Raw genomic sequence first — 115,343 nt, 5'->3', positions numbered from 1 at the left:
GCAGTGTACTCGTCCCGGGATGGCTTTCAAAGGCATCCCGGCCGTCCTGCGCGTCGCCTTCCGATGGGGCCCTGCCCTCACCGGCCGGCAGCTGGCATCGGATAGACTCGTCGCCGCATGACTTCCACGGGATCGGGCGACCAGGCACGGAACGGGGAGCGAGGGCCGCGTCTCGATGGCTTCCTCTCGCGCGCGGGTCTCGCGTCGAGAAAGCAGGCCCGCGCCCTGATCAAGCAGGGGCGCGTCACCGTCGACGGCGAGGTCTGCCGGGACGCGAGCCGGCGGATCGGCGACGAGGTCGTCGCGCTCGACGAAGCCCCGGTCGAGTCTCCGGTCTCGCGGGCGGACTTCCTGATGCACAAGCCGGTCGGGGTCGCGTGCAGCCACGACGAGCGGGAGGCGCCGCTCGTCTTCGACCTGCTCGACGCGCGCCTTCGCGCGCGATCGCTCAAGATCGCCGGCCGGCTCGATCGCGAGACCTCGGGCCTTCTCGTGCTCACGACCGACGGCGACTTCATCCATCGCATGACCCACCCCACCCGCAAGGTCGCCAAGCGCTATCGGGTCGAGTATCGGGGGGCGCTACCCGAGGACGCCGCGGCGCGTTGCCGCGAGGGGATCCTGTTGAACGGCGAGGACAAGCCGACGCGTCCCGCCGAGCTCGTGGTCGAGGACGATGGGCGGGCGACGCTCGTCCTTCGCGAGGGACGCACGCATCAGGTACGCCGGATGTTCCGGGCCCTCGGCGCGACGGTGACCACGCTTCACCGCGACCGGGTGGCCGCGCTCGATCTGCCGCCGGATCTGGCGCCTGGGGATCTCCGTCCTCTCGCTCCGGAGGAGCGGGCGCTCCTCTTGAGCGAGAGCAGCTTGTAGCCGCGCGTCGAGGCCACCGTCTCGACCTGCCCCTCTTCGGCGAGGGCCTGCTCGTAGGGCAGCGTCCGGTTCGCGACGACCAGGGCGCGTCCGTTCCGGCCGAGCCAGGTCCCGAGGCTCCGGAAGAGCGCGAGGGCCGGTCCGAGGTCGACCTCGGTCCCGTGCTGATGGAAGGGCGGGTTCACGAGCGCGAGATCGAAGCGGTCACCGAGCGGCGTCTCCCGCGCGTCCCACCACTCGACCCGGCATCGCGCGGAAAGCCCCAGGGCGGCGACGTTCGCGCGGGTGCAAGCGACGGCGCGCGCGTCGGCGTCGGCCAACAGGCATTCGGCCTCCCGATAGAGCGTCGCGGCGGCCAGGCCCAGGACGCCGGTGCCGCAACCGAGGTCGACGATCCGCTTCGGCGGCTTGTGGCCGACGAAGCCGGCGAGGGCGCCCAGCAGGAGCTCGCTCCCGGTGTCGAGCTTCTTCGCGCTGAAGACCCCGGGGCGCGTCTCGAGGGCCAGGGGGTGGCGAGTCCCGTCGAGGGCGTCGACGTACGCCTCGATGTCGGGCGTGGCCTCGCGTTCCGGGCCGGGGCCTTCGTCCTTCTTGAAGCGCACGACTCGGGCACGGGCCCGGTTCGTGACGACGATCGGGGACTGGTCGAGCGCCTTGGCGAGGCGCTTGACCGCGGAGGTGACGCCCACGCTGTTGGTCCCGGCGAAGAGGAGCTGGCCGCCGGGCGCGAGGATCCGCCAGGCCTCGGCGAGATCCGAAGCGGTCGCGGCGCGGCCCTTCTGGAGGTGGACCACGACCTGCGAGAACGAGGCGTCGCCCACGCCTTCGGTCGAAGAAGCCACCTCGAGGTCGGCGATCTCGGCGGCGCGGTAGCGGTTGCGCCAGGGCGTGACGACGAGCCCGCCGCAGGCCTCGACGGCGAGGGCGCCGCCGATCTCGCAGACGGGGCCTTCGCGCAGGACCCCTTCGTCGAGGACGAGCGCCTCGGGCTTCCGGTCCCGCCGACTCATCGCGTCATGCCTCGGGGCAACCGGCGTAGGGAGGCCGCTTCTCGACGTAGGCCATCCACATCGCGTCGAGCATCGTCCAGAGGATGTCGAGCTTGAACTGCAGCACCTCGACCGCGCGGTCCTGGAGCGCGCGGGTATCGAAGCCGTCGAGGGTCAGCTGGAGGCCGTGCTCGACGTCGCGGCGCGCTTCGCCCAGGCGTCGTCGGAAGTAGTCGTAGCCGCCTTCGTCGATCCACGGATAGAGGGTCGGCCAGTTGTCGAGACGCTTCTGGTGGATCGTCGGCGCGAAGAGCTCGGTCAGCGACGAGGCGGCCGCTTCCTGCCAGGGCGCCGTCTGCGCGAAGCGCACATAGGCATCGACAGCGAAGCGGACGCCGGGCAGGACGTGTCGCTGGTCGAGAATCTCCTCGCGGGTCAGGCCGACGGATTCGCCGAGTCGCAGCCACGCCTCGATCCCGCCGGAGTCGTCGCCGTCTCCCGCCTCGCCGTCGTGATCGAGGATCCGCCGGATCCAGAGGCGCCGGACGTTCCGGTCGGGGCAGTTCGAGAGGATCGCCGCGTCCTTGCGGGGGATCTGGATCTGGTAGTAGAAGCGGTTCGCCACCCAGCCGCGCACCGCCTCTTTATCGAGGCCCCCCTCGTTCATCGCGAGTTGGAAGGGGTGGTGGATGTGATAGAAGCGCTCCATCCCGCGCAGGCGCGCCTCGAACTCCGCGCGGGTCTGGACCGGGGCTCCTGCGGTCATGCGACTTCGATCTCCATGCCGTCGTAGGCGACTTCGATTCCGGCGGCCGCGAGCTTCGCGCGTTCCGGGCTCGCCTCGTCGAGGATCGGGTTGGTGTTGTTGATGTGGATCAGGATCTTGCGCCCAGCGAGGGGCGTGAGCCGCTCGAGCATCCCGTCGTCTCCGGTCTGCGCGAGGTGGCCCATCTCCCGGCCGGTCTTGTCGGCGGCGCCGCGATCCGCGAGCTCGTCGTCCTTCCAGAGCGTGCCGTCGATCAGTACGACGTCGGCCCGCTCCGCCTGCTCGATCACGAGGTCGGTCCAGCCGCCGAGGCCGGGGGCATAGAAGACGCGCTTGCCGCTCGCGCGATCGACGAAGGTCACGCCGATCGTGTCGTCCTCCGCGGGCTGGTGGCGACGGGGTGAATAGGGCGGGGCTTCGCCCGGAAGCGGGATCGGATGGAGCTCGATCCCGGGTAGCTCGGGTACCCGGAAGGGGACGCGCCCGACGGCATCCACGGGACGCCAGTCGACGCCCCGGAAATGTTCGAGCACGTTCAGGAGCGGGTAGCCCGTCGTGAGATCGCTGTGGACGCTCGGCGTGCAGTAGACCGGGAGGCGCTGGGTGTGCTCGCGAAGGGTCATCAAGCCCGTCGTGTGGTCGATCTGTGCGTCCACGATCAGGACTGCCGCGATCGCGGTGTCGCGGACGGCGCGCGCGGGCTGGAGGGCGGGACAGGTCTCGAGCTGGGCGCGAAGGTCCGGGGACGCGTTCACGAGGAGCCAGTCCTCGCCGCCATCGTTGATCGCGAGCGAAGACTGGGTGCGCGCGCTCGACCGGATCGTGCCCGCGCGCAGACCGCTGCAATTCGGGCAGTTGCAGTTCCACTGGGGAAAGCCGCCACCGGCGCCGGAGCCGAGCACGAAGATCTTCATCGGGGGGTGTCCATGGAAGGGGGAGCGGGAGGCGCGCCCGCTCAGAAGGGCTTCACGATCACGCAGATCACGATGCCGATCATCAGCAGCGTCGGCACCTCGTTCATGATGCGGTAGAAGCGGTGCTCGCGCTGGTTGCGGTCTTCGGCGAAGTCGTCCCGCCAGCGCATCTGCAGGAAGTGCATGTGGAGCAGGGCGCCCACGAAGAGCAGCTTCAGCCAGATCCAGTAGCCGGCCTGCGGGAGGTAGCCGGGCGTTCCCGGGATCGAGACCATCGCGAGGCCCGCCCCGACGCTCACGATCATCGCCGGCCGCATGATCAGCCGCGCCAGGCGGTCCTCCATCCCCTTGAAGACCTCGCTCGTCTCGGTCCCGACCTCGACCTGCGCGTGGTTCACGAAGAGGCGCGGGAGATAGAGCAGACCGGCCATCCAGGAGATGACGGCCAGGACGTGGAGGACCTTGATCCACGGGTAGATCGCGATCAGGAAGGCGCTCATCAGAGGCTGAACTGCTCCGCGAGGTTGCGCTCGGAGAGGCTCTGCCCCGCCTCGAAGAGGACCTGGACCTCGACGTCCCGGTCTTCTTCGACCTCGATCGCGACGACCTCCCGGATCTCCGTCGAATCCGCCACGGCGGAGACCGGGCGCTTGTCCGCTTCCAGCACTTCGACCCGGATCTTCGACGAGCGGGGGATCAGCGCGCCGCGCCAGCGCCGCGGGCGGAAGACGCTGATCGGAGTCAGCGCCAGGACGCCGGCATCGAGCGGCAGGATCGGGCCGTGGGCGGAGAGATTGTAGGCCGTGCTGCCCGCCGGCGTCGCGACGAGCGCCCCGTCGCAGGTCATCTCCTCGAGCCGGATCACGCCGTCGACGAAGACCCGGAGCTTCGCCGCCTGGCGCGTCTGCCGGAAGATCGAGACCTCGTTCATCGCCTGGAGCTCGACCTTCGCGCCCGTTTCGAGGTGGGCCACCATCCGCAGGGGGTTGAGCCGCGCGCATTCGGCCCGACGGATCCGGCCGAGCAGGTCGTCCGTCGAGAACGGGTTCATCAGGAAGCCGACGGAACCGCGGTTCATCCCGTAGATCGGCGTCCCCTGGGCCATGAAGCGGTGGATCGTCTGGAGCATGAAGCCGTCCCCGCCGAGGGCGACGATCACGTCCGCGTCGGTCGCCGGCTTCGTCGGATAGAGCGCTTCGAGCTGGGCGAGGGCGGCCTGGGCGGGCTCGGTCCGGGCCGCGACGAACGCCATGTGTTCGGCGTCGGCGAAGGTTTTCGCGTCGCCGGTCGATTCTGCGCTGTCGTTGCTCATGAAATGCGACCCGGGTTGGGGAAGGCTCGTGCGGGTGACCGCTCGTTCGGACGCGCGGAGAATAGCAAGTGTGATCGCCTCTCCCGATCGTGGAAGGCCTCGGGTATCCTCGCGCTCCCGCGTGACGGTCCTCGTCCGCGCGCCCCCGATCCCCCTTTCTGGCGTCGCCCCCAGCCGTCGCCGCCGATTCGTTGGAACCCCTCCGATGTCCGAGCAGGAAGCGCCCGCGCGCGACGCCTCGTCGCCCCTCTCCACCCGTCGGAAGGTGGGCCTCGCCGCGGCCGCACTCTTCGTCCTCTATCTGGCCCTCGGCTACCTGGTCGTCCCTTCGGTGGTCGAGTCCCAGCTCGTCGCGGTCGTCGAAGAGCAGACCGGAACGCGCCCGAGCCTCGAGACGGTCTCCTTCGATCCCTTCGGCTGGCGCCTCTCGCTCCACGACTTCGCGCTCCCCGACCCGTCCGGACGCGGAGACGCGGTCGCCTTCACCACGTTCGCCGCGGACGTGTCGATCCTGAACCTGTTGATCGCGAACCTGGCGCTCGAAGAAGTCGTCCTCGTCGAGCCGAGGATCTCCGCGGTGATCGACGAGGCGGGGGCGTTGAACCTGCTGGCGTTCCTTCCCGAGGCGAGCGAGGAAGCCCCCGTCGAAGCGGACGACGAGGAAGAATCCGAGCTCCCCGTCGTGGACGTCGGCTCGATCCGGATCGAGCGGGGCGACTTTCGCTTCGAGGACCTCTCCCGGACGCGCCCCTTCGCCGTCGCCGTGAAGCCCCTCGATCTCGAGGTCGAGGGATTCACGACGCGCGCCGGGGCCGAGTCCCCGTACTCGATTTCGATCCGGATCGGCGACGAGACGGCCCTGATCTGGACGGGAACCGTCGGGCTCGAGCCGATCCGGTCGAAGGGCGAGCTCGCGCTCGAGAGGTTCGAGCTACGCCTGCCCTGGGACTTCCTCTCCGATCAGCTTGCGTTCGAGGTCGAAGGCGGACACCTCGCCGTGTCTGCGCGCTACGACCTCGACCTCTCGGAAGGCCTGGATCTCACCGTGGAAGACGCGAGCGTCGGTCTCCGGGACCTCCGCATCCTCGATCCGGAGATCGAGGGACCCGTCGTCGTGGTCCCGGCCCTCGACCTGTCCGGAATCGCGGCCCGGATCGATCCCGAAGGTCTCGTCTCGGTCGACGTCGCCGACGTGGCGCTCGAAGGGGGACGCGTCCGATCCCACGTCGCCCCGGACGGAGAAGTCCATCTCGCCACCCTGTTCACGCCGGTCGGGTCGAAAACGGCCGCGGAGGCCGCGCCGTCCGACGAGGTCGCCGAGCCGGCTCCCGAGGACGCGTCGTCGCGCGCGCCGGAGATCTCGATCGATCGCATCGCCCTTCGCGCGCTCGACGTCGCGATCGAGGATCGAAGCGCCGCGCGACCGGTCTCGCTCGCCGTGGGACCACTCGATCTCGAGCTCACCGGGTATGCGAGCGCGCCGGGCACCGAGCTCGGGCTGCGCTTCTCGACCGGCGTGGGTGAGGCCGGGAAGCTCGCGATCGCAGGTCCGTTCACCCTCGACCCGCTGGCGACGAAGCTCGAGATCGAGCTCGACTCGATCGCGCTCGGTCCCTACCAGCCCTACCTCGAAGACGTGGCGCGACTCGAAGTGCCGAGCGCTTCGCTCTCGGCGACGCTCGACGTCGACGTTCGCTCGAGCGGCGAGGCGGGACCGATGGCGATCACCGCGGCGGGGCGCGTCCAGCTCGACGACCTGCTCACGATCGATCGGCGTCTCGAGCGCCCCTTCCTCGAGTGGGACAGCCTGCGGATCGAGGACCTCGACTTCGCGACGGCCGCTGCATCCGGCGAGTCGAGCGATCGGGTCCGGATCGGCGAGATCGCGTTGTCCGAAGCGCTCGCCCACGTCGTGATCGGCGCCGACGGCGCCACGAATCTCGGTGCGATCTTCGCGGGCGGGGAGCCCGAGGGCGATGGGGTGGCCGATTCGCCGGCGGAGGCGGCGAGTGACGAGGCCCGCTCCGGATCGCCCGCACCACGGATCGAGATCGGCAAGATCACCCTCGATGCGATCGGGGCCGAGTTCGACGATCTCTCCCAGGATCCGCATTTCGAGATCTCCCTCGATGCGCTGACCGGGACGATCGAGGGGCTCTCTTCCGAGGATGTCGCCCGGGCGCGCATCGCCCTCGCGGGCAAGATCGACGAAGTGGCGCCGATCCGGATCGCAGGGCAGATCAATCCGCTCTCGGGCGACGCGTATACCGACGTCGAGATCGAGGTCCAGGGCGTCTCGCTCCCGGCCTTCACGCCGTACTCCGGCCGCTTCGTCGGCCTCGCGATCGATCGCGGCAAGCTCGGCCTCGACCTCGCCTACAAGGTCAATGCGCGCCACCTCGAAGCGTCGAACCTCGTGCACCTCGGCCAGTTCGAGTTCGGCCGCCGGGTCGAGAGCCAAGACGCCACGTCGCTCCCCGTCGGCCTCGCCGTCGCCGTCATGCGGGACACGTCGGGGAACATCGAGATCCCGTTGCCGATCGAAGGCGATCTCGACGACCCGAGCTTCTCCGTCTTCCGGCTACTGAGGAAGGCGCTCGTCAACGTCGTGACCAAGGTCGCGAAGTCGCCCTTCGCCGCCGTGGCCGGCCTGGTGGGCACGTCCGGAGACGACCTCGCGCAGGTGGCCTTCGCCTCGGGCTCCCCGCGTCTCTCCGAGCTCGAAGGCAGCCAGCTGGCCAGCCTCGTGCCGATCCTGGTCAAACGCCCGGCACTCCGCCTCGAGATCCGGGGGCGTGCGGATCCGGTCGCCGACGAGCCCGGGCTGCGCCGGGAGAAGGTCGAGGCCGCGGTGCGGCTCGACGCCTACGAGCAGATGTCGAGTCGGGCCCGGAAGCGCCTCAGGGATCCGTCGAACGTCGAGCTCGATGCCGAGGATCGCCTGGAGGGGCTCGATCGCCTCGCTCGCGCACGACTCGGCCAGCGCGCCCGGGACCTGGTTCCGGCGGATGCGCTCCCGCCGCGGGGCGAAGAGCGCGACCGGGTCGTCGCGGAGGCCGCCCTCGACGCCCTCGCGGCCCAGGTCGATCTCGAGGAGGCCGACTGGCGCCGGCTCGCGCTGGCCCGGGCGGCGGCCATCCAGGGGGCGCTGCTGGCGACCGCCGAGCTCTCGCCGGATCGGCTCTTCCTGGTCGACGTCGAGATCGGTCCCGCCGCCGAGGGCGACGCGGTCACGGCTCTGCTCGAGCTCACGGCCGACTGACGCGGCTCCCGGGCGGCGGCGTTCGTGCCCTGAGCCCGTTCCTGACGCTGGGCCACCTTGCAGACCCTGCCTGAGAGATGAGGGGCTAGGGCTCCAGAATTACGACGTTTTCGTTTCGCATGCTTGGCGACGGGTCCACGATTGGAAGCAAACGTGCCCTCGCGGTCGATTTTTCTTTTGTGAATCCTTGTGACGGGTAACGTACTGATTCGCATTCAGTCGGTGGGCGGACGAGAGCACCCTCACCGCATCCCTCCAGGAGAGAATCGAGAAAATGGATCCGAACGAAGCGAGCGAAATGATGACCGGTCTGGTCGAGACCACCGGCAACCTCATCATCGAGTACGGCCTGAGCGTGATCGGCGCGATCGTCGTCTTCATCATCGGTCGAGCGATCGCGAGTTGGGCTCGCTCGAAGCTGAGCAACTCACTGACGAAGGCGGGGACGGACCAGTCTCTCATCCCCTTCTTCTCGAGCATGCTCTACTACGTGATTCTCGGCGTCGTCCTGATCGCCGTCCTGAATCTCTTCGGGATCGAGACGACCTCGCTGATCGCCGTCCTCGGTACCGCCGGCCTGGCCGTCGGTCTGGCGCTCCAGGGCACGCTGTCGAACTTCTCGGCCGGCGTCATGCTGCTGATCTTCCGGCCGATCCGCGTCGGTGACTTCGTCGAGGTCGCGGGCCAGGCGGGGACCGTCAAGGAGATCGCGATCTTCAACACGATCATGCACACCGGCGACAACGTGCGAATCGTGATCCCGAACGGCGCGGTCTACGGCGACATCGTCAAGAACTACTCCTACAACGAAACCCGCCGGATCGACCTCGTCATGGGCATCGGCTACGGCGACGACATCGGCAAGGCGATCGAGATCATCGAGCGCGTCGTCACCGCCGACGACCGGGTCCTCAAGGATCCCGCCCCGACGATCGCCGTCTCCGAGCTGGCCGACTCCTCGGTCAACCTCGTCGTGCGCCCCTGGTGCAACGCCGGCGACTACTGGCCCACGCGCTGGGATCTGACCCGCGCGCTGAAGGAAGAACTCGAAGCGGGCGGCTGCAACATCCCGTTCCCGCAGACGGACGTGCACGTCATCGACATGCCGGCGCGCTAGGCGCGGGTCGACAGCAACGAAACGCGACTTTCCGCAGCGTGGAAATTCGCTAGAACACGGGCGCCGCGGCGACAGCCGCGGCGCTTCGTACATCCGGACGCGCGTAGGCGAGTCGCTCGCGCGTCCCAGGGGAGATTCCGATGATTCGAACGATTTCGGCGGCGGTGGCCGCGATGATGCTCCTCGTGGCGACTGCCGCGACGGCGGAAGACGAAGGCTGGTCGGGCGACATAGGCCTCTCTTTCAGCGCGCAGACCGGCACGATCGACACGACGTCCGGCACGCTCGACATCAAGGGCGCGCGCGCCTGGGAGAACGACGAACTCGATCTCCGATTTCTGGGCACGCTCGGTACCACGCGGGAGAAGGGCAGCGACGTGGACGACACGACCCAGGATTCGCAGGCCCTGTTCGGGACACACAAGCACACGTTCACGGAGCGCTTCTTCGTCGGAACCGGGTCCGAGCTCTCGAGGGACGGTACGCAGGACCGCGACGTCCGCTTCCTGATCAACACCGGCCCGGGCTACCGGGCGTGGCTGGGAGAGGACGCGCCGAAGGAGCACTTCGACCTGTTGGTGGGTGTCGGCTACCGCTACGAACAGTACGACGGGAACGCGAACGACCCCGATTCGGACAAGAGCGCCGACAACTTCGCGGATATCGTGGCGTCGTTCGAGTACAAGAACCTGCTCTTCGACGGCAAGATCGAGTACACGCACACGGGGAGTGCCCGGATGCCGGCCAACCGCCCCGAAGCCTACATCCTCCGCACCGAGCTGAGCGGTGCCGTTCCGCTGACCGAGGCCTGGGACCTTCGACTGGGGTTCCTCGCCGAGTTCGTGAACGACGCACCCCAGGAAAACAACGCGTTGACGACGCAGACGACGATCGGCGTCGGATACAAGTTCTAGCCGCGGCTCGCGCCGACCGCGCGAGCGGTCGCTGGACGCCGCTCTCCGCCTCGCGCGGAGGGCGGCGTCGTCGTTTCGGGGGCGCGTCCGGGGGCGCTGACCCCCTCGGGCTCGATCCGCTAGGATCCGCGCGCTCCGCGCCGCTCGAGGGCGCCCTTCGGAGCCTCTGCCAGGAATCCCGGACCCATGTACACGATCCTCATCGCACTCCTGATCGGCGCGGCCAGCGGCGGCATCTGGACGGCGCTCGCGCTGTGGAAGACGTGGCAGATGGGTCTCGTGCTCTTCGTCCTCGTCTCGGTCGTGAGCTTCATCGTGATCTCGCGGGTGATGGCACGCCGGGTCGAGCCGCGCTTCATGGACGTCCAGCGCATGATCCAGTCCGGGCAGACGGCGCTCGCGATCCAGTCCCTCGAAGAGCTCATGCCGATGTCCCGCTGGCAGATCCTGTTGGAGGGGCAGATCCACGCGCAGATCGGGCTGCTGGCCTATGCGAGCGGCGACGAGGCGCGGGCCGAAGCGCATCTCCCGCAGTCCGGGTACCGAGCGACCGAGGCGCAGATGGCGCTCGCGGCGCTCAACTACCGGAAGGGGCGCAAGGAGCAGGCCTACGACGCGCTCGATACGTGCATCCGCGCGGCCAAGAAGCAGATCATGCCCTACCACGTGTGGGCGTGGATGGCGCTCAAGGACGGCGAGAAGGAGAAGGCGCTCGACAAGCTCCTCGCCGCCGAGAAGGTCGAGAAGAGCAACGAGTCGACCCAGGAGAACCTGGATCGCCTCCGCAACGGCAAGAAGCTCAACATGAAGCGCTTCGGCATGGCCTGGTTCGGCCTCCAGCTCGAGAAGCCGCCGGCGCAGTACCGAGCGGCCCAGGGCCAGCCCGCCCGCAAGGGCTTCCGCCAGCGCAAGCAGAAGCGCCGCTAGGCGAACGCCGCCGCGGGCCGAGCGAACGCGTCAGACCTCGTTGGCGAGCGCCTGCTCGAGGGTCTGACGCTCGCGGATGAGCCGGGGCTCCCCGTCGAGGCCGATCAGGACCTCCGCCGCTTCCGGGAACGCGTTGTAGTTCTTCGCGCTCATGCCGGCCGCGTACGCGCCGGCGCCTTCGATCACGAGGGTGTCGCCGATCCGGGCGCGCGGGAGGCGCCGCGGAGCGAGGCCTTCGGGGTCGCCGGGGGCGGGCGTCAGGATGTCGCCGGACTCGCAGCAGTGGCCCGCGATCACGTAGTCGACCTCGTCCTCCGACGCCTCCCGCCCGTGCGGGACGACGTGGATCGGGTGCTGGGCGCCGTACAGCGAGGGCCGGAGCAGCTCGGTCATGCCGGTGTCGACCTTGAGGAAGTCCATGCCGGTCGCGGCTTCGCCATGCTCACTCGCCGGCGTGTGGGTGTCCACGACGTCCATGATCTCCGCCAGAATCGCCCCCGCGTTGGCGACCAGGTAGGAGCCGGGCTCGATCTCGAGCTGGAAGGCGTCGCCGCGACCGGCCACGTAGCTTGCGAGCTCCTCGGCAAGGTGGCGGCCGATGTCCTGGAGGTCGGCACTGTTCTCGTCGGGCAGCCGCGCGACCTTGAAGCCTCCGCCGAGGGAGAGCCGGTTCAATTCCGGCAGCCGGCGTGCGATGGCGAGGGTCAACGCGGCGCAGCGCTTCCACACTTCCGGGTCTCCGCCGGAGCCGATGTGCGTATGAAGCCCGGAGATCGTCAGGTCGAACTCCGCCGCGATCGCGAGGACCTCGTCGACCTTGGCGTGCCAGATCCCGAACGACGAAGAGGGGCCGCCCACGTTCGTTCGGTTGTTGTGGCCGGAACCGAGTCCCGGGTTGATGCGGACCGAGAGTTCGCCGCCCGGAAAGAGCTCGCCGAAGGTGCGGAGCTGGTGGATCGAGCACGCGTTGTAGAGGACGCCGCGCTGGACGAGCCCCTTCAGGTCCTTGGGGATCTCCTGGGCGGTGATCTGGATGCGCTCCGGGGCGATGCCCGCCGCGAGGGCGCGCTCGGCTTCGAAACCCGAGCTCGCGTCGACGTGGAGGCCCGCGGCGTCGAAGATCTGGAGCACCGAGCGGTTGGGCAGGGCCTTCATCGCGTAGCGACCGACGAGGGAGCAGGGCGCGGGGAAGGCCTTCACCTCGCGCGCGGCCTGCTCGAGGGTCGCCTGGTCGTAGACGTAGACCGGGGTTCCGAATCGTTCACGGATCCGCTCGATGAGGGCTTCGTTCAAGAATCGCAGGGCGGGCATGGCTCGGGGGCTCCTGGCTCGCGAGCGGGCAGGCGAGTGGCCGCGCGAGCGCGCCGAACCATAGCAGCCGCCGGCGCCGGGACTTCGACGAGACGAGCACGCGCGTTGGGCGGCGGGGACCCGGGGCCCGAGCCGTGTCGAGTGACGCGCCGGACTTTGCCGATCTCGCGACAGGTGCGAGACTCCCGGCCGAGCGGGCCCCTCGCCCCCCGAGGAGGGCCCAGGCAGGGGTGGGCACGGTGTCTTCTGACGACACGCGCAAGAGCGACGAGACGACCGCCGAGACGAGCGGGCTCGACTTCATCCGCACGATCATCGCCGAGGATCTCGCGAGCGGAAAGCACGAGCGGGTCGTGACCCGCTTTCCGCCGGAACCCAACGGCTATCTGCATGTCGGGCACGCGATGGCGATCTGTCTCGACTTCGGGGTCGCCGCGGAGAACCCGGACAGCCGATGCCATCTCCGGTTCGACGACACGAACCCTTCGACCGAGGACACCGAGTACGTCGACGGAATCATGGAGGACGTCCGCTGGCTCGGCTTCGACTGGGGCGAGCACCTGCACTTCACCTCCGACTACTTCGAGACCCTCTACGGCTACGCCGTCTCGTTGATCGAGCAGGGGAAGGCCTTCGTCGACGACCAGGACGCGGACGAGATCCGCGCCAACCAGGGCTCGTTGACCGAGCCCGGGACCGACAGCCCCTTCCGGAACCGGAGCGCCCCGGAAAACCTCGACCTGCTCGCGCGCATGCGTGCCGGCGAGTTCGCGGACGGAGAGAAGGTCCTGCGCGCGAAGATCGACATGGCGGCGCCGGTCGTCGCGATGCGCGATCCGATCCTCTACCGGATCCAGAACAAGGCGCACCACCGGACCGGCGACGCGTGGTGCATCTATCCGATGTACGACTTCGCGCACGGCTATTCGGACGCGCTCGAAGGGGTGACCCACTCGCTGTGCTCCCTCGAGTTCCAGGACCACCGCCCTCTCTACGACTGGCTCCTCGACCAGGTCGAGACGCCCTCGCGCCCGCGCCAGATCGAGTTCGCACGGCTCAACGTCTCCCACACGATCACGAGCAAGCGCGCGCTGCGCCGGCTGGTCGAAGGTGGACACGTGCGTGGCTGGGACGACCCGCGGATGCCGACCCTCGCGGCGATGCGCCGGCGCGGCTATCCGCCGGAGGGGATCCGCGCGTTCTGCAAGGCGGTCGGCGTCGGGAAGAGTCCGAAGCTGATCGAGCTGTCGAATCTCGAGTTCCACGTCCGGCAGGTCCTGAACAAGGAGGTGCCGCGCCGCATGGGCGTGGTCGATCCGCTGAAGCTCGTGATCGAGAACTACCCGGAGGACCAGGAGGAGTTCCTCGAGGCGATCAACAACCCCGAGGACGAATCCGCCGGAAAACGCTCCGTTCCCTTCAGTCGCGAGCTCTACATCGAACGCGAAGACTTCCTGGAAGATCCACCGAAGAAGTTCTTCCGCCTGGCCCCGGGTCGAGAGGTCCGGCTGCGAGCGGCGTATTTCGTGACATGCACCGACGTCGTGAAGGACGAGGCGGGGGAGATCGTCGAGCTCCGCTGCACCTACGATCCCGAGACGCGCGGCGGCGACGCGCCGGACGGCCGCAAGGTGAAGGGCACGCTCCACTGGGTGAGCGCCCGGCACGCGATCGAGGCCGAGATCCGCGACTACGAGACGCTCTTCCTGGACGAGGAGCCGGACCTGGACGGGGAGGGGGGCCTCGAGGCCGCGCTCAACCCCGACTCGCTCTGCGTGCGCAACGGCGCGAAGCTCGAGCCCGTCCTCGGCGAGGCGAACGTCGGCGATCGTTTCCAGCTCGAGCGCCTCGGCTACTACAGCGTAGACCCCGACAGCGTGCCGGGGGTCCTCGTGCTCAACCGGACCGCGACGCTCCGCGATACCTGGGCGAAGGTGGCGAAGGGTGGGGGTGCGAAGGGCGGCGGTCCGACCCAGGGCAAGAAGAAGAACAAGCAGAAGAAGCGGAAGGAAGGGGACGCGTGATGAAGCGTTTCGGCATGTCTCTCCCGATCGGCGGTGTTCCCCTCCACGAGCATCGCGACTGGATCCTCGAGCTGGCCGACCTCGGCTACACCGACCTGTGGTCCTCGGAGGCGGGCGGGCACGACGGCTTCACGCCGCTTGCCCTCGCCGCGGCCTGGGCGCCGGAGATGCGTCTCGGAATCGCGATCATCCCCGCCTTCACCCGCGGCCCGGCGCTCCTCGCCCAGAGCGCGGCCAGCCTCGCCGAGGCGGCGCCCGGTCGCTTCGTGATGGGAATCGGAACCTCCTCGAACGTGATCGTCGAGAACTGGAACGGCATCCCCTTCGAAGAGCCCTACAAGCGGACGCGCGACACCGTGAACTTCATGCGCCAGGCGCTCGCGGGCGAGAAGGTGACCGAGACCTTCGACTCCTTCGACGTGAAGGGCTTCCGGCTCCAGATGCCGCCGCCGGATCCGCAGCCGCCGATCCTGATCGCGGCGCTGCGCCAGGGGATGCTCCGGCTCGCCGGCAAGGTCGGTGACGGCGCGATCCTGAACTGGCTGTCGGCCGAGGACGTGAAGACGGTCGCGCCCTACGTTCACGAAGGCGGACCGGACAAGGAGATCGTGGCGCGGCTCTTCGTGATCCCGACGGCGGACCGCGAGAAGGCCCGCGCGATCGCGCGCCGGGGCGCCGCGGCCTACCTGAACGTGCCGGTCTACGCGGCGTTCCACGAGTGGCTCGGGCGGGGCGACCAGCTGAAGGGCATGTGGGACGCGTGGAAGGCGGGGGACCGGAAGGCGGCCCTCGAAGCGATCCCGGACGAGATCGTCGACGACCTCGTGATCCACGGTTCGCCCGAGGAGTGCCGCGAGCACATCGAGCGCTACCGCGAAGCCGGCGTGACGACCCCCGCCCTGGCGATCCTCTACGCCGATGACCAGCGTCAGGCGATGCGCGACCTCGCGCCGCGTTAGGCGTTCTCGCTTCGAGGCGGTGCCGGACGGCTTCGGACGATCGACGTTGCACATGGCTCGCGTCTCGATTGCGCCGGCTCTGCCGGACGAGCCTTTCCCGAAGATCTGACGCGCCGAGGGCTCAGCCCCGCGCGGGGGGTGGCCGATGAACAGTCGGACCCTCCGCCACCGGACTCGAGGCCCCGCGTATGGGCGCAGATCGACAGGAAGCAGGTACCGGCCAAGCGCCGCCGCCGATCGCACTCCGAGCGTTCGAAGAGCGGACTCGTGCCCTGTCCCTCGAATCGCAGATGGTCGAGTGCGTCGATCTGCTCCAGAACCCGGCGCTCCTCGTCGACGAGGTCCTCCAGAGCGTCGCCGAGGTCCGTGAGGCCAAGGAGAACCGGGCGGATCTCCGCGTCGTCTCCGGCAACGGGGCGGACCGGAGCGCCTTCTTCTATCCGTCTCGGGAGCTCTTCGTCCAGGGGGATGGCTGTTCGTTCACGTGTCTGGCCACCGAGCTCGACTTCGAGGACGTCGCCGAGGGCGGGACCGGACCCGATCCGAGCGATCGGGGAGACGCGCGGCAGGACGGAACGATCGACTACGCTGCGGTCACCTGCGAGTCGCGTCCCTTCCCGGTCCTCGGCTTTGCCCAGCGCAGCGAGGGGGAGAGCGGCTACCCGCTCCTGATGCGCGCCCTCTCGAGCCTGATCGAGCTGGTCGGGCCGCGCCGCTTCGACCTGCTCGACCGGGATGTCTATCGCGGATTGCTCGGACCGGCGCCGGTCTTCGACCTCGCCCTCGTGCTCTGGGACGACGACGAGGTCCCCGACGAACGCCGCCCGCTCTGTGAGCTGACGCGCGATCTGGCGGAGCTCTTGAAGCAGGTCCTCGGCGCGGAGCCCGGCTTTCCGCCGATCCTGAACGACGTCGTCTGCCTGCGCATGAACAACAAGCGCTTCGACGGACGGCTGCGCTTCGTCTGGCGCGTCTGACACGGCGTCGCGCCGCCCGCATCCGAAACGCATCCGCCGGTGACGACCGAGCCTCGCCGCGCGCCCGGGGATCGGGGATGCTTGGGCCCATGGCCAGCCGGGATCCCCATCGCGGTGCGACCGAGATCGTGGTCTTCGGTCGCCACCCCGTCCTCGACGCGCTCGCGAGCGAGCACGTCGAGGTCTCGCTCGTCCGATTCGCGAAGGGCACCTCGCCCCAGGATCGCAAGGCCCTCCAGTCGGCCTGTCGCGCGGAGGACGTGCCGCTCGAGGAGACGTCTCGCGACGAGCTCTCCCGCTGGACCCACGCGGCGCGCCACGATCAGGGGATCGCCGCGCGCGTCCGCCTGCTCGAAGTGACCGAGGTCGACGCCTTCCTCGCCGCAGCGACCGGGCGCAGCGCCCGCCGTCCCCTGCGACTGCTCGCCCTCGACGGCGTGACCAACTCCCAGAACGTGGGGATGGTCGTGCGCTCCGTGGTCGGAGCGGGGCTCGACGGCCTGCTCTGGCCGACGGTGGGGCAGCCCTGGGTGAACGGTCTCGTCGTGCGGGCCGCGGCGGGTTCGGTCTTCGCGTGTCCGGTCCTGCGCTGCGCGTCGCTGGTCGACGGGCTCGCCGCGCTTCAGGCCGGGGGCTTCTCGCTGTACGGACTCGATGCGGGCGGCACCCGCAGCCTCTTCGAAGTCGAGCCTGCCCATCGCGCCGTCTTCGTGCTCGGCAGCGAGTCGCAGGGGCTGTCGGAGGCGACCGCCGGGATGCTCGACGAGCGGCTCTCGATCCCGATGGCCGGGCCGCTCGAATCCCTGAACGTCGCCGTCGCCGCCGGGCTCGTGTCCTATCACGCCGCTGGGCTCACGGGGGGCGACGCGCGCTAGGCGGTCGCCCGCTCAGATCGCGTCGATCCGGAGGCCGCAGACCCCGCCTTCCGGGTCGCCGAACGTGAAGTGGACGTCGGGACCGTCGTAGTCGATCCCGGGCGTTCCGGGGCGAATGAGGACATCGCCCGGGAACCGCGGCTCGAAGACCGCGTCGCCGGGGGCCAGCGCCTCGAAGATCGTATCGACGCGGAGCGTCGTATCGGGATCGAGGGGTGTCGTGCGCGCGAGCGGCAGCGACAGATCGATGCGCGTGATCGTCCCGTCGCAGTATTCCGTGGCGGCGACGAAGCCGTTGTCGTCCCGGATCGCGGCGGACGTCTGCGCGACGCAGACGCTGTCGAGCGGACCGTCGGCTCGCTTCGGGAGCTCGAATGGACGCGCGGCGTCGTAGACGCGCGCGTCCGGAAAGCCCGGGGTCATGCCGTCGAGCACGATCGGCAGGGTCTCCGGCCCGAGTCCGAGGCTCGGGTCGTCGAGTGCCGCGAGGTCGATTGCGTAGAGCGCACGGTTCGCCACCGCACCGATCACCGCGATCCGGTTCGTCGCGTCGATCGCGAACCCGTCGAACCCCAGGCCGGCGAAGCCGAGCGGAATCGTCGCGATCAGGTCGAGGCTCGTCGCGTCGAGCACGTCGATCGCCGATGGCGTCACGAGGTCGCCGTCGCGGGTCAAGGCGCCGGTCACCCCGACCAGGACGAGCTCGCGTCCGGACGGCGTGGTGTACGCGGCGAGCGAGGTCGGATTGTACCCGGTGGTCGGTCGGACGGCGTCGGCCGCGACGGGCGCGGCCCGTGGCGGAGAGACGCTCTCGTCGAAGTCGAAGGCGAGGACGGTGCCGGGTGCGAATCGGCTCCCGCGAATCGGGAGCAGGTTCGAGGTCGCGACGAAGAGTCGGCCGTTCGAACGGAGGACGTCCGACGTGAACGAAGTGAGGAATCCGTCCCGCCCGGGGTCGCAGAGGGGATCGGCGCCGACGGGATCGCCGTCGGAGTCGAGGATTCCCGCTCCGTAGACGCAGACCCAGGTCGAGAGGCCGGTCTGGAAGGGGCGTACGCCCGCTGCGGGCCAGAGGCGCCAGTCGGCCGGATCGAAGCCCGGGCCGGCCGGGGGAGGATCGAGTTGCACGGCCCGGAGCTCTCCATCGCGCGGGTCGAAGAAGAGGATCTGCTCGTAGCCCGACGTGGTGACGGCGACGAGGTCCGAAGCCAGCGCTTCGATGTTGCCCGGCTGTGGATCGAGGCCGCACGGGAATCCGTTTCGGAGTCCGAGCAAGTCGTTGTCGTCCCGGTCGGCGATGCCGTTGCTGTCACTGTCGACGAACAGGCCCGTGCGGCAGCGCCCGGCGACCTCCGGCAACGCCGGCGCCGTCGCGACCAGCGGCGTCGGCGGCTCGCCGTCGAGGTCGAGGCCGATCACGGCCAGCTCTCCAATTCCGAATTTCACGACGGCGGCCTGATCGAGGGTGCCCGGCAGGGCCGCGAAGCCCGAGGGAAAGCCACCCCCGATCACCCGGCAGTCGGGCGTGGAAGAGATGCGAACGATGGGCGTGGGTCCGTCGGTGCCATCTCCGGCGGGACAGCCGCAGAGGCCGATCCAGACGAGCAGGGCGGCGAGGCGGTGTCCTCGGCTCATCGGAGCACTCCTTCGATGGAGATCGTCACGTTTCGGCCCGGACGAGGGAAGAACGCGGCATCGCGGGTGGCGACGTTGCCGAGGTTCCGACCGCGGACGACGAGCCAGAGCGAGCGCAGCCGCTCGGGCAGCGGAATCGCCTCGATCCGGGCGAGATCGACGCTGGCGCTCGCATCGTAGAGCACGCGGGAGTCGAGCTTCGCGAGGCCGCCCGGCGAGGTGTTGATGTCGCCCGTGTACTGGAGCTCGCCCAGCAGCTTGAACCGGTCGCGGGGGCCGAGCTCCAGGCGGGCGTCGATCTGGGAGCGTGCGATCCCGGGCAGCTGGGTACCCGAACCCTTGTCCTTCGAGTCCGTCACGGTCCGGGCGGCAGTCACGCGGATCCATTCGTGCGGTCGCCAGCGAACCGAGAGCTCGTGACCCCGCGTCTCCGCGCGGCCCGTATTCACGAAGGAGCTCGTGAAGGGGCTGATTCGCGTGAACACGATCGAGTCGTCGATCTCGCCGGCGAAGTACGTCCCCTCGATCTCGAAGTCGAGGAGCGGCGAGGCGAAGGGACTGGTGAGCACGCCGCCGATCTCGAAATTCCAGGCGGACTCGGCGTCGAGGTTCTCGTTGCCGCGCTCGAAGCCCTTGTCGGGCAGGAAGAGCTCTCCGAACGAGGGCGCCCGGTAGCTGCGACTCGCCGAGCCTTTCAGCAGCAGCCAATCCGTCGCCTCGGCCTCGACGAAGAGTCCCGGGATCCACTCCGTGTCGAGATCCTCGAAGCGTTCGACGCGGACGGAGGGGGAGACGCGGAGGCGATCCGCGAACCAGTGGGCCGTGGCTTCCACGCGGACGGCGCCGCCGGCGCGAGAGCGACGATTCGCCTCATTGCTCGCCCGCGTGTCGAAGCGGCCCTCGAAGAGCACGCTCGCGTCGAGATCCGCGCCGAGGGCGTCGAAGGCGCCGGAGACCGTCAGCCGGGGGGTCAGCGAATCACTGGTCGTCTCGACGTCGAGACCGTCGAAGCCGAACTGGGGGACGGGGTCCTCGAAGTCGTCGCGTTGGTGCTGGTGGGCGACGAGGAGCTCCGCCTGACCTTCGGGCATGCCTTCGAGCGACGTCTCGAGCCGCGCGATCGAGAGGAGCGTCAGGATCTCGTCGCGGGCTTCGAGCCGCTGGTTGAGCTCCTGGCCGGGCGTGCCCCGTTCCAGGTGCGTCGTCAGCTGCGTCAGGCCCAGCTCGAAGCGGCCGAACTGGCGCTCGGCGCGCACGAGTCCCGTGTGTCGCTCGGCATCGTTGTTCACGCGCCGCTCGACCGGATTGGAGCCGCCGCCGGTCGACGTCGACGCACGCTGGTACTCGAAGTCGCCTTCGGTTCCGAACCCGCAGTAGGCGAGAGAGAGGCCCCAGTCGCCGATCCGGCGGGCGTGGCGGAGGCTGCCCTCGTAGGTCTCGAAGTGACCGCCGGAGAAGCGGAGCTTCGTCTCGGGCTCTTTCTGCGCCGGTCGCGAGACGAGATTCACCACCCCGCCGATCGCGCCGCTCCCGGCGCGCGCCGCGCCCGCGCCTCGCGTGACCTGGATCTCGTCGAGGACGTCGAGACAGAGGGCGGAGAGATCGGTGCGGCTCGTGAGCGTCGACTCGACGCGGACGCCGTCCAGGAAGACGGGGACCTGCTGCGGCCGGGATCCGCGGATCGAGATCTCGACGGGCTCTCCGGCGCCGCCGAAGTTGCGGATCTGGACGCCGGGCACGTCGGCCAGGAGCTCGTCGATGCGCGCGCCTTCGAGCAGGCCCGCGTCGGCGGAGAGGACGCTGGTGGTGGCGCCGGCCAGCACGTCCGGTGCCGGCCGCTGTTCCCCGACGACGATCATCTCCTCGACGGGATCCTTCTCCGGTCCGATCGCGCGCTCCGCTGCGAGGGCGGCGGGCGTCGCGGTCCAGAGAAGTGCGAGGAGAGCGATCGCGATCCGGTCCGGGCGTCGCACGCACATGGCCCGACCTAACGGCGGCTCCGGCGGCCGGAAGCGACGCCGAGGGCGAAGGCGCCCGCGCCGAGGAGACCGGCGAATCCGGGCTCCGGCGCGTGGATCACGCCGACCGCATCGAGGTCGAAGCCGCTCGAGGGAAAGGGCGTCGCGTAGGGGTCGTAGAGGGGGCCGCCGCTCGTCACCGTCGTCGAGCCGTCGCCGATCACGTCCGTGAGTCGCACGTAGCGGATGTCGTTCAGATCGACGGTGCCGGCGAGTACGAGGGGATCGCCGGCGAGGTCGGCGAGATCGAAGCCCGTCCCGGTCCGCGCCGGATGCCGCCCGGCGACGCCGACCCAGTCCGTGGGGTCGATCGTGTCGAAGCTTCCGACCGGGAGTGTGTTCACCGTATCGGTCTCGAACTCGGCGAAATCGATGCCGTTGCTCGCGACCTCGACGTAGGCGAATTCCGCAAAGAGACCGAAGAGATCGAAGAAGCCGTTCTCGAAGACGGCGAAGTCGTCTCCGGGACCGTTGTGGATGGCTTCATCGAAGGACAGGGTGATGGTCCCGGCATCGCCGAGGGAGACCGTGTCGCCCGGATCACCCGTTGCGGGGCCGACGGAGTTGGCGCCGGCGCCGGCGGTGGCAAGGGGGCTACCGGGCGTGTTGATGTCCTGCGGTCCGCGGTCGAGGGCCTCGACCGCGGTCGCCCAGGCAACCATCGAGTCGTCGGGGTGGCCCGGGTCGGACCAGGGGCCAGCGCCGGCCGGCGCGGCGAGCAGGGCGAGCAGCGGCAGAGTCGCGCCGACGGCGCGTCCTCGCCGGAAGGAGCCTTCGAGCATCGTTTCGTTTCCTCTGGACGTCGCTTCCGGACGTCCCAGCCGGGATCGGTTACGGGGATCGTCTCGACGAGACCCGCGTCCGCTCGCGGGGCTTTCGCCCGGTCGCCGTGACGGGCGACCGGGCTCGAGCCGTAGGAGCCCCGCCCGAGCTAGGCGCGGGCTCGCCGCGAGCGGCCCGCGAGTCCCGCCAGGCCGAGACCGAGGAGCAGCGCGGTCCCCGGTTCGGGCACCGTGACCAGATCGTCGATCGCGAAGTAGGCGGGCGTGTTCAGCCCGAAGCCCCCGACGTCGCTGCCGGTCAGGCTGAAGCGCAGGCCATTGACCTGGCCGAGCACGTCGAGGCTGACGGTCGTCCACTCGTCCACGATGTAGTCGAGGGCGTTGTCGGCGAAGCGATAGTCCGCGAGATAGAAGTCCACCGCGCCGGTGACGCCGCCGATTCCGTCGAGTCCTTCGATCGTGAGCAAGAAGAAGTCCTCGTCGTCCCCGGTCGGTCCCCCGAACTGCTTGGCGAACTGGTCGCCGTTCAGCATCGAGAGCGCCGCGTAGGTGGTGTTGGTGAACTCCGCAGTCAGCACCGTCTGGGGCGTCGAGAACGCGAGCTCGACGGGCGAGAACGCAGAGGCGATTCCGAAGGCCGAGGAACCCCCCGCGCCTTCCCCCGTGATGTTGCTGTACTGGTTGGTGAAGCCGGGGGTCGTCGTGTCCGACGTCGTCGAGGCGGAGAAGCCGCCGAAGCCACCATCGTTGAGGAAGGTCACGCCGCCCGAGACGAAGCTTCCGCCGGAGGTCGGCGGATCGATGAACTCGCCGGGCGGCGACGGGTCGAGGCCGAGATCCTCGAAGGTGGCCGTCAGCGCTGCGGCGTGTGTCGAAGTCAGGGTGGCCAGCGTGGCGACGAGGGCCGCCGCGCCGAAGGGACGACGCGTGCGCTCCGCCGAGTTACGGAGAGCAGGTGAGAACGAGAGCCGAATCAACATCAGAGTGCTCCTCGCAGTCCCGCTTCGGGGACCGCTGGCCGGGGTTTCCGGCCGATCGAGGACGGCGTTCGGTGATGCCGACCCGGGACGTTTCCGTCCGGAGTCACTCCTCGGAGCACGAATTCGCAGGGGGAGGTTCGAGATTCGGCGTCGGATCGAGAGGGGAGCGCGCGCTCCCCACGGGCCGCCCGCAGAGCGATCCGTGGAGCAGTCGGGCTGCCCCGTTCCAGATACGAAAGAGATCACGGTCCCCGCGTCCCGGCGGTGTCCGCGATCGTGCGTCGATTCCGTCTTGCCCTGCGCTCTCTGCTTCGGAGAGACGCAGCACCGATGAAGGGTCGGTCTTCTGGCTTCCGGATCAGCCGAAGCTGCACGCCTTCCCAGCTTCTTCTCGGGTCGCTGCGCCGCACGTCATGCGTGGTGCAGAGAGCCGGATTCGGCCAGTGGCTGGGGGCTTCGCCCCTGTGCAGTTCGTCCCCGGTTACAGCGACGGGCTCGCGCCGGATTTGCACCGGCTTCCCGTGAACAGGATCAGGTCCTGCCCGCCCCCCGTCGGTCGCCAACTTGACGCTCCAACGTGGGACACCCTTCACCGTCGTATCGGTGCTTCGTAGCCCACACTGGTGGGGGCTGCAATTTCGGCGAGCTCCGCCGACATACAGGCCGCTCTCGTTCCGCTGGGCCCCTTTCGCTCGTCTCTTGCGTGGGGCGACTCGGTGCGAACGAACCGGGTCTCGCACACTCGACCGGTCATCGGTCGAGTGCGCCGAGCCGAGCGCCGGTGTCGTCGGTCTCGTTGACGGTCGCACGGGGCCCGTGTCATAGTGGCGGCACATAACGAGTCAGGTGTCCTCCAGCAGATCTCGCTGGGGGCGGTCGGCTGCTTCGAAAGACGAGGCGGTCGACTGCGGGAAGCCGGTGCAATTCCGGCGCGAGCCCGTCGCTGTAACCGGGGACCGACGCGAATTCATGCCACTGACCCGATGGGGTTGGGAAGGCTTCGCGAAGGGTTGATCCGGGAGCCAGAAGACCGGCCTGTCTCGAGCTTCGTTCTTCTTCGGTGTCAGGAGGAGCGGCGGCAGGCCGGCGGATTCGCTCGGTCCCGTGGATCGCGAGAAGCGGGTGTCTCGTCTTCGAGACGACACACGACCTTCGATCGACGGGCTGGCCCGCGAACCCCCGTCCTTCTCCCGGTCCCCACGATGTCGAGCTGAAACGAAGCGAACCCCAGCGGCGGATGCATCCGCCGCACTGTGGGCGGTGCGATCGCATGCCGCCCGGGAGAGCTCCATGTTTCGATCCAGCTCGAAAATCGTGACGACGGTCGTCGCGACGCTTCTCGCTTCCTTGTCCTTCGTGCTGTCGGCCGCCCCTGCACTCGCCGGTCCCTTCACGGAGTCGGGCGTCGATTCCGGCTCGGTGGTCGCCTGGGCCTCCGGCGTATCGGACTTCGCGCGCGGTCCGCAGGACATCGCCAACCCCGCTGGTCCGCTCGCGACGTTTGGCGTCGATACCCACGCCACAGGCTCCGCGGACGGTTCTCTGGTCTCGCTGGGCGACGGCGGCTCGATCACACTCGAGTTCGACATTCTGCTCAGGAACGATGCCGGGGCGGATTTCGCGGTGTGGGAGAACGGATTCGAGTCCGGGGGAGGTCTCTTCGCGGAGCTCGGTTTCGTCGACGTATCCTCCGACGGGCTGAACTTCGCGCGCTTCGCCTCGGAATCCCTCACGCCGGCCCCGGTCGGTCCCTTCAGCGCGATCGACCCGACGGACGTGCGAGACCTCGCCGGCAGGCATGCCGCGGGCACCGGCACGGGGTTCGATCTCGAAGAACTCCTCGCCGACCCGCTCGTGATCGGCGGCGTCGTCGATCTCTCTGCGATTCGTTTCGTGCGGATCACCGATGTCGTCGGAGACGGCTCGACCTTCGATTCGATGGGTCGGCCGATCTATGACCCCTATGCGACGCCTTTCTCGAGCAGCGTTCTCGATCTCGACGCCGTCGGTGCGCTCAACATCGTGCCGGAGCCGGGGACCGCGTTGCTGATGGGGCTCGGTCTGGTCGGGCTCGGCTGGGGAGGGCGCCGCCGCTAGCGACGCGACGGTCGTGGGCATCGATTCGGCGCGTCGTGCATCCAGGCAAGGCGCGTCGGATCGATGCCCGATCGCCCGCGTCCCATCAACCTGCGCGGAGGGCGTCGTCGATCGCGCGGGCGAGTCCACCGACGTAGCGCCCGCCGAAGAGGCAGACGTGCACCAGCAGCGGCAGCACCTGGTAGAGCGGCAGGCGGGCCTCGGCGCCCGGCGCGAGTGGCCAGACCTCCTGGTAGGCGGCGAACACGCGCGGTCCGAAGCCGCCGAAGAGGTCCATCATCGCGAGGTCGATCTCCCGATGTCCGCCGTAGACCGCCGGGTCGATCAGGCAGGGACCGCCGTTCGAATCGCAGATCGCGTTCCCGGACCAGAGGTCGCCATGGAGGCGCGCCGGAGGCTCGTCCGGACCGGCGAGCTCCGGCAGCGCGTCGATCAGTCGGTCCAGGTCGACGGCGATGTTCGTCGGAAGGGCGCCGTCGTCCCGCGCGCGCCGCGCGAGGGGGCGCAGTCGGCGTTCCGCGTAGAAGTCGGCCCAGTCGGCGCAGGGCGCGTTCGACCAGGGGATCCGGGCGATCCAGTTCGAGGTCGGGAAGCCGAACTCGCCCGGCGATGCCGCGTGCAGCCGGGCCAGTCCACGTCCGAGTCGCTCGTCGTGGTCGGGCGCCGGGGCGCGCGATTCGATCCACTCGAGCGCGAGCCAGTCCTCGCCGTAGGCGACGGGGCGGGCGATCCGGAGCTCCTCCACCTGCGCGTCGGCCAGCCACTCGAGCCCTCGGGCCTCCGCCTCGGCGATGCCCGGGATCTCCGAGGCCGCCTTCGGAACGCACGGGTAGTGCTTGACGAAGAGGACCTGTCCATCGGCGAGCTCGACCCGTCCGCTGTCGCCGATGTCGCCTCCGGAGACGGGTGCGGTCCGCGAGACCTGCTCCCCGGTCGCCTCCTCGAGCGCCGCTCGCCAGGGCGGGTCGGCGCTCAATCCAGGTGACCCGCGTCGCGCAGGTGATCGATCAGTCCGCGACATGCGGCCTCGCAGAGGTCGAGCACGTCGTCGAAGCCGCGGTCGCCGCCGTAGTAGGGATCGGGCACGTCCGCGTCGCGCGTCGAGGCCGGATCGAAGTCGCGGGCGAGGCGCAGCTCGCCCGTGAAACCCGCGGCGCTGGGCAGGGCCTGGAGGTCGGCGAGGTTCTCCCGGTCCATCGCCAGGACGAAGTCGAAGCGCGCGAAGTCCTCGTCTTCGAACTGGCGGCCGCGGCTGTCGAGGGCGATGCCCCGGGCGCGCGCGAACCGGCGGGCCCGGGGGTCGGCACGCTCACCGACGTGATACGCCGCGGTTCCCGCGCTGTCGACGTGGATGCGGTCCTCCAGCCCCTGACCGGAGACGAGGTGGCGCAGCACGCCTTCGGCGGTCGGAGATCGGCAGATGTTGCCGAGACAGACGAAGCAGACGTGGATGGGAGGGCGACTCATGGTTCTCCGGGGCGTTGTCCCTAGCGACGTTGCTCAAGGGTTGACCCGATCGGGGCAGGGCACCGACGGGACGATAGAACTTGGGCATTCCTCCGATTCTACGAGGGCAGGGCGTTCCCTGCTTCGCATTCGAGAACATGGTCGATCTCAGTTTCGCCATCGCCGCGACCACGTTGTGTCTGATCGGTCTTTCCTCCTGGCGGGTGGGGAAGACGCCGATTGGTCGCGCCTATCTGGCTTTCGTCGTCGCGATTGGACTCTGGGCGGCGATCCGCCTCGCCGCGTCGCGCGGGATCGTGACGAGTCCCATGGCGGACGGCCTCACGCTGGCGCTCGCGCTCACCGGTACGGTCAACGCGGCGCGACTCGCGATGCTCGCGTCGAGCGACGACCGTGAGATCCCCGCGGCGCTCGAGTGCGCCTTCTGGGGCACCGCCGCGCTGGTCTGGTTCGTCGACGACCGGGGCCTGAGCTCGGTCTTCGCTGGCCTCCTCCTCGCGTCCTCGAGTCTCCGTCTGGCCGGCATGCCGCGGCGGAGCTGGGACGGCTTCCAGACCGCGCTCCGCGCCGTCTGCTGCTCGCTGATGACCCTCGCCCTGCTGCCGCTCCTGTGGCTGTTGGGCGTGCCGGAAATCTTGTGTCTGGTCTCGATGCCGCTCACGGCGACCGCGGCTGGGCTCGCGCTCCTCTACGGCCTGCCGCGGCTCGGGCTCCTGTCGACGGACCGGGTCCAGCACGGTCGCGTGATCCAGGCGATGAACGACGGGGTGCTCGTCGTGGACCTGAACGGTCGGCTCGTCGACTTCAACGAGGCGGCGGCGGAGATCCTCGAGCTCGACGACCGGGCGCGCGCCGTGAAGCCCCTCGAGAGCGCACTGTCGCATCATCCGGATCTCGTCGAGCTCTTCAGCGGTGCGATCGACGGGCGCAGCGTCTACGCGCCGGAAGCCCTCGCGGCCAAGGGCGAGCCCCGGACCTTCGACCTCCAGCTCTCTGCGCTCTACGACGTGAGCGGGGCGATCGAGAGCCGCGTGCTCGTTCTTCGTGACATCTCCGATCGGATCGAGGTCGAGGAAGAGAACGAGCGACAGGCCAAACACATTCGGCTCGTTCACGAGGTCTCGGCCGCGGTCCACGAGGCCGACACGATCGACGCCGGCCTCGAGGCGGCGCTCGCTCGCGTCGCGAACACCATGGAGGTCCCCCTCGGTCAGTTCCTGCGATCCGTCGAGGGCGAAGAGGGCACGCGGCTCGTCGCGTCCGGCATTGTCTTCTGTGGGCTCCCGCTCGACGAATCCTACGCCGAAGGCGCCGCGTCGGATTCGCTCGTCGACCTCGTGGGCGAGGGACCCGGCGCGTTCCGCGCGCTCGGGATGGAGACCCTCGATCCGCGGGGCACGACCTGGTGGAAGGATCTGGGCTTCGAGGCCGCCTTCTCGGTTCCGGTGCTGATCGGTCCGCGCCTCTACGGCATGTTCGAGTTCTTCACGGAAGAGACCGTCCACACCGAGGACTCGACCGCCGAGGTGCTCGACCGCGTCGGCGAGCTCGTCGGTCGGGCGATCGAGCGGAAGCTCGCGGAAGAGCAGATCCGCCGGCTCGCCTTCCGGGACGACCTCACCGGCCTGCCGAATCGCCAGCGCTTCAATCACCTGCTCCGCGGCGCTGTCTCGCTCGCTGCCCGCGCCGAGCGGCGTATGGCGCTGCTCTTCCTCGATCTCGACGGCTTCAAGAAGGTGAACGACACCCTCGGCCACGACGTCGGCGACCGCTTGCTGGCGGAGGTCGCGAGCCGCTTCCTCCGCGTCGTGCGCGTGAGCGACCACATCGGTTGTCAGAGCGGCGACGCTCCCGCATCCGAAGTCTCGCGGCTCGGCGGCGACGAGTTCACCGTCCTGCTCACCGAGATCAGGGAACCGAGCGACGCCGCGCTCGTGGCCGAGCGGCTCCTGCAGACCCTCGAATCGCCCTTCGTGCTGGGCGGTCGTGAGGTCTTCATGGGGACGTCGATCGGCATCGCGGTCTTCCCGGACGACGGTCGGGACACCGAAGAACTCCTGCGCAACGCCGACGCCGCGATGTACTTCGCGAAGGGCCGCGGTCGCAACGGCTACCAGTTCTACTCCGAAGAGATGAACACGTCGCAGGCGAGGCAGATCGAGATCGAGGGCCGGCTGCGCGGGGCGCTCGAGCGCGACGAGTTCCAGCTCCACTATCAGCCGATTCTCGATGCGGAGAGCGGAGAGATCGTCGCGGCGGAGGCGCTCCTGCGTTGGGTCGATCGCGAGGGGGGCATGGTCCCGCCGGACGAGTTCGTGTCCGTCGCCGAAGAGACCGGCCTGATCGTGCCGATCGGTCAGTGGGTCTTCCAGACCGCCTGCGAGCAGGCCCAGCGCTGGAAGCGCGAACTCGGGAGGTCGATCCGGATCGGGGTGAACGTCTCCGGTCACCAGATTCGCGAGCCCGGGATGCTCGAGATGGTCCGCAGCGCGATCGCCGAGACCGGCGTCGATCCGCGCCAGGTCGAGCTCGAGCTGACCGAGTCGACGATCATGCAGGACGATGCGCTCACGGTGCACACGCTGGGCGAGTTCCGGGAGATGGGCATCGGCCTCGCCCTCGACGACTTCGGAACCGGCTACTCGTCCCTCTCCTATCTCCGTCGCTTCACGATCGATCGGGTGAAGATCGATCGATCGTTCGTGAGCGAGCTTCCCGACAATCCGGACGATGCCGCGCTCACGTCCGCGATCCTCGCGATGGCGCACGGGCTTCGGTTGCAGGTGGTCGCCGAGGGCGTGGAGACCGCGCGCCAGGCGCTCTTCCTGCGTGCGCGAGGCTGTGACGAAGTGCAGGGCTACCTCTTCGGGCGCCCCGTACCTGCGGACGATTTCCTCGACCGACTCAGGGCGCGCCCGATCCCCATCGACGCGGACGCCAAGGACGACTCCTGGGAGCTCTAGCTCGGCGCGCGTCGGGTGCCGCGATCGGGTCGTCCCGGTAGACTGCGCCCCACCGCGCAGGCTCCTTCCGGGTCGCGCGCCCGAGAGCGATCTGCGCCCGTGTCACCGCTTCCCGACCGACTCGAAATCACCCGGCCCGACGACTGGCATCTGCATCTGCGCGACGGGCCGATGCTCGAGCGGGTGGTCTGCGCGACCGCGCGGGTCTTTGCGCGGGCGATCGTGATGCCGAATCTCTCGCCGCCGGTCGCGACCATCGCCCAGGCGGAAGGGTACGCCGCGCGGATCGCGGCGGCGGCACCGCCGGAGACCGGCTTCACGCCGCTCATGACCCTCTACCTGACCGACGAGACGAGCGCCGGGGAGATCGCCCGGGCGGCGGCCTCTCCATCGGTCTTCGCCGTCAAGCTCTATCCGAAAGGCGCGACGACGAACTCGGCTTCGGGGGTCGAGGGGCTCGATGCGCTCGCGCCGGTCCTCGAGGCGATGGAGGCACACGACGTCCCGCTCCTCGTCCACGGCGAGTCGACGGCGCCGCAGGACGACGTCTTCGATCGCGAGCGCGTCTTCCTCGAGGACACCCTCGCGCCGCTGGTCGAGCGCCATGCCGGCCTGCGCGTGGTCTTCGAGCACATCACCACGTCCGAGGCCGCGGCCTTCGTCGCCGAAGCCCCGCCGCGGGTCGGCGCGACGATCACGCCCCAGCACCTGCTCCTCAATCGCAACGCGCTCTTCGAGGGCGGGCTGCGTCCCCACCACTACTGCCTTCCCGTGTTGAAGCGGGAGGGGGATCGCGAGGCGCTCGTCGCCGCCGCGACCTCCGGAGACCCGAGCTTCTTCCTCGGGACGGACAGCGCACCCCACGCCCGTCACACCAAGGAAGCGGGCTGCGGCTGCGCGGGGATCTACAGCGCGCCCGTCGCGATCGAGTCGTACGCGGAGGTCTTCGCCGAGGCGGAGGCCCTCGATCGCTTCGAGGGCTTCGCGAGCCACCACGGTCCCGACTTCTACCGACTCCCGCGGAACCGGGAGCGGATCGCCCTCGTGCGCGAGGATTGGGCGGGGCCGGAGAGCGATGGGGACGGGCCCGAAGGGCTCGAGGTGTTCTGGGCGGGTCGGACCTTCCGCTATCGCTTCGACGGCCTCACCCGCTAGGCGAGGCGTCCGCGGTCGGTGTCGCGGGGCGCTCGTCGTCGCCGAGGACGCGGCGCATGGCGCGGTGATCGATGCCCGCCTCTTCGAAGATCGGACCCTCCGCGACGTAGCCAAGGGCCTCGTAGAACGGGAGTGCGGTCAGCTGCGCATCGAGCACGATCTCTGCACAACCCCGCGCTCGGGCCCGCACCTCGAGAGCCTCCATCAGGGCGCGACCGACTCCGGTCTCGCGGGCGTCTGCGCGGACCGCGACGCGCTCGGCCTTGGCCCGACCCGCGACGACGCGAAGTCGCGCCGTGCCCAGTGGCAGCGCGTCCCCGGTGCGGCGAGCCAGGAAGTGCTCCGCGAGCGCGTCCAGGTCGTCCCACTCGAGGTTCGCATCGACGCGCTGCTCATCCACGAAGACGACGCGACGAAGGGCGTGGCAGGCTTCGAGGCAGGCGCGGTGTTCGGCCGCGTCGGCCCCGCCGACCGGGATGTGCTCCAGCGTGCAGCGCGTCATTCCGGTCGCTTCGAGAGACCTCGGAGCATCTGATCACGGAACGGCGCATTGAGGGGGTCGTCCCCGAGCCAGATGCCGAAGTAGTCCGCGGCGAAATCCGCCCCCGGAATCGTGCCGAGGGCTTCGCCGTTCAGGGTGAGGGTCGTTCCGACGCCAGGGCTGTAGGTCAGTCGGTAGCGGTCGCCTTCCTCGACGTCCCGGTACAAGGCGTGTAAACGGTCGAGGCGGCTCCGGAGCGCAGCCAGGCGCTCCGGGGGCAGGGAGCGCGCGAGGAGCTCGTCGGCCGCCTCGCCGAAGAAGCGCCCCTCGATGTCCCAGAAGTAGTAGAGCTCGAGGGCCTTCGGCACGTCTTCGAAGAGCCGGTTCGGGCGGACGTCGGTCGGCAGGTAGAGACCCCCGACATAGCCGCGGAAGAGGACGCGGTAGCGGAGCAGGCCGAGCCCGAAGAGGGGCATCGGGCCGGCATCGGAGGTGACCTGGTCGGGGAACGGCACGTCCTCGATCTCGGCGGCGAACGAGGGCGGAGCGGCGAGGAGCACCGTCAGGGCGGCGAGCAGCGCACGCGGGCGCGAAAGCGAACGGTGGCGCGGCAAGGCGTCCTCCGGGTCGGTTGGGCGCGGGGAGAATAGCCTCCGACGGCCGGACGCCGCCGGTCGTTCCCTCAGCCAGGGAGACGGCGTGCCTGGTTAGACGGCGTGCCTGGGAGACCGAGCGAATAGCGGCTCCGGAAACGCGAACGCCCCGACGTCGGATGACGGCGGGGCGTTTGGCGTGGACGCTCTCTGGATCGGTGGCTCAAACCGCCGGCTCGGTGCTCAATCGAGCCGGACTCCTTCGTTCGTCCCTGGCTTTCTGGCTGGTCTGCCGTCTCCGGCCGACCTGGATGCGCGATGGCAAGTGGAGAACCCGACCTTCGCTACGGGAGCTGGCTGGCGCCCGCGTTATCCGCAGCACTTCTAAAGCACATCGCGTGCCAAGCGGGGCGCAGATGCGAATTCCGCTTTATTGTCGGATTCTTATGGCGATTCCTGCGGCCCTCGCGGGCCGCCGAGAACTTCTCCTGAATGGTGCATTCTGCTCCGTTTGGGTAGGGGAGTTCGTGATCATTGAGTTCAAGTATCCGTTTTCAATGAGGTTTCAGGGATTTTTCGAGAGTCGGTGCGTTTTGCTCCGGTGGAGCGAAATGCACCAGTTCGACCGGCGATCGCCCCGGGCCCGTCCTCGTGATAGCCTGCGCGCGGCTCGAAGAGCGGTCGGGCAGGGGGCGCAGGCAAAATGACGACGACGGACGAGGGCGAAGACGGAGCGCCCCGCACGGCTCGTCGCACCGGCCTCCTGATCGGCCTCGCGCTCCTCGCGACGATCGTCCTCGGGCTCGTCGGCCTGCTCCGCTCCCTGGCACCGTCCGAGCGGCCGACCCCGATCGCGGACGTCTCCTCCGAGCGGCTGCTCGCACAGGGCCCGGTGGTGGGATTCGCCGCGGAGGCGGAGGCCCATGCCTGGATCGGGCTGCCGTATGCACAGGCCCCGATCGGCCCCTTGCGCTGGCGAGCCCCGCGTCCACCCGAGACCTGGGCGGAGACCCGGGATGCCCTGACCTTCGGGCGGCCCTGCGTCCAGCCGGGCTCGCCGGTGGCCGGCGTGCCCGCCGAGACCGAGGACGGCCTCGCCGGCGACGAGGACTGTCTCTACCTCAACGTCTGGGCCCCGCGCTTCGAGCCCGACGACGTGCCCGGCGGCGCCGATCGGCTCCCGGTCATGGTCTGGATCCACGGGGGCGGCAATACGCGGGGTTGGCCCGGGTCCGCGATGTACGACGGCGCGCGTCTGGCGGGCACGCAGGGGATCGTCGTCGTTTCGGTCGCCTATCGCCTGGGCCCCTTCGGCTGGTTCAGCCACCCCGCGCTGCGCGCCGAGACCGGAGACGCGCTCGAGGCGAGCGGCAACTTCGGGATCCTCGATCAGATCGCGGCGCTTCGCTGGGTTCGTGATCACATCGAGGAGTTCGGCGGCGATCCCGACAACGTCACGATCTTCGGCGAGAGCGCAGGGGGGACCGACGTGTTCGCGCTCATGCTGGCGCCGGAAGCGCGCGGTCTCTTCCACCGGGCCCTTGCCCAGAGTGGGAGCACCCGCGCGTACAGCCGGGCCGAAGCCGAGCACCCGGCGGACGATCCCGAAGCTCCGGGACACGCGTTCAGCAGCGCCGAGGTCGTGGTTCGACTGCTCGTCGACGCCGGTGTCGTTCCGGACGCGGCGGCGGCGCGGAGCTACGCGGCGGAGCTGTCCCCGCCGGATCTCCTCGCGTTCCTTCGGGCGCGCGAGCCACGGGAGGTGATGCTCGCCTACCGCAACGGAGACGGGGCGCTCCGACTCGAGATGCCCAGGCCCTTCCGCGACGGCGCGCTGCTCCCGGAAGAGGACTGGCTCGAGGCCCTGGAGGCCGGGCGTTTTCACGACGTGCCGGTTCTCGCCGGCGCGACGCGGGACGAGTGGAAGCTCTTCCTCGCGGTCGACCCGGACCACGTCCGACGTCGTTTCGGGCTCCTGTTCCGGATTCGCGATTCCGACGACTTCGAGCGTCGAGCGCGGCTGCTGTCGGACCGACGGATCGTCCAGGGCGTCCACGATCCCCTGGGCGCCCTGGCGCGCGCGGGCCGGGAAGGGCTGTTCGCGTACCGCTTCGACTACGACGACCTGGCACGGATTCCCGGCCTCGATCCGCAACGGCTCCTCGGTGCGGCTCACGGCTTCGAGCTGCCCGTGCTCTTCGGGACCTGGGACCTGGGCGAGCCGATCCTCTCCCGCGTGCTCTATCGCGAGACGAATCGGCCCGGCCGAGAGCGCCTGTCGGACGAGATGATGAGCTACTGGGCGGCGTTCGCGCGTGATGGCCGGCCCGGGCGTGGGATGCGCGGGGACCTCCCGGAGTGGCAATCGTGGTCGGCGTCGCCGGATGAGGGCGACCGTCGATGGTTGCTCCTCGACGACGCCGCGAGCGGCGGCCCGAGGATGGCCCCCACGACCCTCCGCCGGGAGGCGGTGCGCGATCGGCTGGTCCGGGACACGGCGCTCGATCGCGCGACCCGCTGCGAGCTCTACCGAACCGTCTTCGGCGAGCTTCCGTCGTGGAGCTCGGCGGCCGCGTACCGCGCCCTTCCGCCGGAAGGCTGCGCCGGCGAGCCGCCGCTCCGGTAGCCCCCCGGTCGCCCAGGCGAGCCGCCACTCGGCCGCCCCCCGGTCGCCCAGGCGAGCCGCCACTCGGTCGCCCCGGTCGCCGGGGCGGGATTCTGGCCTAGACTCCCGCGCCCCGAGCCGCGCGTCGTGCGGCCTCCCCCTCGATCCACGGTCCACGACGACCTCCCAAGCCCCCGTACGACCCCCTACGAACCGGAGCGCACATGGCGACGGACGCCTCGGCCGAGATCCTCGAGCGGCTCTACGAAGTCGTGGTCGCGCGTCGCGACGCGCGGCCGGAAGGGTCGTACGTGGTTCAGCTGCTCGACGGCGGCTGGGAAGCGATCGGCGCCAAGATCCTCGAAGAAGCCCACGAGGTCGTCGAAGCGGGGACGGGCGAGCCCGACGAGGCGGTGACCCACGAAGCGGCGGACCTGCTCTTCCATCTCTGGGTCGGTCTGGCCCAGCGCGACGTCGATCCGAAGGCGGTCTTCGCGGAGCTGGGGCGACGTTTCGGAATCGGCGGGCTGGAAGAGAAGGCCGCCCGAGGCACGAGCGAAGAGGATTGAGGCGATGATCCCGGACGAACGACTGCGCATCGCGATCCCCTCCAAGGGTCGCCTCCGCGACGCGGCCCTCGAGACCCTCGAACGGGCGGGGTTGCGCTTCCGCGTCTCCGGTCGGCGCCTCTTCTCCGTCTGCTCGGATACGGGGATCCGGATCATCTTCACGAACACCGCGGACATCCCCGTCCTCGTCGCCGAGGGCGTCGTCGACCTCGGGATCACCGGCAGCGACCAGGTGCTCGAGAAGCGCGTGGACGTGGTCGAACACCGCAAGCTCGGTTTCGGGCGGTGTCGTCTCTCCGTCGCCGTCCACAAGGACGCGCCCTATTCGCGCTCGAGCGATCTCGCGGGCAAGGTCGTCGGCGCCAAGTTCGTGAATCTCGCGCGGGACCACTTCGCCGCGATCGGCGCCGACGGCGTGCGGATCGTCGAGATCCAGGGCGCCGTCGAAGTGATGGTCCTGCTCGGTCTGGTCGACGGCATCGTCGAGATCGTCGAGACCGGGAACAGCCTGGTCGAGAACGATCTGATCGAGCTCGAGAAGGTGCTCGATGCAGAGGCCGTCCTGATCGGCGGCGTGGCACCGCGGGACGTCGAGCTTCGCGACCAGCTGCTGCGTCGGATCGACGGCGTCCTGGCGGCGTCGCGCTACACGCTGCTCGAGTACAACTGTCCGGCGGCGCGGATCGAGGAGGCGTCGGCGATCACGCCCGGCTTCTCGTCGCCGACGATCACGCCGCTCCAGGACGAGGCGTGGCTCTCGGTGAAGGTCCTCGTCGAGAAGGCGACGACCCAGCGCGTGATCGACGGCCTCGAAGCGATCGGGTGCGTCGCGATCCTCGAGACCGAGCTGCGGCACGCCCGGCTCTAGTCGCGGTCGGCGCGCCCCGACCGGCTCGCTCGCGTGTCGTGGCGGGTCATCACGGTCGCAGGGGCGCCTTGTCCTGTCCTTCCCCCTTTTCGAGTTGGAACGTCGCGGCGGAACGTGCGCCTTCGGCCGTTCGCTCTGAAAGGAATCGGGCGAACGCCGGCCACGCAGGTCCGCACCGACGGCGACGCCTCCGGAGGTCTTCCGAGTGGGGAAATCACTTCGACCCTCCGTGGATCATCCGGGCTGATCTCAGGAAAATACCTGACACCGAATCGGAATCTTCGCCTATTCCTGGAATTCTCCATCATGCATTTCGCGGAATCGCCGATGAGAACGCCAGGTCCGAGGGGACCCTCCCACTCGGATGGAGACCGGACATGGCGAGCGTGCTCCTGATCGACGACTGCCCCGATTTTCGCGCCTGGGCACGTTGCACCCTGGAACGCGAGGGCCTCGAAGTGATCGAGGCGCGCGACGCGCTCGCCGGTCTCCAGCGCGCCGTCGAAGATCGTCCCGATTGCGTGATCGTGGCCGCCGCGCTGCCCGGTCTCGATGGTCTCGACGTCGCGAGGCGGATCGCCGACGAGCCTGCGACGACGGGGCTGCCGGTCCTCGTGTCCTGTGAGCTCGCGGACGCGGCCCTGCGCCGCGCGGTGATGGCGGTCGGTGCCCGGGTCCTGCACTCCCGGACCTCTCGCGCGGCCGATCTGATCGAGCCTGTTCGCGACGCGCTCTGGACCGTCGGTGGGGCCCGGCTCTCCGAAGAGGCTCGCCCGGCCGCCGAGCCGGCCGCGCTCTAGACGCGGGCGCGACGGGTCGGTGCGCGTGCGATCCAGAACGCGCTTCCGACCACGAGGGCGCCTCCCGCGAAAGCCCAGGCATCCGGCGTCTCGCCGAACACCAGCACGCCCCAGCCGATGGCGAAGACCACCTGCAGATAGGAGAGGGCGGTGCCGTGGGCCGCGGGCAGGAGGGCGAGCCCACGCGTGAGCGTGACCTGGCCGACCTGAGTCGCGAGGCCGATCCCGAGGAGCAGGACCCACTCGAAGCCGACCGGCCAGACGAAGTCCGGCCACATCGTCGGCAGCGCCGCCGGCAGGGTGACCATCGGGAAGTAGAAGACGATCACGAGCGGGTCCTCGCCGCTCGTGGAGAGCTTCCGGACGACCACGTAGGCGGCGGCCGTGAAGACGGCGCCCAGCAGGGCGACGCCCACCCAGAGCGGATCGAGGGGGTTCGAGGTCCCGCCGAACAGAAAGCCCGGCTTCGCGATCAGCGCGACGCCGACGAGGCTCGCCGCCGTCGCGAAGAAGATCCGGCGCGGGACGCGTTCGCCCAGGAAGAGACCGGCGAAGAGCGCGGCCAGCGGCGGGTGGAGATGCTGGAGCATCGTCGTCTCGGCGAGCGGGAGATGGGTGACCGCGCCGTAGAGACACGAGAGGCCTCCGAAGCCGAGGAAACCGCGGATCCAGAGCCACTTGCGGTCGTGGCCCCAGGGCGAGACGCCGGCGGCGCGCAGCAGCGACCAGCTGAGCACCAGGCTCACGATCGCGCGCGCGACGACGATCTCCTGGCTCGGCAGGTTCTCGCCGGCGAGCTTCACGAGCGCGGACATCGCGCTGAAGGCGAGCGCCGAGGCGATCATGAACAGGACGCCCCACTGCATCGCTCTCGACTCCTCCCCGGGCGGGGCGCCATCTTGTCGCAGGTCGGCGCGCTACGCCCGCCGGGAATGCCCGCCGAGACCGGGAGCGCCTCGGGCGTCCGGTGGGCTCCGCGGATAGACTGCGCGTGGAGCCCGAACCATGCCCGACCTCTCGCCCAGCCTTCGCATCCTTCGCGACCTGATCGCGATCCCGTCGGTGAACCCGATGGGGCGGGACGACCTCGCTGCGGAGATCGTGGGTGAGCACGCGATCGCCGAAGATCTCGCGGCGCGGCTCTCGCGCCTCGGACTCGACGCGTCCCTGCTCGGGGAGGGCGGGCGGACGAGCGTGGTCGCCGAGGCGGTCGCGGGCCCGGGCGCAGAGACGATGCTCGTCGCGAGCCACATAGACACGGTGCCCGTCGACGGCATGGAGATCGATCCCTTCGATCCGGTGGTCGAGGGCGGTCGGATCCTGGGCCGCGGCGCCTGCGATACGAAGGCCGGGATGGCGGCCCTCCTCGAGGCCCTCGAGCGGGTCCTCGAGCGCGGCACGCTTCGCCGCAACGTGCTCGTCGTCGGCGAGGCGGACGAGGAACTCGGCAGCGTCGGCGTGCGGGACGTCCTGGATTTTCTCGGAGACCGGCGCCCGGACTGGGTGCTCGCCACGGAGCCGACGGACCTGCGTCTGATCAACGCCCACAAGGGCGTCGTGCACGCCCGGGTCTGCGCCCGGGGACGCGCCTGCCACAGCTCGGATCCGAGCCTCGGACGCAACGCGATCGTGCTGCTGGCGAAGGCGATCCTCGCGATCGAAGAGAGCGCTTCGGTCTTCACCACGCGACCGCATCCCCAGCTCGGTCCGGCGACCCTCTCGGTCGGGATCGTACGCGGCGGCCAGGCGCCGAACATCGTGCCGGACGAGGCGCGGATCTGGGTCGACCGCCGGACGCTGCCGGACGAGACCGCCGAGAGCGTGCGGCAGCAGGTGGCGGCCGCCCTCGAGGACGCCGGGCTGGCCGACGACGTCGTGGTCGAGTCCTGCAGCGAAGAGAAGCCGCCCCTCGAGACGAGCGTCGACGCCGTCGCCACCCGGGCCACCGCCGAGGCGATGGGGGCCGTCGGGCTCTCGGCCGAGCCGACCCACGTGGCGTTCGGCACGGACGCCGGGGTCTTCGGACGCGCGGACCTGCCGGGCGTCGTGCTGGGGCCCGGCTCGATCGACGTCGCCCACACGTCCCGGGAGTTCGTCCCGATGGACGAGGTCGAGACGATGGTGCGGATCTTCGAGCAGCTGCTGACGACCCCGGGCCGGGGCGCCGGGGGTCGGTAGGGCGCGCCTCAAGCGCTCCGGGCGCGCCGCCGATATCGGGACATCGCTTCCCCGTCGGAGGAGGATCGCCCATGTCGTCCCAGGCTCCCGTCCGCCTGTCCCGCGCGCTCGCCGCGCTGCTCGCCGTCTTCGCCGTGGCCGTGGCCGTCGCCGGTTGCGCCAGTGGTCCGCCCCCGACCCCGACGGAGCAGGGCTGGGCGGCCCTCGAGGCCGGGGACTGGCGGACGGCGAAGACCCATTTCGCCGAGGCGCTTCGACGTGACGACCGGAATGCGCGTGCCTGGCATGGACAGGCCGCGGCGCAGCTCGCCGGCCGGGACGGCGAGGGCGCCCTGCGCAGCCTCGGCTCCCTGTCGAAGGTCGATCCGGCGCGCTTCTCGGCCGAGGCGCAGGAGACCTACGCCGGCGCGCTCGAGCGCGCCGTCTCCCAGCGCCTCGATCGCAAGCAGACCGGTCCGGCCCTCGCCGCCGCCCGCGCGCTCGCGGCGCTCGAGCCGGACCGCCGGGGCCTCACCCGGCTACTCGGTCGGGCGCTCATGGCGGAGGCGGACCACAAGCGCCTGCGCGGCCGGTCCGACGAGGCTCTCGCGCTCTACGAGGAAGCGGCGCAGCGCGTTCCCGCGGAGCTCGACGCCTGGGTCCGCGCGGTCGAGATCCTGCTCGAGAAGAAGCAGGGGAAGAAAGCGATGCGGCTGCTCGAAGCGGCGCGTCGCAGCCACCCGACGGCGGGGGTGATCCGAACCCTCGCGCGTCAAGCGATGCGCTACCGCAAGCGCTAGGCGCGTCGCCGTTCGGCGCGGCCTAACGGATCACCCGGACCGGAATCCAGCGCTGGACGATCGGTTCGATCATCCCTTCCCGCTGCAGGTGCGCGAGCGTCGCGTCGAGGACGGCGCGCAGCTGCTGGTCCTCGCGACGCACGGCCCAGGCGAGCGATTCCTCGGTCAGCGGTCGATAGAGGCCGATCAGATCGCGGTGGTCGAGGCCGCCAGCGATCTGCCAGATCGTCGGGGCGTCGTGGACGAAGTAGTCGATCCGGTCGGCGCGCAGGCTGCGTAGCCCCGCCTCGACCGAATCGAACGCGAAGCTCTCGGCGAAGGGCAGGGCCTCGGCGACGAACTGCTCGCCGGTCGTCGCGCGCTGGTAGCCGACCCGCGAGCCCGCGCGGCGGATGGTGTGGGGGCGACCGAAGCGCGCGATGTCCCGCTTGCGGATCATCGCGAGCTGCCCGACCTGCATGTACGGCGCCGTGAACTGGACCCGCTCCAAGCGCTCGGGGGTGATCGACAGGCCACTCATCACGACGTCGACTTCGCCCGCTTCGAGGGCATCGAGCAGTTCGGGGAAAGGGATGCGGACGAACTCGATCGGCCGCTTCAGGGCCTCGCCGGCACGCCGCGCGAGGTCGGCTTCGATCCCGAGGATCGCGCCGTCGCGCTCGAAGATGACCGGCGGATAGTCGGGGGAGACGCCGACCCGGAGCGGAGGGCCGCCGAAGGGGCGGGGGCCGCCGGCACACCCGAAGAAGGTGGTGGCGCCGAGCAGAGTGGCGACCAGGAGCAGAAGGGCCGTTCGCAGGGCGGGCGGGGACGCGAGCGTGCGGCATCGATGGCGTCGATGGCGATCCTCGATCATCGCTGGCGAACCCCCTTTCGCACGACGGCGCAAGCTACTGCCTTGCACCCTCTATCGCCAATTTCTACTGTGCGCGCGCAACCTTGGGGGGATCCTGGATGAGTGCTTCGTCGAGCGGCAGCAAGCCCGAAGCAGTCCTGCGAAGCAGCTACTGCGTGCCGGACTACCTGATCGACACCGTCGACCTCGCCTTCGATCTGGGCGAGGAGGAGACGACCGTCGAGGCGCGCCTCTCGGTCCGGCGTCGCGAGGACGCGCTCACCGACGATACGCCGCCCCTCGTGCTCGACGGGGAGTCCCTCGAGCTTCGGGAGATCGAGATCGACGGAGAGGCCCTCGCCGAGTCCGCCTATCGGATCGAGGGGGATCAGCTCACGATCCACGCTCCGCCGCCGCGATTCGAGCTCCGTACGGTCGTCGCGATCCATCCCGAGACGAACACGGCGCTCTCGGGCCTCTACAAGTCGAGCGGGAACTTCTGCACCCAGTGCGAGGCGATGGGCTTCCGGCGCATCACCTGGTTCCTCGATCGCCCGGACGTCATGGCCCGCTACACGGTCTCGATCGAGGCCGAGCGCGAGCGCTATCCCGTCCTCCTCTCGAACGGGAATCGGACGGCGGAGGAGGACCTCGGGAACGGGCGTCATCGCGTCGCCTGGGAAGATCCCTTTCCGAAGCCCAGCTACCTCTTCGCGCTCGTCGCCGGGGATCTGCGCCGTCACGAGGGCAGCTATACGACGGCGTCGGGGCGCGAGGTCAAGCTCGAGATCTGGGTCGAGCCCCAGAACATCGACCAGTGCGAGCACGCCCTCCGCAGCCTGAAGCGGGCCATGAAGTGGGACGAGGACGAGTTCGGCCTCGAGTACGACCTCGACATCTACATGATCGTCGCCGTCGGCGACTTCAACATGGGCGCGATGGAGAACAAGGGGCTGAACGTCTTCAACTCGAAGTACGTCCTCGCCCTGCCGGAGACCGCGACCGACGACGACTACGAAGCGATCGAAGGCGTGATCGCCCACGAGTACTTCCACAACTGGACGGGCAATCGCGTGACCTGCCGTGACTGGTTCCAGTTGACCCTCAAGGAAGGGCTCACGGTCTTCCGGGACCAGCGCTTCAGCGAGGACATGACCAGCGAGGCGGTCAATCGGATCGCCAACGTGAAGCAGCTGCGCGCGCGGCAGTTTCCGGAAGACGAGGGGCCGATGGCCCATCCGATCCGGCCCGAGTCTTACATCTCGATGGACAACTTCTACACCGCGACCGTCTACGAGAAGGGCAGCGAGATCATCCGGATGTACGACGCGCTGCTCGGTCGCGAAGGCTTCCGCAAAGGCATGGATCTCTACTTCGACCGTCACGACGGACAGGCGGTCACCTGCGACGATTTCCGCTTCGCCATGGCGGACGCGACCGGTCGGGATCTCGGCCAGTTCGAGCGCTGGTACCTGCAGGCGGGAACGCCGCGGCTGCGCGCGAGGGGGGCTTTCGATGCCGCCACCGGCGAGTACCGGCTCACCCTGGCCCAGGACTACCCGGAGACCGCGTTCGAGATTTCCGGCGCCGCGGACCGCGCGCCGCTCCACATGCCGATCCGGATCGGGCTGCTCGGCGCGGACGGCGAGGCGCTCCCGGTCGTGCTCGCCGGCGAGAGCGGTCGGGGCGAGACCGAGCGCGTGCTCGAGCTGACCGAGGCGGAGCAGACCTTCGTCTTCACGGGCCTCGCGGAAGAGCCGGTCCCGTCGCTGCTGCGCGGGTTCTCCGCGCCGGTGAAGCTCGAGATGAAGCGCAGCAAGGCGGCGTTCGCCGTCCAGATGGCTCACGACGGCGACGCCTTCAACCGCTGGGACGCCGGGCAGCAGCTGGCCCTCGAGCTCCTCGTCGAGGCGACGGACCGGACCGAAGCCGGGGAGGCGGTCACGCTGGATCCGGAGTTCTCCGAAGCCTGGGGACGGGTCCTGGCCGACGACGGCCTCGACGGCTCGCTCCGCGCGCAGGCGCTCGTGCTGCCCGCCGAGCGTGTGATCGCACAGGAGATGCCGGTGATCCGCCCGGACGCGATCCACGCCGCGCGAGAGGCGATGGTCGAGGCGCTCGCCCGGGCGCACCGCGAAGGGATCGAATCGACCTGGGCGGCGCTCGCGGCGGACGGTCCCTACGCGCACGAGAAGGGGCAGATCGACCGGCGGCGGCTGCGCAACGTGCTCCTGCGCCTGCGCGTCGCGACCGGGGACGAAGCGGCGATCGAGGCCGCCTGGTCCCAGTACGAGAGCGCCGACAACATGACCGACGCCCAGGCCGCTTTCGTCGTCCTCGCGGACCAGGAACACCCGCGGCGCGACGACGTGATCGGGGCCTTCTACGACCGCTGGAAGCGCGATCCGCTCGTGCTCGACAAGTGGTTCTCGATCCAGGCCACGTCGACGCGAACGGACACGCTGGCGCGGGTGCGGAAGCTCGCCGAGCACCCGGACTTCTCGATGACCAACCCGAATCGCGTCCGCTCCCTCGTCGGTGCCTTCTGCTCCGGGAATCAGGTACGCTTCCACGACGGCTCGGGCGAGGGCTACCTGTTCCTCGCGGACAACGTCCTCGCGCTCGACGCCTCGAACCCGCAGGTCGCCTCCCGGATGGCCTCGATCTTCAACGACTGGCGTCGCTACGACGACGATCGACAGGCGAAGATCCAGACCCAGCTCGAGCGGATCGCCCAGCGCGGGGAACTCTCCAAGGACGTGTACGAAATCGTGCATCGCGCACTCTCTCGCTAGTCAGCTGAGGGCTCTCTCGCTAATCAGCTGAGGGCTCTCTCGCCAATCAGCTGAGGGCTCTCTCGCTGAGCAGAGCTCAGCGGCTGAGGGCGCTCACGCTGATTGCCGGCCCGAGCGGCTCGGCGAACGCGAGGCCCGCGGACGCGACTTCTGCGCGAGACCCTCGAATCCGAACCGATCAGGAGCCCTTCATGAGCACTCTTCACGATTTTTCTGCGAAGACGATTCGCGGTGACGCGATCGAACTCGCAAACTTCGCCGGCAGGGTCTGCCTCGTCGTGAACGTGGCGTCCCAATGCGGACTCACGCCTCAGTACGACGGTCTCCAGCGCCTCTACGACGAATACCAGGGGCGTGGGCTCGAGGTCCTGGGCTTCCCCTGCAACCAGTTCGGGGCCCAGGAGCCGGGGACCGAGGCCGAGATCGCCACGTTCTGCGAGACGAGCTACGGCGTGGGCTTCCCGATGTTCTCGAAGGTCGAGGTGAACGGGGAAGGGGCGGATCCGCTCTATCGCTGGCTGACCGCCGAGGAGACGAAGCCCGACGGCGCCGGCGACGTCGCCTGGAACTTCGCGAAGTTCCTCGTCGACCGGGAGGGCCGGGTCGTCGCGCGATTCGCCCCGCCGACCGAGCCCGGCGCAGCCGAAGTCAAGCAGGCCATCGAAGCCGCGCTCGGCTGAGCCGCGGAGGGAAGAATCGAATGAAGGGACTCAATCCCGGTCAGCCCATCCTGATCGCCAAGGATCTGGGACGCCGCTTCGGCGATCGCCAGATCCTGAAGGGCGCCTCGTTCAGTCTGATGCCCGGCGATCGCGTCGGTGTCCTGGGCGTGAACGGCGTCGGCAAGTCCACGCTGATGAAGATCCTCGCGGGCCGCGATGCCGAGTACGAAGGTGACTTCCACATCGCCAAGGGCGCGACCGTCGGGTACGTCTCGCAGGAGCCCGAGCTCGACTTCGACAAGTCCGTGCGCGAGAACGTCGAAGAGGCCGTCGGTGAGGTCCGCGGCCTGCTCCAGCGCTACGACGAGATCCTGAAGGCCTGGGAAGACCCGGCGGTGATGGAGGACCAGGAGCGGATGGACAAGCTCCTCGAGGAGCAGGGCGATGTCCAGGGGCAGCTCGAGGCGATGGACGCGATGGATCCCGCGGCCCTCGACGCGCGGATCGAGGCCGCCATGGACGCGCTCCGGCTCCCGCCCGGCGACCGGGACATCGCGTCGCTCTCCGGCGGCGAGCGTCGCCGGGTGTCGCTCTGCAAGGAGCTCCTCGCGCAGCCCGACGTGCTGATCCTGGACGAGCCCACCAACCATCTGGACGCGGATACCGTCGCCTGGCTCGAGAACTTCCTGGCCGGCTACTCCGGCACCTACGCGCTCGTGACGCATGATCGCTACTTCCTCGACCGGGTGGCGAACCGGATGCTCGAGGTGTTTCACGGCGAGATCCGGTCCTACGACGGGAACTACTCCGATTTCCTCGAGGCGAAGGAGAAGCAGCAGGAGATCCAGGACCGGACCGACGCGAACCTGCTGAAGGCGGTCGCCCGGGAGCTCGAGTGGATCCGCTCGACGCCCGCCGCACGGCGCACCAAGTCGAAGGCACGGATCGCGGCCTACGACGACCTCGTCGAGAAGGCCAGCCGGATCCAGCCCGCGGAAGAGCTCGACCTGCGGATCCCCTTCGGCCCGCGCCTCGGGAGCAAGGTCGTCTCGATGCGCGGAGTGAAGAAGTCCTTCGCAGACAAGGTGCTCCTCGACGGCTTCGACTTCGACATGCCTCCGGGTGCGATCGTCGGCATCACCGGCGCGAACGGCCTCGGCAAGACGACCCTCGTCAACATGATCGTCGGTCGCGAAGCGCCGGACGAGGGCAAGATCGAGATCGGGGAGACGACGAACTTCTGCTACGTGGACCAGACGCGGCAGACGCTCCGGGACGACCTCACGGTGTACGACGAGGTCGCCGATGGCTCCGACGTGATCGAGTACGGCGACAAGACGCTGTCGGTCCGACACTATCTCGCCCGGTTCCTCTTCAGCGGCTCGATCCAGCAGACCGAGGTGGGGCGCCTCTCGGGCGGGGAGCGCAATCGGCTCCAGCTGGCGAAGATGCTCCGCAAGCCGTCGAACTTCATCATCCTCGACGAGCCGACGAACGACCTCGACCTGATGACGCTCCGTGTGCTCGAGGACGCGATCTCCGCCTACCCGGGCTGCGCGATCGTGATCACCCATGACCGCTTCTTCCTCGACCGCGTGGCGACCCACATCCTGGGCTTCGAAGGCGACGCCGAGGTCGAGTTCTGCAGCGGCTCCTGGGACTTCTACGTGGAGCAGCGCGAGAAGCGCTGGGCCGAGAAGGGCGGCGCGAAGAGCCAGAGCTTCAAGCACCGCAAGATCGGTCTCTAGGCGAGTCGCCACCAGCCGCAGGACGCATCATGATCCGACACATCGCCATGTTCACGCTGAAGGACGACGCGCCCGAGGGCGCCGTCGAGCACCTCGAGGAGGGGCTCTTCCTGCTCGCCCAGACGATCGACGAGATCTCGGCCTACACCTACGGCCCGGATCTGGGTCTCCGGGAGGGCACCTGGGATTTTGCCGTCGTCGCGGACTTCGAGACCGCCGACGACTTCCGCACCTACGCGGAACACCCCGATCACGTCGCCTTCATCAAGGAGCGGCTGACGCCGGTCCTGAAGGACCGCGCTTCGCTGCAGTTCGAGCTCTAGGCGGTTCGAGCTCCAGGCGACGCGCCCTCCGATCCCGGCAGGGGCCGGCGTTCTCGCGTCTTCGCGACGATCCGGGCGTTCGCTCGAGCCGTGCCGCGAGGGAATTCGCGCTCCTCGCTTGACAGCGCCCGGGCCGCGCCCATCTCATGGATCGTCGCAGGACGAGACCGCGAGGAGGGCCGTATGCGCTTCGACAAGCTGACGATCAAGAGCCAGGAGGCGCTTCAAGAGGCGCAGAGCCAGTGCGGCGCACGAGGGCACCAGACTCTCGAGCCCACGCATCTGTTGGTCGCGCTTCTCGCGCAGCCCGAAGGCAGCACGATCCCGGTCCTGCAGAAGCTCGGAGTTTCTCTCGACGCGGTTGCCGCCGAGGCGGAGCGAACGCTCGAGCAGCAGCCGAAGGTGACCGGTGGGGCCCAGCCCCAGATGGGGCCGGCGGCCTCGCGCATCCTCCAGGCGGCGTTCGACGAAGCGGACGCGATGCAGGACGAGTACGTCTCGACCGAGCACCTGCTCCTCGCGATGGCGAAGGATGAGCAGGACGCCGTCGGGCGGACCCTGCGCGGCGCGGGGGCGACGGGAGACGGGATCCTCCAGGCGCTCCAGTCGATTCGCGGCGGTGCGAAGATCACCGACCCCGATCCCGAGTCGAAGTATCAGTCCCTCGAGAAGTTCGGTACGGATCTGACCGACCAGGCGCGCACCGGCAAGCTCGACCCCGTGATCGGGCGCGACGAAGAGATCCGTCGCGTCGTCCAGGTGCTCTCGCGACGCAGCAAGAACAACCCGGTCCTGATCGGCGAGCCCGGCGTGGGCAAGACCGCGATCGCCGAGGGGCTCGCGCTCCGTGTGATCGCCGGCGACGTACCCGAGACGCTCAAGGACCGCCGCGTCGTCTCTCTCGACATCGGCTCCCTGATCGCAGGCGCCAAGTACCGGGGCGAGTTCGAGGACCGCCTGAAGGCCGTCCTGCGCGAGGTCGAAGAGGCCGCCGGCCAGGTGATCCTCTTCATCGACGAGCTCCACACGATCGTGGGCGCCGGCAACGCCGAGGGCTCCGCCGACGCGGCGAACATGCTGAAGCCGGCGCTGGCCCGGGGCGAGCTGCGCTGCATCGGCGCCACGACCCTCGACGAGTATCGGAAGTACGTCGAAGGAGACGCTGCGCTGGCCCGCCGATTCCAGCCGGTCTTCGTGGGTGAGCCTTCCGTCGAGGACACCATCTCGATCCTGCGCGGCCTGAAGGAGCGCTACGAGGTCCATCACGGCGTCCGGATCCAGGATGCGGCCCTCGTCGCGGCCTCGACGCTGTCCCACCGCTACATCACCGACCGCTTCCTGCCGGACAAGGCGATCGACCTCGTCGACGAGGCGGCGAGCCGCGTGCGCGTCCAGGTCGACTCGATGCCCGAGGAGCTCGACCAGCTCGAGCGCAAGCGGACCCAGCTCGAGATCGAGCGCGAAGCGCTCAAGAAGGAAGACGACGCCGCGAGCGCCGAGCGCCTGACGAACGTCGAAGCGGAGATCGCGGAGCTGCGCGAGCAGTCCGACGCGCTCAAGGGCAGCTGGGAGGTCGAGAAGGGCCTGATCGCCGGCGTCCGCGAGGCGAAGGAACGGCGCGAAGCGCTGACCGCCGACTACGAGCGCGCCGAGCGCGCCGGCGACCTCGAGCGCGCCGCCGAGCTCCGCTACGGCAAGCTCGTCGAGCTCGAGAACGAGATCGCCGACAAGCAGAAGGAGCTCGAGACGCTCCAGGCGCAGGGCAGCGTTCTCTCCGAGGAGGTCACGAGCGAGGAGGTCGCCGAGATCGTCTCGAAGTGGACCGGTGTTCCGGTCTCGAAGATGCTCGAAGGCGAGCAGGAGAAGCTGCTCTCGATGGAGACGCGCCTCGGCGATCGCGTGATCGGCCAGCAGGAGGCCCTCGGCGCGGTCTCGAACGCGGTCCGTCGGGCCCGAGCGGGACTGCAGGACCCGAACCGGCCGATCGGCTCGTTCCTGTTCCTGGGCCCGACCGGGGTCGGCAAGACCGAGACCGCCCGGGCGCTCGCCGAGTTCCTCTTCGACGACGAGCAGGCGATGGTGCGCATCGACATGAGCGAGTTCATGGAGAAGCACGCCGTGTCCCGCCTGGTCGGGGCGCCTCCCGGCTACGTCGGCTACGACCAGGGCGGAGCGCTGACCGAGGCCGTCCGTCGACGGCCCTACAGCGTGGTGCTCTTCGACGAGATCGAGAAGGCCCACCCCGACGTGTTCAACGTCTTCCTCCAGATCCTCGACGACGGTCGGCTCACCGACGGTCAGGGACGGACGGTCGACTTCACGAACACGGTCCTGATCATGACCTCGAACCTCGGCAGCGAGCACATCGTGTCTCTCGGCGTCGACGACGAGGCCGAGATGCGGAGCCGGGTGATGGACGCGCTGCGCGGCCACTTCAAGCCGGAGTTCCTGAACCGGATCGACGACGTCGTGATCTACCACGCGCTCCGCGAGGACCAGATCGGCGCGATCCTCGACATCCAGCTCGGCCAGCTCGTGTCGCGGCTCGAGGATCGGCGGCTGGCCCTCGAACTCTCGGAGGCGGCCCGCGAGTTCCTCGCCCGACGCGGCTACGACCCGCAGTACGGGGCGCGACCGCTCAAGCGCTTGATCCAGCGCGAGGTCCAGGATCCGCTCGCGATGCGGATCCTCGAAGGGGAGTTCGTGGAAGGCACGACCGTCCACGCGGACCTCGACGAGGGCGGCGAGAAGCTCGTCTTCACGGCTCAGGCGCCGGCGACCGGGGCAGCCGAGTAGCGCGCGAGACCGGCGTCGATCAGGCGCCGGTCTCTGCGTCTTCCCGGGCGCGGGGGATGGTGAAGATGAATCGCGAGCCGACGCCGAGCTCGCTCTCGACGCGAATCGTACCGCCCATGGCCTGGACCAGGTGGCGCACGATCGCGAGGCCGAGGCCGGTCGAACCGACCGCGCGGGTACGCGAAGCGTCGACGCGATAGAAGCGCTCGAAGATCCGGCCCAGGCTCTTCTCGGGGATGCCGATTCCGGTGTCCTCGACGGTCACCTCGAGGAGCTCGGCCTTCGGTTCGATCAGGATCCGGATCCGGCCGCCTGCGTCCGTGTAGCGAATGGCGTTGGTCAGCAGGTTCTCGAGCACGTGTTCGAGCGCGCTCCGATCGCACCAGGCGTCCGGGGCGCTTCGCGTGACGAGCTCGGCCTCGAGCTCGGCGCTCGAAAGCCGCTTGCCGAGATCGACCAGGAGTTCGCGCGTGAGGCGCACGACGTCGACGCGCGTCAGCTCGGCGACGCTCGCTTGGTTCTCGATCCGCGAGAGCTCCATCAGGTCGTCGATCAGGTCGCGCATGCGGCCGACGTTGCGGAGGATCGTCTCGAGACAGCGATCCGCGTCTTCCGGACCGAGTCCGCCGGAGGCCAGAGTCTCGGCGAAGCCCTGGATCGACGTGAGGGGTGTGCGGAGCTCGTGACTCGCATTGGCGATGAAGTCGCGACGGACCTTGTCGACCCGACGGACCTCGGTCACGTCCTGGAAGACGGCGAGGGTTCCGGCCGGGGGGCCCTCGGCGGGGAAGCGGATCGCATGGGCCAGGATCGTTCGATCCCCGGCGCCGCGGAGCGGCAGATCGCGGATCACCGCATCCCGCGTGGTCTTCGCATCCGCCAGCAGGTCGTGGACCTCCGGCTGTCGGATCACCTCGATCAGGGTCCGGTCGCGAACCGGCCCCCAGGTTCGGAAGAGCTCGCGAAAGCCCGGATTCACGAGCACGATCCGATCCTGCACGTCGAGCACGAGCACGCCCTCCACCATGGCCGAGAGCACGGCCTGGAGCTGCTGGGCCTCGCGGTGGGCTTCGTCGATCTCCCGCACGAGGCGGTCGGCGGTCCGGTTGAGGGAGATCGCGGTCTCGTCCCGTTCGTCGCCGTAGGACCAGAGCAGGCGTTGGTCGCGCCGCCCGGTCGCGAGCCCGGCGGCGAGCGCACGGACCTGATCGAGCGGGTCGAGACTCATCCGTCCGACGAGCCAAGAGACGAGGAGACTGCCGGCGAGGCCCAGTCCCGCGAGCTTCAGGAAGGCGACGCCGGCGAAGGCGCCGGGCGGTGCGATCGCGACCGCCGCCAGCGCGAGACAGGTCGAGACGCTCGCCGCGAGGGCGAAGATCTTCCAGTAGAGTCGCTTCACTCCTGGAAGCGGTAGCCGACCCCGCGCACGGTGTCGATCAGGTCTCCGGCGGTGCCGAGCTTCTCTCGCAGGCGCTTCATGTGGGTGTCGACCGTCCGATGGGTCACGGCGATGCCTTCTCCCCAGACCTCCTCGAGGAGCCTTTCCCGGGTCAGGACGCGACCGGGGCGGCGCATGAGCGCCGTCAGGAGCAGGAACTCCTTGGCCGTCAGCGCGACTTCCTCGCCCTTCCAGGTACAGAGGTGGCGTTCGACGTCGAGGGTCAGGTCGTGGAGGCTGAGCTGTTCCGGGATCGCGTCGCTGGGGCGGCCGCGGCGGAGGATCGCCTTCACGCGCAGGCAGAGCTCGCGCGGCGAGAAGGGCTTGGTGACGTAGTCGTCGGCGCCCAGCTCGAAGCCCACGATCCGGTCGACTTCGTCCGAGCGCGCCGTCAGCATGATCACGGGAACGTCGGCGAGCTCCGGTGTTCCGCGCATCGATCGGCAGACTTCCGTACCGGGTCGGTCCGGGAGCATCAGGTCGAGGACGACGAGATCGGGTCGGCGCCGGCGGAGCTGCTCGAGGGCTTCGTCTCCGGTGGCGGCGGTGTCGACATCGAAGCCGTCCTGGCTGAGGGCGAATCGCGTGAGCTCGAGGATGTCGGGCTCGTCGTCGACGACGAGAATGCGCTGCGACATGGGTAGGGGGTTCTCTCCGTTCGATCCGCGCTCGCGCGGGTCGCGAGGCTGGATCGTTAGGCTATGCGGCCGGATCGCGAGGCTAGGGCGCCAGCTTCTCCGCGTGCTTCAGGTTGACCGACTCCGCCGCGAGGATGACCTCTTCGGCGATGTTGGTCGCATGGTCCGCCACGCGCTCGAGGTTCTTGGCGATGAAGATCAGGTCGATCTCCTGTCGGGATGCACCGGGTTGCGCCTGGATCCGCTCGATCGATTCGCGGATCACGCGGCCCTCGATCGCGTCGATGTCGTCGTCTTCTCCGAGCACCGTTCGTGCGAGGTCGCCGTCGAGGTCCGCGAAGGCCTGGAGTGCACGGCTCAGCGAACGCCGGCTGTCGTCGGCGAGCTCGCGGAGCAGGGTCGGCGGGCTGATCGGCTGCCGCTCGGAGAGGCGGCGAGCGGAGCTCGCGATGTTGCGCGCGAGGTCCCCGATCCGCTCGAGGTCCGTCGCCATGGTCTTGATCGCGAGTGTCTGCCGCAGGTCGGAGGCCACCGGGGCCCGCAAGGCGAGGACGCTCAGGACCGCGGCGTCGATCTCGACGTCGATCCGATCGATCTCGAGATCGTCCCCCGCGACCTGGTCGGCGAGGGTGCCGTCCCGGTTCCAGACCGCGCGGAGGCTCTTGTCGAGGATGCCCTCGGCGAGTCCACCCATGCGGAGTGCGAGCCGGCGGAGGTTGTCGACCTCGCGGCCCGTCTTGATCGTGACTGCACTGGACATTGGAGGTCTCCTCCGGATGCGACGCTCGCGTCCGGCACATCGTGGATAGCCCGCGGGTGTGACGATTCCGTGGCGACGCCATGGCAAGAGCGAGAACCCTCTGGATCCAGGGGGTTGCACTGGTTCCGGTTCGACGAAGGCTAACACCGATCGCGCCGCCGTAACCGAAACGTCACATTCCTGTCACACTTCGGGTAAGGCGGTCCGCGCACCATCCGGCAAAATCCGCCCGACCAATCCCCCAGTCAGGGCGCGAGATGCGCCCATCCGGGTTGCACGCCTCACGACGAGGAGAGCGCGGCCGAAGACCGCATGCGGGGACGTACAGGGGGACCGGTGGCAAGCGACCGAGCCGACCGGAAAGCTGTTTCGCGCCGCGTCGGATTCGCGCAGATCGGGCTCGAAACGGGAGCGCAGGGGGCAGCGGCGTGACCGGTCTGCTCTGGCTCGTGCTGCCCGTTCTCGCCCTGGTCGGCTGGAGTCTCGGGCGGTCCCGCGCGCTCGCGCTCGCGGGTGGGGCGTCCGAAGGGGGCGGCCGGATCGAGCTTCATTCGCTTCCCGGTCACTACGGCCAGTTCGTCCTGCTCTGGGCCGCCCTGCCGCCATTCGCCGTCCTGCTCCTGTGGGCTCTGTGCGGGGGGGTGCTCGTCGACGGTTATGTCGGCGCGCAGGTCGAGGCGAGCGGACTCCTCGAGGGCGCCCGGACGGCGGACCAGGTCCTGGTCGAGCTGCGATCGGGCCTGGCGACCCTGGAAGGGGACGACGCGAGCCCGGTCCACGTCCATGGGGCCCAGGCCCTCGCCCGGATCGAGGGGACCCTCGACCTGGCGCTGTTCGGCGCATTCGCCGTCGCGGCGGCCGGCGGTCTCCTCTTCGCGCGGCAGCGGATCACCGTCGCGCTCCGAGCCCGGAACCACGTCGAGCGGGCGCTCCACTTCTTCCTCCTGCTCTGCTCGATCGTCGCGATCCTCACCACCGTCGGCATCGTCGTCTCCCTCTTCTTCGAGGCGCTCCGCTTCTTCCAGCTCGTGAGTCCCCTCGAGTTCTTCTTCAGCACCGAGTGGAGCCCGCAGACCGCGCTTCGCGCGGACCAGGTCGGGTCCTCCGGCGCCTTCGGCGCGGTGCCGGTCTTCGCCGGCACGCTCCTGATCACCGCGATCGCCATGGCGATCGCCGGTCCGATCGGCCTGATGGCAGCGATCCATCTCGCCTTCTACGCGACCGAGTCCGCGCGTGCGTGGATCAAGCCCCTGCTCGAGGTGATCGCGGGGATTCCCACCGTCGTCTGGGGGAGCTTCGCGGCCCTGACCCTCGGCCCGCAGGTGCGCGCCCTCGGTGATGCGCTGGGGCTCGAGGTCGCGTCGGAGAGCGCCCTCGCGGCTGGCGTCACGATGGGCGTGATGATCATTCCCTTCGTGTCCTCGCTCTCGGACGACGCACTGAACGCCGTCCCGCGGTCGCTGCGCGAAGGCTCCCTCGCGATGGGGGCGACGGAGTCCGAGACGATTCGCAGGGTGATGGTCCCGGCGGCGCTGCCCGGGATCGTGGGGGCGTTCCTCCTGGCGGTATCCCGCGCGATCGGCGAGACGATGATCGTGGTGATGGCCGCGGGTCTCGCGGCGAACATGACCGCGAATCCCTTCGCGGCGGTGACCACGGTGACGGTGCAGATCGTCACGCTCCTGACCGGGGACCAGGAGTTCGACTCGGCGAAGACCCTCGCCGCGTTCGCCCTGGGCCTCACACTCTTCTTCGTGACGCTCGCGCTGAACCTCGTCGCGCTCCGCGTCGTTCGTCAGTTCCGGGAGGAATATGAGTAGCCCGGCACCCAACGACGAACGCGCGCGGGCCGTCCAGGCCCGGATCCGGCGGCGCTACCGGTCGGAACGGATCTTCCAGGCCTGCGGCGTCGGGGCGATCGGCTTCGCCCTGATCGCGCTCCTGGCTCTGCTCGTCTCGATCACCTACCAGTCCTCGAACGCGCTCACGCAGACCTACGTCCGCCTCGATGTGGAGCTCGACGCATCGACCGTCGATCCGCGTGGGGACGGCTCGCCCGAGAGCCTCGCGGCCGGCAGCTACAGTCGGCCCCTGCGCAACGCGCTGCGAGCGCGATTCCCGGACGTCTCCGGACGGAAGACGCGGCGGCAGCTGAACGCCCTGATGAGCGACGGGGCGGAGTACCAGCTGCGGGACGCGGTGGCCGCGGATCCGGGGCTCGTCGGGAAGACGGCTTCGTTCGTGCTGCCGATGTCCGACGACGTCGACCTCTTCCTGAAGGGTGATATCCGGCGGGACGTCCCGGAATCCGATCGCAAGCTGAGCGATCGCCAGATCGAGTGGGTCGATGCCCTGGTGGCCGACGGTCGCGTGAGCCACGAATGGAATACGGGCTTCCTGACGTCGGGTGACAGCCGCGAGCCCGAACTCGCGGGCATGCAGGGTGCGATCCGAGGATCGCTCCTCACGCTCCTCGTGACGCTGCTGCTGAGCTTCCCGGTGGGCGTCGCGGCGGCCGTCTACCTGGAAGAGTTCGCGCCCCGCAATCGCTTCACCGACGTCGTCGAGGTCAACATCAACAACCTCGCCGCGGTGCCCTCGATCATCTTCGGTCTCCTCGGACTCGCCGTCTTCCTGAACGTGTTCGGCATGCCGCGAGGTGCGCCGATCGTGGGCGGAATCGTCCTCGCGCTGATGACCCTCCCGACGATCATCATCGCGGGCCGCGCCGCGCTCCTCGCCGTTCCCCCTTCGATTAGAGAGGCCGCCCTCGGCGTCGGGGCCAGCCCGACCCAGGCCGTTCTCCACCACGTGCTGCCCCAGGCCCTCCCGGGCATCCTGACCGGGACCATCATCGGCATGGCCCGCGCTCTCGGAGAGACGGCGCCGCTCCTGATGATCGGGATGGTCGCCTTCATCGCCGACCTGCCGAGCGGGCCCTCCGACCCGTCGACCGTCCTGCCCGTCCAGATCTTCCTCTGGAACGACGCGCCCGAGCGGGCTTTCGTCGCCCGCACCTCCCTCGGTATCGTGGTGCTGCTGGGCTTCCTGGTCACCATGAACGCCGCAGCAGTCTGGGTTCGCAGCCGATTCGAGACGAGGTACTGAGCGTGAAGACGAAGATGGAGACGCGGGACCTCGACGTCTTCTACGGGGACAAGCAGGCGCTCCAGAGCGTGAGCCTCGAGATCGGCGCGAACGAGGTGACGGCCTTGATCGGTCCGTCCGGCTGTGGGAAGTCGACCTATCTCCGCTGTCTGAACCGGATGAACGACGTGGTACCGGGATGCCGCGTCGACGGGGCGGTGACCCTCGACGGCGAGGACATCTACGACCCGGACCTCGACGTGGTGAAGCTCCGGGCGCGGGTCGGCATGGTGTTCCAGAAGCCGAATCCGTTTCCGAAATCGATCTACGAGAACGTGGCCTACGGGCCGCGCATCCACGGCGTCGCACAGACCAAGACCGAGCTCGACGATCTCGTCCGCCAGAGTCTCTCGAAGGCGGGACTCCTCGAAGAAGTCGAGAACCGCCTCGAGGAGCCGGGGACGAGTCTCTCCGGGGGTCAGCAGCAGCGACTCTGCATCGCCCGTGCGATCGCCGTCAGCCCGGAAGTGATCCTGATGGACGAGCCGTGTTCGGCCCTCGACCCGATCGCGACCGCGCGCGTCGAGGAGCTGATCGACGAGCTGCGCGAGCAGTTCACGATCGTGATCGTCACCCACTCGATGCAGCAGGCCGCGCGCGTGTCCCAGCGAACGGCGTTCTTCCACCTCGGCGTGCTGATCGAAGAGGGCGACACCGAGAAGATCTTCACGAATCCGGCCGAGCAGCGGACGCAAGACTATATCACCGGACGCTTCGGTTGACCCGAAGCGCCTGATGCGCCGCGACACAGTCCGGTTTCCGCGTCGCGCGGCGTGCCGAAGCCGCCTGCTCTACAGTCTTCGAGAGGGGTCGCGCCGCGATCCGCGCCTCGGAGGTGTGAATGGGTTCAGTCGAAGTGGTGGAGGTCTCGCTCCCGCGAGAGACCGAACGCTTCGTCCGGACCTGGTTCACCATCTACGAGAACGAACCCTGCTGGGTTCCGCCGCTCTACTTCGAGCGGAAGCGCTTCTTCGACCCTGCGCACAACCCCTACTTCGAGAACGCCCGCGCCGCCTACTTCATCGCTCGCAAGGACGGGCGGGACGTCGGCACGATCGCGCCGTGCATCGACGGGGGCTATCAGGAGCACGAGAAGGGCACCGCCTTCTTCGGCTTCTTCGAGTTCGTCGACGACGAAGAGGTCGCTCGAGCCCTCCTCGGCGCTGCGCGCGAGTGGCTGATCGACCAGGGGATGGAGCGGCTGATCGGGCCCTTCAACTTCAATACGAACCACGAGTTCGGGCTGGTCGTGGACGGCTTCGAACACTCGCCGATGGTCGCGAATCCCTGGAACGCCGAGTGGTACCCCCGGATCTACGAAGCGATCGGTCTCCGCAAGGCGATGGACTGGTATGCCTACCGCTGCGAGGCGGACATGCCCGGCATGCAGAAGATGATGAAGGTCTCGAAGCGCGTGCTCTCACGTAATCCCGAGATCCGGATTCGATCCCTCGACTTCTCGCGCTGGGACGAGGACGTCGAGAAGGTGCGCGGGATCTATCGCGACGCCTGGGAGCAGAACTGGGCCCACGTGCGCGTCTCGGATCGCGAGTTCGATTTCATCGCCGGGGGGCTCAAGCAGCTCATCGACCCGGATCTCTGCTTCATCGCCGAGATCGGCGACCGGGTCGCCGCGATCTCGGTCACCCTGCCGGACTTCAACCAGGTGGTGAAGAAGATGAACGGGCGCGTGCTCCCCTTTGGCTGGATCCACGTGCTGCGCAAGAAGAAGCTGATGAATCGCGTCCGCATCTTCATGCTCGGCGTCGCCCAGGAGTTCCAGTCGCTGCCGCTCGGAGCGGCGCTCTACGCAAAGACCTTCGAGGTCGCCCTCGCCAAGGGCTATCGCCACGGCGAAGCCTCACTCATCCTCGAGAACAACCACCGCATGCGCGGTGCGCTCGAGAAGATGGGGGCGGTGATCGAGAAGACCTACCGGAACTACGAGATCGACCTCCATTCGGAGGCGATCGCAACGAAGGAAGGAGCCCCCTGACATGGATATCCAATGGCACGTCGTGACCGATCTCGATGCCCGAAGACGAGAGGCCGCCGAAGCCCGGATCCGGAAGCTGGGTGAAGGCCAGAAGGACCTGATCCACGTGGTCGTCCACGTAGAGGGCAGCAATCACCATCAGCACGGCGCGGCGGAAGCGAAGATCCGCTGCCAGGCGAAGGGGCGCGAGCTGATCGCCCACGAACGGGACGACGAGCCCGAGCTGGCCCTTTCCCGGGCCGTGGACGTCTTCGAACGCGAGGTCCGCTCGATGCGGGCCAAGCGTCGCGACCACCGCGGCGCTGCGCGTCCGATGCCGGTGGAGAGCGAAGAAGAAGACGTGGCCGTAGGGGAATAGGTGAGTAGGCGAGTAGGAGCGGGCGAGGGCGGCTCGCCTGCGGGGCGGTTTCGGCCGGCGTAGAACGAAATCGCAGCGAACGAGCAACCGCGAGGTCGTCCCCGGTCCCGTCCTCAAGCGCCCGGCTCCTCCCGCCGAGCTGAATGCGAGGCCCCGATTCGCCCGCGGCACCCGCCGCGAGGCGCGATCGCGGGTGTCGAGGTTTCCGATCCGCGAGTCCCGGATCCCGCGCCTGCGCGTGGCCGGGTCGCATCGAGGAGTGACGAGTCATGAGTGCACCGCAGGACTTCGGCCAGACGAGCGCCCCGATCGGGCAGATGGGCGTCGACGCGCGCGCCGACTTCATCACGAAGACCTACAACCACCTGATGGGCGCGATCGTCGCGTTCGTCGGCGTCGAGCTGCTGCTCTTCGGCTCCGGGCTCGCCGGCACGATCGCCGAGACGATGATGGGACTGCCCGGCGGCTGGCTGACGGTCCTCGGCGGCTTCATGCTGGTGGGTTGGCTCGCGCAGAACGTGGCGATGCGAAGTGAATCCCTCTCGTCGCAGTACATGGCCCTCACGGCCTATGTCGTCGCAGAAGCCTTCATCTTCGTGCCGTTGCTCTACCTGGCGAACGCCGTCGCGCCGGGCGTGATCTCGAGCGCCGCGATCGTCACGCTGCTCGGGTTCGCCGGGCTGACCGCCGTCGTCTTCACGACCCGCAAGGACTTCAGCTTCCTGGCGAGCTTCGTTCGCTTCGGCTTCATCCTGGCGATCGTCGCGATCATCGCGGCGCTGCTCTTCGGCTTCCACCTGGGGACGTGGTTCTCCGTCGCGATGATCGGACTCGCCGGAGCGGCGATCCTCTACGACACGTCGAACGTGCTCCACCACTATCCGGAAGACCGCTACGTGGCGGCGTCGCTCTCGCTCTTCGCGTCGGTGGCCGTCCTCTTCTGGTACGTGCTGCGGCTCTTCCTCGCGTCGGACGACTAGCGGCGCCGCGCGGGGCGAACTGCCTTGCGTGCGTCGGGTGTCGAATCGGCCCGTCCCGGCGCGCGAGGGGTCGCTCGGGGAGCAATCGCCCCGAAGTGAATCGGGTTCGTATCGCTTCCCGATCGGCCCGATCGTGGTGCGTCTCGCCGTGCACGGTTTTCCCTATCTTTGCCGGGGCCGTGCGCGCCGATACAGTCCGCAGGGCAGGCGATCGGTTGCCAAGGGGCCGGGGGTGGCCGACCATCCAACGACCCCTCTGGCTGGTGGCGGGCGATTCGGATCGAGCAGGATCCGACGCGTCTCGGTCGCCACGGTCGCGCCCAGCACCCCGGAGGCCCTCGCATGTCGGATCCCGAGTCCAATCCCAAGGACATCGCCCTGGGAGATGCCGATCCGCAGGAGACGCTCGAGTGGCTCGAAGCCCTCGACGGCGTCTTCGAGCGCGAGGGAATCGAGCGCGCGCACTTCCTGATCGGGCGCCTCGTTCGACGGGCGCGTCGAAAGGGCGCGCACCTTCCGTATCGCGCGACGACGGCGTACATCAACACGATCTCCGACGCGCTCCAGAAGACGAGTCCCGGTGATTCCAGGCTCGAGGAACGGATCCGGTCCTTCATTCGCTGGAACGCGATGGCGATGGTCGTCCAGGCGAACCGGGTCGATCCCGCGCTCGGAGGCCACATCTCCTCGTTCGCCTCCGCCGCGACGCTCTACGACGTCGGCTTCAATCACTTCTTCCACGCGCCGAACGAAGAGCACGGCGGCGACCTGCTCTACATCCAGGGCCACTCCGCGCCCGGGATCTACGCTCGCGCCTTCCTCGAAGGCCGGCTGACCGAGGAGCAGCTCCACAACTTCCGTCAGGAGGTGGAGCCCGGTGGCCTCTCGTCGTACCCGCATCCGCGGCTGATGCCCGACTTCTGGCAGTTCCCCACGGTCTCGATGGGCCTCGGGCCGCTGATGGCGATCTACCAGGCCCGCTTCATGCGCTACCTGCACGACCGGGGGATCGTCGACACGTCCGGGCGGAAGGTCTGGGCGTTTCTCGGAGACGGCGAGACCGACGAGCCCGAGAGCCTGGGGGCGATCTCGCTCGCCGGGCGGGAGAAGCTCGACAACCTCGTCTTCGTCGTGAACTGCAATCTCCAGCGTCTCGACGGCCCGGTCCGGGGCAACGGCAAGATCATCCAGGAGCTCGAAGCGAATTTTCGTGGCAACGGCTGGAACGTGATCAAGGTGATCTGGGGCAGTCGTTGGGATCCCCTGATCGCCAAGGACTCCTCCGGCATCCTCCGGAAGCGGATGGAAGAGGCCGTCGACGGGGAGTACCAGGCCTATCAGGTGCGCGGCGGGGCCTACACCCGCGAACACTTCTTCGGCAAGTATCCGGAGCTGGCGGACATGGTCGCGACGATGTCCGACGACGACATCTGGCGCCTCAATCGGGGCGGCCACGACCCGCACAAGGTCTACGCCGCCTACGCCGAAGCCGTTTCGCACGAGGGGCAGCCGACCGTCATCCTGGCGAAGACGGTGAAGGGCTACGGGACGGGGGAGGCCGGCGAAGGCCAGAACGTCACGCACCAGATGCACGACATGGCCGAGTCGTCGCTCCGCGCCTTCCGAGATCGGTTCAACATCCCGATTTCCGACGACGAGATCGGGAAGGCGCCGTTCTACACGCCCGATCCCGACAGCCCGGAGATGCGGTACATGCACGAGCGCCGGCGCGCGCTCGGTGGCTATCTACCGACGCGGAGCACCGACGCGCCGAAGCTCGAGGTGCCCGGTCTCGATGCGTTCGACGCGCTCCTCAAGGGGACCGGGGACCGCGAGATGTCGTCGACGATGGCGGCGGTGCGTATTCTGCAGGTCCTGACCCGGGACAAGGCGATGGGCAAGCACGTCGTCCCGATCGTGCCGGACGAGAGCCGAACGTTCGGGATGGAGGGCATGTTCCGTCGGCTCGGGATCTACTCCTCGGTCGGCCAGCTCTACGATCCGGTCGACTCGGACCAGGTCGCCTACTACCGCGAAGAGACGGACGGCCAGATCCTCCAGGAGGGGATCAACGAGGCCGGCGCGATGGCTTCGTTCATCGCGGCGGGCAGCAGCTACGCCAACCACGGCGTGCAGATGATCCCGTTCTACATCTTCTACTCGATGTTCGGCTTCCAGCGGATCGGCGATCTCGCGTGGGCCGCCGGCGACATGCAGTGCCGGGGCTTCCTGCTCGGGGGGACCGCCGGACGGACGACGCTGGCCGGGGAAGGACTGCAGCACCAGGACGGCCACAGTCACCTGCTCGCGAATACCGTTCCGAGCTGTCTCTCCTACGACCCGACCTTCGCCTACGAGCTGGCGGTGATCGTGCAGGACGGCCTCCGTCGGATGGTTCAGGACGGCGAGGCCATCTACTACTACTTGACCGTGATGAACGAGAAGTACCCGCAGCCGGAGATGCCGGAGGGGGTCGAGAGCGGGATCCTCAAGGGGATGTACCGCTTTCGTGAGGGGCAGGGCGGCGGACCGAGGGTCCAGCTGCTCGGCTCGGGGACGATCCTGCGCGAGGTCCTCGCGGCGGCGGAGATGCTCGAGAAGGACCACGGCGTGAGCGCCGACGTCTGGAGCGTCACGAGCTTCAACGAGCTCGCCCGGGACGGGCAGGACGTCGAACGCTGGAACACCCTGCATCCGGGCGACGAGCCGAAGATGAGCTTCGTCGAGCGACAGCTCACGAACTCGAGCGGCCCCATCGTCGCGGCGACGGACTACCAGCGGCTCTACTCCGAGCAGATTCGTGCGTTCCTCCCCCACGGTCGCAGCTACAGGACGCTCGGGACCGACGGCTGGGGACGCAGCGATGGCCGAGAGAAGCTCCGGCAATTCTTCGAGGTATATCGGAACGACGTCTGCGTGGCCGCCCTGGCATCGCTGGCGGACGAGGGCGTCGTCGATCGCGACCACGTGAGTCGCGCGATCCGCAAGTACGGACTGGAGACGGAGGCGAGCGCGCCGCGCCACCGCTAGGCGCGACCGATTCGACCCTGTCGCCCATCCCATCCGCCAAACCCATCCGCCAGAGGGCGGGGAGTACATCCACGTGGCCGAGCGCATCGAAATCTGCGTGCCCGACATCGGGGACTTCGAGGACGTCGAGGTCGTCGAGATCCTGGTCGCCAAGGGGGATGCCGTCGAGTTCGATGACCCGCTCGTCAGCATCGAGAGCGACAAGGCGACGATGGAGATCCCGTCCACGGCCGGCGGCGTCGTCGCCGAGATCCGCGTGGCCGAAGGCGATCGCGTCTCCGAGGGCAGTGTGCTGGTCGTCCTCGAGGGCGTCGCCGCGGCGACCGAGGCCAGCGGGGAGGCGTCGGACGCCGAGGAGCCCGAATCGCCTCCGGCGGAGCCCGAGCCCGGATCTTCGGCCGAAGCCGCCGCGGCGCCCGAGTCGGTGGAAGCCTCCGCGGAGCCGCCTCAGCCGGAGACCGGGGCGGCCTCAGCCAGCGCTGCGCCGGGCCGGCGCGAGATGTCCGCGGCCGCGTCCCGTCCCGTTCCGGACCGGGCCGGCGTGCCGCACGCGAGTCCGCTCGTGCGGCGCTACGCGCGAGAGCTGGGGGTGCCGATCGAGTCGACGGCGGGCTCCGGGCCCGCCGGAAGGATCCTCGTCGACGATCTCCGGGAGCGGGTGCGCGAGCGCTTCGCGAAGGACGGTGAGGCGCAGACGCCCCCCGCCGGCGCGGGCATCCCGCCCGTCCCTTCCGTGGACTTCTCGCGCTTCGGACCGACGCACGAGACGCCGCTCACACGCGTCCAGAAGGTCGCGGGGCCCGGGCTTCATCGCAGCTGGCTGAACGTGCCGCACGTGACCCAGAACGACGAGGCCGACATCACCGAGCTCGAACGATTCCGTGCCGAACGCAAGGAGCAGGCCGCGGAGCGAGGGCTGCGTCTCTCGCCACTCGTGCTCGTGATGAAGGCCGTGGTCGTCGTGCTCCGCGACTTCCCGAAGTTCCGATCGTCGCTCTCGCCCGAGGGCGATCAGCTGATCGTGAAGGACTACTACCACCTCGGGGTCGCCGTCGATACGGATCAGGGACTCGTCGTCCCGGTGATCCGCGACGTGGATCGCAAGGGCGTGTTCGATCTCGCGGAAGAAGTCGCCGACGCCGCCGAGCGGGCGCGGGCGCGCAAGCTCACACCGGACGACCTGTCGGGAGCCTGCTTCACGATCTCGAGTCTCGGTGGGATCGGCGGGGGCCATTTCTCGCCGATCGTGAACGCGCCGGAGGTGGCGATCCTCGGCTTGTCCAAGACCCGGATCACGCCGGTCTGGGAAGGACCTTCGCCGCTCGACCCGATGGACGACGGAGCGTCGCCGATGGGCGAGGGCGCCGGCCGGTTCGTGCCTCGGATCACACTCCCCTTCTCGCTCTCCTACGACCACCGGGTCATCGATGGCGCGGACGCCGTCCGTTTCACCTCACGGCTCGCGCGGGTCCTGGCCGATCCGATCTCGCTGCTCCTCTAGCGGCCGGTTCGCCCGGGCGGCCCACGCGGGAAGGGCTCGTTGCTCGGGGTTCTCCCGGACGCCCTCTCGGGTATTGCTGCGGGGCCGTTCGGCCGATCCGGAGTGGGCCGGCTGTGCCGCCGGTCGCCTTCGGGCGGGGAGTGGATGTGAGCCAGGCGTTCCGGGTGCTGCGCGTCGCGTTCGAGAGCCGTGAGGCGCTCGAGCGCGAGTACGAAGCCAATCTCGTGAACGGGGGCCTCTTCATCCCGGGGCCTCTCGAGCTGCTCTACGGCGAGCCGGTGCTCGTCTTCGTCGAGCTCCCCTTCGTCGATCGAACCCTCGAGCTCGAGGGGCGGGTGGTCCAGACGATTCCGATCGAGTTCGAACGCAACGGCGGCCGCGCCGGCGTGGCGCTCGAGATGAGCGACCCTCCGCTCGAGATCCGCCGCGTGATCGAGCAGGCCCTCGATCAGCCACTCGTCGATGAAGTCGCCGCGGGGCAGGGGCAGCGCCATGCCGCTCGCTCCGTGGCCCACGTGCGCGCCCGCGTCCGGGTGCCGGGTGTCGCCGAGATCGAAGGGCGAACGCGCAACCTGAGTCTCGCGGGCGTCCTCGTCGCGATCGAGTCCGACCCGCCGCCCGTGGGTCAGGAAGTCGTGGTCGCGATCGTGCATCCCACGTCGGGGGAATCACGCAGCGTCCCGGGCCTCATCGCGCGGCACGACGTCGCCGACGACGGTCGGGTGCGCGGACTCGGCATCCAGTTCGCCGTCCCTGCAGAGGAGGAGGACGAGACCATCGCGTACCTGAACCAGGTCAAGGCCAGCGAGCACGCGCGCCGACTCGGTGGCATCACGGGCTCGATCGACACGCTCGGTCTCAACGACCTCATCCTCAGCTTCGGGCAGTGCGTTCCCTGCGGTCGCTTCACCCTGCTGAACCGTGGGGAGGTCGGCGTCGTCCACGTGGCGAGCGGCGTGATCACGTCCGCTCAGATGGGCGCCGCGATCGGCTTGAAGGCGCTGGTCCGGATGGCCGCATGGAAGAACGGAAACTTCGAGTTCCACGCGAATCTGGAGCCGGAAGAGGACGCGCCCGCTCTGGGTCTGCCGATCGAAGCGGCGCTGCTCGAGACCGCGCGCTTCATCGACGAGACGCGCTCCGCCTCCGGCCCCGAGGTGCCCGGGAACGCGGGGCTCCGCGTGGAGCATCACAAGGTCGACCTGGAGGACCCGCTCCTGTCCAAGATCGAGCGCCAGATCCTCGACCGCGCCGGCGTCGGGATGAAGGTCTCACGCTTGCTGGACACGATTCAGGAGCCCGACGCCCTGATCGAGACGGCGATCGTCGATCTGATCGAGCGGGGCGCCGTCCGCCTCGAGGCCGCCGCCTGAGGCCGCGTCCCGGCGTCCCGACCGCAAGGAACGCTCAACACCGCGGCGCAGATGGCCGATCCGGAACCATGGCTTCGACTCTGGACTCCGACCGACCGACACAGCGACCGAGCGGCACGACCCCCTCCGGTGACGCCCTCGACGTGAGCCTCCGCTTCGCCGAGTTCGGCGAGCGATTCGAGGCTGCGGGGGCCGTCGGCCTCGTCGTCGTCGGCGCACCGATGATCGCGGAGGTCGAGCGTCGCCACGGGGAGGAGGCGCGGGTGCGCTGCCTCGATGCACTCCACGCGCGCGTCCAGGAGGTCGCCGAAGAACGCCTGCGGACCGACTTCGCGGTCTGTCTCGCCGAGCCCGGCTACGACGAGATCATGGTCCTGCTCTTTCGCAGGGAGGGCAGCGCCGGCTTCTTCCGGACCGAAATGCCCGGATTCCGTCAGGAGCTCGAGCGCGCACTGCAGTCCGACGGCCAGCAGGTCTTCTATCCGTACCAGCGGGGCGGCGTGCGCTTGCCGACCGGCATCGCGGTCGAGCTGCGGAATCCCCAGTTCGGCCTCGCGACCCAGCTGCGTCGGCTGATCGACGAGGCCCGACGTGACTGCGCGTTCGCCGTCGAAGCCCAGCGTCGCGAGGTGCGTCACGATCTTCTCGAGACGATCCTCGACCACCGCATCTACTCCGTCTACGAACCGATCGTCGAGGTCGAGTCGCGGACGGTCTACGGCTACGAGGCTCTCGCGCGCGGCGCCGAGGGCTCTCGGTTCCACTCGCCCGTGGCGCTCTTCGGCGCGGCGGAGGAGCACGGCCTCGTCTTCGAGCTCGACTGCGTCTGTCGCGAGAGCGGGTTGCGCGGTGCCGTCGACTTCCCGGCGGGCACCAAGCTCTTCCTGAACATCCGCCCGACCACGATCCACGATCCGAACTTCCGTGAGGATCGGTTGATCGAGACGCTCCAGAAGCGACAGCTCGCCCCGACCGACGTCGTTTTCGAGATCTCCGAGCAGGAATCGATCCGCAGCTTCGCGGCGTTCAAGGAGATGCGCGACTACTACCGCAGCCTCGGCTTCCAGTTCGCCCTCGACGATACGGGCGCCGGCTACGCGGGACTCGAGGAGCTCCTCGAGGTGGAGCCCGACTACATCAAGATCGATCGCGCGATGGTCTCCGGTGTCGACCAGGACCCGGCGCGTCAGGACGTGCTCTCCGCCGTCCTCCAGCTCGCGGACAAGATGGGCGCCCAGGTGATCGGCGAGGGCCTCGACACGCTGGAAGAGCTCGAGATGCTCGGGCGCCTCGGGATCCGTTTCGGTCAGGGCTGGCTCTTCGGACATCCGACGCCGCTCCGCGCGGCGGACTAGCCGCGCGCATCCGTCGGCCGTTGAGCGCGGTGCCACGGTCGCGAGACGGTGCGCCCCGCGGCGAATGGCGGGGTTTCGACGCGCGCATCCGTCGGCCGATGGAGGCCCAGCCGCGGTCGCGAGACGGTGCGCCCCGCGGCGAATGGCTCGGCCTTCGTAGGCGGGGCGTCTTCGATCTCGTCTCACTAGCTGGTCGTCCGACCCGCTAGCGGGAATGGAGTGCGGGCCTGCGCTTTATTTCGCCGCGAGACACCCCGCCTCGCTCCCTCGGATGGGGTTGCTCGCAGGGGATACGCGCGTGCTCGGTTTTCTCGATCGAACGCGGAGCTGGGGCGTGTCGTCTTGCTTCGGCGGGAGTGAGTGGCTCGGGGGCGGCCGCAGTGGAATCAAGCGCAGCCCAGCCGCCAGGGTATTCAGTGGGTCGTATGGTCAGCACTTGGCGCGGGATGCGGACACGCCCCGCCTACGGGGCGAGCCATCCACTGCGGACGTCCACGGGCCGCGAACGGCGGACGAGCGACAGCGGCGCGTTCATTGGCGGAGCGTCCTTGCGAGGAAGGCCAGGACGGCGTCGCTGAAGGCGTCGTTCTTGTCGCCGGCGACCATGTGGCCGGCGCCCGAGACGTCGGCGAACTCGGCGTGGGGGACCTGTTCGAGGAAGGTCTTCGCGCCTTCTTCGGAGAGGAGGTCGGACATCTTTCCGCGGACGAGCAGGGTCGGGAGGGTCAGACTCGCTGCGGCTGCGTCGAGGAACTGCTGGCTGACGAGCTTGCCGTCGCCGTCGCTGCTCGGACTCATGAAGGCCGGGTCCCAGTGCCAGTGCCAACGACCGTCGTCGCCCTTGCGAAGGTTCTTCTCGAGGCCGGAGACGTCCTTGGGGCGCGGGCGGTGCGGGTTGTAGGCGGCGACCGCATCGGCGACGTCTTCCAGGGTGTCGAAGCCTTCGAGGCCGTCCTTCATGAAGTTCATGATGCGGTCGGCACCGCTCTGCTCCATGCGGGTCGCGATGTCGACGAGCACCAACGCACGCGCCAGCGCGTTGCCGGCCTCGTGGACCGCGAGGAGCGAGGAGATCCCACCGAGGGAGGCGCCGATCAGCGCGGGCTGATCGAAGCTTCGGGCCACCTCGATCACGTCGTCGCGAAATCCCGTCGAGCGGTAGGCGCCTTCGGGGTCCCACCCGCTCTCGCCGTGTCCGCGGAGGTCGACAGAGACGGCGTACCAGCCCGCCTGGGCGAGTCGCACGGCCGTGCCGGCCCAGGAATGGCGTGTCTGTCCGCCGCCGTGGAAGAGCAGGGCCGGCGGGTTCGCGGCGTCGCCGAACGCGTCGCCGACGAGGGTGAGCCCCTCGCTACCGGGATACGTGCATCGCTCGACCGGTACGTCGAGCTCTCTCATGGCCATCGGGGTCTCCAGTCGTCGGGGGCGCGTGCTCCGCGCGGCGCGTCAGTCAGTACCAGGGGGCGCCGACGTCGAGACCGACGAGGCGTTCGCTCTCGGCCCAGAGACGTCGGGCCGTATCTTCGTCTCGTGCGAGTGCGGAGGTCTTCGCGGGACGTTCGTCGATGAAATAGCTGCCGTTCGGCGCGCCGACCTCGGGCTCCGAACAGAGGAAAACCGACGTGCGGGCCCCCTGAGCAGGCGTCTTGAAGAAGAGCGAGAGGAAGGGGAGCAGGAGCTTGGCGATCCCGCCGTTGTTCGCCCCGAGGCGCGTCGAGACCGCGCCGGGGTGGAGCGACCAGACGCCCACGTCGCGTCCGTCGAGGCGCCGGGCCAGCTCGGTCGTGAAGAGCATGTTGCAGAGCTTCGAGGCGCCGTAGACGCGCATCGCCGAGTAGCTCCGCTCGCTCTGCAGATCCTCGAGGTCGAAGGCCGCGAACTTGTGTGCGCCGGAGGCGACGTTCACGATCCGGGCGCCCGGCGTCTCGACGATCCGCGGGAGCAGGTCGTGGGTCAGCAGGAAGGGCGCGAGATGGTTGACGCCGAAGGTCATCTCGTGTCCGTCCGCCGTCTCCTCGCGCCGGAGCATCGTGACCGCCGCGTTGTTCAGCAGGACGTCGATCCGGCCGAGGGCAGAGTCGAGCTCCGCGGCGACGCGGCGCACGTCGTCGAGGCGCTGGAGGTCCGCGTAGAAGAGCCGAACGCAGTCCCGGCCGGTCGCCGCCTCGATCCGGTCCCGGGTGGCGCGTCCGCGCTCCTCGGATCGACACACGATCGCGAGGTCCGCCCCCTGCTCGGCCAGGGCGAGGGCGGAGGCTTCGCCGATTCCGGAGGTGCCGCCGGTCACGATGCAGGTCTTGCCGTTCATGCTGCTGCGTCTCCCGACTTCGTCGCGGCGCGGTCGCCCGCGAGCGACCCGTAGAAGAAGCGCGCGACCCGCTCGTTCAGCCACGCGTGGGTCTCCGCCTCGCGGCGAAGCTCCGCGACCGGGCGCGGTGGCCGCGGCAGGTTGGGGCGCGGCGTGTTCTCGTGGACCTTGTGGAGGAACTCGACGCCGTCGCAGAAATGGAAGTGGTCCGCCCGGTCGAGCCAGTCGATCCGGGCATGGTCTCCGAGGCGCGCAAAGAGAGGCTCGATCGTCTCGCGACGATCGACCAGGACGTCGTCCTCAGCGGCGAGCACGAGCGTCGCGACGTCGGTCGGGAGCGGCAGCTCGCCCTCGTCGAAGGCGCGTCGGCCCACGAAGGGCTCGGCCACCGGCGCGAGACAGCACACGCTGCGTACACGTGGGTCTCGGGCGGGGACCTTGAGGGCCGTCCACCCACCGTAGGAGTGGCCGGCGACACCGATCCGGTCCGGATCGATCGCGGGCCGTCGGTCGGCCTCGATCCGGTCGTCGACGAGGGCTGCGATCACGCGGGCGATGTCGCTCGGACGCTGGCTGCGCGCGCGGAGGTGGACCTCCTTGCGCTGCTCTTCGGTCTCGAGCGCGAGCATCTCGTCGAAGGTGTTGCCCACGTGATCCGGAGCGGCGACGACGAAGCCGTGGCTCGCGAGGTGGGTCATCAGGAACGTCGACTGCTGCCGGAGACCGGAGTTGCCGTGGGAGAAGACCACGAGGGGGAGCGCCGCGTCGGCGAGCGGGGTGAGGTCCGTCGTTGCGCGGTGGGGCAGTCCGAGCGGATGCACGCCGTCGTCGCGTTCACGCACGCCGGCCCGTGCGGGATACCAGATCTCGGTCGGGAGCACGCGCCGAGGATCGATCGGATCGTCGGTCGAGGCGATCCGGGTCTGGATCACGCCGACGGGGTGCGGGCCACGTTGGCTCGGGTCGTGCTCGGGCATGGGGAGTGTGTAGCCGTCGCGACGGGGCGCGCACACCCCTTCGGAATCGACGGAGCGCTCAGGCCTCGGCCAACGGGTCGACGAGGGCGATGGCGTGCAGCGCCGGGGCTTCGCCGGCCTCGATCCGCCGCTCGTCGAGATCGGCGACCTGCTCGAGGAAACGTCGATCGCGTTCGGCCGCGACGTCGAAGTTCGCGGCGAGTCCGGCGTGGAGGAAGGGCGCGACGAGGAATCCGAAGCGGGCCGAGAGCTCGGGCCGGAAGCGACTGCGCAGGGCCTCGAAGAGTCCGTTGGCGAGGTCCTTGGAGGCCTGCTCGAATGCCGCCGACCAGGTCGGCAAGGGCACGTCGTCTCCGGGGCGGAGCGCGTAGCGCTCGGGGAGCAGGGACCAGATCCGGTCACCGACGGCCCGCACCTCCTCCGGTGCCGGAACGTCGCCGACGCCGGTGGATTCGACGAAGAGCAGCGCCGTCTGCCGCGCGACCGCGTCCTCGAGGACGGCGAGCCAGGCATCGGGCGAGGCTTCGTTCGAGAGGTGCGAGTGGGACACGACGAGTGCGGGTCGAAGCGCGTCCAGGAGCGACGCGAGGGCCTCCGGGTCGGCGGGCGCCGGCGTCGGAACCAGCAGGTCGCGCAGCGGTGAATCCGAGTCGATCGCGAGGTCGTCGGGGCTGCCCACCGGATCGGCCACGTGGATCGTGATGGGCTCGGCGCTGCCCACGACGAGGGCTTCGGCGAGGCCGGCCGCGCGGAGCCAGCCGTTCCGTCCGAGGAGCAGGATCGTCGCGCCCCCGTCCGCCTCGGCGCCGCGGCGAGCGAGTGGGGCGATCATCAGATCGCTCAGCTGGTCGATGCCCATGGGGCCGAAGTGTCGTCGGACCTGATCGTCGAGCCAGTCGTCGAAGAGACGGACGTCCGCTCGTCGCTGCTCGGTGTCCCGGGCGATTACGCCGGCGCGATCGATCACCGCTGTGTCCCGGGCGGACAGGTCGGCGCGATCGATCACCGCTGTGTCGATGTCGCTCGTCGGTTCGTCGTCCGACCGGAGAGCGGGCGGGGCGTTCGTGGGCTCCGGGGCGAGGTCGCGTGTGCCCATCGATCGAGAATCGGAGACGGCCGTCGCGTCGAGCGCGATCGGGTCGTCGTCCTCGGCGAACGACTCGTCCGGGACGGCCGCCGACAGCGTCGTGCGCAGCCGCGTGATCAGGCCTCGGCTGCGAGTATGGCGCTGGCGCTCCAGCTCGTACTCACGGCGCGCGGCGTCGAGGGCGCGATCCTGGGCTTCGAGGCGATCCTGCAGCGCATCGATCCGCTCACGCCGCTGGGTGTCCAGGGCCCGCGCCTGCGCGAGTGCCGCGTCGAGTCGGGCCGTCTCCGCGTCGCGTTCTGCGAGCTCGGCTTCGAGCGCCGTGACCCGTGCGGCGAGCGCCCGGGAGTCGTCGCCGTCGAGTGCACGCACGGTGGTGTCTTCGCCGGCCGGCGCGAGCGCTGCGGACGCCGTCGTCTCGTTGGCGGAAGGTCCGGATCCATCGGCGCGGTCGCCCTCGGCGAGGGCCGTTCGGAGTCGTTCGATCTCCTCGTGTTGACGCCGGGTCTTCTCCCGTGCGAGGGCGAGGGTCGATTCGCGTTCGCGGTTCTCCGCGCGGACCAGGCGGAGCTCCCGTCCGAGCGCGCGAAGGGTTTCCTCGGGATCGAGGGTCGGAGGCGCCGACGGCTCGGCGGGCGTCTGTTCGCGGGCCTCGCTCGGTGCGGCGACCTCCGGCGCGGGCTGCGTCCTCGCCTCGGTGGGGCCACCGCGGGCGACCAGGGCACGCTGCTGCCAGCCGGCGGCGGGCTCGGTCGGCGAGACGGGCGGGACGTCCGTTCCGAGGGCCTTCTGTGCTTCTTCGAGGGCGATGCGGCTCTCGCGTTCCCGCTTGCGCGCATCGGCGGCGAGGCGGCGGGCGGAGGCGGCGTCGAGGAGGGCGGCGCGCGCGGGGCCGTCGGGCTTCGTTTCGGGCGCTCGCGAGGCCTCGGGGGCCTCCTCTGCGGGACCGGCCCACTTGCTCTGGAGTGCCTCGATCTCCTGCGATCGCAGGTGCAGCGCGGCGCGTAGACGTTCGACCTCCTCATGGGAGTCGGTGCCGGGCGCGTCGCCGCCCCCCGCGATGGTGCTCGGATCCGCGAGCAGGGCGAAGCCGGCGAGGTTGGCGTCCGACGGCGTCGCAGCGAGATCGTTCGGTTCCGCTTCGGAGGCGGAATCGGACTCGTTCTCGGGACGGTGGATGATCGGATGCGGCACGCCGGGCCCTCGTTCGCGATGACTCATCCGTCGTCATCGGAAGATTCCGGGATTCCTTGAGAGGGCGCGGGTTTGGAGAGGCAGCTGCTCCGCTCGTGCTCACCCGTGAAGCGGTTCTTCTGGGCCCAAACGACGAAGCGGGCTCCGGGAAAGACCCGAAGCCCGCTCAGGCGGGTCCGTCGACGGGACGCGGCGCGTCCCGTTGCGCGGTTCGCTCCGCTCAGTTCATGCGGAAGCGCGCGCCCATCTTCTGGCGCCCGGCGTTGATGCCCTTGAGCTCTTCCATCGCCGCGGCCGCGACGTCCGCACCGGCGACCTCGTCGTCCTCGGCGTTGAGCTCGTCCATGTCGACCCAGGCCTGGTACACGTGTCGTGTGCGCTCGGTGATGATGCCGGCCTTGAGGAGGGTCTTGATCAGGACGCGGAAGATGTTCGTGTTCTGCGTCATCTGGGAGCGACGGTCCTCGTCCGAGAAGTTCTCGAGGATCGCGTCCCGGACCCACTGCCAGTCGAGCCCGAACTCCTTGTAGATCTCCTGCTTCTGCTCCGCGTTCACCAGGTTGAAGAGCAGGACCTGGAAGGCGTCCGCCGCCCAGAGCTCGACGTGTTCGTGCTCTTCCTCGTTCAGCTTCGGAATCGTCCGGTCCGCCCAGATCTTCCCGAACTTGTGGTGGAAGGCCTCGTCCGACATGGTGAAGTGGATCAAGCGCCGGAGCAGCGGATCGTTCGTCTCGCGCTGGATCGTCGCGAAGGCGCCCATGGCGAGACCTTCGATCAGCATCTGCATGCCGACGAGCTTCTTGTAGACGGCGCCCGTCTTGACGATCTCGTTCATCAGGCCCTGGATCGTCGTGCCGGCCTTGAGGGGCGTCCCCCAGCGCGTCCCGATGTAGTTCGAGAAGCCCGTGACGTGGCGCGCTTCCTCGCGGGTCTGGTTCGCCGCGTACTCCATCGCGCCCGGATCCCGAAGGATCTGCGTCAGGCTCGCGGAGAGGCTGAGCGCGCCCTGCTCGCCGTGCAGGATGCTCGAGAGGACGAAGCGGGTGTTCTGGTTCGCGAGACGGACCTGCTGGCGCTCGTCGAGCTTGTCCGCGACCGCGGTCTGCAGCTCGATGCAGAAGTCGCGCGGCATGATCATCTCTTCGTCGAGGTTCATCGGGCTCGAGTCGAAGTCGACGTAGCGGACGTCCGTCGGATCCCAGAAATGATCGACGGTCGACGCGATGATGTCGTTGAACGCATCGGTCCGGTCCGCATAGCGATCGACTTCGATCAGCGCATCGAAGTTGTCGCGGTCGACGGTGTTGTAGATCGGGTCGTAGGTGATGTGTCGTTCGGTCATGGACTGCCTAGAGCTCATGGGGAGGCGTCTCCATCGGGCGTCTTGTTGGGTTGTGGGTCAGTGCCGTGAACGGTCGCGGCCTTCCGGCCGCCGCGGTCGGTCGTCTAGCGACGCGAACCGAAGAGCTGGAGACGGGTCATGGTGCGGATCACGTCCTCACGCCGGGCGCGGGAAGGATCCTCCGCCCACCAGAGGAGGACCTGCGCCCACATCCCGACGATTGCCTGGGCGAGGACGTCGGGGTCGAAGGCCGGATCACTCTCTCCCGACGCGGCGAACTCGCGACGACGGGAGCTCACGCCCTCGGCCAGGCGCTGGAGAATTCGCGCGCCGACGTCGCCCGACTCGCTACCGCGGTGGAACGCGATCAGCAGGAGCTCGCGCTGCTCATCGGCGAAGCTGACCAGGGCGTCCGCCTGGGCATAGGCGATGTCGGCGATCTCGGACTTCTCGGCCATCACGGCGACGAGGCGTCGCTCGAGGTCCTGCGCCGCCTCCTCGGCGAGCTCGTCGAAGAGGGCCTGCTTGTCCTTGAAGTGGAGGTAGAAGGTCCCGGCGGCGTAGCCGGCCTCTTCGGCGATCGCGTGGGACGTCACGCCCGCCAGCCCGTGCTCGGCGAAGAGTCGGCGACCGGCTTCCAGGAAGCGGCTCCGGGTGGCCTGCGCCCGGACTTCCCGGCGGTTCGCACTCTCGTTCGGGGGTCTACTCATCGCGCTACTGACGTCCACGTCATTGGATGACATTAACGTCAGTCGAGCGCGGGGGTAAAGCAGAACCCGCGTGACCAGGGGTATTGCCCCTCGGGGACCGGGGCAGGGGCAAGGACAGAGGGCGGAGGGGGGCGGCCAGGGGCGGACCAGGTTCGTGTCTCAGGCGACCGCGGTGCCCGGCTCGCAGGAGTCGACGCAGGCCGCTTCGCTCCCGGGCTCCCGGGACGCGGGCTCGATCTGGATCGTGGTGTGATCGATGCCGAAGAGGTCGGTCAGGGCGGTACGCACGCTCTGGAGCAGGCCCTCGGCCTCGCGATCCGGGTCGATCACGAGGTGGCTCGACAGCGACACCTCGCCGCTCCCGATCGTCCAGACATGTAGACAGTGCACGCTCTCGACGCCGTCGACGTCGACCAGCGCGTCGCGGATCTCTTCCGGATCGAGGTGCGCCGGGGCCGTTTCCATCAGGACGTCGAGGGCTTCCCGGATCAGGTGCCAGGCCGAGAGCAGGACCAGAGCGCTCACGACCAACGACACGGCCGGGTCCAGCCACACCCAGCCGAAGGCCCAGATGCCCGCGCCCGCCACGATCACGCCGACGCTCGCGAGCGTATCGGAGAGGACGTGGAGCCACGCCCCGCGCACGTTCAGCGACTCGCTTCGCCCGCCTTCGAGGATCCAGAGACCGATCAGGTTGATCACCAGCCCGCCGGTCGCGACGACCATCACGCCTTCTCCTGCCACGTCCCGAGGCGAGAGAAAGCGCTCGACCGCGTGGATCGTGATGAAGACCGCCACCACGGCGAGCGCGAGTCCGTTGGCCAGCGCTGCCAGGATCTCGGCGCGGCTGTTGCCGAAGGTGCGCCGGCCGGAGGACGGGCGTGCCGCCATCCACACCGCCAGCAGCGAGAGCGCGAGGGCGGCCACGTCCGAGACCATGTGGAGCGAGTCCGCGAGGAGCGCGAGCGAGCCGGTCAGGAGGCCGCCGATCAGCTCGATCACGGCGTAGCCGAGGGCGAGGAAGAGCGTGAGCAGCAGGCGCCGGCGATTCATCGTCCGCGCGTCGCCGTGCGCGTGACGATGATCGTGTCCTGCGTGGGACGATTGCGAGTGTGCGTGCGCCATGTTCGTCGTCTCTCGGATCCGGATCGGGCGGGTGCGACCGCGCGCCCGGAGAGTAGCCCCCGTCGGCCTAGCGCCCGAGCGCCTTGGCCATCCGATCGATCACCTCGGCGAGAATCGGTCGAGAGGTCCCCAGGTTCAGCCGCACGAAGCCCTCCCAGCCGGGGCCGAAGAGCGAGCCTTCGGAGAGGGCGACCTGTCCGTTGCGCATGAAATACGCCGCCGGGGGGCCGTCGAGCGCGAGACCTCGGCAATCGAGCCACGCGAGGTAGGTCGCTTCGGGGCGGAGAAAGGTGACCTCCGGAAGGCGTTCCGCCAGCCGCTCGGCGACGAAGTCCCGATTGCCGGCCAGATACGGGACCACCTCGTCGAGCCAGGGCTGGGCCCAGCGCCAGGCCGCCATCGTCGCGTAGAGGCCGAAGAGTCCGATCCCGCCCCGGATGTGGCGGTGGAGGACGGTATTGAAGCGACGCTGGAGTGCGTGGTCGCCGAAGTGCGCGATCGCCGTTCGCAGGCCCGGAATGTTGAAGGCCTTGCTCGCCGAGGTGAGGGTGACGGTCCGAGCGGCGACCTCCGGCGACAGGGTCGCGAAGGGGATGTGCTCGCGTCCGTCGTAGAGGAGGTCGGCGTGGATCTCGTCGGAAACCACGACGAGGTCGTGTTCGACGGCGAGGGCCGCGACGCGTTCGAGCTCTTCCCGCGTGTGGACCCGGCCGGAAGGATTGTGCGGGTTGCAGAAGAGCAGCAGGCGGCATCCCGGTGTGACCGAAGCCTCGAGCGCGTCGAGGTCGAACTCGAGGCGATCGCCTTCGAGGCGCATGCGGTTCTCGACCAGCGTCCGCTTCATGTCGCGCACGGACCCGAGGAAGGGGGGATAGATCGGGGTCTGCACGACGACGCCGTCGCCGGGCTCGCTGTAGGCTTCGAGGGCGACGTACATGCCCTGGACGACTTCCGAGAGGACTTCGACACGGCGGACGTCCGGCTCCCACCCGAAGCGCTCCGTCATCCGCTCGCAGAACACGTCCGGTAGCCCCGTCTGGCGCAGGCCGAGCGGATAGCCGACGTCCCCGCTGTCGACGAAGCGGCGGAGCTCGTCGTGGATCGGCGCGGCGATCGGGAAGTCCATCTCGGCGACCCAGGCCGGGAGCACGTCGGCGGGATAGGTGTGCCACTTCTCGCTCCGGCGGTTGCGGAGCAGCACGGGGTCGAGCTCGTCGAGGACCGCCGGCCGGTGGCGCATGGCACGCTCGGCCTCGCGCAGGACGACGGTCTCGCTGGCGCCCGCGCTCGGCTGCACGACGCCGGCCGGCGCGCCCGCCCGCTCGAGGAGCGTGGCGGGGTCGCGCGAGAGGAGTTCGAAGCTCTCGGCGATCGGGTCGACCCGTTCGTCGAGCGGTCGGACTTCGTCGGTGCCGTTCGGGTCGAGGTGCCAATGGGGCTGGCGCTCGAACGCGTCGAAGCGCACCCACTCGCGGAGCGCGCCGGCCGCGTCGGCGGCGAGGACGCGAAGCGAGGGGCCGCCGCCATCCGCGAGGCGTCGCCGTTCGAGCCGGAGGTCGAGTCCGCGCCAGATGCCGTTCCAGACCGTTTCCATCTGAAGAACGTAGCGATTCGGGCTCAGCGGTCGTGGTCGATCTTCCGAATCAACCGGAGCGCTATGCTCCCGTCGCGCCCGGATCCGCCCCAAGCACGCGGATCAGGCGGCGATGGGTGCACCATCAGGGGCGGGGGGCCCGGATGTCCGACGCGGACACCACGACGGACAAGCTGATTCCGATCGAGATGCCGAGGCTCTCGTCCGGCGACGACCAGGAAGGCGAGGGCGCGACCCTGGCCAGCTGGCTGGTCGCGGTCGGCGACGACGTCGAGCAGGGCGAGGTGATCGCCGAGCTCGAGACGGACAAGGCCACGGTCGAGCTCGAGAGCCCGGCCACCGGACGCCTCTCCGAGATCGCGATCGCCGAGGGAACGGAAGGGCTTCGTCCCGGCGCCCGGCTCGGCACGATCGAGTCCGAGTCCGCGGCGTCGGTCGAAGAGCAGCCCGCCGAGGCACCGCCTACGCCGGCCCCGGTGACGGAGTCGGCGCCGCCTGCGCCGCCCGCGCCGGCTCCGGAGACGCCCGTCGCCCCGGCGTCATCGCCCGAGGCGCCGTCGCACGGCCCCACTGCCTCGGCGCCGCGCTCGACGCCGCTCGCACGCCGCGCGGCGGAAGCGAACGACGTCGATCTGGGCGCGGTCGAGGGGACGGGGCCGGGCGGCCGGGTCGTCGAAGCGGACGTGCTGGCGGCGGCCGGAGCAGGCGCGCCGGTCACGACGTCGGCACCGGCGCCGCCCGTGGTCGAATCGACCGCGGAAGGGACCGACGTGCGCGTCGAGCGGCTGAGCGCGATGCGCAAGACGATCGCGCGGCGGATGACCGAGGCCAAGCAGGGCGTGCCGCATTTCTATCTCGACGTCGGCGTCGCGATGGACGAGGTCCTCGCCGTGCGGGCGCGGCTCAACGAGGGCCTCGCCGCGGACGGGGCGTCGGTCAAGATCTCGGTCAACGATTTCGTCGTGCGGGCCGTCGCCGGGGCCATGCGCGAGGTCCCCGAGGCGAACGTGCAGTACGCCGAGGACGGCATGCGCGTCTTCGAGCGGGTGGACGTGAGCGTCGCGGTCGCGACCGAGGGTGGGCTGGTCACCCCCATCGTTCGCGACGCGGACCGGAAAGGGCTCGTCGCCCTGGCCGAGGAGATCGCGGGGCTCGCAGAGCTCGCCCGAACCGGGGGCCTCTCGCCCGAGCAGTACCAGGGCGGGACGGTGACCGTCTCGAATCTCGGCATGTACGGGATCGACACGGTCTATCCGATCCTGAATCCGCCGCAGGCCTGCATCGTGGGCTTCGGGGCGGCGGCCGAGCAGCCGGTCGTGCGCGACGGCGAGATCGGCGTCGGGCGGATCGCCTGCGCGACCCTGGCGGCGGATCATCGCGCCGTCGACGGTGCGGTCGGCGCGCGGCTATTGGCGGCGATCCGGGCGAGGCTCGAGGATCCGCTGGGCATGATGCTTTGACCGGGCGTACGAGCCCGACGGACTTCGGGCGACTGAATCTGAAGAACGGCCCGGGAAACGGAGTGGGACGAGGATGAGCGAGGCGCAGTACGACGTGGTGGTGATCGGCGGCGGGCCCGGGGGCTACCCGGCGGCGATCCGGGCACGCCAGCTCGGGCTCTCGGTCGCGCTCGTCGAGCGCGAACATCTCGGCGGGATCTGCCTGAACTGGGGCTGCATCCCGACCAAGGCGCTCCTGCGGACGAGCGAGGTCCATCACCTGATCGAGCGGGCCGACGAGTTCGGTCTCTCGGTGGGCGACGTGTCCTTCGACGTCGAGAAGATCGTGAAGCGCTCGCGCCAGGTCTCGAAGCGACTGAGCACCGGTGTCAAAGGGCTGCTCAAGAAGAACGAGGTGGACGTGCTCGACGGCGTCGGACGACTCGCCGGGCCGGGGCGCGTCGCCGTCGACGCTGCGGACGGTACGACCCTCGAGCTCGCTGCGGGAAGCGTGATCCTCGCGACCGGCGCCCGCGCACGGTCGCTGCCGGGACTCGAGCCCGATGGCGAGCTCGTCTGGAGCTACAAGGAAGCGATGGTCCCGGCCTCGCTGCCGGCGCGACTGCTCGTGGTGGGCTCCGGCGCGATCGGCATCGAGTTCGCGAGCTTCTACAACGATCTCGGCGCCGACGTCACCGTGGTCGAAGCGCTGCCGCGGATCCTGCCCGTCGAGGACGAAGAGATCTCCGGACTCGCCCACAAGCAGTTCGAGAAGCAGGGCATCACGATCCATACGAGCGCGACGGTTTCGCAGCTCGAGAAGGCCAACGGCGAAGTGACCGCGACGATCACGCCCGAGGACGGCGACCCCATCGTCGCGACCTACGACCGCGTCATCCTCGCGATCGGGATCGTCGGCAACGTCGAGGGGATCGGCGTCGAAGGGACCGGCGTCGTGGTCGATCGGGGCCACATCGTCACCAACGAGTGGACCGAGACCGGAGAGCCGAACGTCTTTGCGATCGGCGACGTCGCCGGCCCGCCCTGGTTGGCCCACAAGGCGACCCACGAGGGCGTGCTCTGCGCCGAGCGGATCGCGGGCGTTCAAGGACTCCACCCCATGAATCCCGAGCGCATCCCCGGCTGCACGTACTGCCGCCCCCAGATCGCGAGCGTCGGGCTCAGCGAGGCCAAGGCGATCGAGGCCGGCCGCGAGGTCCGGGTCGGGCGCTTCCCGTTCCGGGGAAACGGCAAGGCCATCGCGCTCGGTGAGATGGAGGGGCTCGTGAAGACGGTCTTCGACGCGAAGACCGGCGAGCTGCTCGGGGCCCACCTGGTCGGCGCCGAGGTCACGGAGCTGATCCAGGGCTTCGTCGTCGCCATGAACCTGGAGACCACCGAGGCGGAGCTGATGCACACGGTCTTCCCGCATCCGACGCTCTCGGAGATGATGCACGAATCGACCCTGGCGGCGTACGATCGGGCGATCCACATCTGACCCGGTATCGGGCGATCCACGTCTGACCCGGTATCGGGCGATCCACGTCTGACCGGGTAGAGTCGCGAGGACGCGACCTCCCAGGAATCCCATGGCCGACCCCCTGCTCCAGATCGAAGGACACGAGAAGCGCGACACGGAGGCGCCGGCGCGTCCGCCGTGGATCCGCGTGCGCCTGTCCGCGGATCCCGAGGTGGAGAAGACGCGCGCGCTGATGCGCCGACTCGAGCTCCATACCGTCTGCGAGGAGGCGGCCTGTCCGAACCTCTCCGAGTGCTGGAGCGAGCGGCACGCCACGGTCATGATCCTGGGCTCGGTCTGCACCCGTGCCTGCGCGTTCTGCAACGTCGACACGGGGATGCCCGACGCGGTCGATCCCCACGAGCCGGAACATCTTGCGACGGCCGTTGGAGAGCTCGGATTGCGTCACGTCGTGATCACGAGCGTGGATCGGGACGACCTGCCGGACGGGGGCGCGGGTCAGTTCGCCGAGTCGATCACGCGCATCCGCGCGAGCGCGCCCGAGACCACCATCGAAGTGCTGACGCCGGATTTTCGGCGCAAGCCCGACGCGCTCGCGGCGGTGCTGGCGGCAGGCCCGGACGTCTACAACCACAATCTGGAGACGGTGCCGCGCCTCTACAAGCGGGTGCGCCCCGGTGCGGACTACCGCCATTCCCTCGCGCTGCTCGCGGAGGCGAAACAGCACCGCCCGACGGTCTTCACCAAGAGCGGGATCATGGTCGGGCTCGGCGAGGAACGCGACGAGGTTCGTCGGGTGATGGACGACCTGCGCGAAGCCGATGTCGACTTCCTGACCGTCGGGCAGTATCTGCGGCCGACCCCACGCCACGCCGCCGTCGAGCGCTACGTCCCGCCGGAGGAGTTCGAGGAGATCGCGGCGGAAGCCGACGCGCGGGGCTTCCTCGTCGTCTCGGCCACGCCGCTCACCCGCTCGTCGTACCACGCGGAGGCGGACTTCAGGCGGCTGCAGTCCGCGCGCGCTGCACGGCTCGGAAGCGCGTGAACGGAGCCGCTGCGGCCCGGAACGTCCGCGCTCGCGGCCGCCCGGGCGAGCCGTCGGCCTAGGCCGACGCGGTGGAAGACACCGGGGCCGACGCGTCGGCGCGGCGAAGGTCCTCCGGACTCGTCGGCGGCAGCCCGGCCTCCGCGGCGCGCTTCTGGCAAGCGATGTAGATCGCCTGCTCCGAGAGGCGCCGCCGCTCGATCCGACCGCCCTTGTTGACCGGATTGAAGAGCGGACCGGCCTCGGGGCCACGGATGAGGATCCAGCGCTCGAGCGCCCGACGGGCATCGTCGTTGGCGGCGAAGCGGCGAGGGGACCGGCTGGCTGCGCTCCGCACGAGCAGCACCCCGGTCGACAGATCGTAGTCGGCGAGTTCGAGGGCGACCGCTTCCGATCGCCTCAGGTTCGCGCCGTAGAGCAGGGCCAGGAGCGCCTCGTCGCGCGCGCCCGCCGGACTCGAGTCCCCGGAGCAGACCAGCGCGAGCTTGCGAAGCTCTTCGGCGCCGAGCCGGTGCTGCTTCCGCGGCGACGCACCGCGCACCGGCGGCAGATCGATTGCGCGTTGATAGGCCTCCGCCGACATCATGCCGCGGCGCCAGCACTGCTTGAGGACGCCGCGAAGCGCGGCCAGATGCTTGTTGGCGGTGGCCGGCGCGAGCGTCGATTGAAGCCGGGTGCGGAGCGCGGCGGTGTGCTCGATGCGCAGCATGTGCCACGGCAGGTCGTGCGGTCCGCAGCGACCCTCCGACGCCCACTTCGCGAGCTTCGTGAGCGCTTCCCGCATCGTGCGGCGGCTGCCTTTGCCCAGCTGCTCGAGGTAGGCCGCAGCCGGATCGAATCCGTTCGGGTTCACCCCCGCGCCGCTCGCCGCGCCGTCTTCGACGACGAGGGGGCGTTGGCTCCAACCCTCTGAATCTGACGTCATTCCTCGCTCCTCGATCGGGCGCCGACGATCGGTGGGCCCATTTCGGGACGGCAAGTCTGTTCCCGCGTGACCGGTTTCCCGAGGATCGGCGAGGGGACGACCCACCGGTATCGGGGAAAGCACGTAGTCGGCGCGTCGAAATGCCTCCGCGCAGCCCGCTCAGGAGACCGGCCGGTTCCGCCGACAAGCCGGTCATGACGAATCCGTTCTTTCAGCTCGGGGCGGCCTTCGCGGGCCTGGTGATCTTCTCCTTCATGGCCCTCGAGGGGAAGAACGTGGCGCAGGAGCTGGGCCTCGTCGAGGAAGACGAGCCCGTCCTCGTCTTCGAGATCCCCCACCCGCAGCACCTGGCGAGCGTCCGGCGCGCGATCGCCGACGAGCGCGTGCTCGAGGAGAAGGACAACGGCTTCTCCGTCCACGGCGGACGGGTCTACGTCCAGAACGTGGGCGAGGCGGGCGACTTCATCGAGCGGGGCGGCTGGGTCGACCAGCCGGTCCAGATCGTGGGGCTCGGCATGGACAGCGAGGACGAGGAAGGCGAAGGGCCGCGATCCTCGATGTCCCCCGAAGAGCGCCACGCGCGATTGCTCTCCCTCGTCAAGAAGCCGACCCTCACCCGCGGCGAGCAGATGTTCGTCCTGCAGGCGATGAACGACGGGATCGAGATCTAGTCGTTCGCGCGGATCAGTCCGCGGCGGTCGTCTTCAGCGCCGAGTTCTCGCGGTACCAGTCGATCGTGTGCTCGGCGTTCTGGCGCTCGCTCTCGAGGAATCGCTCGATCGCGGCGGCGAGTCTCGCGTCGGCCATGAAGTGGGCGCTGTAGGTCGGGCTCGCGTCGAAGCCCCGGACCTGCTTGTACTCGCCCCCGGCGCCCGGCTCGAATCGTGCGAGGCCGTGGTCGATGCAGTGCTCGACGGCGGCGTAGTAGCAGACGTTGAAGTGGAGGTGGCGGACCATTCGGGTCGCCCCCCAGTAGCGGCCGTAGAGCGCGTCGCCTTTTTCGACGTTGAACGTCCCCGCGATCTTCTCGCCTGCCTGCTCGGCCACGATCAGACAGAGCCGATCCTTCCAGCGATCGAGCAGCAGCTCGAAGACCTCGTGGTTGAGGTACTGCCGGCCCCAGGCGCGCTCGCGGATCGTCTGCAGGTAGAAGTCGAACATCGGCTCGACCAGCTCGGCGGTGATGTCGTCCCCGCGATACGTGCGGATCGTGACCCCCTGCTTCTCCATCTCTCGCCGTTCGCGTCGGACCTGGTTGCGTCGCTTGCTCCGAAACGCACCCAGATAGTCTTCGAAGGTCCCGTAGTCGTGGTTGTGCCAGTGGTACTGGAGACCGACCCGGGTATGGAATGCGACGTCTTCGAGGGCCTGCGCCTCCTCCGGATGACAGAAGTTCACGTGGACACTCGACAGGTCGTTGTCCCCACAGACTTGTCGGAGAGCCGCCCCGAGCTGGCGAATCCAGGTTCCGGGCTCCTCGCCCTCGGCGACCAGGAAGCGCGCGCCGGTCACGGGGGAGAAGGGCACGCCCACGAGGAGCTTCGGGTAGTACTCGATCCCGGCGCGGTAGGCGGCGTCGGCCCAGCTCCAGTCGAAGACGAACTCGCCTTCGCTGTTGCCCTTCACGTAGAGCGGGCAGGCGGCGACGATCCGATCCCCCTCGCGAGCCACGAGGGGGCGCGCGTCCCAGCCGGTGTGGCCCCCGACGGCGCCGGCTTCTTCGAGTGCGGCGAGGAAATTCCATTCGAGGAACGGCGATTCGTCGCCGACCAGCGCGTCCCACTCCGCCTGGGGGAGGCTCGAGACGCCGTCTTCGAGCTGGATCGTGAGCTGGGGAGCGCCATCGGACATGCGAAGCCGAGTGTAGCCGCGCCGATCGGCCTGCGAGGTGTCGGGCGCATCGGAAGGCTATGCTCCCGCCGATGATGTCGACCGTCCAGATGGCGGACCCCCCGGGCGGGGGCGAGCCGCCGAAGCCCTTCGACCCGTCCCGGAAACGCGAACGCGAGCGCGGCCTGGGCGTCAAGGAACGCGCGAAGTCCGAACGACCGCCGCGCTTCAAGGTCCTCCTGTACAACGACGACTACACGCCGATGGAGTTCGTCGTGCAGGTCCTCGAGAAGGTCTTCGGGAAGAGCCCGTCCGCGGCCACCCAGATCATGCTCCAGATCCACCGGGGTGGACTCGGCGTCGCCGGTGTCTACGTCCTCGAGGTCGCCGAGACGAAGTCGGCGACGGTCCATCGAATGGCGGAGGAGCGGGGCTATCCCCTTCGCTCAGGAGTAGAGAAGGAATGAGTTCGTTCGGGCGGGATCTCCAGCTCACCCTGCAGGCGGCGCAGCGCGAGGCGATCATGCGCCGCCACGCCTATCTCACGGTCGAGCATCTCCTCTACGCGCTGATCCACAGCGAGGACGGGGCGCGGATCCTGCTCCACTCGGGGGCGGACGTGGACCGGCTCCGGATCGAGCTCGAGCGCTTCTTCGACGAGGACCTCGAGGCGGTGCCCGGTGAGGACGAGATCGACCTGATGCAGACCCTCGCGTTCCACCGCGTGGTCCAGACGGCGATCGACCACACCCGGAATGCCGACAAGGACGAGGTCGAGATCAGCGACCTGATCGTCGCGATCTTCAACGAGCCGGACGCGCACTCGATGACCCTGCTTCGGGGGCAGGGCGTGTCGCGGCTCGACCTGCTCCGGTACATCAGCCACGGCGAGTCGAAGCTCGGCGACGGCGGCTCGCTCGGGGAGGGCGCGTCGGGCGGCTCGCCGATCCTCGGGGGCGATGCCGAAGGGGTCCCGGCGGATCCGCTCGCCGCCTTCGCCACGGATCTCACCCAGAAGGCGGCGGACGGGAAGCTCGATCCGCTGATCGGCCGAGGGCCGGAGCTCGACCGCGCGATCCACATCCTGGCGCGCCGTCGCAAGAACAACCCGATCTTCGTCGGCGAGACCGGCGTCGGAAAGACCGCCCTCGCGGAAGGGCTCGCGCTCCGCATCCACGAAGGGCGGGTGCCCGAGGACCTCGAGGGGACCGAGATCCATGCCCTCGATCTCGGCGCGCTGCTCGCGGGGACGCGCTATCGCGGCGACTTCGAGGAACGCTTCAAGGCCTTGCTGAAAGCGCTCGAAGAACGCGAACGATTCATCCTCTTCATCGACGAGATCCACACGATCCTCGGCGCCGGCTCCGCGCAGGGTACGACCGTCGACGCGTCGAACCTGCTGAAGCCGGGACTCGCGGACGGCACGCTCCGCTGCATGGGCTCGACGACCTACCAGGAGTACCGCCATTTCGAGCGCGACCGCGCGCTCTCGCGCCGGTTCCAGAAGGTCGACATCGAAGAGCCGACGCCGGAAGAGTGCGTCCGGATCTTGAAGGGGCTCGCGCCGCGCTACGAGGACCACCACGGCGTGCGGTATACCGCCCCGGCCCTCAAGGCCTGCGTCGACCTGGCCGTTCGCCACATCAACGACCGGTTCCTGCCGGACAAGGCCATCGACGTGATGGACGAGTGCGGCGCCGCGGTTCGGCTCCGGCCGACGGGCAAGAAGCGGCGCACCGTGGGCGTGAAAGACGTCGAACGGACCGTTGCGAAGATGGCCCGGGTGCCCCTCGAGACCACCGTCTCCGAGGAAGCCACCCGCCTCGAACGCCTCAAAGCGGACCTCAAGGAGGTCGTCTTCGGTCAGGACCGCGCGGTCGAGACCGTGGCGGCGGCGGTCAAGCGGGCGCGCGCCGGCATGGCCGGCCCGGACAAGCCGACGGGCTCCTTCCTCTTCGCGGGACCGACGGGCGTCGGCAAGACCGAGCTCGCCAAGCAGCTCGCGGAGACGATGGGCGTGCCCTTCCTGCGCTTCGACATGTCGGAGTACATGGAGAAGCACTCGGTTTCGCGGCTGATCGGCGCGCCGCCCGGCTACGTCGGGTACGACCAGGGCGGCCAGCTGATCGAGTCGATCCGCAAGCACCCGTACGCGGTGCTCCTCCTCGACGAGATCGAGAAGGCCCACCCGGACGTCTTCGACGTGCTGCTCCAGGTCATGGATCACGCGACCCTGACCGACAACCAGGGTCGCGAGGCGGACTTCCGGCACGTGACGCTGATCATGACGTCGAACGCCGGCGCCCGGGAGATGCAGACCCGCGCGATCGGCTTCACCGAGAAGAAGCGCGGCGACGGATCGCAGGAGATCGAGAAGCTCTTCAGCCCCGAGTTCCGCAACCGCCTCGACGAGGTGGTCCGCTTCGATCCGCTTCCGCCGGAGGTCATGGCGAAGGTCGTGGACAAGTTCGTCCTCGAACTCGAAGGTCAGCTCAAGGAGCGCAAGATCCAGATCGAGCTCTCGCCCGCGGCGCGCGAACGCCTCGCGGAGAAGGGCTACGACCCGGACATGGGCGCGCGGCCGCTCGGACGGATCATCCAGCAGGAGCTGAAGAACCCGCTGACCGACGAGGTGCTCTTCGGGAAGCTGAAGGGCGGTGGCAAGGTCGTCGTCGAAGTCGACGACGAGGGCGGGTTCACGTTCGTCTATCCCGAGGCGACGGGCCGCTAGATCCCGAATCGCCTCTGTACGTGGCGACGACGTCGCTCGATCTCTCGCCGACGGTCTTCGGCGGAGTACACGGGTGTCTCCGGGGGCAGGTGCTCACGCAGCGCCTCGAAGGGAACGAGGTCGAGTCGCGGCCACTCGTGTTCCGGGATCGCGACGCCTTGCACGCCATCGAAGCGCAGGAGAATGAAGCCTCGTTCCAGGCCGGTCGTGTCGAGCCAGTTCTGCACTCCGGGGTCGCGGTGGGCGATGACCATGCGGTAGGCACCGTCGCTGCTCTGGTGGGCCTGGTCGGCGGTCAGGCTGGTCTGCCGGTTCGCGTACTCGAGGGACGAGGTCCAGAGGTCCGTGAGCTGGACGCCCTGATAGTTTCCCGCCGCGGGCCACGTCGTGAGGATCAGCGCCTGGTCGGGGCCGAGTTCGAAGTTGCCGAGCGACATCAGTCGGCCCACGACGCCTCCGCTGGCGCCCGGATCCCAGGGCGCCGTGAGCGTATTCGGCTCCTTCAGCGTGTAACGCTCGCGGCCGAAGCGCGGCCAGAGGGGCACCACCGCCCGTAGGTTGCGCGCGGCACGCTCGAGCCGCTCCGCCATGACGTCGCTCGTCAGGCCGGGCTTCTGGTCTCCTTCGTGACCTGTGCGGTCGATGTGGACGTGGCCGATGTCTTCGGTCCACTCCCCGTAGATCTGCCGCACCATCACCATCGTCGCGTCGTCGGGGTTGGGGAGCCAGTTCGAAGGTTCCGCCGACTCGCTCCGGGCCTCGCCGCCGAGCGTGATTTCGAAGTGGCCCTCGGCGTCGGTGTGGATCGCCTCGTCGGGAAGCACACCGACGATCCGTCCGCCGCCCGGCATCCAAGGCAGCCCCGCGTACACCTGCACCTCGATGCGTCGCTCCCCGCGCTTCCGTCCCCAGATGCGATACGGGACGCCACCCCGGACCGGAGCGAAGAGGTACCGCTGGTCGGGATTGTCCGCGCCTTCGCGGATGCGGTGATCGACCACCCGGAAGAGCGGATGGTCGGGCTCCTGGAGCAGGTCGTCTTCGACGGTGCGCAACAGCATCTGCGCCCAGTAGAGGGCGCCGGCCGCACGGTGGCGGTCGTTGTCGAAGGCGGGGTCGGCTTCCACGGCGAGTGCCGTCTCCTCGAGCGCCGCGACGAAATCCCCGAACGCCGCTTCGAGCTTCGCGGACTCGGGCTCCGCGTGCGTCGCGCAGCCGAGCGCCGCGAGGAACACGGTCGAGGCCGCACCGATCAGGGGGGAGGTTCGTCGCATGGTTCTCCTCGCGTGAGGTCGGCTCGGTCGAGGCCGGTCTTCCGACGCTACACCGGCGGGCGAGGGGTCGCTGGCTCCAGCTCCCGCCACTTCCCCCGAACGAAGCTCACGCTCATCCAGATCGTTCGGGCGATGTGGTCGAAGATCAGCGTTGCCCAGAGCCAGACGATGTCCACCTCGAGCACGCCGCCGAGCAGGACGGCGACCGGGACGCGGATCCCCCAGTTGCCGATCGCCGCGCCGATCAGCGGCGTGACCGTGTCGCCGGCGCCCTTGTGTGCGCCGCCGAGCGTGAAGTGCATCTGCAGGAAGGGTTGTGCGAGGGCCAGGCAGAGCATGAACGGGGAGAGGGCGACGACGACCGCCTGGTCGTCGGTGAAGAGCTCGGCGAGGGCGACGCGCTGCCAGGCGCAGAGCAGGCCCAGCGGGATCGCCGTCGCGATCGCCAGCACGAGCGATCGCTTCGCGGCACGAAGGGCGCTCTCGCTCGACCGTGCGCCGAGGGCCTGGCCGACGATCGTCGAGCACGCCTGTGCGTAGCCGGTTCCGGGGATCCAGGAGAAGGAAAGGATCGAAACGCCGACGGTGTAGGCCGCGACGGCGAGGGTCCCGTAGTAGTTGGAGAGCACCCAGAAGTAGGAGAGCAGGCCGAAGTTCAGGACGATCCGTTCGGCGACGCCGGGGACCGAGATCCGCACGACTTCGCGTGCGATCGGATTCCCGCGAACGAGGTCGCGGAAACGGAGGGCCGTCGGTGCGTCCTTCGGCATGCGCAGCAGGACGAGGAGGAAGAGGACGAGGCCCACCGCCTGGCTGATCGCCGTCGCCAGTCCGGCGCCCAGGAGCTCCAGACGCGGGGCACCGAGCCAGCCGAAGATGAGCAGGCCGTTCAGGCCCAGCTTGGCCGCCGCGACGACCATCGCGATCACCATGGGCGTGCGCGTGTCACGGTTCGCGCGGAGCGCGCTCTCACCGATCATCGTGAAGGAGAGCATGAGCGAGGCGGCGACGGTCAGCTCGAGGTAGGGCGCAGCGACGCGAACCACGTCGGGTTGGGCGCCGAGCAGACCGAGGGCCTGTTCGCTCCCGAAGAAGAGGAAGGCCGCGTAGAAGAGCGTTACGGCGAACGAGACCTGGATCGATCCCGCGAAGGCGTGCCGCGCACGCTCGGGGTCCCGCGCGCCGATCGAGCGCGCCATCAGCGCCACGCAGGCGAGGCCGACCGCGAAGAGCGTCGAGTGGATCAGGTGGAAGAGCTGCGTCGCGTATCCGACCGCCGCGAGCGGCACGGCCGCGCCGCCCTCGTCGGCGAGCCGACCGATCATCATCCGATCGACGACGCCGGTCAGGTTGAGCAGGACCTGGCTCGCCATGACCGGCCACGCGAGGCGGAGCAGCTCGCGATACGAATCGCTTCCGGACGCCGGTGGACTCGGCTGCGCGGGTGGGGCGGCGGCGGCGAGGGAGGACGCGGGAACCGCCGGTCCGCCTTCGGGATCGAGGGGGTCGCCGGAGCGCTCGGCGACCGGTTGGCCTTCGCTCATGCGGGCCGCAGCTCGCGGGGCAGCTTGAAGCGGACGCCTTCGTCGACCTCCGGGAGGGAGTCGAGGACCGCCTCGCCGCCGGAGAAGTCGCGCAGATGCTGGATCACGCCCTGGACGAGGACGTCGGGCGTCGACGCGCCCGCCGTGATGCCGACGCACTCGATGCCGTCGAGCCAGCGGTCGTCGACTTCGTCCGCGGACTGGATCAGATAGGCGGGCACTCCGCGCCGGGAGGCGACCTCGACGAGCCGGTTGCTGTTCGAGGACGCGGGCGCGCCGACGACGAGGACGAGGTCGGCGTGCTCGGCGAGCTCCTTGACCGCGTCCTGGCGGTTCTGGGTCGCATAACAGATGTCGTCTCGCTTCGGCAGCACGATCTGCGGGAACTTGCCGGCGAGGGCGTCCATCACGTCGCGGGTGTCGTCGACGGAGAGGGTCGTCTGCGTCACGCAGCCGAGGCGCGCCGGGTTCCGGACCTCGAGGCACTCGACGTCTTCGACGGTCTCGACGAGGTGCATCGAGTCCGGAGCCTGGCCCATCGTGCCCTCGACCTCGACGTGCCCTGCATGACCGATCATCACGATCTCGAAGCCGTCGTCGACCATCCGACGGACCTCGTTGTGGACCTTGGTCACGAGCGGGCAGGTCGCGTCGATGGGGTGGAGGCGCTGGGTCTCCGCGCGGTCCCGGATCTCGGGGGAGACGCCGTGGGCGGAGTAGATGAGGACCGCCCCCTCGGGCGCGTCTTCCGGGTCTTCGATGAAGGTCGCGCCCTTGTCGCGGAGGCCGTCGACGACGTGGCGATTGTGCACGATCTCGTGCCGCACGTAGACGGGGCGGTCTTCCTGGGCGAGGGCGAGCTCGACGATGTCGATCGCTCGGTCGACGCCGGCGCAGAAGCCGCGGGGACTGGCGAGGAGAATGCGCATCGCGCGGGAGTCTAGCGGCCCTGCCGACGAGTACGCGGCGTCGCTTCCACGGGGCAGAAATTCCAGCGCGGATCGTTACACTCGGCGCTCCCGAGAATTGGCAGGAGGCATGTCGACATGTCGGACCTCGAAGCGTTTCGCGCGGAGGCACGCGCGTGGTTGGATGAAAACGCACCGGACGGCGTCCGGGGCATGAAGGCCGACGAGCTGAACGGCGTCTGGGGCGGCAAGCGCTGCGAGTTCGAGCATCCGGACCAGAAGGTCTGGCTCGAACGGATGGGCGCCAAGGGCTGGACGGCCCCGACCTGGCCCGCGGAGTACGGAGGCGGCGGTCTCTCGAAGGAAGAGGCGAAGGTGCTCTCCCAGGAGATGAAGGCCCTCGACCTCCCGCCGGCGCTGATCGGCTTCGGTCTGACGATGATCGGTCCGACGCTCCTTCGCTTCGGAAACGAAGACCAGAAGCAGCAGCACCTGCCGAAGATCATTCGCGGGGAGATCCGCTGGTGCCAGGGCTATTCCGAGCCGGGGGCCGGTTCGGACCTGGCCTCGCTCCAGACGAAGGCGGAGCGCGACGGCGACGAGTTCATCATCAACGGGACGAAGGTCTGGACGAGCTACGCCGATCAGGCGGACTGGATCTTCGCGCTCGTCCGGAACGACAACTCGGGCATCAAGCAGGAAGGCATCACCTTCATCCTGATCGACATGGACGATCCGGGCGTGAAGGTGAGCCCGATCCTGCTGATCTCGGGCAAGTCGCCGTTCTGCGAGACCCACTTCACCGACGTGCGCGTTCCGGTCGAGAACGTGATCCACGAGATCGGCGCGGGCTGGACGGTCGCGAAGGCGCTGCTCGGGCACGAGCGCACGATGATCGCGGACACCTTCGGCTCCTCGTCCGGTGGGACGCGCAAGCCCGGTGAGCGCAGCTTCCTCTCGACCCTCGCCGTCGAACGCGTCGGCGAGCGCGACGGGAAGATCTCCGACCCGGTGATCCGCGACGACGTGGCGCGAATGGAGATGGAGACGAAGGCGTTCGGGCTCACGACCCAGCGCACGGCGGACGCGGCGAAGGCCGGCCATCAGCCGGGGCCGGAGAGCTCGATGTTCAAGCTCTACGGAACCGAGCTCAACAAGACGCGCATGGAGCTGATGGTCCGGATCCTCGGCCCCGACGCGCTCGGTTGGGAAGGCGACGGCTTCGACGAGTTCGCGCTCGACACGACGCGTGACTGGCTCCGAAGCCGCGGCAACTCCATCGAGGGCGGGACCTCCGAGGTCCAGCTGAACGTCATCGCGAAGCGCGTGCTCGGCCTGCCGGCTTGAGCCTCCCATCACGCGACCCGAGCCTGCCGGCTCGGACGCGAGGAATCCTCCCATGCAATTGATCCTGGACGAAGACCAGCAGATGATCGCGCAGACGGCGCTCGACTTCGTGGACGAGCACTCCCCGGTCGCGCGCTTCCGCGAGCTGCGCGACAGCGGCGCGGAGCTCGGCTACTCGGCCGACCTCTACAGGGAGATGGCCGGCCTCGGATGGACGGGCATTCCCTTCGACGAGAAGGTCGGCGGGGCGGGCATGGGCTTTGCCGAGCTCGTGCTGATCGTCGAGGCGCTCGGTCGCAAGCTCGCCCCCGAGCCCTTCCTGGGGGGCGTCACGATGGGCGGCTCCGCGCTGGCCCTCGGCGGCAACGAGGCGCTCGTTTCGGCCTGGCTGCCGAAGGTCGTCGACGGCTCCAAGGTCGTCGCGTTCGCGCACCAGGAGAAGAACTCGCGCTACGACGCGTACGCGATCGCGACCCGCGCCGAAGCGACCGAAGGGGGCTACCGCCTGACCGGCGAGAAGGTGCAGGTCCTCGACGCGGTGGGCGCCGACGCCGTGATCGTGCCCGCGCGCGTCGCCGGAGAGAGCGGCGACCGCGACGGCATCACGCTCTTCCTCGTCGAGTCCGGCGCCTCGGGCCTGTCGGTCACGCGACAGACCCGCGTCGACCACCGCAACGCGGCGATCGTGAGCCTCGACGGCGTCGAGGTGACGGGCGCGTCGGTCCTCGGAATCGAAGGGCAGGGCGCCGACCTGATCGACGCCGTCCTCGACCGCGCGATCTGCGTGCTGACCGCGGAGATGCTGGGCGGAATGAGCGAGGCCTTCGATCTGACCGTCGAGTACCTCAAGACCCGCGAACAGTTCGGCGTGAAGATCGGGTCCTTCCAGGGACTCCAGCACCGCGCGGCCGAGGTCTTCTGCGAGATCGAACTCGCTCGCTCCTGCGTGATGGCCGCGGCTCGGGCGCTCGATGCGGGCGCCCCCGACGCGACGAAGCTGGTCAGCCTCGCGAAGGCGAAGTGCTCGGACGCCTACCTGCTCGCCGCGAACGAAGGCGTACAGATCTTCGCGGGCGTCGGCATGACCGACGAGTACGACATCGGCTTCTACCTGAAGCGGGCTCGCGCGGCGGAGCTCACCTTCGGCGATTCCGCGTTCCACCGGAACCGCTGGGCGGAGCTGGGGGCGTATTGAACCCCCGCGACCGTTTTCTCCGCACTTGTCGGGGTGAGGAAGTCGATCGACCGCCGGTCTGGCTGATGCGCCAGGCGGGGCGCTACCTGCCCGAGTACCGCGCCGTCCGGAAGGGCGTGACGTTCCTCGAGATGTGCGCCGACGTGGAGCGGGCGGTCACCGTATCGCTCCAGCCGATCGATCTCGTCGGGGCGGAGGCGGTGATCCTCTTCCAGGACATCTTCACCCCGATTCCGCCGATGGGCGTGGATCTCGATTTCGCCCCGGGACCCGTGATCGCCGACCCGATCCGGGAGGCGGAGCAGATCGAGAAGCTCCGGGTGCCGGATCCCCGTGAGACCGTGCCCTTCGTCTTCGAGATCATCGGTCGTCTGCGCGAAGCCCTTGCTTCCCGGGACGTCCCGCTCCTCGGTTTCGGCGGCGCGCCCTTCACGTTGGCCGCCTACCTGATCCAGGGCAGCGGCTCGAAGGACTTCTCGATCCTCAAGGCGATGCTGCAGACGCGGCCGGACGAGGTCGAAGCGCTGCTCGAGAAGCTGACCGCCCTCACGATCGACTACCTGAAGGCCCAGATCGAGGCGGGGGCGGAAGCCGTCCAGCTCTTCGACACCTGGGCGGGGCTCCTTGATCCGGCGGCCTACGAACGTTGGGTGCAGCCCTATCACGAGCGGATCGCGGCCGCGCTCCGGGACGAGCCGGCGCCGATGATCCTCTACGTCCAGAACGGCTCCCACGTGGTCGACCGGATCGCGGAGGCCGGCGCCGACGTGATCTCGCTGGACTGGCGCGTGCGCCTCGGTGACGTGGCGAAGGCCCACGGCCACGCGGTCAGCCTCCAGGGCAACCTCGATCCGTGCTGGCTCCACGCCCCGCGCGAGCGGATCTTCGAGATGGTCCGCGAAATGGCCGAAGCCGCCGCCCCGGCGCGTGGCCACATCCTGAACCTGGGCCACGGCTGCCTGCCGGATACGCCGGTCGAAGGGGTCAAGGCGTTCACCGACGCGGCCCGAGCGCTCTCTCGCTGATCGCGGCCGTCGTTGCTTGACCGCCGTTCGCGGCCATGGACGTCCGCAGTGGATGGCTCGCTTCGCCAATGAACGCGCCGCTGTCGCTTGTCCGCCGTTCGCGGCCCGTGGACGTCCGCAGTGGATGGCTCGCCCCATAGGCGGGGCGTGTCCGCATCCCGCGCCACGTGCTGACCATCCGACCCACCGAATACCCTGGCGGCTGGGCTGCGCTTGATTCCACGGCGGCCGCCCCCGAGCCACTCACTCCCGCCAAAGCAAGACGACACGTCCCAGCTCCGCGTTCGATCGAGAAAACCGAGCAAGCGCGTATCCCCTGCGAGCAACCCCATCCGAGGGAGCGAGGCGGGGTGTCTCGCGGCGAAATAAAGCGCAGGCCCGCACTCCATTCCCGCTAGCGGGTCGGACGACCAGCTAGCTTCACGGGATCGAAGACGCCCCGACTACGAAGGCCGAGCCATTCGCCGCGGGGCGCACCGTCTCGCGACCGCGGCTCGGCATCCATCGGCCGACGGATGCGCACGTCGACTACCGTCCTTCGCTCGAGGCTCGGATCCAGCCGGCTACGCCCTCCGCGAATCCGCGATCGCCGTTCGGGCACGGGGAGAGCCAGAGGGCGTCGCCGCCGTCTTCGGTCCACTGCTCGCGCAGCCGGATGCCGATCTCTTCGAGGGTTTCGAGGCAGTCGGCGACGAAGGACGGACAGAACACCGCCAATCGCTTCACGCCCCGTTCGGAAAGGGTCGGGAGGACCTCGTCCGTGAAGGGGCGGATCCACGGGCGGGGGCCGAGGCGGGACTGGAAGGACACGCTGTACTGGTCCGGCTCGAGGCCGAGCGCAGCGCCGAGCGCTCTCGCCGTTCCGTAGCACTGGGCCCGGTAGCAGCGCCGGAGGCTCGGGCCGGGGGCGTCGCAGCATCCTTCGCTCGAGAGGCAGTGGCGCTTCGTCGGGTCGCTGGCCCGGATCTGGTCCTCGGGCAGGCCGTGGAAGCTGAAGAGGACGTGATCGGCGCCGAAGGCCGCGAGGTCCGGGCCGGCGAAGGTCGCCCAGGGCTCGATGAAGCCCGGGGCGTCGTGGAAGGCGCCGAGGATCTCGATCGGCGGGAAGTCGCCGCCCGCGTCGAGAACGCGCATCACTTCGGCGGAGACCGAGGCGGTCACGCTCGAGGCGTACTGCGGAAAGAGCGGGAGGACGACGATCCGGTCGGCGCCGGCCGCCTCGAGGGCCGCCAATCCGCCCTCGATCGACGGGTTGCCGTAGCGCATGGCGAGCTCGACCTGATAGTCGCCGCCGAGCGCCTCGGCCACGCGGGCCGTGAGGGCTCGGGAGTGGACGAGCAGTGGGGATCCCTGGTCGGTCCAGACCTCGCGATACGCGGCGGCGGACTTCGCCGGGCGGGTTGGGAGGATGACGAGGTTCAGCAGCAGCCAGCGCAGAGGCGCCGGCAGCGTCAGGACACGGCGATCGCCCAGGAATTGACGCAGATATCGGCGGACGGGCGCGGTCTCCGGCGCATCCGGCGTTCCGAGGTTCACGAGCAGGACGCCCGTCAGGGGGCGGGACTGCGCGGGCGAGGACATGGCGGACAGACTCGATTCGCGCCCGTTCCGGCGCCGTCCTGGCGGGGAAGGGGCGAGGGGGTTCGCTCCAGGGTGAAAATCCGACCCGAACTCGAATGTGACCATCCGTCCGATCGGTACAATCCTCACTGCGTTCAGTGAGGAACGGAAATATACTATTCCGAATCGGTGCTGACTCGGACGAACGAGCTTCTTGCGGACAGGGGGGACGCGCCCCCCCACTCGCGCCAGCTCGGACCGGTCGGGGGATGGGGGAACATGGCGACGGTCCTGATCGTCGAGGACGAGGATTCGCTGCGGGAGACGCTGAGTCGCTACCTCGTTCACGAGGGCCACGAGGTGATCGCGGCCGCGTCCGGATACGAGGCGCTCGAGGCCGGATTCGACGCCGAGCCCGACGTGCTGATCGCGGACTGGATGCTGAAGAACCACATCCACGGCCTGCACGTCTCCGAGGTCTTCCGCGCACTCCACCCGGGCCTGAACACGATCCTGATCACGGGATTTCCCTCGCGCGACCTGCTCGAGGAGTCGGACCGCTGCGGCGTGTCCCGACTGCTCGAGAAGCCCTTCGACCTGAAGGACCTGCAGGACGCCGTCGACGTCGCGCTGACCGATGCCTCGACCCGGGAGGATCTCGGACCGCCGATCGCGGCGATCGCCGTCGCGGCGGACGGTCGACTCGAGTTCGCTTCGAGCCGGGCGGTCGAGCTGATCCGGCAGCACGGCCTCTCGCACGAGGTGGCGACCCTCGCCGAGCTGATCGAGGGAGACGTCGCGTCCCTGCTGGCGCGCTCGGAAGACGAGTGGGTCGAAGCGCGGACGCGCAACGCGAACGAAGACGTCTGGCTCATGCGAGCCCGCCGGCGTCCCGGACAGGTCGGCTGGCTCGCGGTCTTCTGTCCGCTCGAAGAGGAGCAGCGTCGCAGCGATCCGCGCGTGCGGATCCTGCTCGACGTGCGATCCGGGATCACGAACCGCACCCTCGAAGACCACGGGCCGGTGGTCGTCGTCGAGCGGGACGGCGTGGTGCGCCGGCTCCTCGTGAGTCAGATCGAGCGGGTCGGTGCCATCTGCTACCCGAGTGACGATCTGCCGAGCGCGCTCCGTCTGCTCGCGGCGGAGCCCCGCGCGCGGACGGTGCTCGTCGACTTCGCTCTCGCGGGTGCGGACATGGCCTCGTGGGTCTCGCAGATCCGGGCCGTGCGCCCGGACGCCTCGATCATCGGAACCGGCGGCGTCGGCGCCGAGGCAGACCTCCTCTCCCAGGGCGTGGCCTCGGTGTTGCGAAAGCCCTGGCGCATCAACGACCTGATGGACGCGATCGAGGGCGGCCGTTGATCTCGTCAGTCGGCGCTGCGCGCCTCTCGACGCGCGCTTCGCGGCGCGCGTCTTGCGCTGGCGGCGCCATGGTGGGCGCCGGCGGCGCCGGCGCGGTTCGCTAGCCGTTGGTTCGGTCGAAGCCGCCTCGGGTGATCGAGAGGGCCATGTACCAGGCGGGGTACAGCAGGGTGATCTCGACCAGCAGGTAGGGGGCGGTGGCATCGGGGACGACGACGCAGGCGGCGAGGGCGGCGGTCCAGACGATCGCGCCGACGCCGAGCCAGACGCGGAGCCGCATCGGCTCGACCTTGCTCGGGTAGAGGTATTTCATCGGAATGAAGACCGCGACCGAGAGGAGGGCGACCCAGACGGTGCCGCCGACGGGCCCGACGTCGAGCAGCCAGAGGTACATCGCCAGGATGTTCCAGTACGAGGGGAAGCCCAGGAAGAAGTCGTCGGCGGTCTTCGCGTCCTCTCGCGAGAAGCCGTAGGCGCTGGCCAGGAGCGGGGCCGCGAGCCAGGCGGGATGCGCCACGAGTCCGGCGCCCCAGAGAAAGAAGACCGGGACCACCACGAAGTTCAGGTAGTCGACGATGTCGTCGAGACGGCGGCCGTTGATCTGGGGCGTGTGGACGGCGACCTGGGCCGCCCGCGCGAGGGTTCCATCGATGCCGTCGACGAAGAGCGTGGTGAGCATGAGCAGGCAGGCGATGTCGAAGCGATTCGACGCGACGGCGAAGAGCGCGAAGGTGCCGAAGACGGCGCCGCTGGCGGTGAGACCGTGAACGAGCCAGGCGACGAAGCGGCCTCGTGCACTCTCCGGCGCACCCGTGGCCTTCCGAACGGCCATCGGCGGGGCGCCCGACCTGCCGGGCGCCGTGATTTCGGGATTGTTCGAGGGCTCGTTCGGGCTCACGCGACCTCGGAGCATATCAGAGTGGCTATGCTCCGGATTCGAGCCGTGAGGTTCGTGGCGGGAGTCGCGCGAAGACGCGCGGACAGGGGCAGGAGGGACGGATCAGACGATGAGCGCAGCCGAATCGCGTGCGGAGCTCCGGGTGCGTCCGACCCGCCTCGAGGCCGCCCTCGACTGGGCGCAGGGCCTCGCTCCGTCTCCCCTGCGAATCGCCAGCTCGTGCTGTGGGATGGCGATGGTGGCAGGCGGCGATCCCTTCGAGACGCTCGGTGCAGGGCCGCCTGCGGTCTCGGCGCGCGCCGCCGATCTGCTCATCGTGGCCGGAACGATCACGCGACGGCAGGCTCCCCTTCTCGAAGCCATCTATGAGCGGATGCTCGAGCCGCGCTGGGTGATCGCATGGGGTGCCTGTGCGATTTCCGGGGGCGCGTATCGGAACTATGCGACGGTGCCGGGGCTCGAGACCCTGCTGCCGGTGGATCTCGTCGTGCCGGGCTGCCCGCCCGAGCCGACGGCGATTCGTGATGCACTCGAATGGCTCAGAACGGGCCGGGCCAGGCGCCGCGCCGAGGGGGCGCGATCGTCAAGAGATCCGGCGGACTGGCCGATCTTGAGGGACGACGGACCCGTTCATGGCGGGATCGCGACGACCCAAGAGGGGAATGGTTGATGTCGATCGAGGTGGAACTTCCGTCGCTCGGAGAGAGCGTTTTCGAAGGGACCGTGTCCCGCTGGCTGGTCAGCGAGGGCGAGTGGGTCGAGGTCGACCAGCCGCTGGTCGAAGTCACGACCGACAAGGTCGACGCCGAGATCCCCGCGCCCCATGCCGGCGTGGTCGAGGCGATCACCGTCGCCGAGGGGGACGTGATCGAGGTCGGCGCCGTGCTCGCGCGGATCGATCCCGACGGCAAGCCGACCGCGGCGCCGGCCGCCGCCGAGCCCGCTGCGGTGCCGCCGCCGGTGGCCCCGCCTGCGTCGGTCACCTCGGCCCCGCCGCCCGTCGCGGAGGCCGCGCCGCCGGCGACGCCGGTCGCGCGCCGGGTCGCCGAGGATGCGTCGATCGACCTGCGCGACGTCGAGGGGACGGGGAGTGCCGGGCGCGTCACCAAGGACGACGTGCTCCGACATCAGTCGGCCGCTCCCGCAGCGGCCGCGCCGGCCCAGCAGGCGCCGGTCGTGCCCGCGTCCCCGGCGCCGCCGGCCGCCGCCGCGCCCGCTCGGCGTGCGCCCGCCCCGAATGCATTCGGCTACGAGCTGCAGGAGGGCGACCGGGTCATCCCGATGTCGCCGATGCGCAAGATCATCTCGGACCACATGGTCTACTCGAAGCGGACGAGCCCCCACGTCGGCACCGTCGCCGAGGTCGACCTGTCCGCGGTCGTGAAGCTCCGGAACCAGCACAAGCGCTCGTTCCAGGAGAGCTACGGCAAGCCGCTCACGTTCCTGCCCTTCATCGTGAACGCGACCGTGCGCGCGCTCCGCGAGTACCCGGCGCTGAACGCGTCGGTCGTGGAGGACGCGATCATCGAGAAGCAGGACATCCACGTCGGTGTCGCCACGGAGACCGAGAAGGGTCTCGTCGTGCCGGTGGTGCGCCACGCGGACCGGCTCTCCTTGGCCGGGACGGCAATGGCGATCGACGATCTCGCCACGCGCGCACGAAACCGGAAGCTCTCCGCCGACGACCTCAAGGGCGGAACGTTCACCGTCTCGAACCCCGGGCGCCAGGGCAACCTCTACGGCTTCGCGATCATCAACCAGCCACAGGTCGGGATCCTGCGGATGGGCGAGATCGCCAAGCGCGCCGTCGTGCGGTCCCTCGACGGCGAGGATGCGATCGTGATCCGGACGATGATGTTCCTCGCACTCTCCTACGACCATCGCGCCGTCGATGGCGCACCCGCGAACGGCTTCCTGTACCGCATCCGCGAGCTCCTCGAGGCCGGGGACTTCGATCTCTAGGTCGGTCTCCCGGCCGCGGGCGCCTGCTTCGGGAGGGCCGGTGTCCTCGCAAGTGATCCAGATCGAATGGCTCGGCGCCCTGCGCTACGGCGACGGGCTCGCGCTCCAGGAGCGCGCCGTGGCGGACCGGATCGCCGGGACGGCCGCGGACCGGGTGCTGCTGCTCGAGCACCCGGCCGTCGTGACGCTCGGTCGAAGCACCGACCCCGACAACCTTCGTCTCTCTCCGGACGAGCTGCGCGAGAAGGGGATCGACGTCTTCGAGGTCGGGCGCGGAGGCGACGTGACCTACCACGCGCCGGGGCAGCTCGTGGGCTATCCGATCCTCGATCTCGATGCCCAGGGTCGAAAGGACGTGCACGTCCATCTGCGACGGATCGAAGCCGCGCTGATGGAGGCGGCCGAGTCGTACGGGATTCCGTGCCGTCGCGTCGAAGGGCGGACCGGCGTCTTCGTCGATCGCGCGCGCAGTGCCGAGCCCGACGGCCCCGATCGGAAGATCGCCTCGATCGGCGTCGGTGTGCGCAAGTGGGTGACGTTCCACGGATTCGCGCTGAACGTCTCGATCGACCTCGCGGGCTTCGACGCGATCGTGCCCTGTGGTCTGCAGGACGTGGAGATGACCAGCGTGGCGCGGGAGCTCGAGCGGGAAGGGCGCCCGGCCCTGTCCGACGAGATCGTTCGCGACGCGGTCGCGGCGTCGCTGGCTCGATGGCTCGGCCCGGAGGCGCCCACGGCCGAGTGAGCCGCGATCCGGCGCGGTGCGGTGCAGTTCGGTCGGGTGCGGCGGGTTCCTCGATCCCGGGACGGCGCTCCTCTATCCTCGGCGCGATGCCTGCAGGGGTTGTCGTCGTCAAACGCGCTCGCCGTCGCTCGTTCGCGCTGCTCTGGGCCGCGCTTGCGTGGCTGCGCTCGGTCGCTTCCGGATTTCGGAGAACGAGCGGGCCGTCGCGCCCGCCGCCCGCGGTCCCGGGACGCGGCCCGCTCTTTCCTGCGCTCGCGCCGTTCGAGGGAGAGGGACCTTCGGTGGCCGCGCTGCGCGCCTGCGTGGAGGCCTGCCCGGACGATTGCCTGCGCGTCCGGGCGGACGGGGATCGCCTCGTGGCCCTCCTCCTCGACCCGGGGCGCTGTACGACGTCCGGGCACTCCGTCGATCAGTGGGGGCAGGGCCTCTTCATCGCGAAGCCGGCCCCGTCCGTGTTGGCGACCCTCGACGGGCGGCTGCCCGAGATCGATCTCCTGCGGGAAGCGCGCGCGTGAGCCGGATCGATCCGAATTCGATGCGCGCGCGTCACCGCGACCTCGCGGTCGAGGTGATCGAATCGCCGGATCCCGGAGGCGAGCTGCGGATCACCGTGCCGGGTGCGCACGCGAAGACGCTCCTCGCTCGCCTCGTCGACGAGGACGAGACCGCCGCGAATCGCCTGGTCGACCTGACCGTGATCGATCGCGGGGCCGGCCAAGGAGAGCACCGGTTCGAGGTGGTCTACCGGCTCCACTCCGCGAGCCGCCACGCCGCGGTCCGCGTGCATGCCGTCGTCGCCGAGGCGGATCCCTCGATCGAGTCGGTCCTCTCGCTCTGGCCCGGCGCCGCCTGGCCCGAGCGCGAGGCCTTCGATCTCTTCGGCCTCCACTTCAAGGGACATCCGGAGCTGCGGCGCCTGCTCCTCGATCCGGCCTTCGAGGGCGCACCGCTCCGAAAGGGGGAGTCGCCTCCGGCGCGTGCGCCGTCTACCGAAGGCGGGCCGGCCGCGGAGGGGACGCTCCGATGAGCACCGAGGTCGGGCCCGAAGGGTCCCTGTCCGCGCGTCTCGGTTTCCCGGAGACCGCCGTCGAGGTCGGCTTCAGCCACCCCGGCGTGCGCCACGTGACGACGGCCGCCGGCGGGAGCGCGAGCTTCCTCGTCCACCTCGACGACGACCGGATCACCGACCTCGAGGTCGACATCGGCTTCGGCCACCGGGGCTTCGAGTTCACCTGCGAGCAGGGCACCTGGGCCGACGCGCTGCCCCACGTGTCCCGACTCGGTCTCGCCACCGGCGTGCTGGCCGAGACCGCGTATTGCCTCGCCGTCGAATCCCTGGCGGGTCTTCCGGTCCCCGACCGCGCGATCTGGGGGCGCATGCTCGTCGGCGAGCTCGCCCGGATCACCGACCATGCCGCTCGGCTCGGTGCGGTCTTGAACGCGATCGCGATCGGGGAAGGAGCGCTGGTCGCGCACCGCCTCGAGACGTTCGCGATGCAGGCGCTCGGCGCGGCCACCGGAGGGGCGCCCCTCGATGGCTTCGTGCGGATCGGCGGCGTGCGAGCGGGCCTCGAGGGCGACCTCGCCGAGGATTGGACGGAGCGCCGCACGGCGATCGACGCGGAGCTCGCGAAGCTCGATCGCGTCGCGGTGAAGAACCCGACGGTGATCCGCCGACTTCGGGACGTCGCGCCGATCTCGGCGGACGACGCGATCGCCTGGGGCGTGACCGGGCCCGCGCTTCGCGCGGCGGGAGCGCCCCTCGATCTGCGGCGCGACCGGCCCTACCTCGCGTACGGTGCCCTCGACTTCGACGTGCCGGTCGGGGAACGCGGCGACGGACTGGATCGTTTGCTGGTCGTGATCGAGGAGATCCGCCAGAGCCTGGGCATGGTGGATCAATGCCACAAGCTGCTGACGAGTCTCGGCCCGGGTGAGCTCTGTACGCCGGGCAGCGACGACCTCCACGTGGCGAGCGGCGAGGGTGTGGCGAGCGTCGAGACGTCGACCGGGGAGCTGGGATTCCTGCTGGCGAGCGATGGGGTCGGGCTGCCGCGACGCGTGCGATGTCGAGCCCCGAGCTTCTACAATGCACAGGCGCTGCCCGCGATGCTCATCGGGAGCCGACTCGATGACGTGCTGCCGACCGTCGCGCTCCTCCACATCGTCGGCCCGGAATGCGATCGATGACTGCTCCTGCTTCTCCCGGCCCGGACGGCCCCACCGGCGGGCCGCCGCCGCTCAAGCCTTTCGGACTCGTGCTCCGTCACGATGGCCGGTTCCTTCACGAGGGCGAGCCCATCCGCAATCGAAAGCTTCGGGAGCATTTCGAGCGGAACGTCGAGTACCTGGCGGACGAGCAGAAGTTCATCGTTCGCCTCCATCACTTCCGCGGAGAGGTCGTCGTCGAGGAGGCCGGCTTCTTCGTTCGCGAAGTCGACTTCGCGACGGGCGAGGTCGTGCTCTCCGACGGGAGTCGGGAGGCCCTCGATCTCGCGAGCCTCGAGATCTCGAAGATCGACGAGGCGCTCCTCTGTCGCGTGAAGCGCGATCTGGTCCCCGATGGGCTCCTCGCTCGCTTCAACCACGCGGCGCAGTCGGAGCTCCTCGGTGCCGTCGAGGCGGAAGGAGACGGCTTCTCCCTCGAGCTCGGCGGCGACCGGGTCGCCTTTCCTGAGATCTGAGCCCGAGATCCGAGCAGAATCGGGGCCTTACGCGTCCGTTCGGTTTGACGTCGCGGGGCGTCGCTGGTACATCCTGGGGTCCTCGCGCGCCCATCCGGGCGCGGCGGACGCGTTCGCGTCCCCGAGGCGGCGTAGCCAAGTGGTAAGGCACGGGCCTGCAAAGCCCTGATCCCCGGTTCAAATCCGGGCGCCGCCTCCACTTACTCGTGGCCGTAGGGGCATTTGGGCGATTTTGTGGCGCCTTGCCCGCGCTGCGACTCGGGTTGGCCGTTGGGGCGTGACGGCGGATTCGTCGAGCCTTGCCCGCCCTGCGACGCAGGGCACGATCGGACCGGGCGTCTTGCCCGCTCTGCGAGGCCGATCGGCTGCGCGATCGAATGCCGTGTGTGCGAAATCCGGTGAGTGCCTCGCGGTCTCGTCGTTCGGTGGACGGGATCGGTTGCGGGCGAGGGCCGCTGAAGCAGCTCCTTGGCCGACGGCGATGGAAGCCACGAGGCCGGACGCGCGTGCGAGCTCAGTCGGGCTTCCGACCCGAGCCGTCTGGGGCGGTGGGCAGGACTGCGCAGAGGCGGGCGCGACCGCGGCGAGGGTGCCAGACGGCGCGCATGCAACTGCGAAAGAGGCGCCTGTCCCCGTCCATCGTGCGGAGCTCCTGGCGGACCCAGGAAGGGTCTGATGCGCCACCGAGGGGACTACCTGCCCGTTCTCAGCGTAGTCGGCGGTGCGGGAAAGACATCTCAAACGTCCTCTCCCATCGGCAGCGGCCGTGCGTCGCGCCGGCATCGACGCGGCGATCCCTCGACCTCCCCCGGTCACGGGCATGCGCCCGGTGGTACTCTTCCCTCTCCTCGCTCATCCATCCGGATCTTGCGGGCGACGGTCCGCGACAGCGGTCCGGCGCAGCGTGCGTTCGCCGCCGTGGCTCGTGCGGACGGCGGGGTGTGGTCCTTCGGTAATCGGAAGTGTCCAGTTGCGTGAAGCGCTTCACGGTTCCCGGCCGCCGGAGTCCCGAACATCGAGGCGTACCACGATTTCTCGTGGCCCATGCCTCGCGCCCCGCTTCCGTCTCGAAGTGCACTCCGTGACGACGCTGCCCAGGAAACGAAGATCATGAGCCGACACGCCCATCGACGAAACCCTGCCCAGTCTCGAACGCGCCCGGTCGTCTCGTGCAAGGGAATCACGACCGCCTCCCGGTTCGCGACCGTCTTGATGCTCATGACGTCTGTCGTCGTGGCGACCGGCCTATCGGCGCCCGCCCAGGCGCAGGACTACGAAATCTCCTACGACGCATCGCTCGGCACGCTCCCGAGCGCCCAGGGCTGGACGCACGTCGTGGTCGATCCCGCGCCCGTCGACGGCCTCGACGAGACCAACTACTCCGTCGCGGGGGGCGCGCTCACGCAGGGACCGACCGGCGGGCCGAGTAACGACGACGCGAACGTGCAGTACTACCGGCCGCCGGCCTACGACTACCTCTTCACGGAGGACGTCCTCCAAGTCGAGATCAGACTGCGCATCGTTTCCAGCACGGTCACCCTTCCGGGATTCGGCCAACCGAAATCGGGCTTCACCGTCTACCTGAAGGATTCACTCCCGCGAAACGTATTCATCTCGTTCGGCGAGTCCGAGGTCTTCCTGGGGTCGACGAACAGCCAGGTCTCTGCGGTCGTCCCCTACGACACGACTCTGGGTTTCCGGGACTACGTCCTTCGCGTCGACGCGAACGGCGCGAGCCTCTCGATCGAGGGCGAGCTCGTCGCGACGCTCCCGCTCGGCAGCATGGCGATCGGCGGTGTCGACAACCTGCTGGGGATCGGCGACGTCTTCCCCGAGGAGCGCGGGAGCGCGGAGATCGAGTCCTTCCGCTTTTCGCGAACCGACCCGTCCGAGCCCTACGCGCGGGACTTGACGCTCGTGAGCGCCACTTTCTCGTCGTTCCTGACCGCACCCGACTTCTCCAACACCGCCAATGGTGATGTAGACTGCCCAGCGGGGACGCAGGTGATCTCCGGCGGGGCGTCCATTCTGTCTCCCTCCGGTGCGGAACGCGACATTCTCCTTCTCGAGAGCATTCCGAGCGACATCGGCACGGCCGCCGAGGACTGGGAAGCCGACTTCGAGCGGTTCCTCAGCGCGAACCCGTTCGACATCGAGGTGTTCGCGGTCTGCGGCGAAGTGCCGGGACTGGAGCACCGCGTCGAGCCGTCCCCCCCGACCCCGAGTCCGCCGCTCGAATGTGCCCCCGGCCTCTCCCAGATCGGTGGGCGCGACTACGAGACGACGGAGATCGACTACATCACGTGCGCCGAATCGCTCGGCTGGATCCAGCGAAACTTCGTGTCGGACCTCACGACGGACGAGGAGCACGAGATCAACGCCTTGTGTCCGGTCGCGACCTACCTGATCGGCGGGGACGCTCGCGTGAACGATTTCGGTGCGGGACTGACACACCTCGGCGTCACGGAGAGCACCCCGTTGACGCTCTTCACCGATCAACCCGTCCTGTGGGCCGCACGCGCCAACAGCTTCGATCCGACGGGGCCGCCGGCGTCTCCCTGGCAGCTCGAAGTGACGATCTGGTGCGCTCCCAAGGCCGATCCGACCGAACATCGCCCCGGCATCGCGGGCCGTTTCCAGGGCAGCGAGTTCGGCGTCTTCGACGACCTGGGCGGGAACGACGGCACGTTCCACAACGGTGCGGCGGGCGTTTCCGGGTTCAATGGCCAGGCCTTCGAATTCGAGCGCATCAACCAGGAGTGGATCGAGCTCGCGCGCTCGCCGAAGTTCTATCCGCAAGGAGACTTCACGGTCGACGCGTGGATCCAGACCGACAACGTGGACCCGGGCGGAAGCGGTCACACGATCGTCGAGCTCTTCGAGCCGGGCGGGGACCCGGCCAATCCGGGCGAAGCCAACCAGCTGAATGGATGGAGTCTGGAGCTCACACCGAATGGCTTCCTGAAGGGGAACGTCTTCGTGTTCTTCCCCAGCGGAACCGCGGCCACGGGCGACGTCGACCTGGCCGATGGTCTGCCGCATCACGTCGCCCTGCAGCGAAGCGGCGGCGACGTGCGGATCTTCGTCGATGGCGCCCACGCGGCCGAGACGACGATCCAGAATTCCTGGGATGGCGGACCGATGAACGTGCCCGTACAGCAGTTTCCGGACCCCGTGTCGATCGGCGGTCACCGCGACAACCAGCTCGACACGACGAGTCGGCACTGGGAGGGACTGATCGACGACGTGAAGTTCTACAATCGCGGGCTCTCCCCGGAAGAGATCGCCGAGATCGCCGGCTGCGGCCTGCCGCTGCTCCCCCGCGTCGTCAACATCGATGCCGACCGCCACGGCGGGCGCGAGGCGGCGCGCGACGAGACACGTCTCTGCGTCTACCTCACGGCGGGCGAGTACGAGGTCGAGCTGCTCTCGGAGGCCACGGATCCCGAGGCGCGCTTCACGGGCTGGGCCCCGGACGTCGGCGCAACGTGGAACACGCGGGTCGAGGCGAAGCCGGAGATCGATCCCGACTTCGGCTTCGGAGACGTGACGGCCCATGCGGACGCGGCGACGGCCTTCGCGAACACGAGCCCGACGACGATTCCATTCACCCTGACCGGGGATCAGCGCGTCCACTTCGGCGTCGAGGAAGAGGATCGAATCCTCGACAACCGCGGTGGCGTCTCCTTCCGCATCACGCGCGTCCCCGAGCCCGGCTTCGGGCTCGTGCTCGGGATCGGTTCGGCGCTCCTCGCTTGTTCGCGTCGCCGATCGACCTGAGCTCTGTGCCGCTGCGTTGAACGCCGAGAGTCTCGATGTCGAGGGGGAGATCTTCGAGGGGCTTCGGGAGGATACGAGTGATCGCGAGGTCGTGTTCTGACGCGGGCTTCGGACCGCGTGCGCGCGCCCGGGGCGCCGTCTGCCCCGTCGCGGTGTTCGCGGGAACGGCCAGGCACTCCGCCATGGCACGCTCGTCGTCCGGAACGCCGGACTCGGTCGTGGCAAGAACGCGGCCATCGTCGAAGTCTGCGAGGTCCGCAGACACGTCGAAGATTCTCTGCTCGGCACCCGTCGATCTGCGGATGTCATCGACCCGCCGCAAGTGCTCGATCCTTCCTCGGCAAGTTCGGCGCTCGTCCTGGTGAACGCGTGCGGCGTCGACTCGAGGGATCGCTCCCGTAGGCCCCCTTTTGCCCAGATCTGGATCGGCAAGTATTCGAATTCGAATCGTCGAACCAGAGTGTCGCTCGAGCGCGAACGCGGGCGTAGTCGTGCCGGAGGCGGTCCACCCCGAGCTCGACCCATGCTGCGGAAGGAGGAATCTTCGCGAGTTCCTCGCGCGACGCCGGGAATCGGTCATGGAGCGACTGCGCGCGCTCCAGCTTCTCGAGGCAGAGCGTCGCCGGCTCCTCGAGCTTCTTCCGGCTTTGCTGCGCGATCTCGCGCGACTCGGCCGCGCGGCTCGACTCCTTCGCAGACTCGATCGTCCTCCATGCCGCGAACCCGATCGCGAAAATCGTGAGGCAGAACCGGAGCCACGCGGCCGTCTGGTCGCTCGCTCGATCACCCCCCCGCAGCGTCTCGCTGGCGAGGTTCACCGATCGGTCGCTTGTCGCTTTCGAGTTTCGAGCCACCAAGCGCATGACCCCGTCAAGCACTTCCGTACTCACCCTGCAACCGAGACGCCGCGGGCAAGATCAACGCCGGGATCCGGTGCCTCGGTTCAGCAGACAAAGGCCAAACGCGATCAGGATCCCTGAAGACGGTTCTGGAATGACCGCGATGAAGGCATCGCGCTCTCCGGCGGAATTCGTTCCGTAGCCGAATATCTGTAGTCCGTCGTCCGAGATCGAGTGGGCGGCGTCGAGTTGCCATTCGCCGGCTTCAAGGCCCGCCAGAGCGAGAAGGAGCTCAAGCGACTGCACGTTGCGATTCTCGTCCCAGATGACTGCGCTCCATGTCTCGCCTCCATCCGATGAGGATTCGCCCACGATGAAGCGACCGTCGCGAGAAACTCCGAACGCATTGCTCTCGCTGAGGCGGGTTTCCTGCAAGAATCCGAGGCCGCGCATGCCGTCGGCCGCAGTCCAGACGAAGCCTTCGACACCTGCCTCCGGATTCGCGGAGCCGATCACGACGCTGCCGTCAAAGGAGGCGGCGAAAGCCTCGCTCTCGTAGATGCCCCCCGGCAGATCACCCAGCCCCAGCATGCCATTCGCTTCGGTCCAAACGAAGGCTTCCGGGCCGGCAGCGATCCTCGAGCGGCCCAGGATTGCGGTGCCATCGCCCGAGATGGCGTAGACCAGGCTATTGGATGCGCCAGGAAGCGTGCCGATGCCCACGGGAGCACTCCCATCCGGCACGGCGAAGAACCCCTCTGCGCCGAGGTCGGATCGTGCGCCCCCTGCGATCAGATGGCCGCTATCGGATACGGCGATCGCGCGACTGTTGAAGCCGCCGCCTGGCAGGTCGCCAAGTCCGCGAATTCCCTGGTCCTCGTCCCAGACGAAAGCCTCTCTTCCTGAGCCGGAAATGGAGCTTCCCACGACGACTGAGCCGTCGGCTGAGCTGGCCCAGGCGATGCTGTTTCGCTCGCCGCCGGGGAGATCGCCGAGCGTTCTAAGTCCGTCGGTCGCTGTCCATCGGAAGGCCTCCAAGCCGTTCGGCGTGGTCAAATAGCCCAGGAGGACGTCGCCCCCCGAGGTGACACCGCGCAGCGTTGCAGCGTAGTCGGTTTCTTCGGCGATCAGGTCAGAGACCCACGTCAAGGATGCGGCACTGCTCGTGTACGGGAGGAGGAGCCCGATACCGACAAGCGGAAGAAGCAACGCGCGCATGGATCCCCCAACCGCCCGCGCCTTCGTCTTGAACGCTGCGGGACCGACAACTCTAGGCCAAGGACTTCAGCCTGCTTTCATCGTTCCTTCGGGAGCGCAGGGGTGGCGCGTCGGGAAACCCACACTCGGATCCGCTTCGAACCGGACGCCATCGCCACGGCGTCCGAGATCGCCGACCGACACGGGGTGTCGAACGCGGCCGGCCGGGTCGACGTGCGAAGCGCCTCGGATGTCGAATCGGCGCTCGGAGGCTGTGACATCCTCTGCGCCAACGTTGGCGTCCAGCAGTTCGGTGCGATCGACCGGCTGACGAACGATGACTGGCTGTTCGTGCTCGACGTGAACGGGCGTGGCTCGAACCGAATCGTGCTCGCGTTTCTGCCCTCTATCCGGGCGCGGGACGGCTACCGACGCGTTCTGCTCACCGCTTCGCTGAGCGTCCTCGCGCCCGCGGTGAGGATGATGGCCGACCAGACCTGTAGGCTCGCGGTCATGAGCTTCGGCGGGACGCTTCGCCACGCGCTCGTGGACGCAGGAATCGGAGGGAGCCTGCTCTTCCCCGGCGACATGCTGACCGGGCACCTTGAGCGCAGCGCCGAGGCACGGCCTCCGGGGCTGCGGGCGACGGGTGCCCGCGAGGGCGACGTGGCTGCTAGCACGCGCATCGACCCGCCGAGCCGGACCACGTGGTCTCCCCGGAACGGGCGATCCGGAATCTCCTCGTCGACCTCGAAGCCGACGAGTCCTGCACCGTCACGCACGGCGGGATCTGCTACGACGACCTCGAGCGGTACGGCTGGATGATGGCGGCAGTCGATTGGATGGACGAAGAGCGTGCCACGGCTCCGACGTGGCGAACGGAATCTGGGCCATGTTCGAACGTCGAGTGGCCTCCGGCCGAGGACGGAAAGCGCGTCGGTCTCCAGGGCTTCGGTCACGACCACGAGAAGTACGTTCGCCGAGACGGAAGGGGGTACATCGCAGAGACCCGTCTGGAGCGTCTTCGCGTCGACCCGCTCTGAAGAGGGCGCCTGTTCCGACAGGAACCGGGAGCGAAGGCGAGGTGCCTGCCGACGCGCGGCCCGACCCGGTACGATGCGTACGAGGGAGGTGCTCGATGATTCATACTTCGCCCCGATACGTGACGCCGACCGCCGCGCAGCTCGCCCGGCTCGAGGCGTTCCGCGAGGCGCACGCCGCAGACGAGATCGGGACCATCGCCGATCGGATCCTCTTCGAAGACGATCGGGTGCGGATCTGGGAGATGCGGCTCGAGCCGGGAGAGTCGAGCGCCCTCCATCGCCACGAGCACGACTACTACCTGGCGATCTTCTCCGGAGACCTGATCGCCGGGGTGTTTCCGGAGGGCGCCGGCGACCCGGTCGTGGTCGAGCTGCCCGCCGAGGGCAATACCGTGGCCGTGCCGAAGGGCGGGTTGGAATGGGCCGTGAACATCGGCACCCGGCCCTACCGCGAGGTCCTCGTCGAGCTCAAGGGCACGTGACGATGAACGCCCCCGTCGGGTATGCGCCCGACGGGGGCGTCGTTCGTGCGCGATCGGGGACGGCGGCATGGGTCGCGATCGCGGCCGCGGACCGGAGCCACGGGCGTCAGAACGGACCGGGCGCCTGCGACGACGGGGGCGCGGCCAGCAGGGTCTCGGCGATCTGGACCGCGTTCGTGGCCGCGCCCTTTCGGAGGTTGTCGGAGACCTCCCAGAGCCAGAGGCGCTCGGAATCGAGGTCCCGTCGGACGCGCCCGACGAGGACTTCGTCTCGGCCGACGACGTCGCGCGTGGTGGGAAAGAGGTTCTCGGCCGGATCGTCGACGAGCTCGACGCCCTCGAAGCCTGCGATTGCCCGCTGTGCCTCTTCGGCGTCGAGCGGGTGGGTCGTCCGCACGAGCGCCGTCGCGGCATGTCCAACCGGGACGGGGACCCGCACGCAGGTCATCGCGATCGGAAGCGACGGCAGGTCGAAGATCTTGCGCGTCTCCTGGCGGAGCTTCTGCTCCTCGGTCGAGTAGCCGTTCTCGAGGAATCGTTCGCAGAGGGGCAGGGGGTTGTTCGCGAGGGGGGCCGGGAAGACCTCGGCTTCGGGCGAGGCACCACTGGCGAGCGCCGCCTGCTGGGCCTCGAGCTCGTCGAGTCCGTCCCGGCCGGCACCGGAAGCGGCCTGGAGGGTCGTCACGACGATCTCTTCGAGCCCCGCGGCACGCCGGATCGGCTCGAGGGCCATCACGAGGCCGATGGTCGTGCAGTTCGGACAGGCGATGATGCCTCGATGGCCGAGCGCGGCATCGGCGTTGATCTCCGGAACGACGAGCGGCACGTGCTCGTGCATGCGCCAGGTGTTGGACTTGTCGATCGCGATCGCACCGCGTTCGGCCGCCTCGGGAGCGAGGCTCTTCGAGAGTTCGCCGGTCGCCGCGAAGAAGACCAGGTCGGCTCCCTCGAACGCTTCGGGCCGCGCTTCGCGCACGGGATGGTCGCGCCCCGCGAAGCGCACCGTGGCGCCGACGGATCGGGCGCTCGCCAGGGGGCGGAGCGCCCCGACCGGGAAGCGACGCTCCTCGAGGACGGAGAGGAGGACTTCGCCGACGGCGCCGGTGGCGCCGACGACACAGACGGTGAGGGGGCGATCGCGCAGATCGCGGAAGGATGCGGTCATGGTGGACTCCTGTCGTGGGGCGTTTCGGCGCCCGACAGGGCCCCGAAACGAGCAACGCCCTCCCGGCGGACCGGGAGGGCGTTGCAGGTGATCGGGGCTGCGCTTCCGGTTCGCTAGGCGGACGTGTCCGTCGTCGTCGTCGTCGTGACGGCGATCTCAGGCTCGGCACCCGTGTGGCGTAGGGAAGCGGTCTGCATCGGCGGCATTATTCGCGTCGTCGTCGACGCCGTCAAGTGTCGGTTCGACCGTCGCGCCGAGCGGACTCGGAGGATCGTCTCCGGTTCGGCGTCCGGAGAGCCGACGGGATAGAATGGAGCCGGGCCCGGGTGGCGAAATGGTAAACGCGGGTGACTTAAAATCATCTGGCCTCTGGCCGTGCAGGTTCGAGTCCTGCCCCGGGCACCGTTTCTGATCGGCGCAAGGCGCCTCGCGAGACGCGCTTTGGCGCGCGTCTCTTGCGCTCGCGGCGCGGGGCGCGTTCGGGCACCGCGCGCGGGAAGCGCGGCTTCGACGGCGCGCCGACCGACGTCAGTCGGGTAGACGGAGCCCTCAGCGCAAGACGCGCGCCGCAAAGCGCGCGTCGCGAGGCGCGCAGCGCCGACCGACGTCAGTCGGATAGACGGAGCCCTCAGCGCAAGACGCGCGCCGCGAAGCGCGCGTCGCGAGGCGCGCAGCGCCGACCAAAATCAGTCGGGTAACTGATCCAGGACCCTCTCGCGGACGTCGTCCGTTGCCAGGAGGTCTTCCAGGGCATCGCGGTCGAGCAGGGTCGTGCGCTGGTAGTTCTGGTCGGGGCAGTCGATCTCGACGCGGAAGATCTCCTTGGGATCGTGGAAGATCTGGCGGATGCGGAGCGACTGGTCTTCGGCCCCGTCGAGGATCTGCATGCGCAGGGAATCGACGATGCGATCCCCACGCCCGGCACAAAGCGCCATCGGGTCGAGGGCGTCGGTTTCGCCGCGTTCCCTGCGTCGGGCGCGGCCGAGAAGCTTGAACGTGCCGGGGGGTCTCATCGGAAGAGCAAGCATACCCAGTCGGGTTCGCGCGGATCAAGCATGGAGCGGAAGCCCGTGGATCCGTCGGATCCGGTTCGCCCGCATCCGCTCCTGGTCTCGCGCAACGAAGAGGCGGGCGATCGGCAGCAGCGCCTCTTCACAGGTGGGGTCGAAGGCGATGCCGAGGTCGGCGTCGTCGTCCCGCCCCGTGGGCGTGCCGAAGAGAGCGGGGTGGAGGGTCTGTCTCGACCAGGCGACTCGGCCGTCGATCTCGAAGATCCGGCCCGAAGGCAGGCGCACGGCGACGTGCACACGCGCGCCGGGCGCCACGCCCTCGGCCGCGGTCAGGCGCAGCCCGCCCAGGCCGATCTCGGCCGTCCGCGCCAACGGGGCCACGGGCTTTCCTTCATCGGTGGTGACGAAGACCGGGGCGCAGAGGGGGAGGCGCGGGGTCGTTCGCGTGTCGGTGCGATGCCTTCGAAGCGCTCTGCCCATGTTCGACTCCTCGTCGGTCTACTCTTCGTATCGGCGGTGGCCATCGAAGGGCTTGAGCGCAATCGGCGTGCGCCTCCCGAGGGAGGTGCCCGTCCCGTGTAGGGAAATGCCTCGTGCGGCTCTCGGGGGAATGCTCAAGCGCCGGACGATCTCTCCCGACAAGAGACGGGACGCGTCGGTTCCCCACCGGTGCGACGAGGCAGCCGTGTCCCACGACGAGAGCGATTTCGCGTTCGGTCGGTCCTTCTCCACCGAATCGAAGAGAGTCCTCGGGCTCGACCCGAAAGAGGGGCTTCGCGTCCTTGCGCGATCGGGACGCGCGATCCTGCTTGAACGTGGTGACGACGCCGGGACGGAAGTGCCCGCCGATCGCGATCTCGTTCTGTCTTGCGACGTGCGCGCGTTCGCCCTCGCCGATCTCCTTGCGCTCGTCCACGACGCGGGCAAGTCGGGGTACCTGCTCTTTCAGTACGAAGGGGAAGAGAAGGCGGTCTGGCTGAGTCGGGGAGAGGTCGTCTTCGCAGCATCGAACCTCGTGCCCGACCGACTCGGGGCCTGCCTGCTTCGCGCCGGGCTCATCGAGCAGGGCCAGCTCGATCTCGCGGAGCAGCGGTACCACCCGAGCACGCGCTTCGGCAAGGTCGTGGTCGAGCTCGGGATCCTCACGCCGCGAGAGCTCTGGAACGGCGTGAAGACCCAGGTCGAGGACATCGTTCGTTCGCTCTTCTCCTACACCGCGGGCTGGATCCACTTCTGGGAAGGCGAGATCGAGCCCGACAACGTCGTTCGATTGAGCCTTCCGACCCGTCGCCTGATCGGTGAGGGGCTCGCGCGGCGCGACGACCTGCTGCGGTTCCTCGCGCGCCTCGAAGATCCGCGCACCGCCATCCTGCTTGGAGACGCGTCCCGGCCCCCGGCCTCGGACAACGAGCGCGCGATCCTCGATGCGCTCGCCGACGAGGATCGATTCGCCGGCATCTGCCACCACTCGGGATTCGATCCGCGAACCGCCGCGCGAACGATCCAGTTCCTACAGCTGACGGGCCACGTCGCGATCGAGGTAGGAACGTCCGAGGAGCACGGACCGTGGACGACGGCGGACGACGACGTGGTTCGCGAAGCCGTCGAGCTCCACGCGAAGCTCATCTTCGAGCTCGCCGCGCCCTTGATCGCCCTCGACGGCGCGAGCGAGGTCGCGGGACGCCTCGACCGCATCCTCGAGGAGAGTGCCGAGAACGGGCGCAAGCTGCTCGAAGGCGTCCAGGTGGGAGAGCAGGGGACGCTCGATCCCGCGGTGCTGAGCCATCGAGCGCTGCGTCTGACCGGCGATCGCGTACGCGAGGTGGACGAGGCGCTCGGCGAGGTCGTCGCCTATCTCGAGTTCGAGCTGAAGAACCACCCGCAGATCGAGGACTGCGCGCCATTCCTCGAAGCCGTCGATCCGCTTCGGGCTATGCTGATCCGCTGACGCGAGGCGCGGGCCCGCGCAGAGGCGACGTCCGGCACCGGACGGCGCACGACGAAGCGGGGCGGAGTCGGAGTGGCGGAAGGACGCGGCAAGCGGCGCGGAGTCGGAGTCGCGGAAGGACGCGGCAAGCGGCGCGGCACGGATCGGCGTCGAGGCGAACGTGGCGGCGGAACCGAGTGGCTCTACGGCCTCCATCCGGTGCGCGAGGCGCTTCGGGCGGGCCGACGAGAGATCCACCGCGTCTGGATCCGAGAGGGCACAGATCGCGCGGAGCTCGCCGAGGTGGCCGACGCGGCGGGTGCAGCGGGCGTCGTCGTGGAACGGGTCCCGCGGAGCGTCCTGGACGAGCGCGTCGCGCCCGACGCCCAGTCCCAGGGCATCGCTGCCGAAGCGGAGCCCTTGCCCGAGCTCTCTCTGCGGGCCCTGGTCGAACGCGCAGCCGATTACGCCGCGCCGCTCCCGCCGGTCCTGCTCGCCCTCGACGGCGTCGAGGATCCGCAGAACGTGGGCGCGATCGCCCGGGTGGCCGAAGCGGCCGGGGTCGCAGGACTGGTGCTGACCGAGCGCCGTGCTCCCGCCCTGACTCCGGCGGTCGCGCGCGCCTCGGCGGGCGCGATCGAGTGGCTGCCTGTAGCCCGCGTGCCGAACTTGAACAGGGCCCTCGGGGGACTGCAGGAGCGGGGCTACTGGGTGGTCGCGGCGGCTCCGGAGGACGGTCGCTCGCTCTACGAGATGGAAGACCGCCTGCTCGATGCCCCCCTCGTCGTCGTGCTCGGGGCCGAGGGCCGGGGGGTTCGACCGAGTGTGGCGTCCGCGGCGGATCACCGGGTCTGGGTCCCGATGCGCGGGGAGGTGGCCTCCCTCAACGTCTCGACGGCGGGAGCTGCGATCCTCTTCGATCTGGTCCGCCGTCGCGGTCAGCCCGAGCGCTGATCCCCGCGGGTCGTGGGGAGAACCGGAGAGTTCTTCCCCGGCGGGGCCTGGGGTGGTCCTCTAGGCGCTTGCCAGCGGGGACCGGGCCGGTCTATAGTCTGCCGCCTCGGGGACCCAAACAAAAAGATTCAATTCGCGCTCGGTCACATCGGTTTCGTACTCGACCCGGTCGGGGCACGCCTACGCGGACGAACGCGTGGCGTGCTGGTTCGAAGGCTTGATGTCTTCGGACACGACGCGGGCCGGGTGGCAGGATCCGGGCTGGCGTAGCTCAACTGGTAGAGCACCGGATTTGTAATCCGAAGGTTAAGGGTTCGAGTCCCCTCGCCAGCTCCACCCCTTGCGCAGCCTGTGCGAGTCAGACGAAAACGATCGCCGCGTCGTCCCTGTTAGGGGCGAACGAACGAAGAAGGAAACATCAACGATCCTGGCGTGTTGTCAGGGTCGTTAGCCGGTCCGATGCAAAGCGGCGTAGTCGCAACGCGGAAGGATCGGAACGACGAGAGGAACGAGTAGACGGGACGAACCGATCGATCCCAGACCCACACCTGAAGCGCCTGGTGCGCATGGCCTTGGCTGGATAGACCGAGGAGCGAGAGGCACAGGGCAAAAGGCACAGAGCGAGAGGCACAGAGCGAGAGGCCAAGGTGCCGAAGCTCCGGCCCCGACTCTGGTCCGCATGCACGACCCCGAGACCGTCCGCGATGCCCAGTTCATGGAGTCGCGTGACACGTGCGTGTGTAGGACGAGTCGATCCGCCGGACACGCCGAGAGCCACTCGGTCCGACGCCAAGCCGCCACCGCTTCACGATGTGTTCGACACGAGTCCGAACGACTTCCGCTCCCGGATTCCCTGGAGAACGACCCGCGACGCACCGACGTCGCGTCCGGCGAAGCCCGCCGGACAGGGGTGCGCCACCGGAATCTCGCGGGAGGCTCTCGGAGGCCGGGGTCGAATGAGGGAGCGAGGGAGAGAGTCGATCGGATCGACCCGGAAGACGAAACGAACGGGATCTACGGAGGGATACCGAAGCGGTTAAACGGGGCAGACTGTAAATCTGCTGGCCTTTGGCCTACGGAGGTTCGAATCCTCCTCCCTCCACCATCCCGGACTTTCTGCGGGAATAGCTCAGCTGGCTAGAGCACCAGCCTTCCAAGCTGGGGGTCGCGGGTTCGAATCCCGTTTCCCGCTCCAATTGTTTTCGAGGCGCAAGGCCGCGAGGGCAGGACGAGGCGTCGAGGTCGCGAGAGGCCGACAGGAAGAGACCCAAAGCAATTTTGCTCACGTAGCTCAGGTGGTAGAGCACGTCCTTGGTAAGGACGAGGTCAGCGGTTCAAGCCCGCTCGTGAGCTCCAGAACGATGCGATCCGATTCCGGTCGGCCGCGAGACGAGACGGCGCGATGGCGTCGGGAGACTTTTCAACAACTCGACTTCGAGACTGCGGCTCCGGGGGGCGTCGTGGGGGAAGCGACGGAACGAGATCCGGCGCGGCCCGTCGAAGGCGACTCAACACGGCGACCGGACGAGCCGGATCGCCAGCCAGCTGAACACAGCAATCAAGCAAGAGAGTGAGCAGGCAAGCACCATGTCCAAGGAAAAGTTCGAGCGGACGAAGCCCCACGTGAACGTGGGCACGATCGGTCACGTCGACCACGGGAAGACGACGCTGACGGCTGCGATCACTTCCCGCCAGGCGCACAAGGGTCTGGCCGAGAAGATGGACTT

The 115,343-nt window shown here is 69.1% G+C and carries 94 protein-coding genes, 6 tRNA genes, 1 pseudogene and 2 riboswitches; of the genes and pseudogenes, 63 read left to right on the top strand and 38 right to left on the bottom strand.

Translation table 11 applies throughout. From position 1 onward, the window contains the following. Positions 1-117: 117 nt before the first annotated feature. Positions 118-876: an rRNA pseudouridine synthase gene (locus NXI30_24045; GenBank protein ID MCR9097302.1), complete on the top strand. Its 759-nt coding sequence runs from the start codon at positions 118-120 to the stop codon at positions 874-876. Here the strand turns inward: NXI30_24045 and NXI30_24040 are convergent. Genes NXI30_24040 through NXI30_24020 form a run of 5 tightly spaced genes read right to left on the bottom strand, consistent with a single transcriptional unit; the run spans position 765 to position 4,857 of the window. Next, on the bottom strand, positions 765-1,886 hold the full coding sequence (locus NXI30_24040) for a methyltransferase (protein MCR9097301.1): 1,122 nt from the start codon (positions 1,884-1,886) through the stop codon (positions 765-767). The genes NXI30_24045 and NXI30_24040 overlap by 112 nt on opposite strands. Positions 1,887-1,890: 4 nt before the next feature. Continuing rightward, a complete protein-coding gene (gene pqqC / locus NXI30_24035) occupies positions 1,891-2,631 on the bottom strand; it encodes a pyrroloquinoline-quinone synthase PqqC (GenBank protein MCR9097300.1) in 741 nt (246 codons plus the stop codon). Next, complete coding sequence (gene pqqB / locus NXI30_24030) at positions 2,628-3,545, bottom strand: pyrroloquinoline quinone biosynthesis protein PqqB (protein ID MCR9097299.1); 918 nt, start codon at positions 3,543-3,545, stop codon at positions 2,628-2,630. The genes pqqC and pqqB overlap by 4 nt, the downstream gene beginning before the upstream one ends. 41 nt (positions 3,546-3,586) lie before the next feature. Beyond that, positions 3,587-4,045 (bottom strand): protoporphyrinogen oxidase HemJ, encoded by a 459-nt coding sequence (gene hemJ, locus NXI30_24025; protein ID MCR9097298.1) that lies wholly within the window; start codon positions 4,043-4,045, stop codon positions 3,587-3,589. Continuing rightward, entirely contained in the window at positions 4,045-4,857 is an 813-nt protein-coding gene (locus NXI30_24020) for an NAD kinase (GenBank protein MCR9097297.1), read from the bottom strand. The genes hemJ and NXI30_24020 overlap by 1 nt, the downstream gene beginning before the upstream one ends. Positions 4,858-5,062: 205 nt before the next feature. Between NXI30_24020 and NXI30_24015 the strand changes: the two genes are divergently transcribed. The 4 genes from NXI30_24015 (at position 5,063) to NXI30_24000 (ending at position 11,077) form a co-directional block, all read left to right on the top strand. Beyond that, positions 5,063-8,119, top strand: coding sequence for a DUF748 domain-containing protein (locus NXI30_24015; GenBank protein ID MCR9097296.1), 3,057 nt, complete (start codon positions 5,063-5,065; stop codon positions 8,117-8,119). Positions 8,120-8,393: 274 nt separating this feature from the next. Next, the gene (locus NXI30_24010) at positions 8,394-9,236 is read left to right on the top strand and encodes a mechanosensitive ion channel (protein MCR9097295.1); all 843 of its coding nucleotides are present in this window, start codon (positions 8,394-8,396) and stop codon (positions 9,234-9,236) included. A gap of 140 nt (positions 9,237-9,376) precedes the next feature. Then, complete coding sequence (locus NXI30_24005; protein ID MCR9097294.1) at positions 9,377-10,150, top strand: DUF481 domain-containing protein; 774 nt, start codon at positions 9,377-9,379, stop codon at positions 10,148-10,150. Between the two features lie 186 nt (positions 10,151-10,336). Continuing rightward, positions 10,337-11,077, top strand: coding sequence for a hypothetical protein (locus NXI30_24000; GenBank protein MCR9097293.1), 741 nt, complete (start codon positions 10,337-10,339; stop codon positions 11,075-11,077). Positions 11,078-11,107: 30 nt separating this feature from the next. Here NXI30_24000 and NXI30_23995 read toward each other — a convergent pair whose 3' ends face one another. Beyond that, complete coding sequence (locus tag NXI30_23995; protein ID MCR9097292.1) at positions 11,108-12,388, bottom strand: diaminopimelate decarboxylase; 1,281 nt, start codon at positions 12,386-12,388, stop codon at positions 11,108-11,110. Positions 12,389-12,627: 239 nt separating this feature from the next. Here NXI30_23995 and NXI30_23990 point away from each other — a divergent pair, with 239 nt between their 5' ends. The 4 genes from NXI30_23990 to NXI30_23975 all read left to right on the top strand — a co-directional run bounded on the left by NXI30_23990 (position 12,628) and on the right by NXI30_23975 (position 17,223). Next, the gene (locus NXI30_23990; GenBank protein MCR9097291.1) at positions 12,628-14,412 is read left to right on the top strand and encodes a glutamine--tRNA ligase/YqeY domain fusion protein; all 1,785 of its coding nucleotides are present in this window, start codon (positions 12,628-12,630) and stop codon (positions 14,410-14,412) included. After that, positions 14,412-15,371, top strand: a complete 960-nt coding sequence (locus NXI30_23985) for an LLM class F420-dependent oxidoreductase (GenBank protein MCR9097290.1) — start codon at positions 14,412-14,414, stop codon at positions 15,369-15,371. The genes NXI30_23990 and NXI30_23985 overlap by 1 nt, the downstream gene beginning before the upstream one ends. A gap of 290 nt (positions 15,372-15,661) precedes the next feature. After that, complete coding sequence (locus NXI30_23980) at positions 15,662-16,348, top strand: hypothetical protein (GenBank protein ID MCR9097289.1); 687 nt, start codon at positions 15,662-15,664, stop codon at positions 16,346-16,348. Between the two features lie 89 nt (positions 16,349-16,437). Next, positions 16,438-17,223 (top strand): RNA methyltransferase, encoded by a 786-nt coding sequence (locus NXI30_23975; protein MCR9097288.1) that lies wholly within the window; start codon positions 16,438-16,440, stop codon positions 17,221-17,223. A gap of 12 nt (positions 17,224-17,235) precedes the next feature. Here NXI30_23975 and NXI30_23970 read toward each other — a convergent pair whose 3' ends face one another. From NXI30_23970 to NXI30_23955, 4 genes are all read right to left on the bottom strand, one after another. Then, entirely contained in the window at positions 17,236-18,858 is a 1,623-nt protein-coding gene (locus NXI30_23970) for a hypothetical protein (protein MCR9097287.1), read from the bottom strand. After that, on the bottom strand, positions 18,855-20,831 hold the full coding sequence (locus tag NXI30_23965) for a TonB-dependent receptor (protein MCR9097286.1): 1,977 nt from the start codon (positions 20,829-20,831) through the stop codon (positions 18,855-18,857). The genes NXI30_23970 and NXI30_23965 overlap by 4 nt, the downstream gene beginning before the upstream one ends. Before the next feature lie 14 nt (positions 20,832-20,845). Next, on the bottom strand, positions 20,846-21,658 hold the full coding sequence (locus NXI30_23960; GenBank protein MCR9097285.1) for a PEP-CTERM sorting domain-containing protein: 813 nt from the start codon (positions 21,656-21,658) through the stop codon (positions 20,846-20,848). Positions 21,659-21,807: 149 nt separating this feature from the next. Further along, entirely contained in the window at positions 21,808-22,638 is an 831-nt protein-coding gene (locus NXI30_23955; protein MCR9097284.1) for a DUF4465 domain-containing protein, read from the bottom strand. 318 nt (positions 22,639-22,956) lie between these two features. Then, positions 22,957-23,204: riboswitch (cobalamin riboswitch) on the bottom strand. A gap of 294 nt (positions 23,205-23,498) precedes the next feature. Continuing rightward, positions 23,499-23,692, top strand: a riboswitch (cobalamin riboswitch). 236 nt (positions 23,693-23,928) lie between these two features. On the opposite strand from NXI30_23955, the gene NXI30_23950 reads away from it, so the two are divergent. Further along, complete coding sequence (locus tag NXI30_23950) at positions 23,929-24,735, top strand: PEP-CTERM sorting domain-containing protein (protein MCR9097283.1); 807 nt, start codon at positions 23,929-23,931, stop codon at positions 24,733-24,735. 85 nt (positions 24,736-24,820) lie between these two features. On the opposite strand, the gene NXI30_23945 is transcribed toward NXI30_23950, so the two are convergent. Both NXI30_23945 and NXI30_23940 read right to left on the bottom strand, forming a co-directional pair. Then, entirely contained in the window at positions 24,821-25,711 is an 891-nt protein-coding gene (locus tag NXI30_23945) for a fructosamine kinase family protein (protein ID MCR9097282.1), read from the bottom strand. Next, the gene (locus NXI30_23940; protein MCR9097281.1) at positions 25,708-26,202 is read right to left on the bottom strand and encodes a low molecular weight phosphotyrosine protein phosphatase; all 495 of its coding nucleotides are present in this window, start codon (positions 26,200-26,202) and stop codon (positions 25,708-25,710) included. Before NXI30_23940 ends, NXI30_23945 begins: the two co-directional genes overlap by 4 nt. A 137-nt stretch (positions 26,203-26,339) precedes the next feature. Between NXI30_23940 and NXI30_23935 the strand changes: the two genes are divergently transcribed. Then, positions 26,340-29,165, top strand: a complete 2,826-nt coding sequence (locus NXI30_23935; GenBank protein MCR9097280.1) for an EAL domain-containing protein — start codon at positions 26,340-26,342, stop codon at positions 29,163-29,165. Positions 29,166-29,336: 171 nt separating this feature from the next. Next, positions 29,337-30,320: a dihydroorotase gene (pyrC, locus tag NXI30_23930; GenBank protein MCR9097279.1), complete on the top strand. Its 984-nt coding sequence runs from the start codon at positions 29,337-29,339 to the stop codon at positions 30,318-30,320. Here the strand turns inward: pyrC and NXI30_23925 are convergent. Further along, on the bottom strand, positions 30,310-30,822 hold the full coding sequence (locus NXI30_23925) for a GNAT family N-acetyltransferase (protein ID MCR9097278.1): 513 nt from the start codon (positions 30,820-30,822) through the stop codon (positions 30,310-30,312). The genes pyrC and NXI30_23925 overlap by 11 nt on opposite strands. Beyond that, a complete protein-coding gene (locus NXI30_23920; GenBank protein ID MCR9097277.1) occupies positions 30,819-31,415 on the bottom strand; it encodes a chalcone isomerase family protein in 597 nt (198 codons plus the stop codon). Before NXI30_23920 ends, NXI30_23925 begins: the two co-directional genes overlap by 4 nt. Before the next feature lie 682 nt (positions 31,416-32,097). Between NXI30_23920 and NXI30_23915 the strand changes: the two genes are divergently transcribed. The 4 genes from NXI30_23915 to NXI30_23900 all read left to right on the top strand — a co-directional run bounded on the left by NXI30_23915 (position 32,098) and on the right by NXI30_23900 (position 36,236). Further along, the gene (locus tag NXI30_23915) at positions 32,098-34,020 is read left to right on the top strand and encodes a carboxylesterase family protein (GenBank protein ID MCR9097276.1); all 1,923 of its coding nucleotides are present in this window, start codon (positions 32,098-32,100) and stop codon (positions 34,018-34,020) included. 203 nt (positions 34,021-34,223) lie between these two features. After that, positions 34,224-34,568: a phosphoribosyl-ATP diphosphatase gene (locus NXI30_23910; GenBank protein ID MCR9097275.1), complete on the top strand. Its 345-nt coding sequence runs from the start codon at positions 34,224-34,226 to the stop codon at positions 34,566-34,568. Between the two features lie 4 nt (positions 34,569-34,572). Then, the gene (gene hisG / locus NXI30_23905; GenBank protein MCR9097274.1) at positions 34,573-35,436 is read left to right on the top strand and encodes an ATP phosphoribosyltransferase; all 864 of its coding nucleotides are present in this window, start codon (positions 34,573-34,575) and stop codon (positions 35,434-35,436) included. Positions 35,437-35,813: 377 nt separating this feature from the next. Then, on the top strand, positions 35,814-36,236 hold the full coding sequence (locus NXI30_23900; protein MCR9097273.1) for a response regulator: 423 nt from the start codon (positions 35,814-35,816) through the stop codon (positions 36,234-36,236). Here NXI30_23900 and NXI30_23895 read toward each other — a convergent pair. After that, positions 36,233-37,102 carry a DMT family transporter gene (locus tag NXI30_23895; GenBank protein MCR9097272.1) on the bottom strand — a complete coding sequence of 290 codons (870 nt, stop codon included), beginning with the start codon at positions 37,100-37,102 and terminating at the stop codon, positions 36,233-36,235. The two genes, NXI30_23900 and NXI30_23895, sit on opposite strands and share 4 nt — an antisense overlap. A gap of 139 nt (positions 37,103-37,241) precedes the next feature. Between NXI30_23895 and NXI30_23890 the strand changes: the two genes are divergently transcribed. Both NXI30_23890 and NXI30_23885 read left to right on the top strand, forming a co-directional pair. Next, positions 37,242-38,414, top strand: a complete 1,173-nt coding sequence (locus NXI30_23890; GenBank protein MCR9097271.1) for a M20/M25/M40 family metallo-hydrolase — start codon at positions 37,242-37,244, stop codon at positions 38,412-38,414. A 71-nt stretch (positions 38,415-38,485) separates the two neighbouring features. Then, positions 38,486-39,193 (top strand): tetratricopeptide repeat protein, encoded by a 708-nt coding sequence (locus NXI30_23885; GenBank protein MCR9097270.1) that lies wholly within the window; start codon positions 38,486-38,488, stop codon positions 39,191-39,193. Between the two features lie 22 nt (positions 39,194-39,215). Here NXI30_23885 and NXI30_23880 read toward each other — a convergent pair whose 3' ends face one another. Beyond that, the gene (locus NXI30_23880; GenBank protein ID MCR9097269.1) at positions 39,216-40,049 is read right to left on the bottom strand and encodes a transporter substrate-binding domain-containing protein; all 834 of its coding nucleotides are present in this window, start codon (positions 40,047-40,049) and stop codon (positions 39,216-39,218) included. A gap of 98 nt (positions 40,050-40,147) precedes the next feature. Here NXI30_23880 and pepN point away from each other — a divergent pair, with 98 nt between their 5' ends. The 5 genes from pepN to clpB all read left to right on the top strand — a co-directional run bounded on the left by pepN (position 40,148) and on the right by clpB (position 48,352). Beyond that, entirely contained in the window at positions 40,148-42,823 is a 2,676-nt protein-coding gene (pepN, locus tag NXI30_23875) for an aminopeptidase N (GenBank protein ID MCR9097268.1), read from the top strand. Between the two features lie 191 nt (positions 42,824-43,014). Then, entirely contained in the window at positions 43,015-43,503 is a 489-nt protein-coding gene (locus NXI30_23870; GenBank protein ID MCR9097267.1) for a glutathione peroxidase, read from the top strand. Positions 43,504-43,523: 20 nt separating this feature from the next. Beyond that, the gene (ettA, locus tag NXI30_23865) at positions 43,524-45,233 is read left to right on the top strand and encodes an energy-dependent translational throttle protein EttA (protein MCR9097266.1); all 1,710 of its coding nucleotides are present in this window, start codon (positions 43,524-43,526) and stop codon (positions 45,231-45,233) included. 29 nt (positions 45,234-45,262) lie between these two features. Then, the gene (locus NXI30_23860) at positions 45,263-45,556 is read left to right on the top strand and encodes a Dabb family protein (GenBank protein ID MCR9097265.1); all 294 of its coding nucleotides are present in this window, start codon (positions 45,263-45,265) and stop codon (positions 45,554-45,556) included. A 183-nt stretch (positions 45,557-45,739) separates the two neighbouring features. Further along, positions 45,740-48,352 carry an ATP-dependent chaperone ClpB gene (gene clpB / locus NXI30_23855; GenBank protein ID MCR9097264.1) on the top strand — a complete coding sequence of 871 codons (2,613 nt, stop codon included), beginning with the start codon at positions 45,740-45,742 and terminating at the stop codon, positions 48,350-48,352. 19 nt (positions 48,353-48,371) lie between these two features. Here clpB and NXI30_23850 read toward each other — a convergent pair whose 3' ends face one another. The 3 genes from NXI30_23850 to phoU form a co-directional block, all read right to left on the bottom strand. Then, positions 48,372-49,751, bottom strand: a complete 1,380-nt coding sequence (locus NXI30_23850; protein MCR9097263.1) for an ATP-binding protein — start codon at positions 49,749-49,751, stop codon at positions 48,372-48,374. Further along, a complete protein-coding gene (locus NXI30_23845; protein MCR9097262.1) occupies positions 49,748-50,428 on the bottom strand; it encodes a response regulator transcription factor in 681 nt (226 codons plus the stop codon). Before NXI30_23845 ends, NXI30_23850 begins: the two co-directional genes overlap by 4 nt. A gap of 82 nt (positions 50,429-50,510) precedes the next feature. Further along, positions 50,511-51,188 (bottom strand): phosphate signaling complex protein PhoU, encoded by a 678-nt coding sequence (phoU, locus tag NXI30_23840; protein ID MCR9097261.1) that lies wholly within the window; start codon positions 51,186-51,188, stop codon positions 50,511-50,513. A 428-nt stretch (positions 51,189-51,616) separates the two neighbouring features. Between phoU and pstC the strand changes: the two genes are divergently transcribed. From pstC to NXI30_23790, 10 genes are all read left to right on the top strand, one after another. Continuing rightward, positions 51,617-53,008, top strand: a complete 1,392-nt coding sequence (gene pstC, locus NXI30_23835; protein ID MCR9097260.1) for a phosphate ABC transporter permease subunit PstC — start codon at positions 51,617-51,619, stop codon at positions 53,006-53,008. Further along, entirely contained in the window at positions 53,001-54,296 is a 1,296-nt protein-coding gene (gene pstA, locus NXI30_23830) for a phosphate ABC transporter permease PstA (protein ID MCR9097259.1), read from the top strand. Before pstC ends, pstA begins: the two co-directional genes overlap by 8 nt. Before the next feature lie 14 nt (positions 54,297-54,310). Continuing rightward, on the top strand, positions 54,311-55,057 hold the full coding sequence (pstB, locus tag NXI30_23825; GenBank protein MCR9097258.1) for a phosphate ABC transporter ATP-binding protein PstB: 747 nt from the start codon (positions 54,311-54,313) through the stop codon (positions 55,055-55,057). Between the two features lie 119 nt (positions 55,058-55,176). After that, positions 55,177-56,331, top strand: coding sequence for a GNAT family N-acetyltransferase (locus tag NXI30_23820; protein ID MCR9097257.1), 1,155 nt, complete (start codon positions 55,177-55,179; stop codon positions 56,329-56,331). Position 56,332: 1 nt separating this feature from the next. Then, entirely contained in the window at positions 56,333-56,689 is a 357-nt protein-coding gene (locus NXI30_23815; protein ID MCR9097256.1) for an HPF/RaiA family ribosome-associated protein, read from the top strand. Between the two features lie 269 nt (positions 56,690-56,958). Further along, the gene (locus NXI30_23810) at positions 56,959-57,669 is read left to right on the top strand and encodes a Bax inhibitor-1 family protein (protein ID MCR9097255.1); all 711 of its coding nucleotides are present in this window, start codon (positions 56,959-56,961) and stop codon (positions 57,667-57,669) included. 342 nt (positions 57,670-58,011) lie between these two features. Beyond that, positions 58,012-60,699, top strand: coding sequence for a pyruvate dehydrogenase (acetyl-transferring), homodimeric type (aceE, locus tag NXI30_23805; protein ID MCR9097254.1), 2,688 nt, complete (start codon positions 58,012-58,014; stop codon positions 60,697-60,699). Between the two features lie 73 nt (positions 60,700-60,772). After that, positions 60,773-62,200, top strand: a complete 1,428-nt coding sequence (locus tag NXI30_23800) for a 2-oxo acid dehydrogenase subunit E2 (GenBank protein MCR9097253.1) — start codon at positions 60,773-60,775, stop codon at positions 62,198-62,200. A 146-nt stretch (positions 62,201-62,346) separates the two neighbouring features. Further along, entirely contained in the window at positions 62,347-63,573 is a 1,227-nt protein-coding gene (locus NXI30_23795; GenBank protein MCR9097252.1) for a PilZ domain-containing protein, read from the top strand. A 68-nt stretch (positions 63,574-63,641) separates the two neighbouring features. After that, entirely contained in the window at positions 63,642-64,928 is a 1,287-nt protein-coding gene (locus NXI30_23790; protein MCR9097251.1) for an EAL domain-containing protein, read from the top strand. A 531-nt stretch (positions 64,929-65,459) separates the two neighbouring features. Here NXI30_23790 and NXI30_23785 read toward each other — a convergent pair. The 8 genes from NXI30_23785 to NXI30_23750 all read right to left on the bottom strand — a co-directional run bounded on the left by NXI30_23785 (position 65,460) and on the right by NXI30_23750 (position 75,265). Next, positions 65,460-66,332, bottom strand: a complete 873-nt coding sequence (locus NXI30_23785; GenBank protein ID MCR9097250.1) for an alpha/beta hydrolase — start codon at positions 66,330-66,332, stop codon at positions 65,460-65,462. A gap of 46 nt (positions 66,333-66,378) precedes the next feature. Next, positions 66,379-67,236: an SDR family oxidoreductase gene (locus NXI30_23780; GenBank protein ID MCR9097249.1), complete on the bottom strand. Its 858-nt coding sequence runs from the start codon at positions 67,234-67,236 to the stop codon at positions 66,379-66,381. Continuing rightward, entirely contained in the window at positions 67,233-68,213 is a 981-nt protein-coding gene (locus tag NXI30_23775; protein ID MCR9097248.1) for an alpha/beta fold hydrolase, read from the bottom strand. Before NXI30_23775 ends, NXI30_23780 begins: the two co-directional genes overlap by 4 nt. A gap of 58 nt (positions 68,214-68,271) precedes the next feature. After that, a complete protein-coding gene (locus tag NXI30_23770; GenBank protein ID MCR9097247.1) occupies positions 68,272-70,521 on the bottom strand; it encodes a hypothetical protein in 2,250 nt (749 codons plus the stop codon). A gap of 193 nt (positions 70,522-70,714) precedes the next feature. Beyond that, the gene (locus NXI30_23765) at positions 70,715-71,854 is read right to left on the bottom strand and encodes a ferritin-like domain-containing protein (GenBank protein ID MCR9097246.1); all 1,140 of its coding nucleotides are present in this window, start codon (positions 71,852-71,854) and stop codon (positions 70,715-70,717) included. Between the two features lie 86 nt (positions 71,855-71,940). Beyond that, positions 71,941-72,546, bottom strand: a complete 606-nt coding sequence (locus tag NXI30_23760; protein MCR9097245.1) for a TetR/AcrR family transcriptional regulator — start codon at positions 72,544-72,546, stop codon at positions 71,941-71,943. Between the two features lie 159 nt (positions 72,547-72,705). Then, positions 72,706-73,599 (bottom strand): cation diffusion facilitator family transporter, encoded by an 894-nt coding sequence (locus NXI30_23755; GenBank protein ID MCR9097244.1) that lies wholly within the window; start codon positions 73,597-73,599, stop codon positions 72,706-72,708. Positions 73,600-73,738: 139 nt separating this feature from the next. Then, positions 73,739-75,265, bottom strand: a complete 1,527-nt coding sequence (locus NXI30_23750; protein MCR9097243.1) for a pyridoxal phosphate-dependent aminotransferase — start codon at positions 75,263-75,265, stop codon at positions 73,739-73,741. A 143-nt stretch (positions 75,266-75,408) separates the two neighbouring features. Between NXI30_23750 and NXI30_23745 the strand changes: the two genes are divergently transcribed. The 3 genes and pseudogenes from NXI30_23745 to lipA all read left to right on the top strand — a co-directional run bounded on the left by NXI30_23745 (position 75,409) and on the right by lipA (position 79,193). Beyond that, on the top strand, positions 75,409-76,725 hold the full coding sequence (locus NXI30_23745) for a 2-oxo acid dehydrogenase subunit E2 (GenBank protein ID MCR9097242.1): 1,317 nt from the start codon (positions 75,409-75,411) through the stop codon (positions 76,723-76,725). 73 nt (positions 76,726-76,798) lie between these two features. After that, positions 76,799-78,202, top strand: coding sequence for a dihydrolipoyl dehydrogenase (gene lpdA, locus NXI30_23740; GenBank protein MCR9097241.1), 1,404 nt, complete (start codon positions 76,799-76,801; stop codon positions 78,200-78,202). 91 nt (positions 78,203-78,293) lie between these two features. Beyond that, positions 78,294-79,193 (top strand): annotated as a pseudogene (lipA, locus tag NXI30_23735) (lipoyl synthase). A 94-nt stretch (positions 79,194-79,287) separates the two neighbouring features. On the opposite strand, the gene NXI30_23730 reads toward lipA, so the two are convergent. Continuing rightward, a complete protein-coding gene (locus NXI30_23730) occupies positions 79,288-80,154 on the bottom strand; it encodes a tyrosine-type recombinase/integrase (protein ID MCR9097240.1) in 867 nt (288 codons plus the stop codon). 194 nt (positions 80,155-80,348) lie between these two features. Between NXI30_23730 and NXI30_23725 the strand changes: the two genes are divergently transcribed. Then, complete coding sequence (locus tag NXI30_23725; protein MCR9097239.1) at positions 80,349-80,825, top strand: hypothetical protein; 477 nt, start codon at positions 80,349-80,351, stop codon at positions 80,823-80,825. A gap of 13 nt (positions 80,826-80,838) precedes the next feature. Here NXI30_23725 and NXI30_23720 read toward each other — a convergent pair whose 3' ends face one another. Beyond that, complete coding sequence (locus NXI30_23720) at positions 80,839-82,005, bottom strand: GNAT family N-acetyltransferase (protein ID MCR9097238.1); 1,167 nt, start codon at positions 82,003-82,005, stop codon at positions 80,839-80,841. A gap of 74 nt (positions 82,006-82,079) precedes the next feature. Here NXI30_23720 and NXI30_23715 point away from each other — a divergent pair, with 74 nt between their 5' ends. Together NXI30_23715 and clpA are read left to right on the top strand one after the other, a co-directional pair. Further along, positions 82,080-82,451 (top strand): ATP-dependent Clp protease adaptor ClpS, encoded by a 372-nt coding sequence (locus NXI30_23715; protein MCR9097237.1) that lies wholly within the window; start codon positions 82,080-82,082, stop codon positions 82,449-82,451. Further along, complete coding sequence (gene clpA, locus NXI30_23710; protein MCR9097236.1) at positions 82,448-84,715, top strand: ATP-dependent Clp protease ATP-binding subunit ClpA; 2,268 nt, start codon at positions 82,448-82,450, stop codon at positions 84,713-84,715. The genes NXI30_23715 and clpA overlap by 4 nt, the downstream gene beginning before the upstream one ends. Here clpA and NXI30_23705 read toward each other — a convergent pair. The 3 genes from NXI30_23705 to ispH are packed head-to-tail and all read right to left on the bottom strand — an operon-like array spanning position 84,712 to position 88,462. Then, positions 84,712-85,989, bottom strand: a complete 1,278-nt coding sequence (locus NXI30_23705) for a DUF1214 domain-containing protein (GenBank protein MCR9097235.1) — start codon at positions 85,987-85,989, stop codon at positions 84,712-84,714. The genes clpA and NXI30_23705 overlap by 4 nt on opposite strands. A 47-nt stretch (positions 85,990-86,036) precedes the next feature. Continuing rightward, on the bottom strand, positions 86,037-87,533 hold the full coding sequence (locus NXI30_23700) for an MATE family efflux transporter (protein MCR9097234.1): 1,497 nt from the start codon (positions 87,531-87,533) through the stop codon (positions 86,037-86,039). After that, positions 87,530-88,462: a 4-hydroxy-3-methylbut-2-enyl diphosphate reductase gene (gene ispH, locus NXI30_23695; protein ID MCR9097233.1), complete on the bottom strand. Its 933-nt coding sequence runs from the start codon at positions 88,460-88,462 to the stop codon at positions 87,530-87,532. Before ispH ends, NXI30_23700 begins: the two co-directional genes overlap by 4 nt. Positions 88,463-88,579: 117 nt before the next feature. Here ispH and NXI30_23690 point away from each other — a divergent pair, with 117 nt between their 5' ends. From NXI30_23690 to hemE, 3 genes are read left to right on the top strand one after another with little or no spacing between them, the layout of a single operon-like run. After that, positions 88,580-89,788: an acyl-CoA dehydrogenase family protein gene (locus tag NXI30_23690; GenBank protein ID MCR9097232.1), complete on the top strand. Its 1,209-nt coding sequence runs from the start codon at positions 88,580-88,582 to the stop codon at positions 89,786-89,788. Positions 89,789-89,840: 52 nt separating this feature from the next. Next, entirely contained in the window at positions 89,841-90,983 is a 1,143-nt protein-coding gene (locus NXI30_23685; protein MCR9097231.1) for an acyl-CoA dehydrogenase family protein, read from the top strand. Continuing rightward, entirely contained in the window at positions 90,980-92,008 is a 1,029-nt protein-coding gene (gene hemE / locus NXI30_23680; protein ID MCR9097230.1) for a uroporphyrinogen decarboxylase, read from the top strand. Before NXI30_23685 ends, hemE begins: the two co-directional genes overlap by 4 nt. A 528-nt stretch (positions 92,009-92,536) precedes the next feature. Here hemE and hemH read toward each other — a convergent pair. Beyond that, the gene (gene hemH, locus NXI30_23675; protein MCR9097229.1) at positions 92,537-93,589 is read right to left on the bottom strand and encodes a ferrochelatase; all 1,053 of its coding nucleotides are present in this window, start codon (positions 93,587-93,589) and stop codon (positions 92,537-92,539) included. A 258-nt stretch (positions 93,590-93,847) separates the two neighbouring features. On the opposite strand from hemH, the gene NXI30_23670 reads away from it, so the two are divergent. After that, positions 93,848-94,930, top strand: coding sequence for a response regulator (locus tag NXI30_23670; protein MCR9097228.1), 1,083 nt, complete (start codon positions 93,848-93,850; stop codon positions 94,928-94,930). A gap of 100 nt (positions 94,931-95,030) precedes the next feature. Here the strand turns inward: NXI30_23670 and NXI30_23665 are convergent, their stop codons facing one another. After that, positions 95,031-95,762 (bottom strand): CDP-diacylglycerol O-phosphatidyltransferase, encoded by a 732-nt coding sequence (locus NXI30_23665; protein ID MCR9097227.1) that lies wholly within the window; start codon positions 95,760-95,762, stop codon positions 95,031-95,033. Positions 95,763-95,937: 175 nt separating this feature from the next. Here NXI30_23665 and nuoB point away from each other — a divergent pair, with 175 nt between their 5' ends. The 9 genes from nuoB (at position 95,938) to NXI30_23620 (ending at position 104,999) form a co-directional block, all read left to right on the top strand. Continuing rightward, positions 95,938-96,498 carry an NADH-quinone oxidoreductase subunit NuoB gene (nuoB, locus tag NXI30_23660; protein ID MCR9097226.1) on the top strand — a complete coding sequence of 187 codons (561 nt, stop codon included), beginning with the start codon at positions 95,938-95,940 and terminating at the stop codon, positions 96,496-96,498. Next, complete coding sequence (locus NXI30_23655) at positions 96,498-97,790, top strand: 2-oxo acid dehydrogenase subunit E2 (protein ID MCR9097225.1); 1,293 nt, start codon at positions 96,498-96,500, stop codon at positions 97,788-97,790. Before nuoB ends, NXI30_23655 begins: the two co-directional genes overlap by 1 nt. 40 nt (positions 97,791-97,830) lie before the next feature. After that, entirely contained in the window at positions 97,831-98,535 is a 705-nt protein-coding gene (gene lipB / locus NXI30_23650; GenBank protein ID MCR9097224.1) for a lipoyl(octanoyl) transferase LipB, read from the top strand. A gap of 281 nt (positions 98,536-98,816) precedes the next feature. Further along, entirely contained in the window at positions 98,817-99,050 is a 234-nt protein-coding gene (locus NXI30_23645) for a hypothetical protein (protein ID MCR9097223.1), read from the top strand. Beyond that, positions 99,047-99,562 (top strand): NADH-quinone oxidoreductase subunit C, encoded by a 516-nt coding sequence (locus NXI30_23640; GenBank protein ID MCR9097222.1) that lies wholly within the window; start codon positions 99,047-99,049, stop codon positions 99,560-99,562. The genes NXI30_23645 and NXI30_23640 overlap by 4 nt, the downstream gene beginning before the upstream one ends. After that, positions 99,559-100,725 (top strand): hypothetical protein, encoded by a 1,167-nt coding sequence (locus NXI30_23635; protein ID MCR9097221.1) that lies wholly within the window; start codon positions 99,559-99,561, stop codon positions 100,723-100,725. The genes NXI30_23640 and NXI30_23635 overlap by 4 nt, the downstream gene beginning before the upstream one ends. Further along, on the top strand, positions 100,722-101,219 hold the full coding sequence (locus tag NXI30_23630) for a hypothetical protein (GenBank protein ID MCR9097220.1): 498 nt from the start codon (positions 100,722-100,724) through the stop codon (positions 101,217-101,219). The genes NXI30_23635 and NXI30_23630 overlap by 4 nt, the downstream gene beginning before the upstream one ends. A gap of 125 nt (positions 101,220-101,344) precedes the next feature. Continuing rightward, positions 101,345-101,418: transfer RNA gene (locus NXI30_23625), tRNA-Cys, on the top strand. Positions 101,419-102,437: 1,019 nt separating this feature from the next. Beyond that, positions 102,438-104,999 (top strand): LamG domain-containing protein, encoded by a 2,562-nt coding sequence (locus NXI30_23620; GenBank protein ID MCR9097219.1) that lies wholly within the window; start codon positions 102,438-102,440, stop codon positions 104,997-104,999. A 917-nt stretch (positions 105,000-105,916) separates the two neighbouring features. Here the strand turns inward: NXI30_23620 and NXI30_23615 are convergent. After that, positions 105,917-107,056: a PEP-CTERM sorting domain-containing protein gene (locus tag NXI30_23615; GenBank protein MCR9097218.1), complete on the bottom strand. Its 1,140-nt coding sequence runs from the start codon at positions 107,054-107,056 to the stop codon at positions 105,917-105,919. A 686-nt stretch (positions 107,057-107,742) separates the two neighbouring features. Between NXI30_23615 and NXI30_23610 the strand changes: the two genes are divergently transcribed. Continuing rightward, positions 107,743-108,078: a hypothetical protein gene (locus NXI30_23610; protein MCR9097217.1), complete on the top strand. Its 336-nt coding sequence runs from the start codon at positions 107,743-107,745 to the stop codon at positions 108,076-108,078. A gap of 95 nt (positions 108,079-108,173) precedes the next feature. Beyond that, entirely contained in the window at positions 108,174-108,560 is a 387-nt protein-coding gene (locus NXI30_23605) for a hypothetical protein (GenBank protein ID MCR9097216.1), read from the top strand. Positions 108,561-108,666: 106 nt separating this feature from the next. Here the strand turns inward: NXI30_23605 and NXI30_23600 are convergent, their stop codons facing one another. After that, positions 108,667-109,725 (bottom strand): aspartate-semialdehyde dehydrogenase, encoded by a 1,059-nt coding sequence (locus NXI30_23600; protein MCR9097215.1) that lies wholly within the window; start codon positions 109,723-109,725, stop codon positions 108,667-108,669. 123 nt (positions 109,726-109,848) lie between these two features. Here NXI30_23600 and NXI30_23595 point away from each other — a divergent pair, with 123 nt between their 5' ends. Next, positions 109,849-110,034, top strand: coding sequence for a hypothetical protein (locus tag NXI30_23595; GenBank protein ID MCR9097214.1), 186 nt, complete (start codon positions 109,849-109,851; stop codon positions 110,032-110,034). Between the two features lie 11 nt (positions 110,035-110,045). Next, a tRNA-Leu gene (locus NXI30_23590) sits at positions 110,046-110,127 on the top strand. Between the two features lie 284 nt (positions 110,128-110,411). Here the strand turns inward: NXI30_23590 and NXI30_23585 are convergent. Both NXI30_23585 and NXI30_23580 read right to left on the bottom strand, forming a co-directional pair. After that, positions 110,412-110,738: a hypothetical protein gene (locus tag NXI30_23585; protein ID MCR9097213.1), complete on the bottom strand. Its 327-nt coding sequence runs from the start codon at positions 110,736-110,738 to the stop codon at positions 110,412-110,414. Positions 110,739-110,774: 36 nt separating this feature from the next. Beyond that, positions 110,775-111,215: a PilZ domain-containing protein gene (locus NXI30_23580; protein MCR9097212.1), complete on the bottom strand. Its 441-nt coding sequence runs from the start codon at positions 111,213-111,215 to the stop codon at positions 110,775-110,777. Positions 111,216-111,420: 205 nt separating this feature from the next. Between NXI30_23580 and NXI30_23575 the strand changes: the two genes are divergently transcribed. The 7 genes from NXI30_23575 to NXI30_23545 all read left to right on the top strand — a co-directional run. After that, positions 111,421-112,683, top strand: coding sequence for a DUF4388 domain-containing protein (locus NXI30_23575; GenBank protein MCR9097211.1), 1,263 nt, complete (start codon positions 111,421-111,423; stop codon positions 112,681-112,683). A 72-nt stretch (positions 112,684-112,755) separates the two neighbouring features. Next, a complete protein-coding gene (gene rlmB / locus NXI30_23570) occupies positions 112,756-113,616 on the top strand; it encodes a 23S rRNA (guanosine(2251)-2'-O)-methyltransferase RlmB (GenBank protein ID MCR9097210.1) in 861 nt (286 codons plus the stop codon). 260 nt (positions 113,617-113,876) lie between these two features. Then, positions 113,877-113,952, top strand: a tRNA-Thr gene (locus NXI30_23565). 682 nt (positions 113,953-114,634) lie between these two features. Then, positions 114,635-114,721, top strand: a tRNA-Tyr gene (locus NXI30_23560). A gap of 13 nt (positions 114,722-114,734) precedes the next feature. After that, a tRNA-Gly gene (locus tag NXI30_23555) sits at positions 114,735-114,811 on the top strand. 85 nt (positions 114,812-114,896) lie between these two features. Next, positions 114,897-114,972, top strand: a tRNA-Thr gene (locus NXI30_23550). A gap of 231 nt (positions 114,973-115,203) precedes the next feature. Next, a partial coding sequence (locus NXI30_23545; GenBank protein ID MCR9097209.1) for a GTP-binding protein occupies positions 115,204-115,343 on the top strand: 140 nt, incomplete at its 3' end.

The organism is bacterium (assembly GCA_024742285.1).
Lineage (GTDB): Bacteria > Myxococcota_A > UBA9160 > UBA9160 > UBA4427 > UBA4427.
Note: the sequence above shows the minus strand (reverse complement) of the source record. Positions and strands in the feature narration are given on the sequence as shown.

Excerpts from the sequence above, each read along its gene's own strand:
- NXI30_24045 (MCR9097302.1), top strand. The coding sequence starts at position 118 with ATGACTTCCACGGGATCGGGCGACCAGGCACGGAACGGGGAGCGAGGG.
- NXI30_24040 (MCR9097301.1), bottom strand. The coding sequence starts at position 1,886 with ATGAGTCGGCGGGACCGGAAGCCCGAGGCGCTCGTCCTCGACGAAGGG.
- pqqC (MCR9097300.1), bottom strand. The coding sequence starts at position 2,631 with ATGACCGCAGGAGCCCCGGTCCAGACCCGCGCGGAGTTCGAGGCGCGC.
- pqqB (MCR9097299.1), bottom strand. The coding sequence starts at position 3,545 with ATGAAGATCTTCGTGCTCGGCTCCGGCGCCGGTGGCGGCTTTCCCCAG.
- hemJ (MCR9097298.1), bottom strand. The coding sequence starts at position 4,045 with ATGAGCGCCTTCCTGATCGCGATCTACCCGTGGATCAAGGTCCTCCAC.
- NXI30_24020 (MCR9097297.1), bottom strand. The coding sequence starts at position 4,857 with ATGAGCAACGACAGCGCAGAATCGACCGGCGACGCGAAAACCTTCGCC.
- NXI30_24015 (MCR9097296.1), top strand. The coding sequence starts at position 5,063 with ATGTCCGAGCAGGAAGCGCCCGCGCGCGACGCCTCGTCGCCCCTCTCC.
- NXI30_24010 (MCR9097295.1), top strand. The coding sequence starts at position 8,394 with ATGGATCCGAACGAAGCGAGCGAAATGATGACCGGTCTGGTCGAGACC.
- NXI30_24005 (MCR9097294.1), top strand. The coding sequence starts at position 9,377 with ATGATTCGAACGATTTCGGCGGCGGTGGCCGCGATGATGCTCCTCGTG.
- NXI30_24000 (MCR9097293.1), top strand. The coding sequence starts at position 10,337 with ATGTACACGATCCTCATCGCACTCCTGATCGGCGCGGCCAGCGGCGGC.
- NXI30_23995 (MCR9097292.1), bottom strand. The coding sequence starts at position 12,388 with ATGCCCGCCCTGCGATTCTTGAACGAAGCCCTCATCGAGCGGATCCGT.
- NXI30_23985 (MCR9097290.1), top strand. The coding sequence starts at position 14,412 with ATGAAGCGTTTCGGCATGTCTCTCCCGATCGGCGGTGTTCCCCTCCAC.
- NXI30_23980 (MCR9097289.1), top strand. The coding sequence starts at position 15,662 with ATGGTCGAGTGCGTCGATCTGCTCCAGAACCCGGCGCTCCTCGTCGAC.
- NXI30_23975 (MCR9097288.1), top strand. The coding sequence starts at position 16,438 with ATGGCCAGCCGGGATCCCCATCGCGGTGCGACCGAGATCGTGGTCTTC.
- NXI30_23970 (MCR9097287.1), bottom strand. The coding sequence starts at position 18,858 with ATGAGCCGAGGACACCGCCTCGCCGCCCTGCTCGTCTGGATCGGCCTC.
- NXI30_23960 (MCR9097285.1), bottom strand. The coding sequence starts at position 21,658 with ATGCTCGAAGGCTCCTTCCGGCGAGGACGCGCCGTCGGCGCGACTCTG.
- NXI30_23955 (MCR9097284.1), bottom strand. The coding sequence starts at position 22,638 with ATGTTGATTCGGCTCTCGTTCTCACCTGCTCTCCGTAACTCGGCGGAG.
- NXI30_23950 (MCR9097283.1), top strand. The coding sequence starts at position 23,929 with ATGTTTCGATCCAGCTCGAAAATCGTGACGACGGTCGTCGCGACGCTT.
- NXI30_23940 (MCR9097281.1), bottom strand. The coding sequence starts at position 26,202 with ATGAGTCGCCCTCCCATCCACGTCTGCTTCGTCTGTCTCGGCAACATC.
- NXI30_23935 (MCR9097280.1), top strand. The coding sequence starts at position 26,340 with ATGGTCGATCTCAGTTTCGCCATCGCCGCGACCACGTTGTGTCTGATC.
- pyrC (MCR9097279.1), top strand. The coding sequence starts at position 29,337 with ATGCTCGAGCGGGTGGTCTGCGCGACCGCGCGGGTCTTTGCGCGGGCG.
- NXI30_23925 (MCR9097278.1), bottom strand. The coding sequence starts at position 30,822 with ATGACGCGCTGCACGCTGGAGCACATCCCGGTCGGCGGGGCCGACGCG.
- NXI30_23915 (MCR9097276.1), top strand. The coding sequence starts at position 32,098 with ATGACGACGACGGACGAGGGCGAAGACGGAGCGCCCCGCACGGCTCGT.
- NXI30_23910 (MCR9097275.1), top strand. The coding sequence starts at position 34,224 with ATGGCGACGGACGCCTCGGCCGAGATCCTCGAGCGGCTCTACGAAGTC.
- hisG (MCR9097274.1), top strand. The coding sequence starts at position 34,573 with ATGATCCCGGACGAACGACTGCGCATCGCGATCCCCTCCAAGGGTCGC.
- NXI30_23900 (MCR9097273.1), top strand. The coding sequence starts at position 35,814 with ATGGCGAGCGTGCTCCTGATCGACGACTGCCCCGATTTTCGCGCCTGG.
- NXI30_23895 (MCR9097272.1), bottom strand. The coding sequence starts at position 37,102 with ATGCAGTGGGGCGTCCTGTTCATGATCGCCTCGGCGCTCGCCTTCAGC.
- NXI30_23890 (MCR9097271.1), top strand. The coding sequence starts at position 37,242 with ATGCCCGACCTCTCGCCCAGCCTTCGCATCCTTCGCGACCTGATCGCG.
- NXI30_23885 (MCR9097270.1), top strand. The coding sequence starts at position 38,486 with ATGTCGTCCCAGGCTCCCGTCCGCCTGTCCCGCGCGCTCGCCGCGCTG.
- NXI30_23880 (MCR9097269.1), bottom strand. The coding sequence starts at position 40,049 with ATGATCGAGGATCGCCATCGACGCCATCGATGCCGCACGCTCGCGTCC.
- pepN (MCR9097268.1), top strand. The coding sequence starts at position 40,148 with ATGAGTGCTTCGTCGAGCGGCAGCAAGCCCGAAGCAGTCCTGCGAAGC.
- NXI30_23870 (MCR9097267.1), top strand. The coding sequence starts at position 43,015 with ATGAGCACTCTTCACGATTTTTCTGCGAAGACGATTCGCGGTGACGCG.
- ettA (MCR9097266.1), top strand. The coding sequence starts at position 43,524 with ATGAAGGGACTCAATCCCGGTCAGCCCATCCTGATCGCCAAGGATCTG.
- NXI30_23860 (MCR9097265.1), top strand. The coding sequence starts at position 45,263 with ATGATCCGACACATCGCCATGTTCACGCTGAAGGACGACGCGCCCGAG.
- clpB (MCR9097264.1), top strand. The coding sequence starts at position 45,740 with ATGCGCTTCGACAAGCTGACGATCAAGAGCCAGGAGGCGCTTCAAGAG.
- NXI30_23845 (MCR9097262.1), bottom strand. The coding sequence starts at position 50,428 with ATGTCGCAGCGCATTCTCGTCGTCGACGACGAGCCCGACATCCTCGAG.
- phoU (MCR9097261.1), bottom strand. The coding sequence starts at position 51,188 with ATGTCCAGTGCAGTCACGATCAAGACGGGCCGCGAGGTCGACAACCTC.
- pstA (MCR9097259.1), top strand. The coding sequence starts at position 53,001 with ATGAGTAGCCCGGCACCCAACGACGAACGCGCGCGGGCCGTCCAGGCC.
- pstB (MCR9097258.1), top strand. The coding sequence starts at position 54,311 with ATGGAGACGCGGGACCTCGACGTCTTCTACGGGGACAAGCAGGCGCTC.
- NXI30_23820 (MCR9097257.1), top strand. The coding sequence starts at position 55,177 with ATGGGTTCAGTCGAAGTGGTGGAGGTCTCGCTCCCGCGAGAGACCGAA.
- NXI30_23815 (MCR9097256.1), top strand. The coding sequence starts at position 56,333 with ATGGATATCCAATGGCACGTCGTGACCGATCTCGATGCCCGAAGACGA.
- NXI30_23810 (MCR9097255.1), top strand. The coding sequence starts at position 56,959 with ATGAGTGCACCGCAGGACTTCGGCCAGACGAGCGCCCCGATCGGGCAG.
- aceE (MCR9097254.1), top strand. The coding sequence starts at position 58,012 with ATGTCGGATCCCGAGTCCAATCCCAAGGACATCGCCCTGGGAGATGCC.
- NXI30_23790 (MCR9097251.1), top strand. The coding sequence starts at position 63,642 with ATGGCTTCGACTCTGGACTCCGACCGACCGACACAGCGACCGAGCGGC.
- NXI30_23785 (MCR9097250.1), bottom strand. The coding sequence starts at position 66,332 with ATGGCCATGAGAGAGCTCGACGTACCGGTCGAGCGATGCACGTATCCC.
- NXI30_23780 (MCR9097249.1), bottom strand. The coding sequence starts at position 67,236 with ATGAACGGCAAGACCTGCATCGTGACCGGCGGCACCTCCGGAATCGGC.
- NXI30_23775 (MCR9097248.1), bottom strand. The coding sequence starts at position 68,213 with ATGCCCGAGCACGACCCGAGCCAACGTGGCCCGCACCCCGTCGGCGTG.
- NXI30_23770 (MCR9097247.1), bottom strand. The coding sequence starts at position 70,521 with ATGAGTCATCGCGAACGAGGGCCCGGCGTGCCGCATCCGATCATCCAC.
- NXI30_23765 (MCR9097246.1), bottom strand. The coding sequence starts at position 71,854 with ATGAGCTCTAGGCAGTCCATGACCGAACGACACATCACCTACGACCCG.
- NXI30_23760 (MCR9097245.1), bottom strand. The coding sequence starts at position 72,546 with ATGAGTAGACCCCCGAACGAGAGTGCGAACCGCCGGGAAGTCCGGGCG.
- NXI30_23755 (MCR9097244.1), bottom strand. The coding sequence starts at position 73,599 with ATGAATCGCCGGCGCCTGCTGCTCACGCTCTTCCTCGCCCTCGGCTAC.
- NXI30_23750 (MCR9097243.1), bottom strand. The coding sequence starts at position 75,265 with ATGGAAACGGTCTGGAACGGCATCTGGCGCGGACTCGACCTCCGGCTC.
- NXI30_23745 (MCR9097242.1), top strand. The coding sequence starts at position 75,409 with ATGTCCGACGCGGACACCACGACGGACAAGCTGATTCCGATCGAGATG.
- lpdA (MCR9097241.1), top strand. The coding sequence starts at position 76,799 with ATGAGCGAGGCGCAGTACGACGTGGTGGTGATCGGCGGCGGGCCCGGG.
- NXI30_23730 (MCR9097240.1), bottom strand. The coding sequence starts at position 80,154 with ATGACGTCAGATTCAGAGGGTTGGAGCCAACGCCCCCTCGTCGTCGAA.
- NXI30_23725 (MCR9097239.1), top strand. The coding sequence starts at position 80,349 with ATGACGAATCCGTTCTTTCAGCTCGGGGCGGCCTTCGCGGGCCTGGTG.
- NXI30_23720 (MCR9097238.1), bottom strand. The coding sequence starts at position 82,005 with ATGTCCGATGGCGCTCCCCAGCTCACGATCCAGCTCGAAGACGGCGTC.
- NXI30_23715 (MCR9097237.1), top strand. The coding sequence starts at position 82,080 with ATGTCGACCGTCCAGATGGCGGACCCCCCGGGCGGGGGCGAGCCGCCG.
- clpA (MCR9097236.1), top strand. The coding sequence starts at position 82,448 with ATGAGTTCGTTCGGGCGGGATCTCCAGCTCACCCTGCAGGCGGCGCAG.
- NXI30_23705 (MCR9097235.1), bottom strand. The coding sequence starts at position 85,989 with ATGCGACGAACCTCCCCCCTGATCGGTGCGGCCTCGACCGTGTTCCTC.
- NXI30_23700 (MCR9097234.1), bottom strand. The coding sequence starts at position 87,533 with ATGAGCGAAGGCCAACCGGTCGCCGAGCGCTCCGGCGACCCCCTCGAT.
- ispH (MCR9097233.1), bottom strand. The coding sequence starts at position 88,462 with ATGCGCATTCTCCTCGCCAGTCCCCGCGGCTTCTGCGCCGGCGTCGAC.
- NXI30_23690 (MCR9097232.1), top strand. The coding sequence starts at position 88,580 with ATGTCGGACCTCGAAGCGTTTCGCGCGGAGGCACGCGCGTGGTTGGAT.
- NXI30_23685 (MCR9097231.1), top strand. The coding sequence starts at position 89,841 with ATGCAATTGATCCTGGACGAAGACCAGCAGATGATCGCGCAGACGGCG.
- hemH (MCR9097229.1), bottom strand. The coding sequence starts at position 93,589 with ATGTCCTCGCCCGCGCAGTCCCGCCCCCTGACGGGCGTCCTGCTCGTG.
- NXI30_23670 (MCR9097228.1), top strand. The coding sequence starts at position 93,848 with ATGGCGACGGTCCTGATCGTCGAGGACGAGGATTCGCTGCGGGAGACG.
- NXI30_23665 (MCR9097227.1), bottom strand. The coding sequence starts at position 95,762 with ATGGCCGTTCGGAAGGCCACGGGTGCGCCGGAGAGTGCACGAGGCCGC.
- nuoB (MCR9097226.1), top strand. The coding sequence starts at position 95,938 with ATGAGCGCAGCCGAATCGCGTGCGGAGCTCCGGGTGCGTCCGACCCGC.
- NXI30_23655 (MCR9097225.1), top strand. The coding sequence starts at position 96,498 with ATGTCGATCGAGGTGGAACTTCCGTCGCTCGGAGAGAGCGTTTTCGAA.
- NXI30_23635 (MCR9097221.1), top strand. The coding sequence starts at position 99,559 with ATGAGCACCGAGGTCGGGCCCGAAGGGTCCCTGTCCGCGCGTCTCGGT.
- NXI30_23630 (MCR9097220.1), top strand. The coding sequence starts at position 100,722 with ATGACTGCTCCTGCTTCTCCCGGCCCGGACGGCCCCACCGGCGGGCCG.
- NXI30_23620 (MCR9097219.1), top strand. The coding sequence starts at position 102,438 with ATGACGTCTGTCGTCGTGGCGACCGGCCTATCGGCGCCCGCCCAGGCG.
- NXI30_23615 (MCR9097218.1), bottom strand. The coding sequence starts at position 107,056 with ATGCGCGCGTTGCTTCTTCCGCTTGTCGGTATCGGGCTCCTCCTCCCG.
- NXI30_23605 (MCR9097216.1), top strand. The coding sequence starts at position 108,174 with ATGATTCATACTTCGCCCCGATACGTGACGCCGACCGCCGCGCAGCTC.
- NXI30_23600 (MCR9097215.1), bottom strand. The coding sequence starts at position 109,725 with ATGACCGCATCCTTCCGCGATCTGCGCGATCGCCCCCTCACCGTCTGT.
- NXI30_23585 (MCR9097213.1), bottom strand. The coding sequence starts at position 110,738 with ATGAGACCCCCCGGCACGTTCAAGCTTCTCGGCCGCGCCCGACGCAGG.
- NXI30_23580 (MCR9097212.1), bottom strand. The coding sequence starts at position 111,215 with ATGGGCAGAGCGCTTCGAAGGCATCGCACCGACACGCGAACGACCCCG.